Source organism: Stenotrophomonas sp. GD03680 (genome assembly GCF_029844625.1).
GTDB lineage: Bacteria > Pseudomonadota > Gammaproteobacteria > Xanthomonadales > Xanthomonadaceae > Stenotrophomonas > Stenotrophomonas maltophilia_P.
In genome coordinates this window covers 1-113,729 of sequence record NZ_JAOCKC010000004.1, presented here as the reverse complement: position 1 = coordinate 113,729, position 113,729 = coordinate 1, and the positions used below count along the sequence as shown (strand labels likewise).

Below are 113,729 nucleotides of genomic sequence, written 5' to 3'. Positions count from 1 at the left end.
AACCCCGGCGCTGCAAGGATTCCCCATGACTGCCCCCCATGCTTCCTCCAATTTCGATCAGGCCGAGCTGGACAAGTTCGCCGCACTGGCCAACCGCTGGTGGGACGCCGATGGTCCGCAGAAGCCGCTGCATGCACTGAACCCGGTGCGCCTGAAGTACGTGGCCGACCGCGTGCCGCTGCGCGGCGCACGCGTGCTCGACATCGGCTGCGGTGGCGGCCTGCTGAGCGAAGCACTGGCCCAGGCCGGCGCCGATGTCACCGCCATCGATCTGGCCCCGGAGCTGGTCAAGGTCGCGCGGCTGCACGCACTGGAAAGTGGTGCCAAGGTCGACTACCGGGTGCAGGCCGCCGAGGACCTGGCCGCTGAACAGCCGGGCAGCTTCGATGTGGTGACCTGCATGGAGATGCTCGAGCACGTGCCGGACCCCGGCGCGATCATCGAGGCCTGCAGGCGGCTGCTGAAGCCGGGGGGGCACCTGTTCCTGTCGACCATCAACCGCACGGCCGCCGCATTCGCGGTGGCCATTGTCGGTGCCGAATACGTGGCGCGCCTGTTGCCGAAGGGCACCCACCACTACCAGGAATTCATCAGGCCGGCCGAACTGGCACGCTGGTTGCGCGAGGCTGATCTGCAGCTGGCCGATGTCAGCGGCATGGCATACGAGCCGTGGCGCAACCGTGCCCGCCTCAGCACCCGCACCGACATCAACTACCTGGCCTACGCGGTCAAGCCGGCATGACCGCCACGCACTTCCCGCGCGCGGTGCTGTTCGACCTGGACGGCACCCTGCTGGACAGTGCGCCGGACTTCGTTGCCACCTGCGACGCCATGCTGGCCGAGCGTGGACGCGCGCCGATCGATCCGGCGCAGCTGCGCCCGGTGGTGTCCAAGGGCTCGCGGGCGATGATCGCGGCGGCCTTCCCGGACCTGGATGCGCATGCGCGCGACGCGCTGATCCCGGAGTTCCTGCAGCGCTATGAAGCGTTGATCGGCCAGCACGCGGTGCTGTTCGATGGCGTCGCCGGCATGCTCGCCGCGCTCGATGCTGCTGGAACGATATGGGGCATCGTTACCAACAAGCCCGAGTACCTGGCGCGGTTGATCCTGCCGCAGCACGGTTGGCAGCAGCGCTGCGCCGTGCTGGTCGGCGGCGACAGCCTGGCCGAGCGCAAGCCGCACCCGCTGCCTTTGCTGCACGCTGCGCAGGCGATCGGTGTCGCGGCAAGCGACTGCGTGTATGTCGGCGACGACGAGCGCGACATCATCGCGGCGCGCGCCGCGGCCATGCCATCGGTGGCAGCGCTGTGGGGCTACCGCCTGCACAGCGACGACCCGTTGGCCTGGCAGGCCGATGTACTGGTCGAGAACGCCGCACTTCTGCAACTGGCCAGCCTGTGGCCAACCCGGCCGGCACGCCCGGCCCACCCGTAAGGACGATCGTAGTGAGCAGCACCGCGCTGGAAAGCTTCCTCGACAAATGGCGCAGCCGTTGGCCGGAATGGTCGGTGGCCGCGCCGTTCGTGGCCGAATCGCACCGTGAGTTGGCCGTAGCGTGGTTCGCGCTGTTGCAGGAATTCGACGACATGCTCAATACCAGCGGCGATCCGTTGCCGGCCGATGCCAAGCTGGCATGGTGGGGCGAGGAGCTGCGCAGCTGGGAAGGACAGCGTTCGCGCCATCCGTTGGGTCGTGTGCTGGAACCGGTGCGTGCGCCGTGGGCGCGGTTGGCGGAAACGCTGCCGGATCTGGTGGAGGCACGCACCGTCGCGCCGGATGCGGCCAGTGCCGAAGCCGCGCTGGCCCGCTACGCTGAAGCGGTCGCGGCCGTGGAAGTGGTGTTGTTCGATGACAGGCCGCGGACCGGTGCGGGCCGGGCCGTGCAGTTGCAGACGCTGGCCCAGCGCCTGCAGGACGCAGGCGTGGCCGGCGTGCCGCGCAGCCTGCTGGACGAGGACACCCGCTCCGCCGCGCAGCGCTGGGCGCAGCACCTGTTGAAGGGGTGGGGCACGCGCGTGCCAGGCCCGCGCCCGCGCCGCGTGTGGTCCAGCCTGGCCCGTGCACGCCTGAGGGCCCAGGCGGCCGGCAAGCCGATCGAGGCGACCCCGCTGCGCACCCTGCTGCGGGTGTGGTGGGCCGCACGCGGCTGATTCCGTTGCCGCTGCGCTCGCCGGGCATGGCCCGGCGCTACCGGGTCGCGTGTCGCTGATTCCGTCGCCGCTGCGCTCGCCGGGCATGGCCCGGCGCTACCAGAGCCACCAAACGGTAGCGCCGGGCCATGCCCGGCGAGGGTGCACGCGGGTTACTTCCGCTCCAGCACCAGTAGCGGATCGATGCGGGTGTCGAACCAGTTCATGCCCCAGTGCAGGTGTGGGCCGGTGGCACGGCCGGTGGCGCCGACTGCGGCGATCACCTGGCCTTGTTCCACACGGTCGCCAACTTTTACGTCGATGCGCGACAGATGCAGGAAGTTCGAGCTGACGCCGTAGCCATGGTCGATCAGCAGCGTGCCACCGGTCAGGTACAGGTCGGGGCCGGCAAAGGTGACCACCCCGGCGGCAGGTGCCTTCACCGGGGTGCCGGTGGGTACCGCGATGTCCATGCCGGAATGGCCGGCACCGGGCTGGCCGTTGTAGACGCGGGCATTGCCGAAGCGGCCGCTGATGCGGCCCTGCACCGGCCAGATGAAGGTCTGGGTGAAGTCGGTGCGGTCATCGTCGCGGGCACGCGCGGCGGTTACCTGTGCCTGCTCGCGCTTGATCCGTTCGGCAATGGCGGGCGGAGGATTGACCGTCTTCGGCGGTACACCGTTGACCCGTTCGGTCGGCCAGTCGCGCGGCGTCACCGAGATGGTGGCCGTTTCGCTGCCGCCGTCCGGGCGCTGCACCTGCACGCGCAGCGGCCCCTTTTCATCGCGGCCGATACCGAACACCACGCTGCCGTAACCGCTCACGCGCAGCGAGCGGCCGGCATACTGCACGCGGCTGCCGGCGGGAACCTTGCCGATCACCAGCGCGCCTTGCGACGCACTGGCAGGAAACACCACGCGGCTGTCGATCAGGCTGCCGATGCCATCCTGGGCCTGTGCCGCAGATACGGCCCAGAGGGGGGCGGCAACCAGCACCCCCAGCATGAGGAACCCACGCATCAGCGGTCGTAGGTCAAGCGCTGGCCGGCCGGCTCGCCCACCAGCGTGCTGCCGTCCCACACCCGCTGGCCGTTGACCCAGGTGGAGGCGATGCGCGACCGGAAGGTCGTGCCTTCAAACGGCGACCAGCCGCACTTGGAGAGCACGTCCTCGCGCTTGACCGTGAACGGCACGTCTTCCACCAGCACGAGATCGGCGAAATAGCCTTCGCGCAGGAAGCCGCGCTGCTCCACGTCGAACAGCTGGGCCGGGGCATGCGCGAATTTCTGCACCACCTGCTCACGGGTCAGTTTGCCCTCGTGCACGCGCTCCAGTGCGGCCACCAGCGCGTACTGCACCAGCGGCAGGCCGGACGGCGCCTGCGCATAGGGCTTCTGCTTCTCCTCCCAGGTGTGCGGGGCATGGTCGGTGGCCAGCACGTCCAGCACGTCGTCGGCCAGCGCGGCGGTGATCGCCTCGCGGTCGGCCACGTCCTTGATGGCCGGATTGCACTTGATCAGGTTGCCCTTGGTGGCGTAATCCGGGCGGGCGAAGTGCAGGAAGTGCACGCAGGTTTCGGCGGTGATCTGCTTGCGGCTGCCATCGGCCCGGATCAGCGGGCCCTTCTCGAACAGTGCCAGTTCGTCGGCGGTGGAGATATGCAGGACGTGCAGGCGGGTGCCGTGCTTGCGTGCCAGCGACAGCGCCAGCCGCGTCGACTTGATGCACGCTTCGCGCGAACGGATGTCCGGGTGCATGTCCGGGGTCAGCGCGTCGCCGTATTTTTCCTGGAAGGCTTTCAGGTTGGCATCGATCATCGGCGTGTCTTCACAGTGCGTGATGATCGGGGTCGGACATTCGCGGAAGATCGCGTCCAGTGTTTCCGGGTTGTCCACCAGCATGTTGCCGGTGGACGCGCCCATGAACACTTTCACGCCCGGCGCCTTCTTCGGATCGAGCTGGCGGATGGCCTCAAGATTGTCGTTGCTGGCCCCGTGGTAGAAGCCGTAGTTGGCCCAGGCGCGGCCACGCGCCAGTTCGTACTTGGCTTCCAGGATGGTGGAGTCCAGCGTCGGCGGATTGGTGTTGGGCATGTCCATGAAGCTGGTCAGGCCACCGGCCACGGCCGCTGCCGATTCACTGGCGATATCGCCCTTGTGGGTCAGGCCCGGCTCGCGGAAGTGCACCTGGTCGTCGATCATGCCGGGCAACAGCCAGCGGCCGGCGGCGTCCACCACTTGCTCGCCCTCGCGCGGCGCCAGCCCGGTGCCGATCTGCGCGATGCGACCGTTCTCGATGCGCAGGTCGCCGTCGAAGGTGCGGCCTTCATTGACCATGCGGGCATTGGTGATGAGCGTGGAGGACATGTCAGTGTTTTCCTGTGCAACGGCATGAAGGGGTGTCGGTGCGTTCGGGCACGAGGTCGACACCGCCGGGGTGGAAGGGGTGGCAGCGGCCGAGCCGGCGCGCGGCCAGCCAGCTGCCGCGCAGCGGGCCATGCAGGGAGATGGCTTCCATCGCGTATTCAGAACAGCTGGGCACGAAACGGCAGCGTGGCCCCAGCAGGGGGCTGATGAAGCGCTTGTAGAAGCGCAGCAGGGCAATGAGCAGGCGCGAGATCACCCAGTCATCTTATGCCAGTTGGCATGAAGGCCGCATTTGTGCAGGATGGGCCGTTGGTCGCATGTCGCCGATGGCCTGCGACCGGTACCGGCACCTTCGGGTGCCGGCCAGGTTCCGTACCGCGCGAGGCGGTCCGTGTTCGTCGGACTGCCCCTTGGGGGCCTTGACTCCAGGACTGAATGGAGCGGGGCTGTCGAGGTTGCTGCTGCGGGTCGGGTAGGCTATAAAGGCCCGCTTTCCCGGGCCCCGGGGAATCCAAGGAAGAGCGTTTCGTGGCTGCTAAAAAAACTGCAAAGAAGGCCGCAAAGGCCGCCAAGAAAACCGCCAAGCCTGTTGTGAAGAAGTTGGCGGCAAAGCCCGTTGTCAAGAAGCCGGCGGCCAAGCCGGCGACCAAGGCAGCGTCCTCGCAACCGGCGGCCAGGAAGGCCACCGCGAAAAAAACGCCGGCCAAGGCAAGCAAAGCGGCCGTCAAGAAGGCCGCTGCGCCGGTCAAGGCCAAACCTGCTGCTGCCAGCAAGAAGGCGCCGGCAGTGAAAAAGGCCGCCAGCAAGGCGGTGCCGGTCAAGAAGGCTGCTGCCAAACCGGCTGCGAAGAAGCCGGCAGCCAAGCCGGCGCCGAAGGCGGCGGTGAAAAAGCCGGTTGCACCGCCAGCGGCAAAGAAGGCCGCGGCGCTCAAGCCGGCGGCCAAGCCTGCCGCTGTAAAGAAGGTCACCAAGAATATCGCCACGCCGGCTGCCAAGCCGGCACCGGCCCCCGTAGTGAAGTCCGCACCGAAGCCTGCCGCAACGCAGGCTCCGGCCAAGCCTGTCCCGGCCAAGACCGCGGCAGGTGCTGCAGCCAAACCGGCACCCAAGCCGGCCTCGGCCGCTGCACCTTCCGCGTCGACCGCCCCGCAATCCAAGAATCCCGTGCCCGTTTCGAAATCGCCTGCCAAAACCGCCGTGAAATCCGATCCCGCTCCGAAGACCGTGTCGCGCCCTGTCGGCAAGGTCGCCGTGGCCGTCGCCGCCCGCTCGGCCGCCCCGGCCCCGCGCAGCAAGTACAAGGTCGTCGAGTACAAGACCGACGAGGCCACCGGCCGCCCGATCCTGCCGGCCGGTTACAAGCCGTCGTCGGAAGAGGAATACATGAGCCCGCTGCAGCAGGAGTACTTCCGCCAGCGCCTGCAGAACTGGCGCGCGGACCTGGTGGAGGAGTCCAAGCAGACCATCGAGAATCTGCGCGAGGAAGTGCGTGACATCGGCGACGAGGCCGAGCGTGCGACCCGTGAGACCGAGAACTCGCTGGAGCTGCGCACCCGCGACCGCTACCGCAAGCTGATCGGCAAGATCGACAGCACGCTCAAGCGCCTGGAAGCCGGTGATTACGGCTACTGCGTGGACACGGGTGAAGAGATCGGTCTGGAGCGCCTGGAAGCCCGTCTCACGGCCGAGCGCACCATCGACGCCCAGGAGCGTTGGGAACACCTGCAGAAGCAGCAGGGCGACTGATTCCCGGTCGTTGTCTGGTCATGCAGAAAACCCGGCCTTGGCCGGGTTTTTTGTTGGGTTCACGTTGGCTGTGTAGAGCAGCGCCTTCCGGGTATCAGGTGGAGCCCGCGGGTGTAAGCTCGGCCGCGGCATCCATGCCGCGGACGGTCCTGCCCGGCCCCACCGACAGGCTCTCGACGCATCCCTGCGTGCGCGGCCGATGTAGAGCCGAGCCCACGCTCGGCTCAGGCCGAAGCCGGAGGGCAAGGAATAGCAAAAGCAAAAGCAAAAGCAGCCAAGCATGGCTTGGCTCTACCAGGAGCGGTCATGCGTGCGCTCGCGGCTGTTGGGTCCGCCTTGTAGCGAGCCGAGCACCGCAGGGCACTGGCGCGCAGCGCCGGCTCGCGGATGGCGGCGTGTTTCTTTGGTGACTTTCTTTGCACGAGCAAAGAAAGTTACACCCCGCCGCGGTCGCGGAAGAAGCCCGCCGGGCGCGGCCCGGCGCAACCGCTGCGTGGGCGCACGGAAATGCGCAGCCGAGCATGGGCTCGGCTCTACAGGTTCACTGCAGGTCGCGAAGATTCAACTTCCGCAGCGTCGGGTTCTTCCATGCCGTGATGCCGGCCACGCTCAGCACCGCGAAGCCCCCCAGCACCACTGCCGGTACCAGGCCCAGCAGTCGTGCCATCGTGCCGGCATAGAAGGCGCCCAGTTCGTTGGACGAACTGATGAAGATGCCGTTGATCGACGATACCCGCCCACGCATTTCCTCGGGCGTCGCCAGCTGCAGGATGGTCGAGCGGACCACCACCGACACGCCATCGAAGGCGCCGTAGAACAGCAGGATCAGCGCTGACAGCCAGAAGTGCTGCGACAGCCCGAAACCGATCACGCACAGCCCGAAGCCCGCGACCGCAGACAACAGCACCCGGCCGGCGTTGCGGTGCAGGGGGTGCCGGGCAAGCCACAGGCCCACGCCGATCGAGCCCAGAGCGGGCGCAGCGCGCAGGATGCCCAGCCCTTCGGGTCCATGGTGCAGGATCTCATGCAGGAAGGCGGGCAGCATTGCCACCACACCGCCCAGCAGCACCGAGAACATGTCCAGCGCCATCGCGCCGACCATGATGCGGTTGCCGACCACGAAGCGCGCACCTTCAGCGATGCTCTGGAAGAGCGGTGCTGCGGGGCCGCTGTGCACCGGTTCCTCCACCTTCAGCGTGGCCAGGCAGGCCACTGCCACCAGCGCGAAGGCCGTCGCCACGCCATAGGACAGCCCCTTGCCTCCCAGGCCGACCAGTACGCCGCCCAGCGCCGGACCCACCACCATGCCGGCCTGGAACACCACGGCGCCCAGTCCCGCACCGCGTGCGAACTGCTCGCGCGCCAGCACGCGGGCGAACAATGCATTGTAGATCGGCGAAAGAAAGGCACGGACCATGCCGGTCAGTGCGATCGCCGCATAGATCGGCCATACGCCGTGGAACGGCAGCCAGCCCTTGGCCACGCTGGTCAGTACCAGTGCGGTGGCGATCAGGCCGGAGCAGGCGACCATTCCCAGCTTGCGCCGTGGTAGATGGTCGACCAGATAGCCGGCGAACGGGGCCACGCAGAAGAACGGCAGCACTTCGGCCAGACCGATCAGGCCCAGCGAGAACGGATTGCGGGTAACTTCGTAGATGTGCCAGCCGACGGTGACGGCCACCACCTGGTAGGACAACATGGCGAAGATGCGGTAGGCCAGCAGCTTGGCGAAGCCCGGCCGGGCCAGCAGGCCCAGCGCCGTGTCTTCGGCCGGGGCGGTCCCGCTCACGGGTGTCCGCGCTGCAGCTGGGCCTGCGCCGTCTCGCGGATGAAGGCCAGCATCGCTGCGACGCCGTTGCTGCGGGTCGGCGAAAGATGGCGGGCCAGGCCGATGTCCTGGATGTAGCTCGGCTGCGTGTCCAGGATTTCCTGTGCCGAGCGCCCGGAATAGACACGCAGGGCCAGGAAGATCAGGCCGGAGACGATCGCCGAATCACTGATGGCGTGGAAGCGCAGCGACTGCGCATTGCCTTCCGGAACGATCCAGACCATCGACTGGCAGCCGAGCAGGCGGTGTTCTTCGGTCTTCCACTCTTCGGGGAAGGCCGGCAGCTTGCGGCCGAGGTCGATCAGGTACTGGTAGCGCTCGGACCAGTCGCCGAAGAAGCCGAATTCCTCGGCGATGGCGGCCTGGGCCTCGGCGGTGGTGGGTTCAAGCGGAAACGGGGAGTCGATCACTGCAATCTCTTCGGTGGGGGCGTGGCGGGCGCGGATCAGCCGCGCTTGCGCGACCAGCGCACGCCCTGCGGGGTGTCTTCCAGCACGATGCCTTCGGCGGCCAGCTGGTCGCGGATGGCGTCGGAGCGGGCGAAGTCACGCGCCTTCTTGGCGGCGGCGCGTTCATCGATGAGGCCCTGGATGCGCGCATCCTCGCCATCATCGTGGGCAACGGTGCCGAACCACTGCGCCGGGTCGGCCTGCAGCAGGCCCAGCGCCAGGCCCGCACCGAGCAGCTCGCCTTTCAGGCGCGCCTGTTCGGCCGGCTCGATGGCGCGGCGTGCTTCGGCGGCGATGCGCGCCAGTTCGGCCAGTGCCTGCGGCGTGTTGAGGTCGTCATCCAGGGTTGCCTCGATCGTGGCCGGGATCACCGCCACGGCCGGAACCGCGGCGAGCTCGCGCAGGGTGCCGTAGAGGCGGTCCAGCGTGCGCACCGACTGTTCGATCAGCGCGTCGGACCAGTCCAGCGGCTGCCGGTAGTGGGCCGACAGCAGGGCCAGGCGCAGCGCTTCCGGCGGGTGCTGGCGCACCAGGTCGTGCACGCGTTCGATGTTGCCCAGCGACTTGCTCATCTTGGCACCGCCGAAATTGAGCATGCCGTTGTGCAGCCAGAAGCGGGCGAAGATCTTTCCGCCATGGGCGCATTCGCTCTGCGCGATTTCGTTCTCGTGGTGCGGGAACTGCAGGTCGACACCACCGGCATGGATGTCGATGGTCTCGCCCAGATGGGCGGCAGCCATCGCCGAGCATTCGATGTGCCAGCCGGGGCGGCCACGGCCCCACGGCGACGCCCAGCCCGGCAGGTCGTCGGTGGACGGCTTCCACAGCACGAAATCGCCTGGATCGCGCTTGTACGGCGCGACATCGACGCGGGCGCCGGCCAGCATTTCTTCCGGGTCGCGGCGGGAGAGCTTGCCGTAGCCATCGAAGCTGGCCACGGCGAACAGCACGTGGCCCTCGGCGGCATAGGCATGACCGTTGGCGATGAGCTGCTCGATCATGGTGATGATCTGCGGCATGTGCGCGGTCACTTCCGGTTCGATGTCCGGCGGCACCACGCCCAGCGCGGCCATGTCCTCGCGGTAGGCGGCGGCGAAACGGTCGGTGATGGTGCTGATCGGCACCCCCTGTTCGCGCGCGGCCGTGTTGATCTTGTCATCCACGTCGGTGATGTTGCGAGCGTAGCGCAGGGCGCCGAAACGCCGCCGCAGCAGGTCGGCCAGCACGCCGAACAACACCGGCCCACGGGCATTGCCGATGTGCACGTAGTTGTAGACCGTCGGGCCGCACACATACAGGGTCGGACAGGCCGGGTCGAGCGGAATGAACGGTTCGAGCTGGCGTGTCAGGTTGTTGTGCAGGCGCAGGGTCATGGGGGTGTGGCTGGGGGACAAGCCTGCGATTTTAGAACGTGTCGGCCCCCTTTGGGGCGACCGCCTGCCACCGGTGGACCCGGGGGCCACCCAAGTGGGGTGGGCAGGAGCGGCGCGGACGGGTAATGTTCAGCCCCTTGCGCTCGTCACTGCCTACACTATTGCCGTGTCCTTGCTCCCGTCGCCAATGAAATCCACCGCGTTGCTGACCCTGGCCTGGCTGTCGGCGTTGCCGGCCGTGGCTCTGGCCCAGGAGGGGGAGCCCCGCAACCGGGTGGTGATCGTGGAGAACGTGAAGTTCGACTACGCCCAGGTGCTGAACGTCGAGCCGGTGTTCCAGACCCTGCGCGCGACCCGGACCGAGGAGCACTGCGAGCCGGTGTCGACCCGGACCCTGGCCCCGGTGAACGTCACCGGCGAGGAGCCGACGGAGGACAAGGGCCGGATCAGCCGCTTCTGGGACTCGGTGCGCTCGATGTTCAAGCGCAGCGACGAGGAGGCGGTGGACGAGACCGCAGCCGAGGCGCCCACCGCGCCCACCGGTCCCACCAACAACGGGCCGATGCTGACCCGCGACTGCCGGATCGTTCCCGTCGGGCGCGAGTTCCGTCGGCCCATCGCCTACGACGTGGATTACGTCTACAGGGGCACCAAGTACCGCTCGCGCCTGCCGGAAGACCCTGGCAACCGGCTCAAGGTCCGGGTCTCGATCACGCCCTGGGTCGGCCCGGAGCAGGGCACCGCCAGCAATCCCTGATTCTGGGACCCCGGCCCCTTGCGCCGGCGCCGGCCGCGTGCAAAGATGCCCGGCCATGAAGCTCACCGACTTCCAGCACGACAGCAGCGCAGCCCGACAGGCGTCGGGTATGACCTCGCGTGCCCGTCGACCGGAACCCCACATTCTCGCTGGGTAACCGGAGCTTTTTGCTGTTCGTCCGATAGAAACCCAGCCCGCCGGCTGGGTTTTTTCGTTTCCGCTTCCTGAAAGCTTCAACTGCAACGATTTCACCCCACCTTTGGTTTCCGCATTTCCCTTCCACCGCGTCGAACCTGACGCCGCCACGCAAGGAAAGATGATGTCCCCCAAGCACTTCCTGAACACCCAGGACTGGAGCCGCAGCGAGCTTGATGCGCTGCTGACCCAGGCAGCGCTGTTCAAGCGCAACAAGCTCGGCGACCAGCTCAAGGGCAAGTCGATCGCGCTGGTGTTCTTCAATCCGTCGATGCGCACCCGCACCAGCTTCGAGCTGGGCGCGTTCCAGCTGGGTGCGCACGCGGTGGTGCTGCAACCGGGCAAGGATGCGTGGCCGATCGAGTTCAACCTCGGTACGGTGATGGACGGCGATACCGAAGAACATATCGCCGAAGTGGCCAAGGTGCTGGGCCGCTACTGCGACATCATCGCCGTGCGCGCGTTCCCGAAGTTCGTGGACTGGGCCTATGACCGCCAGGACATCGTGCTCAACAGCTTCGCCAGGTATTCGCCGGTGCCGGTGATCAACATGGAGACCATCACCCACCCGTGCCAGGAACTGGCTCACGTGATGGCGCTGCAGGAGCACTTCGGCACCCAGGACCTGCGCGGCAAGAAGTACGTGCTGACCTGGACCTATCATCCCAAGCCGCTGAATACCGCCGTGGCCAACTCGGCGCTGACCATCGCCACCCGCATGGGCATGGACGTGACCCTGCTGTGCCCGACCGCCGACTACATTCTCGACGACCGCTACATGGGCTGGGCCGAGCAGAACGTGGCCGAGAGCGGCGGTTCGCTGAAGATCAGCCATGACATCGACAGCGCCTACGCCGGTGCCGATGTGGTCTACGCCAAGAGCTGGGGCGCGCTGCCGTTCTTCGGCAACTGGGAGCCGGAAAAGCCGATCCGCGACCAGTTCAAGCACTTCATCGTCGACGAACGCAAGATGGCACTGACCAACAACGGTGTCTTCAGCCACTGCCTGCCGCTGCGTCGCAACGTGAAGGCGACCGACGCGGTGATGGACTCGCCGCAGTGCATCGCCATCAACGAGGCCGAGAACCGCCTGCACGTACAGAAGGCGATCATGGCGGCGGTTGCCGGGCGCTGATTCTTTCCCATACAAAAACCCCGCCGGGCATGGCCCGGCGCTACCAGGACATTACCCCCCATGAGCAACAAAGACGTCGTTCTCGCCTTCTCCGGTGGCCTCGATACCAGCTTCTGCGTGCCGTACCTGCAGGAGCGCGGCTACAACGTGCATACCGTGTTCGCCGACACCGGCGGCGTGGATGATGAAGAGCGTGATTTCATCGAGAAGCGTGCCGCCGAGCTGGGCGTGACCAGCCATGTCACCGTCAACGGTGGCCCGGCCATCTGGGAGGGCTTCGTCAAGCCGTTCGTGTGGGCGGGCGAGGGCTACCAGGGCCAGTACCCGCTGCTGGTCTCGGACCGCTACCTGATCGTCGATGCCGCGCTGAAGCGTGCCGCCGAGCTGGGCACCAACATCATCGCCCACGGCTGCACCGGCATGGGCAACGACCAGGTCCGCTTCGATCTGGCGGTGAAGGCGCTGGGCGACTACCAGATCATCGCGCCGATCCGCGAGATCCAGAAGGAGCACACCCAGACCCGCGCCTACGAACAGAAGTACCTGGAAGAGCGTGGTTTCGGCGTGCGCGCCAAGCAGCAGGCCTACACCATCAATGAGAACCTGCTGGGCGTGACCATGTCCGGTGGCGAGATCGACCGCTGGGAAGCTCCGGGCGAGGGCGCACGTGGCTGGTGCTCGCCGCGCAGTGAATGGCCGGAACAGGCGCTGACCGTCACCCTGAAGTTCGTCGAGGGCGAAGCGGTCGAGCTCGACGGCAAGGCATTGCCGGGCGACCAGATCCTGGCACAGCTCAACAAGCTGTTCGCTCCCTACGGCGTGGGCCGTGGCGTGTACACCGGCGACACCGTGATCGGCCTGAAGGGCCGCATCGTGTTCGAGGCCCCTGGCCTGGTTTCGCTGCTGGCCGCCCACCGCGCGCTGGAAGACGCGGTGTTGACCAAGCAGCAGAACCGCTTCAAGCCGGACGTGGCGCGCAAGTGGGTGGAGCTGGTCTACGAAGGCTTCTATCACGACCCGCTGAAGACCGACATCGAAGCGTTCCTGAAGTCCTCGCAGGCCAAGGTCAACGGCGAAGTGGTACTGGAGACCCGTGGCGGGCGCGTGGACGCGGTGGCGGTGAAGTCGCCGCATCTGCTCAACACCAAGGGCGCCACCTATGCGCAGTCGGCCGACTGGGGCGTGGAAGAGGCGGAAGGCTTCATCAAGCTGTTCGGCATGAGCTCCACGCTGTACGCGCAGGTCAATCGCGGTTGACCGCGATTGCGCTGGGGCGCTCCAGCAGAGGCGATACGGTAGCGCCGGGCCATGCCCGGCGGAATTTCACAGGAACTGTTGATTCATGCTTGAACAGACACTCGATCACCTGCAGGCCCTGGTGTCCTTCGACACCCGCAACCCGCCGCGCGCGATCAGCACCGCTGGCATCTTCGATTACCTGCGCGCCAACCTGCCGGGTTTCACCGTTGAAGTGATCGATCACGGGGCCGGTGCGGTCAGCCTGTATGCCGTGCGCGGCACACCGAAGTACCTGTTCAACGTGCATCTGGACACGGTGCCGGATTCGCCACACTGGACTGCCGACCCGCACGTGATGCGCCGCCTGGACGATCGTGTGGTCGGCCTGGGCGTGTGTGACATCAAGGGCGCTGCGGCGGCGCTGGTGGCTGCGGCCAATGCCAGTGACGGCGACGCCGCGTTCCTGTTCTCCAGCGACGAGGAAGCCAACGATCCACGCTGCATCGCCGCGTTCCTGGCCCGTGGCATTGCCTATGACGCGGTGCTGGTGGCCGAGCCGACCATGAGCGAGGCCGTGCTCGCGCACCGTGGCATCAGCTCGGTGCTGATGCAGTTCGCCGGCCGTGCGGGCCATGCGTCCGGCAGGCAGGATGCCGCCGCCAGTGCGCTGCACCAGGCGATGCGCTGGGGCAATCGGGCCCTGGATCATGTGGATTCCCTTGCATCTGCACGCTTCGGTGGCCTGACCGGCCTGCGTTTCAACATCGGGCGCGTCGAAGGCGGGATCAAGGCCAACATGATCGCACCGGCAGCCGAAGTGCGTTTCGGCTTCCGCCCCTTGCCCTCGATGGACATCGATGCGCTGCTGGCGACCTTCGCGGGTCTTGCCGAACCGGAAGCCGCGCTGTTCACCGAAACCTTCCGTGGCCCCAGCCTCCCGGCCGGTGACATCGCCGAAGCCGAGAACCGCCGTCTGCTGGCGCGTGACGTGGCCGATGCGCTGGAGCTGCCGATCGGCAACGCGGTGGACTTCTGGACCGAGGCCTCGCTGTTCTCCGCGGCAGGCTATACCACGCTGGTGTTCGGCCCCGGCGACATTGCCCAGGCCCACACGGCCGATGAGTTCGTGACGCTGGAGCAGCTGCAACGCTATACCGACGCCGTGCACCGCATCATCGGCGCCGGCGCCTGATCAACCCCACAACGCCGCCACGCCCCGGCATGGTGGAACTGCAACGCGGCGACCGCCGCCCGTGACGAAACCGAAATGTCTCCTGCCCTCCAGCCCCACCGCCAGACCCGCCAGACCATCGTGCGCCTGCTGTCCAGCATGGCCAGCGCGAAGGAGATCAGCCAGTACCTCAAGCGCTTCTCGCAGCTGGACGCCAAGCGCTTCGCCGTGGTCAAGGTCGGTGGCGCCGTGCTGCGCGACGATCTTGAAGCGCTGACTTCCTCGCTGTCCTTCCTGCAGGAAGTCGGGCTGACCCCGATCGTGCTGCACGGTGCCGGCCCTCAGCTGGACGCCGAGCTGTCCGCTGCTGGCATCGAGAAGCAGACCGTCAACGGCCTGCGCGTGACCTCGCCGGAAGCATTGGCGATCGTGCGCCGGGTGTTCCAGCAATCCAACCTGCGCCTTGTCGAAGCCCTGCAGCAGAATGGAGCGCGTGCCACCTCGATCACCGGTGGCGTGTTCGAGGCCGAGTACCTGGACGTGGACACCTACGGCCTGGTCGGTGAAGTGAAGAAGGTCAACCTGGCGCCGATCGAAGCCAGCCTGCGCGCCGGATCGATCCCGGTCATCACCAGCCTGGGTGAGACCGCCGGCGGACAGATCCTGAACGTCAATGCCGACTTTGCCGCCAACGAACTGGTGCAGGAACTGCAGCCGTACAAGATCATCTTCCTGACCGGTACCGGTGGCCTGCTGGACGAGGCGGGCAACGTCATCGATTCGATCAACCTGTCCACCGAGTACGACCACCTGATCGCACAGCCGTGGATCCACGGCGGCATGAAGGTCAAGATCGAACAGATCAAGGATCTGCTCGATCGCTTGCCGCTGGAATCGTCGGTGTCGATCACCCGCCCGGCCGATCTGGCCAAGGAACTGTTCACCCACAAGGGCTCAGGCACGCTGGTGCGCAAGGGCGAGAAGGTGCTGCGCGCGGCCACGTGGGACGAGTTGGATCTGCCACGCCTGAAGGGCCTGATCGAATCCAGCTTCGGCCGCACCCTGGTGCCGGACTACTTCCAGAAGACCAGGCTGCTGCGCGCGTACGTCAGCGAGAACTATCGGACGGCCGTCATCCTGACCAACGAGGCCGAAGGTGTCTATCTGGACAAGTTCGCCGTGCTCGATGATGCGCAGGGCGAGGGCCTGGGGCGTGCGGTCTGGAACGTGATGCTGGAGGAAACGCCTCAGCTGTTCTGGCGCTCGCGTCACGGCAATCCGATCAACCACTTCTACTACGCCGAATCCGACGGCTGCTACAAGCAGGACCAGTGGAAGGTGTTCTGGTTCGGTGCCGATGGCATCGACCGCATCCGCACCTATGTCGATCACTGCGCTGCACGCGCACCGAGCCTGCAGGGCTGAACGATGACCGTCACCGACACCTGGGCGACGGTGCCGACCCTGCGCGGCCAGCATGTGACGCTGCAGCCCTTGCAGCAGGGACACGTGGACGGCCTGCGTGCCGCGCTGGAGGGCAGCGGACTGGACCGGCTCTGGTACACCCAGGTGCCGGCGCCGGCACAGGCAGGCGCCTACGTACAGGCCGCACTGCAGGCGCAGGCGGAGGGCAGGGTGCTGCCCTTCGTCATCCGTGATGCCGCTGGCGACATCGTCGGCAGCACCCGCTTCTATGACCTGGATGCCGCCGTGCCCAGGCTCAGTCTCGGCTATACCTGGTATGCACCGCGCGCGCAGCGTACCGGTGCCAATACCGAGGCCAAGCTGTTGCTGCTGCAGCATGCCTTCGAAGTCATGGGCTGCATCAGCGTGGTGCTGGAAACCAGCTGGTTCAACACCACCTCGCGCACCGCCATCGCCCGCTTGGGGGCCAAGCAGGATGGCGTGCTGCGCAACCACAAGCGGCATGCCGACGGCACGCCGCGCGACACCGTCATCTTTTCCATCATCGATGCGGAATGGCAGGGCGTGAAGCGCCACCTGCAGTACCGTCTGGACAGCCACGCATGAACGATTCGATTTTCTCCCTGGGCATCATCGGTGCCCGCGGCCATACCGGTGCCGAACTGATCAAGCTCGTTGCCGCGCATCCGCGCCTGCGCCTGGCGTTCGTATCGTCGCGCGAACGTGCAGGGCAGCGCCTGTCTGACCATCACCCGGAAGTGCAGGGTGACCTGCGCTACGAGAACCTCGACGCCGAGGCGGTGGCGGCCAAGGGCGTGGACGCGGTGATCCTGGCGCTGCCCAATGGCCTGGCCGCACCGTTCGTGGCCGCGCTTGAAAGCGCCCGGCCCGATACGGTGATCGTGGACCTGTCGGCCGATTACCGCTTCGACCACAGCTGGTACTACGGTCTGCCGGAGCTGACCCGGGGTCGCTACACCGGGCAGAAGCACATCAGCAATCCTGGCTGCTACGCCACCGCGATGCAGCTGGCGATCCATCCGCTGCTGGACCTGCTGGCCGGGCCGCCGCAGTGCTTCGGCGTGTCCGGCTACTCCGGTGCGGGCACCACGCCCTCCGACAAGAACAACGTCGAGCTGCTGGCCGACAACCTGATGCCGTACGCGCTGACCAACCACGTGCACGAGCGCGAGGTGTCGGTGCAGCTGGGGGTGGCAGTGGAGTTCATGCCGCATGTGGCGCCCCATTTCCGCGGCATCACCCTGACCGCCAATCTGTGGTTGAACCGCGCACAGACGCGCGAGCAGATCGTCGAGCGTTTCCAGCAGGCCTATGCCGGCGAAGCACTCATCGAGGTGGTGGATGACGCGCCGTGGGTCAGCCGCATCGCCGGCCGCCACGGTGCCCAGATCGGTGGCTTCACCCTGGCCCCGGGTGGCAAGCGGGTAGTGGTGGTGGCGACCCTGGACAACCTGCTGAAGGGCGCGGCCACCCAGGCCATGCAGAATCTCAACCTTGCGCTGGGCATCGACGAACTGACGTCGATCCCGCACTGAACCCGCATCCGGAGCCCCCATGGCAGACCTTCTTTGGCAGAAACCCGGCGTCGCTGTCGACGCCCAGATCCAGACCTTCCTCGCCGGCGATGACGTAATCCTCGACCGTGAGTTCTTCCTGCATGACATCGCGGCCAGCGCCGCGCATGCACAGGGCCTGCAGCACATCGGCATCCTCGCCGCCAGCGAGCTGGAGGGCCTGCTGCGCGAGCTGGAGGTGCTGGCAGACGACTTCCGCGCAGGCCGTTTCGTGCTGGATACGCGCTATGAAGACGGTCACTCGGCGATCGAAGCGCGCCTGACCGAGCGGTTGGGTGATGCCGGCCGCAAGATCCACACCGGTCGCAGCCGCAATGACCAGATCCTGGTCGCCACGCGCCTGTGGCTGAAGGAAAAGCTGCAGCGCGTCGCCCAGCTCAGCGCCGAGGTGGCCAAGGTCGCGCTCGACCGCGCTCAGGCGGAAAAGGACCTGCCGGTGCCGGGCTATACGCACATCCAGCGAGCCGTCGTGTCCTCGGCGGGCATGTGGTGGGCCGGCTGGGCGGAAGCCTTCATCGACAATGCCATCCGTGCACGTGACACCCATGCGCTGGTCGATGCCAACCCGCTGGGTACCGCCGCCGGGTATGGCGTGAACCTGCCGCTGGACCGTGAACACACCACGGCTGCGCTCGGTTTCGCGCGCATGCAGGTATCACCGATCTATGCACAGCTGTCGCGCGGCAAGTTCGAGCTGGCCGCCCTGGAGGCGCTGGGTGGCGCTACCCTGGACCTGCGTCGCATCGCCTGGGACCTGTCGCTGTTCACCAGCGCCGAATTCGGCTTCGTCGCACTGCCGGCGCAGTACACCACCGGCAGCTCGATCATGCCGAACAAGCGCAACCCCGATGTGATCGAACTGATGCGTGCCACCCACGCCAGCGTTGCTGCGGCGCGCACCGAAATCGAACAGCTGCTGTCGCTGCCGTCCGGCTACCATCGTGATCTGCAGTCGTCCAAGGGGGCCATCTTCCACGGCTTCGGTCGCGGCCTGGCCGCGCTGGAACTGCTGCCGGCGCTGCTGGCCAATCTGGAATGGCGCGAGGACAGGCTGCGCGCGGCGATCGACTCCGGCATGTATGCCACCGACGTCGCGGTCGAGGCCGCCGTGGCCGGCGTGCCGTTCCGCGACGCCTACAAGGCCGCCGCGGCAGGTGCCGACAGCGCAGGGCAGGGACGCACGCCGGAGGGCAGCCTGGCCGCGCGTGTCTCGCCGGGTTCGGCATCGGACCTGCGCCTGGATGAGCTGCGCGCGCGCTGGCAGGCGCTGTCCTGATGGCGGGCACCGTCTATCTGGTCCTGGCCATGCGCCGGCCCGGCTTCAGTGCCGCCGCTGTGCAGCCGCATCTGGATTTCCTCGATGGACTGCGTGCGCAGGGCCAACTGCAGCTCACCGGTGGTTTCGCCGACGGCAGCGGCGGTGCCTACGTGCTGTGCAACGTGGAGAGCCTCGCACAGGCGCAGGCCATCGTCGCCACGGATCCGCTGGTGACGATGCAGGCCTCCGAGCTGACCGTGCACGAATGGAATACGCGCTGAGAGCCCGGCCATGACCCCGCACGCCGCCCCCGTCGCTTCGCCGTTTCCCGAACAGGCGCTGCCGCCATGGCGACGTGCCGTACTGAAGGTGGGCAGCAGCCTGCTCGCTGCCGATGGAGGCGGCCTGTCGCCACGCCACGCGCTTGGCCTGGCCCAGTTCGTCTCGGCCAATGTGCTGGCTGGCCGCGAAGTGGTGATCGTCTCGTCGGGCGCGGTCGCCGCCGGCCGCGCGATCCTGCCGCGTGCCGATGCGCCGGGCGCTGCGATGGCCGCGCGGCAGGCACTGGCTGCGCTTGGCCAGGCGCAGCTGATCGGCCTGTGGCAGCGCTTCTTCGAGCGCCCGGTCGCGCAGGTGCTGCTGACCCACGACGACCTGCGCAACCGCCGCCGCTACCTCAACGCCCGCGCCACCCTCACCGAACTGCTGCGGCTGGGTGCGCTGCCGGTGGTGAACGAGAACGACACCGTCTCGGTGGATGAACTCAAGCTCGGCGACAACGACAACCTGGCCGCGACCGTGGCGGCGCTGGTCGATGCCGACGCATTGTTCATCGCCACCGACATCGATGGCCTGTACAGCGCCGATCCGCGCACCGTGGCCGACGCACGGCCGCTGCACGATGTGCCGGAACTGGGCCCGGACGTGCTGGCGATGGCCGGCGGCGCCGGCTCGCGCGCGGGCACCGGGGGCATGCGTACCAAGCTGGAGGCCGCAGCCAAGGCCGGCCGGCTGGGTATCGAAACCTATCTGTTCAACGGCCGCAGCGGCGAGGTGGTGCGCGCGCTGGCGCAGGATCGCCTGTTCGGCACCCGGATCCATGCCGCACGCAGCCGTGAAGCGGCGCGCAAGCACTGGCTGCGCCATGCCCCCCTGGCCGATGGCGCGATCGTGATCGACGCGGGCGCGGCGCAGGCGATGCGTGAGAAGGGCGCCTCGCTGCTGCCCGGTGGCATCACCGGTGCCGACGGTGATTTCCGCCGGGGCGACATGGTGCAGGTGTGCTGGAACACCGCCGAAGGGCGGGTCTGCGTTGCCCGTGGTGTCAGCCAGTACGCGGCTGACGACGTGCGCCGCATCGCTGGCCGCCATTCGCGCGACATCCAGGCCGTACTGGGCTACAACTATGGGGGCAGCGTCGTCCATCGTGACGATCTGGTGCTGCCATGACCGGACCGCAGGACACCCCGATGAGTGACATCCAAGCACAGGCACGCGCCTGCCGTGACGCGGCCCAGGCGGTTGCAGGCCTCGACAGCGAAGCGCGGCGCGCGCTGCTGCAGGCCATGGCACAGGCACTGGAAGTGAATGCCGGCCAGATCCTGGCCGGCAATGCACGCGACCTGGCCGCCGCGCGCGACAAGGGCGTCGGCAGTGCCATGCTGGACCGGCTGGCACTGGACCCGCCGCGTCTGCTGGCGATGGCCGACGCGGTGCGTGAGGTTGCCGCGTTGCCCGATCCGGTCGGGCAGGTGACCCGCAACGACGTCCGCCCCAATGGCATCCGCGTGCAGAAAGTGCGGGTGCCGCTGGGCGTGATCGCGATGATCTACGAGGCGCGCCCGAACGTGACCGCCGAAGCGGCCGCACTGTGCCTGAAGGCAGGCAACGGCGTGATCCTGCGTGGGGGCTCCGAGGCGATCCATTCCAATACCGCCATTGCCCAGGCATTGGCCGGTGCGTTGCAGGCCAACGGTGTTCCCCCCGCAGCGGTGACTGTACTGACCGACCTGCGGCGTGAGGCGATGCTGGAGCTGCTGCAGCTGCACGAGCTGATCGACCTGGCGATTCCGCGGGGCGGCGAAGGCCTGATCCGCTTTGTCGCCGAACACGCGCGCGTACCGGTGATCAAGCACTACAAGGGCGTCTGCCATCTGTTCGTGGATGCCAGCGCCGATCTCGACCAGGCCATCGGCCTGCTGGTCGATGGCAAGTGCAGCCGGCCGGCCGCATGCAATTCACTGGAGACGCTGCTGGTGCATCGGCGCGTGGCGGCGGAGTTCCTGCCACGCGTGGCGCAGTCGCTTGGCGAACGGGGCGTACAACTGCGCGCGGATGCCCACGCGCGTCCGTTGCTGCCGGGCAGCACCGAGGCGACCGACGAGGACTACGCAGCCGAATTCCTCGATCTGGTTTTGGCCGTGCGCGTCGTCGATGATCTCGATGCGGCAATCGCGCATATCCGCCGCTATACCTCCGATCACACCGAAGTGATCGCGACCACCGATGCCGTCAATGCCGAGCGGTTCGTCAATGCGCTGCGCTCGGCGGTGGTGATGGTCAACGCGTCCTCGCGCTTTTCGGACGGCGGCCAGCTTGGGCTGGGCAGCGAGATCGGCATCTCCACCACGCGCCTGCATGCCTATGGTCCGATGGGGCTGGAGGCACTGACGGTCGAGCGCTTCGTGGTCCGCGGCGAGGGTCAGACGCGGGTCTGACCCGGCAGCCGCCAGGCCTGCGCCGGCGGCGAGCCGTTTACCAGAGGTCTTCCAGCTTTCGCGGCTTGCAGGCCACCCACGATGCGCACAGCATCAGCGTGGCGCAGCCGAACAGGAAGCCGAACGGCAGCGTCCAGCCGTTGCTGACGGTATGCAGCCAACCGACCAGGAACGGACCCAGGCAGCTGAAGCTGTAACCCACGCCCTGCATGAAGCCGGACAGCGCGGCGGAACCGGTCGGGGTACGCGTGCGCAGGTTGATCAGGGTCAGCGCCAGCGGGAAGGTCGAGGGGCCCACGCCGAGCAGGCAGGCCCACAGCAGCGGCGCCTTCATGGGGGCCAGCAGCAGGCCGGCAAAGGCGATCACGAATGACGAATAGCCGATCAGGACCAGCGGGAACGGATTCTGCAGGCGCACCGCCATCGACGGAATGACCAGCGACGGCAACAGGCCCAGCGCCGAGAACACCGCCACCATCACCCCACCGAACGCAGGTGTGGCGCCGGCTTCGACCACGATGCGCGGCAGCCAGGTGAACATCGAATAGGTCATCAGCGATGTCATGCCGAACATCAGCGTCATGCTCCAGCCCAACGAGGTGCGCCAGACCTTGCCGTGAGGCTGCGCGGTGGGATCGGCAGCGTCGGCCTGCGGCTTCGGCGCGCGCCTGGCCAGTACCAGCCACGGCAGCGCGGCGGCCAATGCCAGCAATGCCCACATGCCCAGCGATACGCGCCAGCCGGCCGCGCTGGCCACCGGCACCGCCAGCAGTGCCGGCAGCATGGTGCCCAGCTGCAGCACGCTGATGTAGAGCGTGCTCATGGTGCCGACCTTGTTGGCGAAGTAGCGCTTCACCAGCGGCGGCACCACCACGTTGCCGATGCCCATTCCAGCCAGCGCGACGACCGCGCCCAGCAGCAGGGTGCCGACGTTGCCGGCGCTGGAGCGCAGCAGCAGGCCTGCCGTGGCCAGGATCATCGCCAGCAGGGTGGTGCGCTCCAGGCCCAGGCGCCGGGCCACGGCCGGCGTGGCCACGCCGAACAGCGCGAACGAGGCGGTCGGCAGCATGCCCAGTACGCCGGTCATGGTGGTGCCGAATCCGAACTGCTGGCCCAGTACGTCCAGCAGCGGGGTGATCGAGGTGACGGCAGTGCGCAGGTTGACCGCCGCCAGCAGGATGGCGGCGAATGCCAGAACGCGGCCGTGCAGCAGCGACGGCGATTCGGATGAGGAGGAGCTCATGGTGGTCCTTGCAGGTGTCGCACGCCGCCACAGTGGCGTGCAGCGCCGGCATCGGTCTACGCCGACGCGGCAGGTGGGGGAGTGGACATCATTGTACGTGGCTGGCGGGGCGAGGTCCCGTCGGCGCAATCTGTCGCTATCGGCACCTTCCGGCACGCTGCGGCGCGCCTCTCCGGCGTTGCGTCCGGCGGGTCGCTGGACGGCAGACACAAAAAAACCCGGAGGACGATGGCGTCTTCCAGGCTTCTTGGTGACCACCGGAGTGGTCGGGGAGACAGGATTCGAACCTGCGACCTCTACGTCCCGAACGTAGCGCTCTACCAGACTGAGCTACACCCCGAAGGGAGCCGCCTATTCTAGCCATTCACCCCGATGGCGGCAAGGGGTGAACGCCGTTTCCTTCACGCTGCCGGGGCAGCGGCTCTTCAGGGAACAAAAAAGCCTGGACGACTTCACCAGGCTTCAATGCGACCACCGAAGTGGTCGGGGAGACAGGATTCGAACCTGCGACCTCTACGTCCCGAACGTAGCGCTCTACCAGACTGAGCTACACCCCGAAGGAGCCGCCTAAGATACCGTGTGAAGGCCTGGGCGGCAAGGTTTTTTTACATTTCAGCGACGATTCTCTGTGTCGATGCGGTTCTGTTCGCGGGCTTCGAACCACATGCCGTTGAGGATGGCGACCGTCGAGGCGAGGCCGGCGCCGAGGATCCAGGCGAAATACCACATGTTCGGTTCTCCTTGGGAGGCAGGGGATCAGTAGGCGTTGGGGTTGCTGCCCATTTCATCGCTGGTGGTCTTGCCCTTGAGCACGCGGTACACCCAGGTGGTGTAAGCGAGGATGATCGGCAGGAACACCACCGTGGCCAGCAGCATGATCCACAGGGTCAGATGGCTGGACGAGGCATCCCACACGGTCAGGCTGGAGGTGGGCTGGCTGGATGACGGCAGCAGGAACGGGAAGATCGCGAAGCCGACGGTCAGGATGATGCCGGCGATGGCTGCGCCGGAGGCGATGAAGGCCAGGCCGCCGCGACGGGCACGCAGCAGCACCGCGCTGGCGAGCAGGCCAAGCAGGCCGACCAGCGGCGCCAGCAGGGTCGCCGGCATGGTGCTGTAGTTGCGCATCCAGCCGCCGGCCGCGCCCAGCTCGGCGCTCTTCAGCAGCGGGTTGGTGGCGCCGTCGGTGATCACCTGCGAGGTGATCTGGTAGCCCGGCAGGCCGAAGGCCACCCAGGCTCCCCCCACCGCGAACAGTGCGAAGGCGATCAGCGCGGCAATGCTGCCAAAGCGTGCCGAGCGTTCAGCCACCGGGCCATCGGTCTTGATCACCAGCATCGCGGCACCGTGGGCCACCAGCATGGAAACGCTGAGCAGGCCGGCCAGCAGCGCGAACGGCATCAGCAGCCCGAAGAACGAGCCGGTGTAGAAGATGCGCATGCTGTCATCGAAGTGGAACGGCACGCCCAGCAGGACGTTGCCCACCGCCACGCCCATGATCAGCGCAGGGATGAAGCCGCCGATGAACAGCGCCCAGTCCCAGGTGTTGCGCCAGCGCTCGCCCGGCATCTTGCTGCGGAACTTGAAGCCGACCGGGCGCAGGATCAGGGCAAACAGGATGACGAACATCGCCAGGTAGAAGCCTGAGAAGCTGACCGCGTACAGCGGCGGCCAGGCGGCGAAGATCGCACCACCACCCAGGATCAGCCACACCTGGTTGCCTTCCCATACCGGGCCGATGGTGTTGATCACCAGCCGGCGCTCGGCGTCGGTGCGGGCCACGAAAGGCAGCAGCGTGCCCACTCCCAGGTCGAAACCATCCATCACCGCGAAGCCGATCAGCAGGATGCCGAGCAGCAGCCACCAGATCACGCGCAGCGTGGTGTAGTCCAGAAGAATGAAATCCATCTTGGTTTTCTCCTGCCTCAGGCCTGGCCGGCGGCCGGCGCTGCGGCATTGTGGGAAGCATGCGGGCGGGGCGACTGCAGCGACGGCAGCACCTCGTCCGGACCCTTGCGGATCGCCTTGAGCATCAGCTTGATCTCGACCACGATCAGTGCGGTGTAGATCGCGGTGAAGCCGGCCAGGGTCAGCACGATCTGGTGCAGGGCCAGGCCCGATGCCGCGTAGAACGTCGGCAGCACGCCATCAACCGCCCAGGGCTGACGGCCGTACTCGGCCACGAACCAGCCGCATTCGATCGCGATCCACGGTGCCGGCAGCGTCCACAGGGCCAGCGTGAGGAACCAGCGCTTGTCCTGGAAGTTGTTGCGGCACGAGTAGTAGAAGGCCAATGCGAAGAAGGCGATCAGGTAGAAGCCCAGGCCCGCCATCACGCGGAAGGTCCAGAACAGCGGCATCACGCGCGGCACGGTATCCATTGCCGCCTGCGAGATCTGTTCGGGGGTGGCGTTGAGGATGTCCTCGCGGTAGCGCTTGAGCAGCAGCCCATGGCCCAGATCCTGCCAGTGGCGGTCGAACATCTCACGGGCTTCGACGTCGTTCTTGTTGGCGCGCAGGCGCTCCAGCGCACCGTAGGCGAGCTGGCCGCCGCGTACGCGGTGCTCGGCGCGCTCCACCAGTTCCAGGATGCCCGGGATCGGCTGGTCCAGCGAACGGGTGGCGATCAGGCCCATCAGGTATGGGATCTTCACCGCATAGTCGTTCTGGTGCGTCTGCTGGTTGGGAATGCCGAAGGCGGTGAAGTCCGCCGGGGCACGCTCGGTCTCCCACATCGCCTCGATCGCGGCCAGCTTCATCTTCTGGTGCTCGCTGGCGGCGTAGCCACTCTCATCGCCCAGCACCACCACCGACAGCGATGACAGCAGGCCGAACGCAGCGGCCACCGCGAACGAACGGCGGGCCAGGTCCTTGTGCTTGTTGCGCAGCAGGAACAGGGCACTGATCGACATCACGAACACCGCGCCGGTCACGTAGCCGGCGCTGACGGTATGCACGAACTTGGCCTGCGCCACCGGGTTGAACACCACGGCCATGAAATCGACCACTTCCATGCGCATGGTTTCCGGGTTGAACACCGCGCCGGTGGGGTTCTGCATCCAGCCGTTGGCGATCAGGATCCACACCGCCGACAGGTTGGTGCCCAGCGCCATCAGCCAGGTGACCGTCAGGTGCTTGACCTTGCTCAGGCGGTTCCAGCCGAAGAAGAACAGGCCGACGAAGGTGGCTTCCAGGAAGAAGGCCATCAGCCCTTCGATCGCCAGCGGCGCACCGAAGATGTCACCCACATAATGGCTGTAGTACGACCAGTTCATGCCGAACTGGAATTCCATGACGATGCCGGTGGCCACGCCCATGGCGAAGTTGATGCCGAACAGCACGCCCCAGAACAGGGTCATCCGGCGCCAGATCTCCTTGCCGGTCATCACGTAGACACTCTCCATGATGGCGACCATGAACGACAGGCCCAGGGTGAGTGGTACGAATAGGAAGTGGTACATCGCGGTCAGCGCGAATTGCAGCCGCGACAGTTCTACGACTGTCTGATCAATCATGGCCTGGCTACCTCGTTGGATAGTGCCGTTGCAGGTGGCGGGAAGGGTGGTCTACGACGTGAATGATGTGACCGACTACTTCAGACAGCCTTGATCCAGATCAATGTATGAACAGGTACGCGAAGAGATCGTATGCGGGCCCTGTGAAAACTGCGACCCCTGGCCGCAGGGGGAGGCTGTTGCCTGTGCCTACAATGCCATCCATCCTCCACTCCCTGTGAAGACCCTTTGAGCGCTGCCGAACCGACCGTCCTTTCGCCGGAAGCCGAGACGAACCGGCAGCGGCGTGCCCGCACCGCGTGGCTGGCCGACCTTGCGCGGGGGGCACGGGGCCGCCAGCGCCTGGCGGCCGTATGCATCAGCCTGTCCGGCGCGCTGCTGATCGGCCAGGCCGCCGCCATCGCCTGGCTGGTGCAGCAGGTGCTGGTGGAGCAGGCGCCGCTGTCCTCGGGCCTGCCGGTGCTGGCCGCACTGGCGCTGATCCTCCTGCTGCGCACGGCATTGGGCAGCGCGACCCAGGCTGCCGCCGGCGATGTTGCCGACACTGCCCGCCTGGCCCTGCGCGAGCGCGTGTTCGCGCGCCTGCTCGGCCACGGGCCGCTGTGGCTGCGGCAGCGCCGCACCGGCGAGCTGGGCGAGCTGCTGCTGCATCACGGTGATGCGATCGAGAATTATTACAGCGGTTTCCTGCCGGTGCGCACTGAAGTGGTGGTGGTGCCCGTGCTGATCCTGGCCGCGGTGGCCTGGGTGGATTGGGTGGTGGCGCTGATCCTGCTGTTCACGGCGCCGCTGGTGCCGTTCTTCATGATGCTGGTGGGGTGGGGCGCCGAAGCGGCAGGTCGCGCGCAGCTGGGTGAGCTGGCGCGCATGAGCGGCCATTTCGCCGACCGCATCAAGGGCCTGGGCCTGCTGCGCGTGTACGGACGGGGCGAGGCTGAGCTGGCGGGCATAGAAGCCGCTGCCGAGGGCGTGCGGCTGCGCACGATGAAAGTGCTGCGGATCGCGTTCCTGTCGTCCACGGTGCTGGAGTTCTTCGCTTCCGTCAGCGTGGCGATGGTCGCGCTGTACCTGGGCCTGAGCTATCTGGGCATGATGTCGCTGCATGCGGCCGTGCCGACATTGGGCGCAGGCCTGTTCTGCCTGCTGCTGGCACCGGAATTCTATGCACCGCTGCGACGGCTGGCCGCGCATTATCACGATCGTGCCAACGCGCTGGCCGCGGCAGCCGAAGTGGAGCGCCTGCTGCAGTCGTTGCCGGATGAGCAGGGACTGATCGAGAACGAGGTCGTGCCGCTGGCAGTGGAGCCGGCCGAGGCCGCACTGCCGCCGCTGCAGGCGCAGGGCCTGGTGCTGCGCCCGCTGGGCGCGTCACAGGATGTGCTGCAGGGCGTGGATGTGTTGCTGGAGCCAGGCCAGCGGCTGGCACTGGTGGGTGCCAGCGGCAGCGGCAAGAGCACGCTGCTGGAGGCACTGGCCGGCTGGCTGCCGCCGCGCGAGGGCAGGCTGATGCTGCGCCCCGGCGTGCAGGTGGCCTATGCCAGCCAGCGCCCCTATCTGTTCCACGGCAGCATCGCCGATAACCTGCGGCTGGCCGATCCTGGCGCCAGTGATGCACGATTGCGCGCGGTGGCCGAGGCAGCGCAGGTGCTCACGTTCGCGCAGGGGCTGCCGCGGGGGCTGGATACGATCATCGGTGAACGCGGCTTCGGCCTGTCCGGAGGCGAGGCACGACGCATCGGCCTGGCCCGCCTGCTGCTGCGCGACCCGCAGGTGCTGTTGCTGGATGAGCCAACCGCCTTCCTCGATGCAGATACCGAGGCCGCGCTGCTGCGCAGTCTTGCCGCCTACGCGCGCGGTCGCAGCGTGGTGGTTGCCACCCACAGCCCGGCCGTGATCGCCTGGGCTGATCGCTGCCTGCTGCTGCCGGAAGGACGTCTGGTCGAGCCGGCGCAGGCGGTGCACGCATGAGCCGCTCGCCCGATACGCTGCGTGCGGTGTTCCTGCAGCAGCGGCCGCGTCTGCTGCTGACCATGCTGCTGCTGTGGACCACGATGCTGGCAGGTACCGCCCTGCTTGGCCTGTCCGGTGGCTTCCTCACCGCAGCGGCGCTGGCCGGTGCCGCCGGTCTCGGCCAGGGCTTCAACTTCTTTTCGCCTTCGGCCGGCATCCGTGGCCTGACCATGGCACGCATCGTTTCCCGTTATTTCGAGAAGCTGGTTGGCCACGATGCCACGTTGCGCATCGCCCGTGACCTGCGGGTGTGGTTCTTCCGGCGCGCCCTGCCACTGGCGCCCGCGCGGCTGGGTGCCACCCGCACCGGCGAGCTGCTCGCGCGCCTGCTCGGTGATATCGGTGAAGTGGACGGCCTGCTGGTCCGCGCGCTGGGCCCGCTGGTCGCGCTGGGTGCCCTGTCGACGGTGGCCGTGCTGTCGGCGGCGATGATCCTGCCGTCCGCAGCGGTGCTGCTGGCGGTGCTGGCCGCGCTGATTGCCTTCGGTGTGCCGTGGCTGGGCGTGCGTGGCCGCGATGGCGAGGAAGCGGATCGCGCCGCGCATCGAGCCGCGCTGCGCACTGCCGCGTTTGAAGGACTGGAAGGCGCGGGTGATCTGGCGGCGCTGCATGCCGATGCGGCGTGGCAGCTGAAGGTGCGGGTGGCCGCCAAGCAGTTGGCCGCGCGTGATCGCCGTCGCCGCTGGCGCCTGATCGCCGCGTCGACACTGCACGGCAGCGTGGCCGGACTTGGCCTGGTGGCCATGCTGGCACTGGCCCTGCATGCGGCCGAGCAGCAGCGCATCGCCGCTGAAATGGCAGCCGGACTGGTGTTCCTGACGGTGGCGCTGATCGAGCTGTGGGCGGGGATGGGCCTGGCATGGCAGTCGTTGCAGTCCGGTCGCATCTCGGCCGATCGCCTGCAGTCCATCGTCGAGCAGCCGCCGGCCGTGGACGAACCGCTGGCACCGCAGCCGGTTCCGGTGCACGCACGCGTGCACTGGGATGACGTCCACTTCCAGTGGCCGGGGGCGGTACGCCCGGTGCTGCGCGGGCTGCAGCTGACGTTGGCGCCCGGCGAGCGCATCGCGATCCGTGGCGACAGTGGCTGCGGCAAGACCACGTTGTCCAGCCTCCTGCTGCGCCTGTGGGATCCGCAGCAGGGCCGGCTGACCTATGGCGGGCGGGACCTGCGTGATTTCGCCCAGGCCGATTGGCATCGGCAGCTGGCCTGGCTGCCGCAGAACGCCCCGGTGTTCGCCGGCAGCGTGGCGGAGAACCTGCGCCTGGGGGATCCTGATGCCGACGATGCTGCACTGTGGGCGGTGTTGCACAGGGTGCGGCTGGGCGAGTGGGCCGAGCGCAATGGTGGCCTGCTGGCCTGGGTTGGCGAGAACGGTGCGACGATGTCCGCGGGTCAGGCGCGACGCCTGGCGCTGGCCCGCGCGCTGTTGCGCAACGCGCCGATCCTGTTGCTGGACGAACCGACCGAAGGCCTGGACGTGGACACGGCCCATGCGCTGCTGCAGGATCTGGCTGGCCTGCTGGACGGTCGCAGCCTGTTGATGATCACCCATGACGACCTGCCCGATGGCGTGGTCGACGCGCAGTACCGGTTGCGTGATGGCGCGCTGATCCGCGAGGCGTGAGCGGCGCGCCTCATCAGGAAAATTCGCGCAGCATCACGGCGATCGAGGCCACATTGGCCAGCACGCACAGCCCGAATACCCACTGGAATGCGGCTTTGCGATGCTTGTGGCGGAACGTCGCCTGGCCCAGCAATGCGCCAGGCCAGCCGCCGGCGAAGGCCAGCAGCTGGAGTGTCCGTTCCGGAATGCGCCGGTGGTTGCGTTGTGCGGCGCGCTTGTCATGGCCATACAGGCCAAACGACACGGCACTGGCCAGCAGGCACCAGCCGCCCAGCCACAGGGGCAGAACGCCGCTGATCGTCAGTGCGATCAGCGCGCCGAAGGCGGCCAGCGCGAGATGACGCCGCCATCCCACTAGAGCGCGTCGAGGAAGCTGCGAACAGCCGGGCCGAACCGATCGAAATCGACCAGGAAGGCATCATGGCCCTGCGGCGAGTCCAGTCCGATGAAGCGTGCATCGGCGCCGCCGGCGCGCAGGCCGTCGGCCACCTGCTGCTGCTGCTGCACCGGGAACAGGATGTCGGTGTTGGCACCGATGGCCAGCGCCTTGTCCACACGGATCCTGGCCAGTCCAGCCATGACATCGCCATCGGCATACTCGGCCAGGTCGAACCAGTCCATCGAGCGGCTCAGGTACAGATAGCAGTTCGGATCGAAGAAGCGCACGAAGCGGCGCGCGTGGCCTTCGAGATAACTTTCGACCTGGAACTCCAGGCCGAACGGATCGTCGTCGGCCTGGTCCGAATCCAGGCGCACGCGACCGAAGCGGCCGTCCCATTCCAGCGCCGAGCGGTAGGTGATCACCCCCAGCTTGCGCGCCATGCGCATGCCGGATTCCGGGTAGTGGGTGTCGTCGTAGCGGCCACTGTTCCAGCGTGGATCGAGACGGATCGCTTCCCGCTGCAGCGATCGGATGGCGATGGAGAACGGCAGCGCCTGCGCACTGCCGGAAATGTTGATGTGGCTGCGCGCGATCCCCGGATGCAGCATCAGCACCGCCAGCGCGGTCATGCCGCCCATCGAGTTGCCGATCACGCAGGCCAGCCGTTCGATACCCAGCGCACGCACCACCTCGACGGCGGCGCGTGCGCCGTCTTCGATCGACAGTTCGGGAAAGTCGAGTCGGTACGGTTCGCCGGTCGCCGGATTGATCGATGCCGGTCCTGTCGAGCCCTTGCAGCTGCCCAGCGAGTTCACGCAGACCACGAACCAGCGGTCGGTATTGATCGGCTTGCCCGGCCCGAGCATCGCCTCCCACCAGCCCGGTGCGGGATTGCCTGCGTTGCCGGCGGCATGTGCGTCCGGCGACAGGCCGGTGACGATTAGGATCGCGTTGCCCCCATCGGCAGCCAGCGTGCCCCAGGTCTCGTAGGCCGCGCGCGCACCGTGCAGGGCGCCGCCGCGCTTGAACGGGAAGGGCGAAGGCAGGGCATGGAAGCGGGTGCCGGGCGGAATGAATTCGGTCATGCGGGCATTCTAGCGGGGCCACATGTGGAGCTGGCGACACGCTGGTTTCCATCAGCGGGCGAATGTCGCACGCCAACCCTCTGCCGGGCCGTGCCCGGCGAGCGCAGCGGTGCGGTGCTACGGAAACCGCAGTTCCACCACGTCCTCATGCGGCAGGGTCACCTTTACCGGCAGGCTCTGCAGGTCACCGTCGCCGCGATTGGCACTGCCACTGCGCGAGATCCGCGCCAGCACTTCCACCTCGCGATGCGCTGACAGGGGGGCGGTGGGCATTGGACTGTCGCCGTCGCCAAGTCCGACCGTGCCGGGAAAACCAGCCAGAGGCAGCTTGCGCACCGCGACCGGCATCGGCGGGCCGCCGACCGCACGTGCCAGCACGAAGATCTGCGCGCCCGCGGGCCATTGCGCATGCTGCACGGAGGTGGGCAGCTGCACACGCACCTGCAGCAGTGCAGGCGAGGTCGCCGGGGCCGGATCATGCGCCTGTGCGGCCGCTTCGCGGGCAATGGCGATCTGTGCCTGCAGCGCCTGCGCGGCACCCGGTTCCAGGTGCGGCAGCAGGCCGCTCCAGACATCGGCGGCTTCGCTGTTGCGGCCGCGCTGGCGCAGGGCGATGCCGAGCAGCCAGCTGGCCCGTTCGGCTTCGGGCGCCAGCGTGCGCGCCCGCTGCAGCCACGATACAGCGGTGTCGTCGAACTGCTTTCCGGCATCGGCCTGGGCGCGCGCCTGTGCCGCTTCCACCAGCACGCCCGGGTCGTCCGGTGCCAGTGCCACCGCGCGTGCGAAGGCTTCGGCAGCCGCGGCGGCGTTGCCCAGTTCGCTTTGCGAGCGGCCGAGCAGGGCCCAGCCATCGGCACGTTGTGGATCGCGCTGCAGCGCGCCCTGCAGGGCCTGCACGCCCTCGCGCAGGGTCGCCACCGATGGCGCCGGCTGCCCCCGTGCCGCCTGCGGGTTCCCCACCAGCTGGTACAGGCAGGCGCCGGCGATGCCCACGGCAACCACGGCGACGACGAAGCCGGTGCGGCCTTGCCGCCGCAGCGGCCACAACACCAGCAGCGCAGTGAGCGCAGCGCTGGCGGCAGCCGCGAAAAGCAGCCAATCGTTCACCAGTCCTCTCCCACGTCGGCCGATGTCGGCGGTGCGGCGGCCACGGTGCGGGCACGACGGCGGACGATGCCCACCACCACCAGCGCGCCGGCGCCCAGTACCAGCAGCGGCCCCCCCCACAGCAACCAGGTGCCCGGCTGCAGTGGGGGCTGGTAAAGCACGAAGTCGCCATAGCGGGCGACGAGGAAGCGCTTGATCTGCGTATCGTCATGGCCCTGCTGCATCAGCTGCAGTACCTCCCGGCGCAGGTCCTGGGCGATCTGGGCGTTGGAATCGGCCAGCGACTGGTTCTGGCACTGCACGCAGCGCAGCTGCGCGGCGAGGTCGTGGAAACGACGCTCCTCCGCTCTATCACGGAACTGCAGCGGCTTTGGGTCATGCAGTGGTTGCTGCGCCAGGCCGGGCAACGACCCGGCCAGCAGCAGTACCAGCAGCCCGCGCAGGCCGCTACGGAGCAACGCGCTGCGAACCGGCCGCATCGTTCTGAGCCTTCTCGATCTTCTCCAGCGCCGGGATCAGCTTCTCGTCGACCACCTCCTGCGTCATCGCTCCGCTGTACTTCCGGCGCACGATGCCGCTGCCGTCGACGAGGAAGGTCTCCGGCGCGGCCGTTACGCCCCAGTCGATCGCGGTACGGCCTTCGATGTCGCTGAGCACGACCATGAACGGATTGCCCAGCTGTTCCAGCCAGTGCAGGGCATCGGTGGGGTCGTCTTTCCAGTTGTAGCCGATCACGCGCACGCGCTTGCTCTCGGCGAAACGGGTCAGTACCGGGTGTTCCTCGCGGCAGGCCGCGCACCAGCTGCCCCAGACGTTCAGCAGATAGGGCGCACCGCGCAGTTCTTCGCTGCGCACGATCATCTGCGGATCGTGCAGCACCGGCAGCGCGAAGGCGGGGGCGGGCTTGTCGATGAGGGCCGAAGGCAGCACGTCGCGCTGCGGGTCGCCCGACTTCATCACGCCGTAGATCATCAACCCGAGCAGGCCGAAGAAGAACAGCACGCCGATAACGATGGCGACCGGCGGCAGCGGGCGGGAGGAACGCGGGGCGGGGGACTCGGACATGGGAACTCCTACGGACGACGGAAGCGGCGGTCAGCGGCGGTGATGAATCCGCCCAGGGCCATCAGCAGCGCGCCCAGCCAGATCCAGCGCACGAACGGTTTGATGTGGACGCGGACCGCCCATGCATTGTTGCCCAGCGGCTCACCCAATGCCACGTAGACATCACCGCCGATGCGCGCATCGATGCCGGCCTCGGTCATCACCTGGCCACCGCTGGCGTACTGCCGCTTCTCCGGATGCAGCAGGGCCAGTTCGCGGCCGTCGCGGAATACCCGCAGATGACCGCGGTCGGCAATGAAGTTGGGGCCCTCGCGGTGATCCACGCCTTCGAAGCGCACTTCGTGACCGCCGACCACGATCTGCTGGCCCGGTGCCAGCGCCACTTCGCGCTGCACGTTCAGTGCTTCCACCAGCAACGCGCCCGCCAGAAACACGGCGACGCCGGCATGGGCAACGATCATGCCGAGCATTTCGGCAGTAAAGCGGCCATTGCCACGCAACCGCTGCCAGACGAAGCGGGCGGTGCCCAGCGCGACCCAGGCCGCCGCGGCGACGCCGATGCCGGCTTTCCATCCGTTCTGCGGCGCCTGCCACCAGGCCAGCGCACCGAGCAGTACCGCCAGACCGAGCCAGGGGGCGAGCAGGGCCATGGCGCGCGAAGGCTGGTCGCGCTGCCATTTCACCAGCGGGCCGAAGGGCAGCAGCAGCACCAACGGCGCCATCAACAGCAGGAACAGGCTGCCGAAGTAGGGTGGGCCGACCGAAATCTTGCCCAGCGCCAGCGCATCGGCCAGCAGCGGGTACAGCGTGCCGAGCAGGACCATCGCGCAGGCGGTGGCCAGCAGCAGGTTGTTGGCCAGCAGCAGCGTTTCGCGCGAGGTGGCGGTGAAGCCGCGGCGGGCATCATCGGCGTCGATGCTCAGCTGGCCCGCGCGCAGCGCGTACAGCAGCAGGCTTCCACCCACCAGCAGTGACAGGAACACGAGGATGAACAGGCCCCGCGAAGGATCGGCGGCGAACGAGTGCACGCTGGTCAGCACGCCGGAGCGCACCAGGAACGTGCCCAGCAGCGACAGCGCGAATGCGGCGATCGCCAGCAGCAGGGTCCAGCTGCCGAAGGTGCCGCGCTTCTCGGTGACCGCTTGGGAGTGGATCAGTGCGGCGCCGACCAGCCATGGCATGAAGCTGGCGTTCTCGACCGGATCCCAGAACCACCAGCCGCCCCAGCCCAGTTCGTAGTAGGCCCACCAGCTGCCCAGGGCGATGCCCAGGGTCAGGAACGCCCAGGCGACATTGGTCCACGGCCGCGTCCAGCGCAGCCAGCGTGCGTCCACGCGTCCCTCCAGCAGCGCGGCCACGGCGAAGGCGAACGGCACCGCGAAACCCACGTAGCCCAGGTACAGCATCGGCGGGTGGATGATCAGCCCCGGATCCTGCAGCAGCGGATTGAGGTCACGGCCCTCCAGCGGGGCCGGGTTCAAGCGCAGGAACGGGTTGGAGGTGAAGATCAGGAAGGCGAGGAAGCCCACGCTGACGATGCCCATCACCGCCAACACGCGCGCCTGCACGTGCCGGGGCAGGTGCCGTGAGAACAGCGCGACCGCGCCGGTCCACAGCGCGAGCACCAGCGCCCACATCAGCAGCGAGCCTTCGTGCGCGCCCCACACCGCCGAGTAGCGGTAGATGAGTGGCAGCAGAGAGTTGGAGTTCTCGGCCACGTAGCGCACCGAGAAGTCCTGCTGCACGAAGGTGGCGGTCAGCACCGCGAATGCACCGGCCACCAGCAGCAGCTGCGCGTAAGCGGCCGGCTGTGCCACCGCCATCCACGCCGCGTTGCCGCGATGGGCGCCGGCCAGCGGCAGGCCGGCCAGCAGCAGCGACGCCAGCAGTGCGCACAGCAGCAGGATCTGACCCAGTTCGGGCAGCACTCAGCGGACCTCGGGTGCCATCACCGGCACGTCGTGCTTGAGATGGGCCTGGCCCATCTTGTCGGCCACTTCCTTCGGCACGTACTGCTCGTCGTGCTTGGCCAGCACTTCGTCGGCGACGAACACGGCGTTCTGCAGCGCGCCCTCCTGCAGGCGGCCGCTGGCGACCACGGCCGTGCCTTCGGCGAACATGTCCGGCAGGATGCGCGAGGTCGTCACCGCCAGCTGGGCATCGCCATCGGTGACCAGGAAGTGGGCTTCCAGCGAGCCGGGCGGGCGATTGAAGGAACCCTTCACCACCATGCCGCCGAGGCGGAACCGAGATTGCGGCTCGACGTCGCCACGCAGCACTTCGGAGGGCGTGTACAGGTAGGCAATGTTGCGCTCCAGTGCCATCGCCACAAGCGCGGTGGCCAGGCCGGAAGCGAGCAGGGCCAGGAGGACCCAGGCCAGGCGGCGGCGTTGGACCGGTGTCATCGTTCCAGCTCCGTGGACAGCGACGGTGGGACATCCTGGGCGCTGGCACGTGCCTGCTGCCGCTGCTGCCGGGCCTGTGCCATGCGCCGGGCGGCGCGCAGGCGCAGCCAGGAGCCGAGCGCGTCGGCGCAGAGCACCAGCACGAACACCGCGTACGCACCGATCACGTAGGGCAGGTGGCTCATTGCGGGTTCTCCGCAGCAGCCTGCGCGGCGTCGATGCGGCCACCGACCCAGGCCTTGCCGGCCTCGCGGTCGAGATTGTCGGCGCGCGCCTTGGCCAGCACCGAACCGGCGAACCAGAACTTGGTACCGATCACCATCCACCACAGCGGGGCGATCATCGCACTGTCGATGGCCGATTCACCGAACACGTTGATCGACTGGCGCTGGTGCAACCCACCCCACCAGTCCACGGAATAGCGGATCACCGGCAGCAGGCTGACGCCGACGATGGCCAGCAGGCCGGCCGCACGGGCGGCACTGCGGCGATCCTCGATGGCGTGGTACAGGCCGATCACGCCCAGATACAGGAACAGCAGCACCAGTTCGCTGGTCATGCGCGGGTCCCAGTCCCACCAGGTCCCCCACGTGCCCTTGCCCCAGATGCTGCCGGTGAGCAGGGTGATCAGCGTGAACCCCGCGCCCATCGGCGCGCACGCCATGGCCAGGATCTCGCAGACCTTGATCCGCCAGATCAGGGCAATGGCGGCGTACAGCGCCATCAGCGCGAATACGAACAGGCTCATCCAGGCGCTGGGCACATGGATGTAGAGGATGCGGAAACTGTCCAGCTGCCGGGCTTCCGGCGGCACCACCAGCAATGCCTGCCAGATTCCGACAAGCAGGACCGGCACGGCCGCGAGGTAGAACACCCGCGACCAGCGGGCGGCGAAACGATCGAACGTGGGCGGAGAACCGAGTTGGTGGAACCAGCGGACAATCGGATTCATGCGTGACGGCTATCCAGCAGGGGTGGATTGGCTCTCAGCTCGATCAACTCAGAGAAATACGAATCGCAGCGGCAGTCGCCAGCGGTGCCAGCACCAGTGCCACCAGCAGGCCGGCACCCAGCATCAGCAGCGCGCCGACCGGATCCTGTCCACGGCTGGCTGCAGCCAGGCTGCCTGCACCGAAGACCAGCACCGGTACGTACAACGGCAACGACAGCAACGCCACGAGAATACCAGAGCGCCGGATGCCCACGGTCAGTGCAGCGACCACACCACCGATCAGGCTCAGCAACGGTGTTCCCAGCAGCAACGATGCCAGCAACATCGGCAGCTGGTCATGCGGCAGATGCAGCATTTCCGCCAGCAGCGGGCTCAGTACGATCAGTGGCAGGGCCGTGGTGGCCCAGTGCAGCAGCACCCGCACCAGCACCAGCCACGCCAGTGGCACCGGTGCCAGCAGCCATTGCTCCAGCGAGCCATCCTCGGCGTCGGAGCGGAACAGCGAATCCAGCGCAAGCTGCCCGGCCAGCAGCACCGCCAGCCACAGCACTGCACCAGCGGTCGCCGCCAGCGGCTGTGGATCGCGTCCCTGTGCCAGTGCGAACAGCACCACTACCAGCAGGGCGAACAGCAGCGGCTGCAACGCATCGCCGCGGCGGCGCCAGAGCAGGCGCAGGTCACGCCTGACCAGGGCGCGCGCGGTCTGCCACAGGCCCGGTTCGGTACCCGGGGCGATCATGCGGCACCGCCGAGGTCGAGCTGGCGGGTACGCACCGGTGGTGCGGCGTAGGCCCCATGGGTGGTGACCAGGGCGGCGCCACCTGCACGCAGGTGTGCCGAAATCATCCGGTTGACCAGGGTGATGCCCTCCAGGTCGAGGTTGGCGTAGGGCTCGTCGAGCAGCCACAGCGGGGCGGGCGAGAGCCAGATGCGGGCCAGCGCCAGCCGCCGCTTCTGTCCGGCCGACAGGTGCCGCACCAGGGTGTCCTCATACCCGGCCAGGCCGACGATGGCCAGTGCATTGCCCGGCATCTGCCGCGCCCGGCGCCCGTGCAGGCCGCACAGGAAGTGCAGGTTCTCCAGTGTGTCCAGGTCCGGCTTCAGCGCGGGAAGATGGCTGAGATAGGCGACGTAGCGCGCCCGTTCGGCGTTGCTGGCGGGCCTGCCGTCGATCCGCACCTGGCCGGCGCCGGGTCGCGCAAGGCCGGCGAGCACGCGCAGCAGGGTGGTCTTGCCGGCACCGTTGCCGCCCTGCACGAGCAGCGCCTCGCCAGCATCCACGTGGAAGTCCAGCGGGCCGAACACGGGCGCGTCATTGCGCGAGAAGCTCAGGCCGCTGGCGGCCAGCAATGCAGGGGTGTCCAAGGGGCAGGGATCTTCATGCCGGAGTGCGGCGGCAATTGTAGCGATGAAATCCGCCCGGTAGCGCCGGGCCACGCCCGGCGAGCGTCAAGCGCGGTATCCCGCTGAAAGGGCATGTGCAAACAGCCGCCCGGCATGACCCGTCACGACCGGCCCGCGCCGCAGGCCGGGTCCGGATTTCGTACACTTCCAGCCCTTGTTCCCATTAGCCCAGGCCGATGCAACCCACCACCAAGCTGCCCAAGGTCGGTACCACCATCTTCACCGTCATGTCCCAGCTCGCTGCCGAGCACGGTGCAGTCAATCTGGGCCAGGGGTTTCCGGATTTTTCCGCGCCGCAGCGCCTGATCGACGAAACCGCCAGGGCGATGGCGGCCGGCCTGAACCAGTATCCGCCGATGACCGGTGTGGCGCCGCTGCGCCAGGCCATCGCGCAGAAGTCACTGGACCTGTATGGCGCCCAGGTCGACCCGGACACCGAAATCACCGTCACCAGCGGCGCGACCGAGGCCATCTTCAACGCCATCCACGCCGTGGTGCGTGCCGGCGAGGAGGTGATCGTGCTGGACCCCGCATATGACTGCTACGAGCCGGCCATCGAGCTGGCCGGCGCAACCGCCGTGCACGTGCCGCTGGACCCGCAGACGTTCGCCGTGGACTGGGACCGCGTGCGTGCGGCCATCACGCCGCGCACCCGCATGCTGATGGTCAACACCCCGCACAACCCCTCCGGTGCGATGCTGGACGAGGCCGACATGCAGGCGCTGGCCGAGGTGCTGCGTGGCACGCAGATCTACCTGATTTCCGATGAGGTGTACGAGCACATCATCTACGATGGCCGCCGCCACGAATCGGCGCTGCGCTACCCGGAACTGCGCGAGCGGACCTTCGTCATCTCCAGCTTCGGCAAGACCTACCACTGCACCGGCTGGAAGATCGGTTATGCGGTGGCGCCGCCGCTGCTGACCGCGGAATTCCGCAAGGTGCACCAGTACAACACCTTCACCAGCTTCGGCCCGGCCCAGTATGGCTTTGCCGCGATGATCCGCGACGAACCGGAGCACCACCTGGAACTGGGCGCGTTCTACCAGGCCAAGCGTGACCGCTTCCGCGAGCAGCTGGCCGGTACGCGGCTGAGGCCGCTGCCGGTGCCGGGCGGCTACTTCCAGCTGGTCGATTACTCGGCCATCAGCGATCTGCCCGACCATGAGTTCGTGAAGTGGCTGACCATCGAGAAGGGCGTCACCGCCATCCCGCTGTCGCCGTTCTACGAAACCGCACCGACCGGCCAGCGCCTGGTACGGCTGTGCTTCGCCAAGAACGAGGCGACCCTGGACGCGGCGATCGAACGCCTGCGCCTGCTGTGAGCGGAGTGACGACCATGCAGGATCTGCGCATTTCCCTCGTCCAGGGCGACACCCGCTGGCACGACCCGGCCGGCAACCGCACCTACTATGGCGCGCTGCTGGCGCCGCTCGCCGGCACCACAGATCTGGTCATCCTCCCCGAGACCTTCACCAGTGGCTTCTCCAACGAGGCCATTGCCCAGGCTGAAGGCATGGATGGCCCGACCGTGGCCTGGGTGCGCGAACAGGCCAGGGCCTTGAACGCGGCAGTGGTCGGCAGTGTGCAGTTGCGCGACGGCGCGGGCGTGTACAACCGGCTGCTGTTCGCGACCCCCGACGGTGGACTGCAGTACTACGACAAGCGCCACCTGTTCCGCTATGGCGGCGAGCACGAGCGCTATGCCGCCGGCCGCGACCGCCTCTGCGTGGAGTGGAAGGGCTGGCGCATCAATCCGCAGGTCTGCTACGACCTACGGTTCCCGGTGTTCTGCCGCAACCGCTACAACGTGGAACGGCCGGAACAGCTGGATTTCGATCTGCAGATCTTCGTTGCCAACTGGCCCTCGGCGCGTGCCTACGCGTGGAAGACACTGCTGCGCGCACGCGCCATCGAGAACCTGTGCTTCGTCGCTGCGGTCAACCGTGTCGGCGTGGACGGCAACCAGCTGCACTATGCCGGCGACAGCGCCGTGCTGGATTTTCTCGGCCAGCCGCAGGTGGAGATCCGCGAGCGCGAGCAGGTGGTGACCACCACCATTTCGGCCGACGCGCTGGCGCTGCACCGTGCGCGCTTCCCGGCGATGCTCGATGCCGACGCCTTCCATCTGGACGTGCAGGCCTGAGCGAAGGGCTGAACGCTGCCCGCATCACCGCGCGCGCCTGCATTCACCCTGCACGCGCGCGCTGCTAGATTCGCCGGCAGTCCGAACGCTGTGGAAGTCCTGCCGATGAACAAGTCCCTTGCCCTGCTGCTGGCGCTGGCCGCCACCTCCCTGGCTCCGGCCGCGCATGCCGGTGGCAACCTCGACTGCCACCTGCGCTACAACCTGTCCGGCTGGTCGCTGATCTACAAGACGGCCTCGGGCACCGGCACCGTCAGCTGCAGCAACGGTGCCAGTCTGCCGGTGCGCATCCAGATGAAGGGCGGTGGCCTGACCGTCGGCAAATCGAAGATCACCGACGGGCGCGGCAGCTTCACCGGCGCCGTCAGCGTGGATGAACTGCTCGGTACCTACGCGTCGGTGGGGGCTCATGCCGGTGCGGTGAAATCCAGCAATGCGCAGGTGATGACCAAGGGCGACATCTCGCTGGCGCTGTCCGGTACCGGCAAGGGCTGGGACCTGGGTGTGGACGGCACGGCCTTCACCATCAGCCGGCGTTGACCGGTTCCCGTCGCGGCGGCACCCGATAACGAAAAACCCCGGCCAATGCCGGGGTTTTTCATGTCAGGCGTGCTGCCGATCAGCCGCCGCGCGGGCCGCCGCGACGGGGGCCACCCGGGCCACGATTGCCGCCGGGGCCGCCCGCACCGCGGTTGCCCCCCGGACCGCCGGGGCCGCGATTGCCACCGGGGCCACCCGGGCCACGGTTGCCGCCGCCGGGACCGCGGCTGCCCGGACGGGCACCCTGCGCCGGCTTCGGGCTGCCATACGGATTGAAGCCCGGGTTGGCGTGGTCGGACGGGAAGCTCGGGGCGTTGCCCGGATGCCCGTACGGATGCTTGTTGCCCTGCGCGCCCTGGCTGCGGTTGCCCGCGCCGGGACGGCCCTGGCCACCGGCGCCACCGCGACCCTGGCCGCCTGCGGCGCCCGGACCCTTCGGCTTGCCATAAGGACGGCCCTGGCCGCCGCCCGGACCACGCGCGCCCGGACCGGCGTTGCGGTGGCCGCTCGGGCCGGTGCTGACGCCATCGGGCACGTACCAGGTGCGGAACGCAGCCGGATTGCCTTCCGGCAGCGAACGGTCATTCTTCGGCTTGCGCTGCTTGAACGGCTTCTGCGACTGCTTGGCCGCGGCCTCGCCACTGACCGTGAGGCCGCCCTTGAAGCCGCCCCCCTTGCCGTTGCGTCCACGGCCACGGTCTTCGCGCAGGGTGTCGAAACGGCGCAGTTCGCGCCCTTCGTCGGCCGTGCTGTGGCCATTGACGTAGGCGTTGCCACGGCCACCTTCACGCACGCGCACGGTGGTCTTGGCTGCGCGGCGCTGGCCGATCACCGGCTGCAGGGTGAGGGCCGACGGAGCGCCTTCTTCCAGCTTCAGTTCAGCACGCAGCGCTTCGACCTGGGCGCTCGGCAGCTCGACCGACTGGCCACGGGCCAGTTCGCGCGGCAGGCTGACCCGGCCGTAGCGGGTGCGCTTGAGGCGACTGACCTGGCAGCCCTGCGATTCCCACAGGCGGCGCACTTCGCGGTTGCGGCCTTCCTTGACCACGACGCGGAACCAGTCGTGCGAATCGGTACCGCCGATGCGTTCGATCTCGTCGAACTTGGCCGGGCCGTCTTCCAGCGCGACGCCACGGGCAAGGCGGTCGACGATGGCATCGGCCACCTTTTCCTGGCCTTCCGGTGCACGCACGCGGACCACGTACTCGCGCTCGACCTCGAAGGACGGGTGCATCATCGCGTTGGCCAGTTCACCGTCGGTGGTCGCCAGCAGCAGGCCGGTGGTGTTGATGTCGAGGCGACCGATCGCGATCCAGCGCGCGCCCTTCAGCGGCGGCAGCGATTCGAACACGGTCGGACGGCCTTCGGGGTCTTCGCGGGTGGTCACTTCGCCTTCCGGCTTGTTGTAGACCAGCACGCGCGAGGGTTCGGACAGCGCCGTGGCGACGAAGCCGCGGCCGTCCAGTTCGATCTTGTCGCCGCTCTTGACCGACATGCCGGTCTGCGCAACTTCACCGTTGACCTTGACCAGGCCTTCGGCGATGCGCTGTTCCAGCGCGCGGCGCGAGCCAAGGCCAGCCTGGGCCAGGACCTTGTGCAGGCGTTCTTCCAACTTGAACTGTTCGGAGGTGGCTTCGCGCTTGAGCGAGAGCTTGTTCAACGACAGCTTGCGAGGGGTGTCACTCATCAGTTTTGCTCCGGCCGACGGTTTCGAGGTCGGCCTCTGGTTCGGAATCGGCTTGGTCAACAGCCACGGTCGTCGTCGCGACGGCGTTGTCTTCGCGTTCGTTCACTGGCACCGCGCGCTCGCCCGGCGCGGAATCGGGGTGCCCATCATCGAGGGGCGAAGGTGCTTGCTCATCGGTGGCCGCCGCAGGGACTGCGTCGGCGAAATGCGGGGTGTTGTCACCGGCCAGGCCGGCATCATCATTGGCGGCCCCGTCCGGCTCGGCCGAAACGTCGGGGCCGTCGGCGCTGGCGGCAGCCGGTGCATCGCGGTCCAGGGCCAGCTGTGGTTCCAGCTCGCCCAGGTCCTTCAACTCCGACAGCGGCGGCAGCTCATCCAGGCGCTTGAGGCCGAAGTAATCCAGGAAGCCCTTGGTGGTGCCGAACAGTGCCGGCTTGCCGGGCACGTCGCGGTGGCCGACGACGCGGATCCATTCGCGTTCTTCCAGTGCCTGGATGATGTTGCTGCTGACAGCGACGCCGCGCACCTGCTCGATCTCGCCGCGGGTGATCGGTTGCCGGTAGGCGATCAGCGCCAGCGTTTCCAGGGTGGCACGGGTGTAGCGGGTCTTGCGTTCGGTCCACAGCCGGCTGATCCAGCCATGCACCTCGCCGGTGACCTGGTAGCGGAAGCCGGAGGCGACCTCGACCAGTTCCACGCCGCGGCCTTCGCAGCCTTCGCGCAGGTGCTCCAGCGCACGTTCGATGCTGCCCGGCGGTGCTGGTTCCTCCTCCGGGAACAGGTCCTTCAGCTGGGCCAGGGTCAGCGGCTGGCTGGAGGCCAGCAGGGCACCTTCGACAATGCGGTTGATCAGCGGTTGATCCATCGGCAGGCAGCGCTCACTCGTTCTCGTTGGCGGCGTCGTTGTCGTCGAACTCGCTGCTGAACTGCAGCGGGGCATTGGTGTTGCCGGCCGCCAGCGACTTCACGTAGATCGCCGCCAGCGGTTCCTCCTGGACGATGTCCAGCAGTTGCTCCTTGGCCAGTTCCAGCACGGCCAGGAAGGTGACCAGCACGCCCAGCTTGCCTTCTTCAGCAGTGAACAGGCTTTCAAAACGGTAGAACCTGCCGTCTTCCATGCGGCCGAGCACTTCGCCCATGCGCTGCCTCACGCTCAGCGCCTCGCGCTTGATCGCGTGGCCGCTGAACAGCTCGGCGCGCTTGAGCACATCGTGCAGTGCCAGCAGCATCTCCTTCAGGTCCACCGGCGGCGGCAGTTTCACCGTGGCGCGTTCGGGCATGAAGGCATGGGCCACCGTGGTGTCCCGGTCCTGGCGGGGCAGGGCATCGATGTCCTCCGCCGCCTGCTTGAAACGTTCGTACTCCTGCAGCCGGCGCACCAGTTCGGCGCGCGGATCGGCTTCATCGCCTTCGTCGCTGACCGGGCGCGGCAGCAGCATGCGCGACTTCACCTCGGCCAGGATCGCTGCCATCACCAGATACTCGGCCGCCAGTTCGAAGCGCAGCTCGCGCATCACGGTGATGTACTCCACGTACTGCCGGGTGATCTCGGCCACGGGGATGTCCAGCACGTCCAGGTTCTGCCGGCGGATCAGGTACAGCAGCAGGTCCAGCGGACCTTCGAAGGCATCCAGGATGACTTCCAGCGCATCCGGCGGGATGTACAGGTCCTGCGGGATCTGCAGGACCGGTTGCCCATGCACGACGGCCAGCGGCATTTCCTGCTGCTGGGGGGCGGGCGGCCGGGTTGGCGGGTTCGCGTCGAGCGCGAGTTCGGAAGTCATCTAATGGACATCAGGATTGCAACGGACCAGTCGCGGCACCCGGCGCCGCGCGTGCACCGCGGGCCCCAAGGCACCAGGCGCGCCTGTCTCGGCGCGATTCCACACATATCAAACAGCAGGACGCGCCGCAGGAGACGGCAGCGACGGGACTACGGGGAGGTCGTCTACGTGGCCTGCCCGGAAGCGGCAGGTCGGTCGTCGGGGGCTGCGTTGGCCGCAAAAACCGACGGGTTGCTGCATCCAGCCACGTGCAATGGACTCTAGGGTAAGCCTTTGCCGCGCCAGTGTCCAGCTGCGGCCAGGGCGAGGGGGCTTTGGCTAGAATCGGCGGACCCGACAACGCGAGCGAGGAAATGCCGGTGTGGTATGTGATTGAAGGCTATGACGGCCAGGACGTGCTGACGCAACGGCTGCAGGCCCGGCCGGAACACCTGGCGCGGCTGCACGCGCTGCGTGATGAAGGAAGACTGCTGCTGGCCGGGCCCTGTCCGGCGATCGACAGCGAAGATCCAGGCCCGGCGGGGTTCAGTGGTTCGGTGGTGATCGCCCGCTTCGGGTCGCTGCCGGAGGCGCAGGCCTGGGCCGATGCGGACCCCTATGTGGCCGCAGGTGTCTACGTAAGGGTGCAGGTGCGGCCCTTCCGCCAGGTGCTGCCGTGAACGCGGACCGGATCGAGCGGATCCGTGATGCGCTGCAGCAGGCGCTGGCCCCGAGCGTGCTCGAGATCGAGGACGACAGTCATCGTCATGCCGGCCACGCTGGCGCGCGCGATGGCCGTGGCCATTTCAACGTGCATGTGGTCAGCGAGCGCTTTGCCGGCCTCGGCCCGCTGGCCCGCCACCGCGCGGTATACGCCGCATTGGGGTCGATGATGGAGACCGACATCCACGCGCTGTCCATCCGCGCGCTGGCACCGTCAGAACAGGGCTGAGCCCTTGTCCCGCACTGTCATTGCCGGTCCGTGCGTGGACCGTCAGGGACAGATTTCCATGTCCATTTCAGGACATTCGTCTAACGGACAGTTTACAAGCCCCGATGGAAACGCTTACATTCCGCGCCAATGCTGGTAGGTCCAAGCCGTGGAGGGCGGCTTCGTGAACAAGGCAGCCATTACAATCAAGGATGTCGCACGCGAAGCCCGGGTCTCCGTGGCCACGGTTTCCCGCGCGCTCAACGGGCATGAAAATGTCGCCGAACCGGTCCGCCAGCTTGTGCTGGAGGTGGCCGCACGGCTGCGTTACACCCCGCACGCCGCCGCCCGCAGCCTGAGCAGCCGCCGCACCAACACGGTGGGCGTGGTGCTGCCGGACCTGTACGGCGAGTTCTTCTCCGAGCTGATGCGCGGCATCGACGGCGTTGCCCGCAGTCGCCGCCAGCATCTGCTGGTGTCCAGCTACCACGGCGACCAGGAGCAGCAGGGTGCTGCCCTGCGCGCCATGCGCGGGCGTGTCGATGGCCTGCTGGTGCTCTCGCCCTATGCGGAGAGCCCCGGCTTCCTGACCGACAACCTGCCGCAGTCGCTGCCCACCGTACTGATCAACACCTACCTGCCTGGGCAGGATCATCCGGTGTTGAGCATCGACGACCACGCGGGCGCAATGGCGATGACCCGTCATCTGCTCGATGCCGGTCACCGGCGCATCGCGTTCATTTCTGGCCCGGACCTCAACTTCGACGCGCGCGAGCGCCTGCGCGGCTTCCGTGACGCGCTGGCGGCTGCCGGCGGCAGCGCCGAAGGCATCGAGCTGCCCGGTGATTTCGACGAAGCTTCCGGCCATCGCGCCGGTCAGGAGTTGTTGGCAGCCGGCACGCTGCCCGATGCCGTGTTCGCCGCCAACGACATGATGGCACTTGGCTGCCTGTACGCCTTCGCGCAGGCAGGCGTCCATGTTCCGTCCGATGTCGCCCTGGCGGGTTTTGATGACATTCCGCTGGCACGTTTCGTTCACCCGTCGCTGACCACCATGCAGGTCAGCATCGCCGAGCTCGGCGATCGGGCGATGACGCGCCTGATGCAGTTGATGGACGGCACCTCCACGGAAGGGGCCGGGGACAAGCAGACCCTGGTACCCCGTCTCGTTGTTCGCGATTCCACCACTCCGCCATCCGGCCGTTGAAGCCGGAGGCGTTCCTTCTTTTTTGATTGATCGCAGGGGACCGCACACGCGGTCGCCACCACCCGGAGATTGAGTTGATGATGCATTCCACTATCCGCACGCCGGCGCGCCGGCTGCTGAGCACCGCACTGGTCAGCTGCCTGATGCTGGCCGCCGCCCCAAACGCCCTGGCGCAGTCGGCCAACGCCAGCCTGCGCGGCCAGGTTGCCGGCGCACAGGCCGGTTCGGAGGTCACCGCCACCAACGTTGCGACCGGCACCGTGCGCCGCGGCACCGTCCGCGCCGACGGCAGCTACTCGCTGATGGGCCTGGACCCGGGCACCTACGACGTGGTGGCCAACGGCCAGACCCAGAAGGTCACCGTGACCGTGGCCTCCACCGCCACCCTGAACTTCGCTGGCGCTGCCAGCAGTACCCCGGGTTCAACCGCGGCCACCAACCTGGACACCGTCAACGTCGTCGCGCCGACCCTGCTGCAGGAAGTGCGCACGTCCGAAGTCGGCAAGACCGTCAGCCTGCAGCAGATCCAGACCACTCCGCAGGTGTCGCGCAACTTCCTGGAGTTCGCCGACGCGGTGCCGGGCCTGATCTTCACCCGTGATGCGAAGGGCAACACCTCGCTGCGCGGCGGCGCCACCAATGCCGATGGCACCAACGTGTACATCGATGGCGTGGGCCAGAAGAGCTACGTCAAGGGCGGCGGTGTGGCCGGCCAGTCCGGCAGCGCCGGCAACCCCTTCCCGCAGCTGGCCATTGGCGAATACAAGGTCATCAGCGGCAACTACAAGGCCGAGTACGGCCAGGTCTCGAGCGCTGCGGTGACCGCCGCGACCAAGTCCGGCACCAACGAATTCAAGGGTGAGGCGTTCTATCGCTACACCGACGAGGACATGCGCGCCAAGACCCCGGCCGAACGCCAGGGCGGCAAGGACAAGCAGGTGTCGGCCGAGAAGGAATACGGCTTCGCGCTGGGCGGCCCGATCATCCAGGACAAGGCCCACTTCTTCGTGACCTACGAAGCCAAGCGCTTCGACCTGCCGGTCACCATCGCACCGGACGGTGCGGTCACCGGTGCCGCCGGTCTGCTGCCGCCCGCCGGCGCCGCCGGTCTCGGCCCGGCCAGCCAGCCGTTCCAGCAGGACCTGATCTTCGGCAAGATCGACTTCGAGCCGACCGACAACGATCGCATCGAGCTGACCTTCCAGGACCGCGACGAAACGCAGTCGCAGTTCAGTGGCCAGACCTCGCCGGAAGCCGGCCGTGAAGTGGTCAATACCGACCGTCGTTACGCGCTGCGCTGGAACCACAGCGGCGAGCGCTACTACAACGAATTGATGGTCACCCACGAAGATTCGTTCAACAACCCGACCCCGCTGACCCTGGCCAACGGCATCACGTACACCGCGCCGGACGGTCCTGAAGACCGCACGATCGTGAAGATCGGTGGCGCCTCGGCACTGGACTCGCAGGTGAAGGGCCAGAAGGGCTGGTCGATCGAAGACAACCTGACCCTGGATGGCATCCAGTGGGCTGGCGACCACACCATCAAGATGGGCGTGAAGTACAAGCAGATCGACCTGTACGCTTCCGATGCGGCGCAGATCAACCCGACCTTCACCTACACCCTGGGTGATCCGGACTTCCCGGACTCGATTCCGTACAAGGCGCAGTTCGTCAAGCCGGTGACCGGCGTGTCGGGCGTGTCCGGCGAAGTACGCTCCAAGTCCAAGCAGTACGGCGTGTTCATCCAGGACGACTGGCAGGTCAATGACCACCTGCAGCTGAACATCGGCCTGCGCTGGGACTACGAGAAGACCCCGTCCTACCTGGACTTCGTGACCCCGCAGCAGGTGGTCGATGCCATCTATTCGCAGGATCCGCGCGCACCCGCTGGCCAGACCTACGCCGATTCGCTGGCGCTGGGCGGCCTGGACATCAGCGACTACATCAGCAACGGTCACAACCGCAAGGCATTCAAGGACGCCTGGCAGCCGCGCCTGGGCTTCTCGTATGACATCAACGCCGACGAGCAGCATGTGATCCACGGTGGTGCCGGCCGTTCCTACGACCGCGACCTGTTCGACAACCTGCAGCTGGAGACCACCAAGCTGGCCCTGCCGCAGCCGACCATCTACTTCCGCAACCCGGCCACCGGGACCTGCATCAACGGTCAGGCCGCCTGCTACGACTGGAATCCGAACCTGCTCAACGGCATCGGCAACCTGCAGGCGCTGGTGGGTTCGACCAGCAACGCCGGCCTGGAGGTCGACCTGCTGAACAACAAGCTGAAGGCGCCGTACTCGGATCAGTTCAGCCTGGGCATGAGCAACCAGATCGGTGACTGGCTGACCGATGCCACCATCGCCCGCACCCTGAGCTACGACGGTTTCGCCTTCACCCTGGGCAACCGTTACCCGACCGGCCAGTTCTTCGATGATCCGCGCCTGTGCGGCGGTACCGAGCCGGGCCTGAGCCAGGCCTGGAGCTGCAACGTGCCGGGCTTCGGCAGCCTGATCATCGGCCAGCAGGGCATCAAGACCCGTGCCACGCAGGTGCTGCTGTCGGCGCAGAAGCCGTTCACCAAGGAAAGCGGCTGGGGCACCTCGATCGCCTACACCTGGACCACCGCACGCCACAACCGCGACATCAACGAGAAGTACGCCTTCGACCGCGGCCTGATCGGCGATTACCCGACCATCCGTTCCAACGGTGCCCCCCGTCACCGCTTGGTGGTGACCGGTTCGTACGCGGGCTTCTGGGGCATCACCTTCGGCGGCAAGATCACCCTGGCAACTCCGACGGCCGTCAACGACTGGTACCCCGTGCCGCAGGCCAGCGGCTACACCCTGCCGACCCCGCAGGCGGCCGTGCCCAACGCCAACGGCAAGTTCCTGGTGGGTGGCAAGATCTTCGGCTACCGCTCGGTCGACCTGCAGGCGACGAAGACGTTCAAGATGCCGGGTGATACCGAGCTGTACGCTCGTCTGGACATCATCAACGTGTTCGATTTCGACAACTTCTCCACCTACAACTACGTCAAGACCAACGGCAAGCTGCAGGCCAGCTACAACGAGACCGGTGACATCATCGGTACGCCCCGCCAGATCAAGGCGGAAGTGGGCTTCCGCTTCTAAGCGGGTACGCCTGCTGCAGGAGTCGATGCCGCCGGTTCGCCGGCGGCATCGGCAACTGCGATGATCGCGCTGTCAGGCCACGTTCCCGTGGCTTTTTTAAATGTGTGGTTTGTAAACGATTTCAGATCATTGGACGTTATGCTTTCCCATCGATCAGTCCACCGGAGGAACCGCGCCATGCAGGCACGCCACCTGTTGTCCGCCGCAGCGATGACCCTGGCCATCGCCGCCTGCAAGCCGGCCCAGCAGGAGCCCGCCAAACCCCGGCCGCCGGTGATCCTGATCGAGGCCGACGCACCGCCGCGGCCGATGAAGCCGGAACTGCCGCCGCTGTTCGATGACATTGAACGCCGCACCTTCCAGTTTTTCTGGGACACCACCAATGAAGTGAACGGCCTGACACCGGACCGTTATCCGTCACGCCCGTTCGCCAGCATCGCCTCGGTCGGCTTCGCGCTCACCGCCTATCCGATCGGCATCGAGAATGGCTGGGTCAGCCGCAACCAGGCGATCGACCGCACGCTGACGACGCTGAAATTCTTCCGTGACGTGCCGATGGGCCCGCAGCGCACCGGCAAGGCCGGCTACAAGGGCTTCTACTATCACTTCCTGGACATGCAGGAAGGCCGCCGTTACGACAGCTGGGTCGAACTGTCGTCGGTGGATACCGCGCTGCTGATGATGGGCGTGCTGTTCGCGCAGTCCTATTACGACGGCGATGATCCGCGCGAGAAGGAAATCCGGCAGATTGCCGATACCCTGTACAGGAAGATCGACTGGCCGTGGCTGCAGCAGCGCGCGCCGCTGATCTCGATGGGCTGGTTCCCCGAAAGCGGCTTCATCGACCACGACTGGATGGGCTACAACGAGGCGATGATGGTGTACATCCTTGCCCTCGGCTCGCCCACCCATCCGGTCAGCCCCGACGCATGGACGGTGTGGACCCGGACCTACGACAACGACTGGGGCGTCTACCAGGGCCAGGAATACCTGTCCTTCGGGCCACTGTTCGGCCACCAGTACAGCCATGTCTGGATCGATTTCCGCGATATCCAGGATGCCTACATGCGCGAGCGCGGCAGCACCTACTTCCTCAACAGCCGCTCGGCCGCGCTGGCCCAGCGCGAGTACGCCATCGCCAACCCGATGCAGTGGAAGGAGTACGGCGAGAACGTGTGGGGACTGACCGCCAGCGATGGTCCGCAGAACACCACCCAGGAATATCGCGGCGAGCAGCGCCAGTTCCGCCACTACTCCTCGCGCGGCGCCGGCCTGCGCGAGAACTTCGACGACGGCACCATCGCGCCGACCGCGGCGGTGGCCTCCATCGTGTTCGCCCCGGAGCAGGTCATTCCGGCCACGCTGGAGATGCACAAGCGCTTCGGCGATTACATCTATTCCAGCTACGGCTTCCTGGATTCGTTCAATCCCAGCTTCAGCTACGACATTCCGATCAAGACCGGGCGCCTGGTGCCGGATCGTGGCTGGGTCGCCAGCGACTACATCGCCATCGACCAGGGCCCGATCCTGACCATGATCGCCAATTACCGCAACGACTTCGTGTGGGAAGTCATGAAGAAGAACCCCTACATCCGCAAGGGGCTGGAGCGCGCCGGATTCAGCGGCGGCTGGCTGGCCCCCGAGGGCTCGTTCCAGCCGCTGGAACTGCAGAAGGACGAGAAGGCTGCATCGGCGCGCGCGGTCGGCATCGCCGAGTCACGCGCGGCCGCCGCACAGGAACAGAAGAACAATGCCAACCGCACCACAGGCCAGGGAAAGTAACGCTGTGCAGAACTGGCTCCATCGCATGCGCCGCTGGGCGCTGCCGGCCCTGGCCGCGCTGGTCGTGGCGGGCTGCGCCCGTACCGAACCGGGCACCACCACCGTGCGCTTCTGGGCGATGGGGCGCGAAGCGGAAGTGGTCAGCGAGCTGATCCACGAATTCGAGGCCGAGAATCCCGGCATCAAGGTGGATGTGCAGAACATCCCATGGACCGCGGCGCACGAGAAGCTGCTCACCGCGTTCGCCGCCGATGGCCTGCCCGATGTCTGCCAGCTGGGCAACACCTGGGTTCCCGAATTCGCCGAGCTCGATGCGCTGACGCCACTGCAACCGTTCGTGCAGCGCTCGGCGGTGGTCGACCCGAAGGATTACTTCCAGGGCATCTGGGACACCAACGTGATCCATGGCGAGCTGGTGGGCGTGCCGTGGTACGTCGATACCCGCCTGATCTATTACCGCAAGGACCTGCTGGCCAAGGCCGGTTACGACCACCCGCCACGGACCTGGCAGGAGTGGAACGAACAGATGGCGGCGATCAAGCGCATGCAGGGGCCGAACCGCTATGCCGTGCTGATGCCGATCAACGAGTTCGAGCAGCAGCTGTCGCTGGCGCTGCAGCAACCCGATCCGCTGCTGCGCGACGACGATACCCGTGGCAACTTCTCCAGCCCGGGCTTCCGCCGCACGCTGGCTTTCTACGCCAACATGTTCGAGCAGGGCTGGGCGCCGAAGATGTCCGAGACGCAGATCTCCAATGTCTGGGATGAATTCTTCCGCGGCTTCAACGTGTTCTACATCTCCGGCCCCTGGAACATCCGCGAGTTCAAGAAGCTGCAGCCGAAGGCGCTGGAAGGGCAGTGGGGCACCGCCGCGTTGCCGGGCCCGGATGGCCCCGGTGCGGGCATCGCCGGCGGTACCAGCCTGGTGATCTTCCGCAAATCGCAGCAGAAGCAAGCCTCCTGGAAGCTGATCGAGTTCCTGTCGCGCCCGGAAATCCAGGCCCGTTTCCATTCGATCATCGGTGATCTGCCGCCGCGTCGCAGTGCCTGGGATGCACCGTCCCTGGCCGGTGATCCGCTGGCGGCGGCGTTCCGCGACCAGCTGGAGCGGGTCAGGCCGACGCCCAAGGTGCTTGAGTGGGAGCGCATCGTGCAGGAAATGCGCATCGTCACCGAAAAGGTGGTGCGCGGCGGGATGCCCCAGGACGACGCCGTGGCCGAGCTGGACCAGCGCGTGGACAAGGTGCTGGCCAAGCGTCGCTGGATGCATGAACAACAACGCCTGCAGGAGCGCGCGCCATCGCCGACGCGTTCAAGCAGCACCCTGGCCGATGGGGGCGCGCAATGAAACGAACTTCGCTGGCCGGATGGATCTTCGCAGGCCCCTCGCTGATCGTGCTGGGGGTGTTCTTCGGCCTGCCGGTCGCCTCGGCGCTGGCGCTCAGCGTCACCGACTTCGACCTGTACGCATTGGCCGACAGCAGCAACCTGCGTTTCGTCGGCCTCGGCAACTACATCGACCTGCTGCAGACGCCGATGTTCTGGAAGTCGCTGTGGAACACCAGTTACTTCGTGCTGATCGGTGTGCCGCTGTCGATCGGTGTGTCACTGGGCGCGGCGATGCTGCTGAACGCGCCTGCCGCGCGTTTCAAGGCGCTGTTCCGCACCGCGCTGTTCGCGCCGGTGGTGACCACGCTGGTGGCGGTGGCGGTGATCTGGCGCTACCTGTTCCATACCAGCTACGGCCTGGTCAACTACGGCCTGGGCCATCTGGGCATCAGCCCGATCGACTGGCTGGGCGATCCGAACTGGGCGATGCCCACCATCATGCTGTTCGCGGTGTGGAAGAACTTCGGCTACAACATGGTGATTTTCCTGGCCGGCCTGCAGGCGATCCCGCATGATCTGTACGAAGCGGCGCGGATCGACGGTGCCTCGCGCTGGAAGCAGTTCCTGCACATCACCCTGCCCATGCTCGGCCCGGTGCTGCTTGTGGTCGGAGTGATCACCGTCTCCGGCTACTTCCAGCTGTTCGCCGAGCCTTACGTGATGACGCGTGGCGACCCGCTGCAGAGCACGGTCAGCGTGCTGTATTTCATGTTCGAGGAAGGCTTCAAGTGGTGGAACCTGGGACGCGCCTCCGCGGTGGCATTCCTGCTGTTCCTGATCATCCTGGCGGTGACCACCGTGATGCTGCGCTTTGGCCGCAGGAGGCAGTTGGTATGAGTCGTGAAATCGGCCAGTCGCGCTGGCATCCGTGGTGGATCAACGGCGCGTTGCTGGTGCTGGCCCTGGTCAGCCTGGCGCCGCTGCTGTGGATGGTCTCGGTCTCGTTCATGCCGCAGGGCGAGGCCAGCCATTTCCCGCCTCCGCTGTTGCCCTCGCAGGTGACCACCCACAACTACCACGAGCTGTTCGCGCGTACCGGCATGGGCGGCAATTTCGCCAACAGCCTGCTGGTGTCGCTGGCGATCACGCTGGGTTCGCTGCTGCTCAATACGATGGCCGGCTATGCGTTCGCCAAGCTGAATTTCGTTGGCCGTGAGCGCCTGTTCCAGGTGTTGATGGCGGCGCTGGTCATTCCCGCCCAGGTGGCGATGCTGCCGCTGTTCCTGCTGATGAAGCAGCTGGGGCTGGTCAACAGCTTCGGTGGCGTGATCGTGCCGGCGCTGGCGAGCGTGTTCGGCATCTTCCTGGTGCGGCAGTACGCGCGGTCGATCCCGGACGAACTGCTGGAGGCCGCGCGCATCGACGGGGCAGGGGAGCTGCGCATCTTCTTCCAGATCGTGCTGCCGATGCTCAAGCCGGTGCTGGTGACCCTGGCGATCTTCACCTTCATGGGCGCATGGAACGATTTCATGTGGCCGCTGATCGTGTTGACCGATCAGGAGCACTACACTTTGCCGGTGGCCCTGGCCACCCTCTCGCGCGAACACATCATGGACGTGGAAATGATGATGGCCGGCGCGGTGGTTACCGTGGTTCCGGTGCTGGCACTGTTCCTGGTGCTGCAGCGGTACTACATCCAAGGATTGTTGCTGGGGAGCGTGAAGGGATGAAGGGTGCGATCGCCGTTGGACTGGGCCTGTTGTGGACCTCCCTGGCGATCGCCGCCCCTCCGGCGCTGCCGGCGCCGAAGGTGCTGGACGACTTCGACGATGTCAGTGCCTGGAAGCTGGTGCTGTCCGACCAGGTCAGCGGCTCGCTGCGCCCGGTCAGCGGCGCGGGTGGCGGCCGCGCGCTGTGCCTGGATTACGACTTCCACAACGTATCGGGCTACGTCGGCATCCGTCGCGCGCTGGCGGTCGAGTATCCGGTCAACTACCGCTTCGGCTTCCAGCTGCGCGGTGATTCACCGGCCAATGATCTGCAGTTCAAGCTGATCGACGCCAGCGGTGACAACGTGTGGTGGGTCAACCGCCCCGGTTACAGTTTTCCCAGGTCGTGGACGCCGGTCGAGTACCGGCGTCGGCAGATCGACAAGGCGTGGGGGCCGTCGCCGGAGAAGGAAATGGCGCGCAGCGCCGCAGTCGAGTTCACGATCTACAGCAAGGTCGGCGGACGCGGCACGGTGTGCTTCGACAGACTGACCCTGCAGGGCCTGCCCGCACGGGACGAATCGCCGCTGCGGCCGGAGGTGATTGCCGACACCGCCACGGCGCTGCAGGACCGGATGGTGGACGGCAAGAGCGATACCTTCTGGATCAGCGGTGGGGTGAAGCAGCAGACCATCAGCCTGGACCTGCACAAGAGCCGCGAGATCGGCGGCGCGGTGATCGACTGGCTGCCGGACCTGCAGGCGACCCGCTACACCGTGCGCACTTCCGTGGATGGACGCGACTGGCGCACGGCACGCGAAGTGACCGCCGGTGGCGGTGGCCGTGACTGGCTGGCGCTGCCGGATACCGATGCGCGCTATGTGCGCTTCGACCTGCAGGGAGGTCCGAACTGGCGCTATGGCATCCGTGACATCACGCTCAAGCCACTGGACTTCGCAGCCACGCCCAATGCATTCCTGTCGTCGGTTGCCGCTGATCTCCCACGCGGTGCGGTACCGCGCGCGTTCGTGGGCGAACAGCCGTACTGGACCCTGCTGGGTCTGGATGGCGGCCAGCAACAGGCGCTGATCAGCGAAGACGGTGCGCTGGAGCCTGCCAAGAGCAGCTTCAGCATCGAGCCGTTCGTCCGCCTGGATGGCAAGCTGATCGCTTGGAGCGATGTGGCCATCACCCAGTCGCTGCAGGATCGCTACCTGCCCATCGCCAATGTCGACTGGGTGCATGAGAAGGTGGGGCTGGCGGTCACCGGATTCGTGCAGGGCACGCCCGAGCGTGCGCAGCTGATCGGTCGCTACCGCCTGAGCAATCCGGACAAGGTGGCCCACGAGTACACGCTGGCGTTGGCCATCCGCCCCTGGCAGGTCAATCCGCCAACCCAGTTCCTCAACACCACCGGCGGCTTCAGCCGCATCGACAGCCTCGACCTCGGCGAGCAGCTGGTCCGCATCAATGGCGAGCCACGCATCTACCCGCTGCAGGTACCTGATGCGCGTTTTGCCACCTCTTTCGACGGCAAGCTCGATGCCATGCACCTCGCCTCGGGCAAGCTGCCGGCGACGACCACGGTGAAGGACAGCACCGGCATGGCGTCGGGCGCGCTGCTGTACACGATCACCCTGGAACCCGGGCAAAGCCGCGAAGTGGCGGTGGTACTGCCGCAGACCGGTGGCTGGGCGCCGCAGGCCGTGGACGTGGCAAAGGCGCAGCAGCAGGTTGCCGACATGTGGCGTGCCAAGCTCGGCGTGGTGTCGCTGCAGGTTCCGAAGGCGGGCCAGCCGATGGTCGATACGCTGCGCACCGCGGTAGCGCACATGCTGATCTCGCGCGTCGGGCCAAGCCTGCAGCCGGGCACGCGCTCGTATGCGCGCAGCTGGATCCGCGACGGCGCGATGATCTCCGAGGGGTTGCTGCGCATGGGCCGCAGCGACGCGGTGCGTGACTACCTCAACTGGTATGCGCCGTTCCAGTTCGAGAATGGCAAGGTGCCGTGCTGCGTCGACGCACGTGGCAGCGACCCGGTGCCGGAGAACGACAGCCATGGTGAGTTGATCTACAACATCGCCGAGTATGGCCGCTACACCGGCGACAGCACGTTCATGGAACTGATGTGGCCGCATGTGCAGGGGGCCTATCAGTACATGGAGCAGCTGCGTGCCAGCGAGCGCACCGAGGAGAACCGTGCACGCAACCCGGCCTTCTACGGGATGATGCCGGCCTCGATCAGCCACGAAGGTTACTCGGCCAAGCCGATGCATTCGTACTGGGACAACTTCTGGGCGCTGCGTGGCTACAAGGACGCTGCGCTGCTGGCGACCCAGCTGGGCAAGGTGGAGGCGATGCACATCGCCGAGTCACGCGATCAGTTCCGCGACGACCTGCAGGCATCGCTGCTGTCGGCCATGCAGCAGCACAACATCGATTACCTGCCGGGCTCGGCCGAGCTGGGCGATTTCGATGCGACGTCGACGACCATCGCGCTGGCGCCCGGGGGCGAGCAGGGCCGGCTGCCGCAGCAGGCCCTGGAAGCAACCTTCGAGCGTTACTGGAAGGAATTCGTCGCGCGTCGCGATGGCAAGCGCGAATGGAAGGACTACACGCCGTATGAGTGGCGCAACGTCGCCGCCTTCGTGCGCCTGGGCTGGCGCGACCGCGCCTGGCAGGCGACCGAGTTCTTCTTCAAGGACCGTGCCCCGCAGGCATGGAACCAATGGGCGGAAGTGGTCTCGCGGACACCGCGCAAGCCGTTCTTCGTCGGCGACCTGCCGCATGCATGGGTCGCGTCGGATTTCGTGCGCTCGGCGCTGGACATGTTCGCCTACAACCGCGACATGGATGAGTCACTGGTGCTGGCCGGCGGCGTTCCAACGGCCTGGCTGCAGGGTGACGGCATCGCGGTGCAGGGCCTGCGTACACCACAGGGGCAGTTGAACTATCGGCTGCGGCGCAGCGACAAGCTGCTGGTGCTGGAGGTGCAGCCCGGCCTGGTGCCACCGGCTGGAGGCGTGGTACTTCCGTGGCCCTACGCGGGTGAACCGGGTGACGCCACCATCAATGGCGCGCCGGGTGAATGGATCGACCGCGAACTGCATGTGCACGAACTGCCTGCCCGCGTCGAGATCGAAGTGCCGGCGGCAGTGCGTCGCTCCGAGCGCAAGGGACAGTAAGCATGGGTAGGAAGGCATGGCGTGCGCGCGCGGCAGCGTGCGCACTGGGCATGGCGATCGCGCTGGCGCTGCCTGCCGCGGCGATGGCGGACGTACCACCGGCGGACGATGGGGACGCAGCCGCCCGCGCGCCTGGCTTGGGCATGGTCACCTTCAACCTGCACCACGACCGCGAGGACTGGCCCAGCCGGCGTCGTACCATCCTGGCAGAACTCAAGCGCATGCAACCTGATGCCATCGCGCTGCAGGAAGTGATCCAGCGGCGCAACGTGCGCAACCAGGCGCAATGGCTCGCCAGCCAGCTGGGCTACCAATACGTGTTCGTGTCCACCGATCCGGTCGGCGCGCCCAAGCGCTACGGCAACGCACTGTTGACGCGACAGCCGATCCTCGCCCAGGGCGAGCACCTGCTGCTGCCGCTGGACGACTACCGCACCGTGGCGCACCTGCGCATCGAGGTGGAGGGCCGGCCAGTCAACCTCTATGCAACCCATCTCAATGAGCGCAGCGATGAAAGCGGCAAGCGCATCCGGCGGACGCAGGTGGAAGATCTGCTGCGCTTCATCGCCGCAACGTCGGATGGCGCGCCGGTGGTGATCGCAGGCGACTTCAACGCACTGGTCGATGCGGGTGACCTGAGCGAGCTGCGCAGCCACTATGGCGACAGCTATGGCAGCGTGCATGTGAACACCGACCTGGCGGCTGTCAGCACCCTCAACCGGCATTACTACCAGGCGCCCTCGCGGATCGATCACATCTTCTTCCAGCAGGATCAGCTGGTTGCACGGGAGGCCAGGCTTCTGTTCGACCAGCCGGATGACAGCGGGCGCTGGGCTTCGGATCATTACGGCGTCTGGACGCGATTGCAGTTCGCGCCGAAACCCTGAAGAACGACCCAGCGGCCTATCCCCGGTCGGCACGATACAGCCGGATGCACAAACAGAAACGGCGGGGATCATCGATCCCCGCCGTTCTGCTGTCACCCGATCAACGAGCGGTCAGTTGGCCGGCGGCGTGCGCTTGGCGGCCTCGTCGTCCTCTTCGTCGGCCTTGGCTTCGGCCGCCTGGGCGGCAGCATCGGCATGGCCATCCGCGACCGGGTCGAGGGTCGACGTCACGACGGCATCGGCGACCGGTGCAGGGGCGTCCACCGGCGGGGCTTCCACGGCTACTGGTGCGACCGGGGCTTCGGCAACCACGACAGGTTCGACGACCGGCTTCACTTCAACCACCGGGGCCGCCTCAACGGCCACCGGTGCGGTTTCAGGCACGGGCGCTGCTTCAACAGCCTCCGGCTTCGACTCCACGACGGGTGCAGGCTCGACCACGACCGGCTTCACGTCCACCACAGGGGCCGCTTCGGCCACTACCGGCGTTGCTTCGATCACCGGTGTGGCGTCCGCCGACGGGGTTGCCGCCGCCACGGGCTGTGCGGGTGTCGCGGCGTCGATGGCGTCGAGCATGCTGGTCTGCACCGGCGATGGCGCCGGTTCTGCCTTGGCAGCGGTCTCGACCGGTGCCGGAGGCGCGGCGGTCACCGGCGCGGCGGCTTCAACCACGGCGCTGCTGACCACGGCGGCCGGTGCGGCGGCGACAGCGGCCGCAACGCGGGCCGGCTTCTCGCCTTCGACGATGGACGGCTCGGCGTCGTCATCGAAGTCGAACTCCGGCTGCGAGCGGGCGGGCTGGGTGGCTGCAACCGGTGCTGACCCGGCAGCGTGGTCGACACGCGGCTCGGCGCTGTCGGTGCTGTCGGCGTCATCGCCTTCGTCACCGTCATCCTGGTCTTCGCCCAGCGGATCGGTGCCGGCCGCATTCTCGGCGCCACCACGGCGGCGGCGACGGCCACCACGACGACCACGACGACGGCGGGTCGCGCCTTCGCCGGCCTGCTCGCCCGTGGTGTCGGCAGGTGCCTCTTCGCCCGTCACGGCAGTGGCGTCACCTTCAACGGCGGTGACAGGCGCGACTTCGGCCGGCGCCGCGGTTTCGACCGGCGGCTGTGCGACCACCGGCGCGACCGGCGCCGTAGCCTCCCGCGCGGTCACCGCAGCAGCGGTGATGGCACTTGCCGCCACCGCAGCGGATGCCGTCGCCGTGTCGGTCTGGGCTTCTGCGGCACCACGCTGCGGCTTCTCGGCCGGCTTGTCGCCGTCCTGCTGCGGACGCGGCTGCTTCGGCTGCTTGAGCTTCGGCTGCTGCTGCGGGTTCTGGCCCTGCTGCTCGTTGCGCGGCTTGTTCTGCTGCTGCGGCTGCTGGCCGTCCTTCTGCTTGCCCTGCGGCTGGCCGTTGCCGTTGGTGTTGCCATTGCCACCCTGACGACCGTCCTTGCGCTGTTCGCCGCGATCCTTGCGGTTGCCGCCCTCCTTCTGCTGCTGCGCGTTGCCGTTGCCGCGATTGTCGTCGCGACGGTCCTTGCGGTCCTTGTTGCGATCCTTGTTGCGCTCCCTGCGGCCACCGTCCTGCTGCGGCTGGCGGGCGGCCGGCGGCGCCGGGGCGGGTGCCGGCTCACCACCGAACACGCGCTTGATCCAACCGATCACGCCACCGCCGGTCGACGGGGCGGCGGGCGCAGCCACCACCGGCGCGGGTGCCGCTGCAGCCGGCTCCACTTCCTCACGCACCGGGGCGGGGGAGGTGTGCTTGACCTGGGTCACCACCGGCGGCGGGATGTTCAGCTGGCCCTTGGTGAGGGCGTGCACAGGCAGCTTGCGCGGAGTGCCACGCTGGTAGCTCGGACGGCTGCTTTCCTCGCCCAGTTCGTTCTCACGCAGGCGGGTGACCGTGTAGTGCGGGGTATGCAACTGCTCGTCGGCGACGATCACGATCGGCGCTTCATGGCGCTGTTCGATTTCGCGCAGCGCGCTGCGCTTCTCGTTCAGCAGGTAATTGGCGATCTCCACCGGCGCCTGCACCAGCACCTGCCCGGTGTTCTCCTTCATCGCGTGCTCTTCGGCCACGCGGATGATCGACAGCGACAGCGACTCGACGCTGCGCATGCGGCCGTGGCCATCACAGCGCGGGCAGACGATCTGGCTCGATTCGCCCAGGCTCGGGCGCAGGCGCTGGCGGCTCATTTCCAGCAGGCCGAAGCGCGAGATGCGGCCGACCTGAACACGTGCGCGGTCGTACTTCAGCGCGTTGGCCAGGCGGTTCTCGACCTCGCGCTGATGCTTGTTGGAGGACATGTCGATGAAGTCGATCACCACCAGGCCGCCCAGATCGCGCAGGCGCAGCTGGCGGGCCACTTCCTCGGCCGCTTCCAGATTGGTCTGGAAGGCGGTGTCCTCGATGTCGCTGCCCTTGGTCGCGCGCGAGGAGTTCACGTCGACGGCGGTCAGTGCTTCGGTCTGGTCGACCACGATCGAGCCGCCCGACGGCAGGCGCACGTTGCGCTCGTAGGCGCCTTCGATCTGCGATTCGATCTGGAAGCGGTTGAACAGCGGGATGTCGTCCTTGTAATGCTTGAGCTTGCGCAGGGTCTGCGGCATCACCTGCTGCATGAACTCCCTGGCGTGCTCGTACATCTCCTCGGTGTCCACCAGGATCTCGCCGATGTCGGCGCGCAGGTAGTCACGCAGGGCGCGCACGATCAGGCGCGATTCCTGGTAGATCAGGAACGGGGCCGGCTTGCTCAGCGCCGCCTCGGCGATCGCCCGCCAGACGCTGAGCAGGTAGTCCAGATCCCACTGCAGCTCTTCCGCATCGCGGCCGACGCCGGCGGTACGGATGATCACGCCCATGTCGTCGGGAATGTTCAGCTTGTCCAGTGCGTCCTTCAGGGCAGCCCGGTCTTCGCCCTCGATGCGGCGCGAGACGCCGCCGGCACTTGGCGAGTTCGGCATCAGCACCATGTAGCGGCCGGCCAGGGAGATGAACGTGGTCAGGGCGGCGCCCTTGTTGCCACGCTCTTCCTTGTCGACCTGGACCACCACTTCCTGGCCTTCCTTGAGCAGCTCGCGGATGCCGGCCTTGTTGTGGTCGACACCGGCCTGGAAGTAGTCGCGGGAGATTTCCTTCAGCGGCAGGAAGCCATGGCGGCCACCGCCATATTCGACGAAGGCGGCTTCCAGCGAGGGCTCGATGCGGAAGATCCGGCCCTTGTAGATGTTGGACTTCTTCTGTTCCTTCGACGGCTGCTCGATGTCGATGTCATACAACGACTGGCCATCCACGATGGCAACACGCAGCTCTTCAGCCTGCGTGGCGTTGATCAGCATTCGCTTCATTGTTGCGTTCCTCGCAAGCGGCTACCGCGCGGAACGCCATGGGGTTTCGCCTCTGGATACGGCTCGCCCCCCATTCGCGCAAGCGCGGGGAGGGGGGCTTGGGTTTCCAGCGCTACGACACCACGGCAGGCCGCGGGAGCGCTTCACTCATATGGTTTTTGGGGTGTTGCAGGGCCGCAGGCAGCTGTCAGCCAGGCTGGAGCGCCACGCGGGACATGTTCAGCACGGTTGCGTGTCAGGCATCCGGCGATGGCCGGGAAGGCCGGTGAGCCGCTAACATGGCCGCCCCGCGGGCGGTGGTCGCGCACTGTGCCGGATTCGTCGGAAGCTGGGCTTCTGGCCCTGAGTAACTTCCAACGAAATCAATCCCTTATCTCGCCCCCCGAGTGTAACAGAATAAACAGCCTGATGACCGCCCAAGACCCCACCAAGCCAGCTGGCGACAAGCCATCCGTGCGCATGATCACCGTTCCCGCCGACCGCGCCGGCCAGCGCCTGGATAATTTCCTGCTCGGCCAGCTGAAAGGGGCCCCGCGCAGCCTGGTCTACAAGCTGGTGCGCAGCGGGCAGGTGCGGGTCAATGGCGGCCGCGCCAAGGCCGAGCGCAAGCTGGAGGCGGGCGACGAGGTGCGGGTGCCGCCGGTCCGTCTCACCGAGGAGGGAGACAAGGCTGGTCCTCCCGAGTCGTTCATGCGCCGTCTGGAACAGGCCATCGTCTTCGAGGACGCACGGCTGCTGGCGCTGAACAAACCCTCGGGCGTGGCCAGTCATGGCGGCAGCGGGATCAGCTTCGGCGCCATCGAGACCCTGCGCGCCCTGCGCCCGGGCCAGACGCTGGAACTGGTGCACCGTCTCGACCGCGATACGTCGGGCCTGCTGGTGGTGGCCAAGAAGCGCTCGGCGCTGAGCGAGCTGCAGGCGCTGCTGCGTGAAGACCATGGCGCCGGCATCCGCAAGCGTTACCTGACCCTGCTGACCGGACGCATGCCCGACGGGGTGATGACGGTGGACGCGCCGCTGCACGTGGGCCTGCGCCAGGGCGGTGAGCGACATGTCCAGGTCAATGCGATCGGCAAGGAATCGATCAGTCATTTCCGCGTGCTGGAGCGGCGTGGGGGCCATTCCTATTGCGAGGTGCGCATCGAGACCGGCCGGACCCATCAGATCCGGGTGCACGCCCAGCATCTGGGGCATGCGGTGGCCGGTGACGACAAGTACGGCGATCCTGCGGTGAACAAGCGGCTTCGTGAGCAGATCGGCCTGAAGCGGTTGTTCCTGCACGCGGCCTCGCTGGAGTTCGCGCTGGACGACGGCAAGACCCCCTACGTGCTGAACGCTCCGCTGGCGGATGAGTTGGTCGAGGCGCTGGACCGCCTGCGCTGACGGCGGTTCGGCGGCGCCGGGCGCTTGGTCGGCACCGTCGCTTCCCTGCGATGAGTGGGCTTGTCACTTTCTTTGCTCGTGCAAAGAAAGTAGCCAAAGAAACACGCCGCCATCCGCGCCGGCGCTGCGCGCCGGTGCCCTGCGCTCCTCGGCTCGCTACAAGGCGGACCTGACAGCCGCAGCGTAGACCCATACCCGCACGCAGCCCTTGTACAGTCGAGCCACGCTCGACTGACGCGCGCAGCGCGGGCTTCGCTTTTTCATTCTTTCATCGCGCGGCTGGCGCGCGCCTATAGCCTGTCAGAGCCTGGTCCAACCCCGGGATCTCGCTCCGCCAGCCGCGAGGGGGCTCAGCCCGTTGGTCGCAACCCGCTCACCACTTGAACAGCACCAGGCTGACCGCCAGCGTTCCCATGCCTGCAACCAGGCCGTACACCGTTTCGTGACCCTTGGCGTAGCGCTTGGCCGCCGGCAGCAGTTCATCCAGGGCCAGGAACACCATCACGCCGGCGATCAGGCCGAACACCCAGCCGAACGTGGCGTGCGACAGCGATCCGGACAGCAGCCAGTAGCCCAGCATGGCCCCCACCGGCTCGGCCAGGCCCGACAGCAGGCTGGCGCCGAACGCATAGAGCTTGTTCTGGGTGGCGAAGTACACCGGGACCGCGATTGCGATGCCCTCGGGAATGTTGTGGATGGCGATGGCGAAGGCCAGCGGCATGCCCACCGACGGGCTTTCCAGCGTAGCGAAGAAGGTCGCCAGCCCTTCCGGGAAATTGTGTGCGGTGATCGCCACCGAGGTCAGCAGCGCGACCCGCTTCAGGTACTCGCGGCTGTTCTCGCGGAACGCAGGGTCCTGCTTGTCCAGGCTGTCGTGCGGATTGGGAATGAAGTGATCGATCAGCACGATAACGATCACACCGGCCAGGAACGCCAGCGTGCCGTAGGTGAAGCCGGTGCGCTCGCCATAGGCCAGGGCGAACGACGCGATGGACTTGTTGAGGATCTCCGACAGTGACACGTAGACCATCGCGCCGCCGGCGAAGGCCAGGCCGAACGCCAGCAGGCGCGGGTTGGGGCGGCGCGAGAACAGCACCAGCAGGCTGCCGATGGCGGTCGCCAGGCCGGCCGCGAGGGTGACCGCCAGCGCGATCCAGATGTTTTCGGGGGGGATCTGCAGCATGTACCGACGCGGTCCTGGTCAACAGACAACCGCCCCGGGCACTGCCGGGGCGGCAAGGGCGAGGCGGGCGTCGGCTGGCCTCGTCATGGTGTGCGGTCAGCCGCCGCGGCGCAGGCGCTCTTCCACCGCGAAACACTGGTCCGGCTTCGGCTGCGGCGGGTTGAAGCTGACCGGCACCTGGATGGTGGCGGGCACGGCCTGCCCATTGCGGGTGGCGGCCTTGAACTGCCAGCCCTGCACGGCATTCCTGGCCAGCTCATCCAGCTGCGGGTTGCCCGCGCCGCTCAGCAGGGTCACTTCGCTGGGCTTGCCGTCGGTGCCGATGGTCACCTTGAAGGTGCTGGTGCCGCCTGTACCGGTACAGGCCAGCTCGAGCGGGTACTGCGGTGGCGGCGTCTTCACCGCAGCCACCTCGGTCGGCGGCGGCACGGGCGGCGACGGCTCGGAGGCGCCACAGCCGGCGAGGCCGGTCACAGCGATCAGGGACAGGCTCAGCACTCGCACATTCATGGCAGTTGCTCCGTGAGGGCCGATGTCTTGGCCGCGCAGATGAAGTCGTTCTCGCTCAGGCCGCCGACGTCGTGGGTCGAATAGCGCACCACGGCGCGGTCGTAGTGCACGCCCAGGTCCGGGTGGTGATCCTCGTGGTGGGCGATCCAGGCCAGTGCATTCACAAAGGCCATGGTGGCGTAGTAGTCCTTGAAGCGGAAGGTGCGCAGCAGCGCCTGGCCGCCCTCGGCCAGTTCCCAGCCGGGAATCTGCGGCAGCAGCTCGGCCAGGCGGGCCTCGCCCAGCTTGTGGTCGCTGCCTTTGCGCGGCACGCAACGGGCCTGGGCCAGTGGAATCAGGTCGGCCATGGGAATCTCCACCTCGTGTTGACTGAACAATGCGCCGGACGGTGTATAAACCGAATGAGCGGTTGACACTTACTTGGCTAGAATAGCCTGATGATCCAGATCTCCGACACTGCCCAGACCCATTTCCGCAAGCTGATCGAACGCGAGGGCGCGCCCGGCATGGGCGTACGCCTGAGTGCGGTCGATCCCGGCACTCCGCGTGCCGATGCGCGGCTGGAATTCGCCGAACCCTCGGACCTGCACGGCGACGAGTGGGCCGTGGACTGCGACGGGTTCACCCTGTATGTCGACGCCGGCAGCGTCGGCTGGCTCGATGGCGCGGAGATCGACATCGTGGCCGGCGCGGCAGGTGCCCAGCAGTTGACCATCAAGGCGCCGCGCATCAAGGGCGAAGCGCCCGGGGATGCCGCTTCGCTGGTCGAGCGTGTGCACTGGGTGGTGGAGAATGAAATCAATCCACAGCTCGCCTCCCATGGCGGCAAGGTCGCAGTGCAGGAAGTCTCGGCCGAGGGCGTGGTGCTGCTGCGTTTCGGTGGTGGCTGCCAGGGCTGTGGCATGGCCGATGTGACCCTCAAGCAGGGCATCGAAAAGACCTTGATGGGCCGGGTGCCCGGCGTGACCGCAGTGCGCGACGCGACCGACCACGACAGCGGCCACGCACCGTACATCCCGCGCGGCAACGCCGCCTGATCGCCGACGCGTGCCTCTGCCCAGAGCCGAGCAACTCATCGACCTGCTGCTGGCGCGCCAGCAGCAACCGATCATCCTGGAGAAGAACACGCGCCTGCCTTATGGCTGGGCGCTGTGGCTGCGCTCGCTGAGCCCGTTGCCACGCCCGTTCCATGCCCGCGAGGTGATCGCGGTGCTGCTGCCCAGGCCTCTGCCGGGACGCCCCGGGACGCTGCCGGCGCTGCCCCGCTGGCAGGCGCTGCGGCGCCTGTTGTGGCAGGACTGGGAGCCGGCGCCGCGTGACCAGCGCTGGATGCGCTGGACGTCGGCCGTCGCCAGTGCATTGCTGCACCTGCTGTTCTTCCTGCTGCTGCTGTGGGTGGCGGTGATCCGCACCTCGGTGCCCGCCGAGCAGGGATCCGACGGTGAGCGGGTGCAGATCGAGTTTGTCGGCCGCGCCAGCCAGGAGGGCGGAGGCGACCAGCCCGGCGCCGAATCGGCTGCAGCAGCTGCAGCCGGCCGCACGGCTGCAGGAGACGCGGCAGGATCGGCAACTGCGCCGCAGCCGCGACCGGTCGCGGCGCGCCCGCAGCCATCCCCTGCTGCGGCCCCCGCTGCCGCCAGTACGCCTCCGCAAGCCATGCCGACCGAGCCGGCCCCACCGGCCACGCCGCCGCCTTCGCCGGTCCAGGCGACCGACGTGGCGCAGGCCACGACCGATTTCGTGGTGCCGCCGGTCAGCGTGCCGCGCACCGAAGTGAGCATCGTGCCGCGCGACACAACGCCCAGCGTACGCGAGCGCAGCGTGCAGCCGCTGGAGGCGCCGCCCACACCGCAAGCGCTGCGCACACCGGATGTGCAGGTGAGGGTGCCGCAGATCCGCCAGCCGCAGGTGCAGGAACGTGAGGTGGGCATCGTGGAGACACCCGTTGTGGCTCCGGCGGTGCGCGCAGCGGAAGTACCGATCCGCGTTCCGCAGCAGGATGTGCAGGTGCGCGAACGCGAAGTGCAGGCGGTTGTCGATCCGCAGGTGCGGATGGCGCCGATCGCAGGCCGTGAGCCTGCAGTACGGGCGCCCGCGGGCCGCGACGTGCAGGTGCGCGAACGTGAGGTGGCGTCTGCACCGGTCGCTTCGCCTGCGCCTTCCAGTGGCAGTGCCGCAACCTCCGCCCCCGCAGCCCAGGGCAGCGCGGCTGCGGTGAGCAGTCCCGCGGCGCGCCCATCAGCCGCCGCCACGACACCGGCACAGGCCGGTGCCCGCCCGACACCGACCCCGGGCAACTGGGCTACGCCGGCCCGGGGCGACGACTGGGGGGCCTCGGATCGCACTCGTGATGGCGCCCGCAGCGGCGCCGCGCAGGCGAGCAGCGCGGGCCGGGGCAACGGCCTGTTCAACGCCGACGGCAGCGTGCGTGTACCGGGGCAGGACGGCCCCGGCAATGCGGAGCGTGGCGCTCCCGGGGGGGACAACGACGGCTGGAGCAAGGAACGCATCGCCCAGTCGGGGACATGGCTGAAGCGACCGCCCTACGACTACACGCCCACCTCGTTCGACAAATACTGGGTGCCGCAGGAGTCGCTGCTGGCCGAGTGGGTGCGCAAGGGCGTCAAGGCGATGGAGATTCCGCTTCCCGGCACCAGCACCCGGATTTCCTGCGTCATCTCCATTCTGCAGGCGGGTGGCGGCTGCGGCCTGACCGACCCGAACATGCAGGACCAGCCGGCCGTGGCCCGGCCGCCGCCGGATATCCCGTTCAAGAAGGAACTGCAGGAAGACAATGGGAGCCGCTAGCGGCTCCCATTGTCCACGCATGTTTCCTTATCCCCGCGCCGTTGGCGCGCCCCCTTGAACAACAAGGGAGCTCTTCGCCGGAACCATTGCGGGCGGCCGGCCTTGGTCGGCGTCGCCCCTTTACCCGCTCTGTGACAGGAACACCCAGAACGGCACGTCGCGGCCGACCCAATCCCGGCTGGCTTCGTCCAGCACGTCGAGCAGGGTGTCGAAATCCTTGGCTGCGCCAGCGCGCAGCGCGTCGACATCCGCCAGGAACAGCGCATAACCGCTGGCCGGCAGCCACTGCAGGTCGCGAAGATTGTCCGACAGGGCATCCCAGTTGCCGCCGAAACCGGCCGGGAAGTCCAGCTGCGCGGACAGCCGCGCCAGCAGGGTGCGCTTGTCGGTCACGCCCTCCAGATCGATGCGGATCACCTTCAGGCCGGCATCGCGCATGGCCGCGGCAAGCGCGCCGATGTCCGCGCTGTCGATGGCATACACGCCGGCGTTGTTGATGTCGTGCAGGCCGAGGCCGAAATCATCGTGGCTCATCGAGCGTCTCCGGGGGATGGAACGGTGAAGCTGCGGAATGAGCCGTAATGGTCATCGGTGTAGTACCACGCCTCTGCTGGATCGCCGCCCGTGACGATGCGGCGTGCCCCCCGGTTGCCCGCACCGGGGGTGTCGACCGTGTACTCGCGGTAGTAGCCACGCGGCCGCTGCGGCAGGCGCTGCTCGCGGTTGCCGAAGGTGCTGCCATCCTGGCGGTGCGGGAAGGGCCCGCCCCGCTGGATCAGGGTGATGGTCTGGCGTGCTTCGGCGGGAAGGAAGGCGGGCAGGCCGCTGCGTGCGCCATCGCCGTGTGCCGGGGTCGGGGCACTCCGGGCCGGAGCGCCCTGCAGGTCCGGCGCGAACTGCGGTGCCGGCGGCCGCTGCATGACGTGGTTGACGACCAGGCCGAGCAGCAGCAGGGCGATGGCAGTGATCAGCAGCCGGGGGTTGCGCATGGGCACGAACGGGTGAGGGTGGTGCATGCACTGTAGCGCCTGTGCGCTGCACGCTGCATGAGGAACCGCCGCGTCACCGCTGCGTAACAATTGCCGGCATGCTCACCGGCAGGACGCAATTTCCTTTACATCCCCCTTGGTAATCTAGTCGTCTGTCCCCATCATTCACCGCGCTACACCCGACACCGTCGGGTGCCCTCGCAATCAGGAGATGCATCATGGCCTATACCCTGCCCAAGCTGTCCTACGCCTACGACGCGCTGGAGCCGCATATCGACGCGGCGACGATGGAGATCCATCACACCAAGCATCACCAGACCTACATCAACAACGTCAACGCGGCGCTGGAAGGCACCGAGTACGCTGACCTGCCGGTGGAAGAGCTGGTGAAGAAGCTGAAGTCGCTGCCGGAGAACCTGCAGGGCCCGGTGCGCAACAACGGCGGTGGCCATGCCAACCACTCGCTGTTCTGGACGGTGATGGCGCCGAACGCGGGCGGCAACCCGGTGGGCGACGTGGCCAGGGCCATCGACAAGGACCTGGGCGGTTTCGACAAGTTCAAGGACGCCTTCACCAAGGCGGCGCTGACCCGCTTCGGCAGCGGCTGGGCATGGTTGAGCGTCACCCCCGACAAGAAGGTCGTGGTGGAAAGCACCGGCAACCAGGACAGCCCGCTGATGGAAGGCAACACGCCCATCCTCGGTCTGGACGTGTGGGAGCACGCGTACTACCTGAAGTACCAGAACCGTCGTCCGGAATACATCGGCGCGTTCTTCAACGTCATCGACTGGAACGAAGTCGAGCGCCGTTACCAGGACGCGATCGCCTGAAGGCGGTGACGGGATGACATGAGAAGGCCGGGGGAGACCCCGGCCTTTTTGTTTGCCAGCTTCTGGACGTCGGGCGGGACCTGGTGGGTGCCGAGGGCGGGCCTATTCCGCGGTGGCCGTATCGCCCTGCAGGCGCAGGGTGGCCATCATCCCCAGGCGCAGTCCAGGCAGCTCGCCGTCGGCCGGCAGCAGGATGGGCTGCTGGCGGATGCCACCGAAATGCTTGACCTGGAACAGGACATCCAGGCCATGGCCGCTGGCGCCGCCGGCACCGGAAGCTGACGCTTCCGCCCGGCCGCCCGGGCTGCGCCGGGCCGGCTGGAAGCCCGGCGTAGCGCGCACCAGTTCCACCGTGCCGGCGGAAAAATCGCCTGCGATCACACTGGGCAGGCCTTCGGCGGTCGCACTGATCCAGGCCATGAGATCGCTGGTCTGGTGCTGGCGGGCCGCCGCTTCATCCGGCTCCGGGCGCAGGCGGGTCACGTAGACATTGACCAGGGCCTCGCCCAGCCGCAGCCGCATCATGCCCGCCGCGCTGAACGTACCGGGCGGGTGCAGCAGGGTCACACCATCCTCGCTGACCGGCAGCCGCGTCAGCATCGCATTGCCGTGCCGCAGCGGCTGGCTGGGCGGGTCGGCCGTGACGAAGTCGCAGCTGTAGCGCAGCCGGTTGGCCAGCCAGCAGGCCGGGTTGCGCCCCTGCTGCTGCCGTACCTGCTGCACCGAGATGACGTCCGGCTGCAGCTCGGTCAACAGCTGCGCCACCTGTTCGCGGCGTTGCTTCCATTGCGCATCGTCCCGCCCGGGCAGTTCCAGGGCCGCCACGGTCAGCTGCCGGGCCTGCGCGTCGAGGGTCGCGGTGTCCGCGGCCTGTGGCCGCGCCGGTGCCGGCAATGCAAGCAGCAACAGGCAGCAGCCGAGCAGGGGGCGGACGAGGACGAGGGCGCGCATAACGATAAGTTTACGCTTTTGTCGTGCAGGTGCCGTGACTTCCGGCAGGGCACCGGTACCGCCTGCCATGGATCGGCGGCGCTGTCATGCAGCCCCGCAGCGTGCTTCCAGCCCGCAGGTTCCGGTAACCTTGCGGCTTTCGCTTTGCAGGAATGCCTTACAGGATGAGCCACGACGCAGTCGCCCCCATCGCCGGCCAGGGAAAGATGCCGCGCCAGATCCCGTACATCATCGGCAATGAGGCCTGCGAACGGTTCAGCTTCTACGGGATGCGCAACATCCTGGTGCAGTTCCTGATCACCTCGCTGCTGCTGCAGGAAATCACTGCGGAAGGCCGTGCCGGTGAAGCCAAGGACATCATGCACAGCTTCATGATCGGCGTGTACTTCTTCCCGCTGCTGGGCGGCTGGCTGGCCGACAGGTTCTTCGGCAAGTACCACACGATCCTCTGGTTCAGCCTGGTCTACTGCGCCGGCCACCTGTGCCTGGCGCTGTTCGAGAACAGCCGCCAGGGCTTCTTCCTCGGCCTGGGCCTGATCGCGCTGGGTGCCGGTGGCATCAAGCCGCTGGTGGCCTCGTTCATGGGTGACCAGTTCGACCAGAGCAACAAGCACCTGGCCAAGCTGGTGTTCGATGCCTTCTACTGGATCATCAACTTCGGCTCGCTGTTTGCGTCGCTGCTGATTCCGCTGGTGCTGAAGAACTGGGGCCCGCAGTGGGCGTTCGGCATTCCGGGCATCCTGATGTTCGTGGCGACCTTCGTGTTCTGGCTTGGCCGCAAGCGCTACGTACTGGTGCCGCTGCCGCCGAAGGACCCGCATTCGTTCGCCAACGTGGCGCGCACGGCGCTGACCGCGCGAGTGGCGGGCCAGGGCCGTCCGGGCCTGGCGATCGCCGTGGCCGGCCTGGTGCTGGCGGTGGCATCGTTCGGCCTGGTAGGCTCGTTGGGCATCGTGATCTGCCTGTGCCTTGCGCTGGTGGCGATTCTGGCTGGTGTCGGTGGCGGCACCTGGCTGCAGCTGGACCGCGCCCGCGCGCACCATCCGGCCGAAGCCGTGGAGGGCGTGCGTTCGGTGCTGCGCGTGCTGGTGATCTTCGCGTTGACCACGCCGTTCTTCTCGCTGTTTGACCAGAAGGCCTCGACCTGGGTGCTGCAGGGACAGCAGATGCAGATGCCGAGCTGGTTCACCGCCTCGCAGATGCAGGCGCTGAACCCGCTGCTGGTGATGATCCTCATCCCGTTCAACAACCTGGTGCTGTACCCGGCCCTGCGCCGCTTCGGCTTCGAGCCGACCGCGCTGCGCCGGATGACCGCCGGCATCGCCTTCAGCGGCCTGGCCTGGATCGTCGTCGGCAGCATCCAGGTGGTGATGGATGGCGGCAATGCCATGTCGATCTTCTGGCAGATCCTGCCGTACGCGCTGCTGACCTTCGGTGAGGTCCTGGTGTCCGCGACCGGCCTGGAGTTCGCCTACAGCCAGGCGCCCCAGGCGATGAAGGGGGTGGTGATGAGCTTCTGGAACCTGACCACCACCATCGGCAACCTGTGGGTGCTGCTGTCCAATGCGGCCGTACGCAACGAAACGGTGACCCACCAGATCGCCGGCACCGGCTTGAGCGAGGCGGCGTTCCTGATGTTCTTCTTCGCCGGCTTCGCCTTCATCGCGGCGTTGGCCTTCGGTTGGTACGCGAAACGCTATCGTATGGTCGACAACTACCGCGCTGCCTGAGCCTGACATGACCCCCGTCAATCTGCTGTTGATCGCCATCACCGCCATCCTGTCATGGAGGGCGTTCAACCACCGCGCGCTGGCCGACCGCCTGATCCTGTGGCCACCGGCCATCGACCGCCATCGCCAGTACGACCGGCTGGTGACCTATGGATTCATCCACGCGGACTGGTCGCACCTGATCTTCAACATGATCACCCTGTTCTTCTTCGGGGGATTCATCGAGAGCGTGATGGTGCAGCTGACCGGCAGCTACCTGACCTATCCGGCGTTCTACATCGGCGCGCTGGTGGTCTCGATCCTGCCGAGCTACCTGAAGAACCAGAAGAATCCGAACTACCTCAGCCTGGGGGCTTCGGGTGCGGTGTCGGCGGTGCTGTTCGCCTTCATCCTGATCAAGCCGTGGTCGATCATCCTGGTGTTCTTCATCCCCGCACCGGCCATCGTGTACGCCGCGTTCTATGTCGGCTACAGCATCTGGATGGACAAGCGCGGCGGCGACCGCATCAACCACAGCGCGCACCTGGCCGGCGCGGCATTCGGCGTGATCTTCATGCTGGCCATGCAGCCGAGCATCTTCACCCACTTCCTGCGCGAACTGTCCAACCCGACCTTCCGCCTGGGCGGCGGTTGAGGGCCTGGGGTCGGATCCGCTGGATCCGACCCCGGGGCAGGGCCCCGCTCGTGGTCAGGCCCGGGTCTGCTGGCCGTAGGTGTCCAGCAGGCGGGCGAAGACTTCCTCGCCGATACGCTGGAAGGCCTGCTCGTCGGTCTGGCCTTCCACGGCGAGCTGGAGCAGGCCCTCCAGCAGGGCGCGGTCGGTATCGGAATGGGAATCGCTGGGGTGCATCGGGGGCCTCCACGGCAGTCGCACGGTCTACGGTCGCAAGGGCCGTGCCAGCGTGGCCGGACCCCTCCGCAGGCGATAGCGGCCGCGGGCGCTCCAGCTTTAGGGTCGCAAACTGACGTGGAGGGCCTGGACTTGCCCCTGTTCAGGCTTCACGCGATCATGGCGCCCGGCTGCGCACCATCCACGCAGTCGCCGCAGGAGACAGTCCCATGGCTTCGGTCACGCCCCCCGGTCTGGCCTACGAGGTCGATCACGACCAGGCCAACCATCGCTTCACTGCCCGTGTGCGTGGACAGGTGGCGGTGCTCGATTACCAGATCAAGCGCAGACGCATGGTCATCACCCACACCGAGGTGCCCGAGCCGATCGCCGGCCGGGGCATCGCCGGCGAGTTGACCCGCGTGGCGCTGCGGTTCGCGCGGGAGCAGAAGTACAAGGTCGTGCCGGCGTGTGCCTACGCCGAGGCATTCCTGCAGCGGCATGAGGAGTATCACGACCTTCTGGCGGGATGACGCCAGCGGGCTACGCTTAAGCCAGGGCGGGCGATGATGGATGAACATGAACAGGGGATCCCGATGAAGATTGGAAACAACCGGCTGCTGCGCGGAAGCGTGCTGGCCGGTGTGGCAGGCGTGCTGTTGCTGGCGGGCTGCCAGCGTGAAGCCGAAACCCCGGCACCGGTGGCCGACGCGGCGCCGGCGGTCGATGCCTCCGCCACGGGCGAGGCGCCCGCTGCGGAAGCACCGCTCGACCTGCGCGACGTGATCGAGAACAACGAACGCGAGGTGGTGGGCATCAGCTATCCGGCAGGCATCGACCGTTATCCGGGCCTGGCGCGTGCGCTCCAGGACTACGCCACCAAGGCCCGCAGCGAGCTGCAGCAGGCGCTCGATGGGCTCGGCAACGACAAGCCGACCATGCCCTACGAACTCTCGCTGAGCTTCGAGAAGGTGCTGGAGACGCCGCAGCTGGTGGTGGTGAGTGCCGATGGCAGCCGTTACACCGGCGGCGCCCACGGCGAACCCCTGGTGGCACGTTTCGTCTGGCTGCCGGAGCAACAGCAGATGCTCAGCGCCGACAAGCTGGTGACCGACAGCAAGGGCTGGAAGGCGATCAGCGATTTCGTCGCGGACCAGCTGCGCGAGCGCGTGGCGACACGCCTCAGCGGCGAGGACATGGAGCCGGCCGAGCTGCAGGAGTCGCTGCGCAATGCATCGCGCATGATCGCCGATGGCACCGGCCCGCAGCCCGACAATTTCAGCCAGTTCCAGCCGCTGACCGACGACAAGGGGCAGATCACCGCGCTGCGCTTTGTTTTCCCGCCCTACCAGGTGGGTCCATACTCGGATGGAACGCAGACCGCCGATGTGCCGGCGGCGGTGCTGTTGCCGCACGTGGCCAAGGATTACGTGGAGCTGTTCGCACGCGGTTGAGCGCAGACGAGGAGGGGGCGTGGATACAGGGTTGCAGGAGCGGGTCAGCGGCCTGCTCCACGAAGCCGGGGTCCGCATTGGCGGCTCCCGGCCACAGGACATCCAGGTACATGATCCGAGGTTCTTCGCACGGGTCATGGCGCACGGTTCGCTCGGCCTGGGCGAGAGCTACATGGATGGTTGGTGGGACGCCAACGTCCTGGACGAATTCCTGGTCCACCTCATGCAGGCGCATCTGGACGAACGGGTGCACGGCTGGCGGGAAGTGGCCGACGCGCTGAAGGCGCGCCTGTTCAACCTGCAGGCCGGGCAGGGAAGCTACGAAGTCGGCCGTCGCCACTACGATCTGGGCAACGATCTGTACCAGGCGATGCTGGGCCGGCGCCTGGTGTACAGCTGTGGCTACTGGCGGCAGGCCGATGACCTGGACGCTGCACAGGAAGCCAAGCTGGACCTGGTCTGCCGCAAGCTGGGATTGCGCCCGGGCCAGCGGGTGCTGGATATCGGCTGCGGTTGGGGCGAGGCCCTGAAGTTCGCTGCCGAACGCTATGGAGTCAGCGGGGTCGGTGTAACGATCTCGCAGGAGCAGGCGGAATTCGCGCGCGAGCTGTGCGCCGGTCTGCCGATCGAGATCCGCCTGCAGGACTACCGCGCGCTGGACGAACCCTTCGATGCGATCTTCTCGATCGGCATGTTCGAGCACGTCGGTGACAAGAACTACCGCAGTTTCTTCGAGGTGGCGCGGCGCTGCCTGTCGCCACGTGGCCTGCTGCTGCTGCACAGCATCGGGACCAACGTGTCGCGGCATCGTACCGATCCGTGGATCGCGCGCTACATCTTTCCCAACTCGATGCTGCCCTCGGCGGCGCAGATCAGCAGGGCGTTCGAGGGGCGGTTCGTGCTGGAGGACTGGCACAATTTCGGCACCGACTACGACCTGACCCTGCAGGCGTGGCGGCGCAACGTGGAAGCGGCGTGGCCCCGGCTGGATGCGCGCTATGACGAGCATTTCCGGCGGATGTGGCGCTTCTATCTGGCCGGTTCGATGGCGACCTTCCGTTGCCGGCACGCGCAGTTGTGGCAGCTGGTGCTGTCGCCGGAAGGTGTGCCGGGAGGCTATGTGGCGCCGCGATGAAGCCAGAGCGGGGTCAGATCCCTTTCGCAGAAAAGGGCTCTGACCCCAATCACAACGAAAAAACCGCCCGGTTTCCCGGGCGGTTCTGTTTTCAGCTCAGCGTACCGGCGATCAGTTGCCGGTGCCGGTCAGGCCACGCTTCTCCAGCAGCGGTTCGATCTGCGGCTCGTGGCCGGCGAAATCGCGGAACAGCTGCATCGCGTCGACGCTGCCGCCACGCGACAGCAAGGTGGCGCGGAAGTGGTCGCCGTTCTTGCGGCTCAGGCCACCGTTCTCGCGGAACCACTTCTGGGTGTTGGCGTCCAGCACTTCCGACCAGATGTAGGCGTAGTAGCCGGCCGAGTAGCCGCCCATGATGTGGCTGAAGTACGGGGTCTTGTAACGCGGCGGAACCGGTGCGTAGTAGATGCCGTCCTTCTCCAGCGCGGCGCGCTCGAAGGCCATCACGTCCTTGGCGGCCGGCACCTGGTCCGGGCCGATCTGGTGCCAGCGCTGGTCCAGCATGGCCGCACCCAGGTACTCGGTGGTGGCGAAGCCCTGGTTGAACTTGGCCGCGGCGATCACCTTGTCCAGCAGTGCCTGCGGCATCGCCGTGCCGTTCTGGTAGTGCTTGGCGTAGTTCTTCAGGATGGCGCTGTCATCGGCCCACATCTCGTTGACCTGCGAGGGGAACTCGACGAAGTCACGCGGCACCGAGGTGCCCGAGAAGTACGGGTACTTCACGTTCGAGAACATGCCGTGCAGGGCGTGGCCGAATTCGTGGAAGGTGGTCGTCACCTCATCCCAGGTCAGCAGGGTCGGCTGGCCGGCCGGCGGCTTGGGGATGTTGAGGTGGTTGGCCACCACCGGCTTGAAGCCGGTCAGCTTCGACTGCGAGACATACGAGTTCATCCATGCGCCGCCGCGCTTGGAGGCACGGGCGTACGGGTCGAACAGGAAAATCGCAAGCTGGCTGCCGTCGGCGTCGAACACGTCGTAGACGGTGACATCATCGTGATAGACCGGCAGGTCGGTGCGCTGCTTGAAGGTGAGGCCGAATTCCTGGTTGGCGGCGAAGAACACGCCGTTCTCCAGCACGTTCTTCAGTTCGAAGTACGGCTTCAGCTGCGACTCGTCGAAGTTGTACTTGGCCTGGCGCACCTTCTCGCTGTAGAAGGCCCAGTCCCACGGCTCCAGCGCGAACGTCGGCTTGCCCGCGGCCTTCTGCTCCTGGTCGATCATTGCCTGCAGGTCGGCCGCTTCGCGCTTGGCGTTGGCCACTGCGGCCGGGGCCAGCTTGCCCAGCATTGCGTTGACCGCCTCAGGGGTCTTGGCGGTCTGGTTGGTCAGGTTGTACGCGGCGAAGTTGGCAAAGCCCATCAGCTTGGCCTTGTCGGCACGCAGCTGCATGATGCGCGAGACGATGGCGGTGTTGTCGAACTCGCCGCCGCGGCTGCCACGGCTGACCGACGCTTCGTAGATCTTCTGGCGCAGGGCGCGGTTGGCCAGGTTGGTCAGGGGCGGCTGGCCGGTGGTGTTGAGCAGGGTGATCACATACTTGCCATCCAGGCCACGGGCCTTGGCGGCTTCGGCGGCGGCGGCGATCTGCTCCCTGGACAGACCATCCAGTTCCTTCACGTCATCAACGGTGATCGCCGAAGCGTTCACTTCCGACTGCACGTTCTGGCTGAAGCGGGTACCGAGGTTGGCCAGCTCGGCGTTCATTTCCTTCAGCTTCGCCTTGTCCGCGTCAGACAGCTTGGCGCCGGCGCGCACGTAGTTGTCATAGTACTTCTCGACCAGGCGCACGCCTTCGGCGTCCAGACCCAGCTGCGTGCGGGTGTCATACAGCGCCTGGATGCGCGCGAACAGCTTGCTGTTCAGGGCGATCGCATCGCTGTGCGCGGCGAACCTGGCCGAGTAGTCGGCCTGCAGCTTCTTGCGGGTGTCGTTGGTGTCCGCGCCGACCAGGGCGAAGAACACGGTGGTCGCGCGGTCAAGGATGTCACCGCTCTTTTCCAGGGCGATGATGGTGTTGTCGAAGGTCGGCTTGGCCTTGTTGTTGGCGATGGCCTCGATTTCCTTCAGCTGCTGCGCCATGCCGGCATCGAAGGCCGGAGCGAAGTCGCTGTCCTTGATCTTGTCGAACTGCGGATAGTGCAGTGCCAGCGGGCTTTCGGCGAAGAACGGGTTGGCCTGCTGTGCGGTGGTGCTGGCAGCCGGGGTGGCGGCGCCGGCGGAATAGGCGGGCAGGGCAAGGCCGAGGGTCATGGCCACGGCAAGGGCAAGGCGGGTGGTCAAGGCGGTACTCCGGTAAGGCAGACAAGTGCCCGAGGTTAACCCGGGGTAATGGGATCGGGCTTGTGTCGAAAGGCATGGGCGGGGATACCATCGGAACCCCCCGTTGCGGAGATCTGCCATGACCACTGCGTTCGATTTCGGTTTCACCGACCTGGACGGCCAGCCGCAGGCCCTGGAGCAGTACCGCGGCAAGGCGCTGCTGCTGGTCAACGTGGCCAGCAAGTGCGGTTTCACCCCGCAGTACGAGGGACTGGAGGCGCTGTGGCGCGAGTACGGCCCGAAGGGCCTGGTGGTGATCGGCTTCCCCTGCGACCAGTTCGGCCACCAGGAACCGGGCAATGCCGAGGAGATCCGCAGCTTCTGTGCGCTGACCTATGCAGTGGACTTCCCGCTGTCGGAGAAGATCCAGGTCAACGGCGACGGTGCACACCCGCTGTGGAAGTGGCTGAAGTCCGAGAAGACCGGCCTGCTGGGGCTGAGCGCGATCAAATGGAACTTCAGCAAGTTCCTGGTCGGACGCGACGGGCAGGTGCTGAAACGCTACGCGCCGACCGACAAGCCGGAAAGCCTTCGCGGGGACATCGAGAAAGCGTTGCAGTCCCGGCAGTAAGGGCTGCCGCTTCCCGCGGCAGCGCCGGACGCAGGCCCGGCGCTACGGGTTACTTCTCGACGAAGGCGCGCTCGAACACGTAGTGACCCGGCTGGCCGATGCGCGGGGAGACCTGGAAGCCACGGGCGTCGAGCACCGTGCGCAGGTCGGCCAGCATCTGCGGGCTGCCGCAGATCATCGCGCGGTCATTCTCCGGGCTCAGTTCCGGCAGGCCCAGGGTGCGCTGCATTTCCCCGCTTTCCATCAGCGAGGTCAGGCGCCCCTGGTTGGCGAACGGTTCGCGGGTGACGGCCGGGTAGTACAACAGCTTGTCGCCGATCATCTCGCCGAGGAACTCGTGCTCACGCAGGTCCTTCTCGAAATAGTCGCGGTACGCCAGGTCCTTCTCGTAGCGCACGCCGTGGCACAGGATCACCTTCTCGAAACGCTCGTAGGTCTCCGGGTCCTTGATGATCGACAGCCAGGGCGCCAGGCCGGTGCCCGTGCCCAGCAGGTACAGGTTCCTGCCGGGATGCAGATCGCTGATCAGCAGGGTGCCGGTGGGCTTCTTGCCTACCAGAACCTTGTCGCCGGGCTTGATGTGCTGCAGGCGCGAGGTCAGGGGGCCGTCCTGCACCTTGATGCTGAAGAACTCCAGCTGCTCTTCCCAGTTCGCGCTGGCGATGGAGTAGGCGCGCAGCAGCGGCCGGGCGTCGGTTTCCAGGCCGATCATCACGAACTGGCCGTTCTCGAAGCGGAAACCGCTGTCGCGGGTGAGGGTGAAGCTGAAGTAGGCATCGGTCCAGTGGCGGACCTCAAGCACCGTTTCGGCGCCGAAAGCGGAAGACATGGGCGTATCTGTTGGAAGTCGTCGGGATAATTCTATCTCAAATGAGACAGGTTCTCATTAGGCGGAACGAGAGGCGTTCTCAGCGGTAGCCGGCGGCCTGCAGCTCGAACAGCTCGGCGTAGCGGCCGCCCTGGGCCATCAGCTGCTCGTGGGTGCCGCTGGCCTCGATCCGGCCATCGGCCAGCACCAGGATGCGGTCGGCCATGCGCACCGACGAGAAGCGATGGGAGATGAGTACGGCAGTGCGATTGTCCGCCAGTTCCCTGAACCGCTGGAATACCTCGAACTCGCTGCGCGCATCCAGCGCTGCGGTCGGCTCGTCCAGGATCATCACCTGCGCATTGCGCATCCACGCGCGGGCGATGGCGATCTTCTGCCACTGCCCGCCGGAGAGGTCCACCCCCTCCTTGAAGCGACGCCCGATCAGCTGGTCGTAGCCGCGTGGCAGCGACTCGATCACTTCCTGGGCCATGCCCCGGCGCGCGGCATCGGCAACCCGTTCCCGGTCCGCCATCGCCTCGACCTGGCCAACGCCGATGTTCTCCCCGGCGCTCAGGTTGTAGCGCACGAAGTCCTGGAAGATCACCCCGAGATTGGCGCGCAGGTCATCCAGGTCATAGTCGCGCAGGTCCCGGCCGTCGAGCAGGATGCGCCCCTCGTCAGGCTCGTACAGCCGTGCCAGCAGTTTGACCAGCGTGGTCTTGCCGGCACCGTTCTCGCCGACCAGTGCCAGCACTTCGCCGGCATGCAGCTGGAAATCGAGGTGGCGGACGGCCCATTGCTCGGCATCGGGATAGCGGAAGCCGACGTTCTCGAACACGAAGCCCTGGCGGATGGGCTGCGGCACGGCTGCGGCGCCCTCGCGCGAATGGATCTCCGGCTGGATCTGGAAAAACGAGAACAGATCGTCCAGGTACAGGGCCTGGCTGGCCACCTGCGAGAAGCCGATCAGCAGGCCCTCCAGCAGCTGGCGCAGGCGCAGGAAGCTGCCGGCGAGGAAGGTCAGGTCGCCGATCGAGAAATCGCCGCGCACCGTGCGCCAGGCGATGTAGGCGTAGGCGGTGTAATAACCCAGCGTGCCCAGCGCGGCCAGCAGGGTGCCCCACACGGCACGGCGCCGGGCCAACGCCCGGTTGGCCTTGAACAGCGCCACCGACAGGCTCCTGTAACGCTCCACCAGGAAGCGGTGCAGGTTGTAGATCTTCACTTCCTTGGCCGTCTCCACGCTGGCGCCGAGCTGGCGCAGGTAGTCGAGCTGGCGGCGCTCGGGCGTCCATTGGAAATTCAGGCTGTAGCCGGCGGCGTTGAAGTGCGATTCGCCGATGAAGGCAGGCACCAGGGCCAGCGCCAGCAGCAGGATCAGCCACGGCGCGTAGACCAGCAGGCCCACCGCCAGGCTGACCACCGTGATGGCGTCCTGCACCTGGCCGAACAGCTGGCTCATCAGGTTCATCCGGCCCATCGTCTGGCGTCGTGCGCGGTCCAGCTTGTCCTGCAGGTCCGGATCCTCGAAGTCCTCCAGATCCAGCGTTGCGGCGTGCTCCATCAGCCGGATGCTGGTGGCGTTGGCGAACAGCTCCGACAGCAGGGCATCGGCGTAGGCCACCATCCGGCCCAGCAGGTCGGAGACGATGGCCAGGCCCAGTTCCAGGGCCAGCAACCCGAGCAGCGGGTTGAGCAGGCCGCTGGCCAGGGCCTCGCCCAGCGGCGGAAAGCCGGCATCGTGCCGGCTCAGCTGCAGCGCGCTGTCGATGATCAGCTTGCCCACATACAGCATGGCGACAGGCAGCAGGGCACGGATCAGGCGCAGCCCCAGGCTGACCAGGGTCAGTGCGGGGCTGGTCTTCCACACCAGCCGCAGGAACGGTGGCACGTTGCGCATCGCATTGAAGCGCTGGCGCAGGCTGGGCTTCTTTTCGGCTGAAGGCATGTCGCCATTGTGCGCGCCGGAGCCGTGGCGAAGGCATGAATGCGACGCCCGCAGGGAGCGCGCGTCAGCGCGCCACCGGTGCGGAGCCGCGCTGCGCGAGGCCCCGCATTCTTGTGGATCAGGGCAGCGGCGGCAGCAGGCCGGCGCCGAGGCGGTTCCAGGCATTGATCACCGCGATGCCCATGCTCAGGTCGCTGATGCCCTTCTCATCGAAGTGCGGTGCCAGCGCATCGAACGCTGCCTGCGATGGCGCGGCGTCGGTGAGCCGGGTCAGGGCCTCGGCCCAGCCCAGCGCAGCGCGCTCACGCGCATCGAAGAAGCGGCTTTCGTGCCAGGCGGGCAGGGTGTCCAGCTTGCGCGGCTCGATGCCACTCTTGCGTAGCGCCGTCCCGTGCATGTCCATGCAGTAGCCGCAGCCGTTGAGCTGCGACACGCGCAGGAACACCAGTTCCATCAGGGTCGGATCGATCGAACTGTCATGCACTGCCTGGCTGGTATCGAGCAGGCCCTTGAAAGCCTTGGCGGCCAAGCGGGTATAGGGAACGCGGGGTGAGGCAGGGTTGGACATCGTGGGCTCCACGGCGGCCCCGATGGCCGCCTTCCCTTACCAGGACGCCGCCGCGTCTGCGTGCGTGACAACCGCGGGCAGTTTTTCCGGATTGAGCACGCTGTACAGGCGCGCGATGCGGCCATCGATCACCTCGATGGTGGTGACCGAATGCAGGCGATCGCCGTCGAAGCCCAGGATCGCCGGCTCGCCGTTGACGTAGCCCAGCCGGGCCGGGTGCGTGCCGCCGCGGCGGGCAATGGCCCAGAACAGGCGGCCGATGCGTTCGGCACCCCGCAGCGGGCGCACCGCTGCGGTGACCACGCCGCCTCCATCGGAGACCATCAGCGCGTTGGCATGCAGCAGGGCCTGGATCGCCTCGCTGTCGCCACGCTGCGACGCATCCATGAAGCGTGCCAGCAACTGCCGGTGCTGGCCGGCGTCGGCATTGAAGCGCGGCCGGCCGGCCTGCAGCCGCTGCCGGGCCCGGTGCACCAGTTGCCGGCAGTTGGCCTCGCTGTGGCCGATCAGGTCGGCGATCTCGCGATAGTCGTGGTCGAACGCTTCCTTCAGCAGGAACGCGGCGCGTTCCTCCGGGCCGAGCTGTTCAAGCAGGGTCAGGAAAGCCACCGATACATCATCGGCCAGGGCATGCAACTGGGCCGGGCCGGGCGCGGGGTCGGGCTCCAGGGTGACCGCCATCGGTTCAGCCAGCCACGGGCCCACGTAATGCGCGCGCTCGCGCTTGGCCGCACGCAGACGGTCCAGTCCCAGGCGCGTGGTGGTGGTGACCAGCCATGCCTCGGCATCGCGGACGCTGGCCGGGTCGGCGCCGGACCAGCGCAGCCAGGCGTCCTGGACGACGTCCTCGGCGTCGGCGCGGCTGCCCAGCAGGCGGTAGGCGAGGGCCATCAGGCGCGGACGGTGGGTCTGGAAGGCGGTTTCGGCGTTCATGCGGGCAAGGACGCCGCAGCGGGCGGGGGCGTGACAAGGGCTTGGGGTCAGATCCCTTTCCCCGGGAAAGGGTTGTGACCCCACAGACTCTACCCGCAGCCGGGGAGGGGGTAAAATGGGCGGATTACCCCCGCCAGCCTCGAGCAAGCGAGCAAGCCGTGACATCGATCAAGCAGGAAGACCTCATCCAGTCCATCGCCGACGCGCTGCAGTACATCTCGTACTACCACCCGGTCGACTACATCAAGAATCTCGCCGCTGCCTACGAGCGCGAGGAGTCGCCGGCCGCGAAGGAGGCGATGGCCCAGATCCTGATCAATTCGCGGATGTGCGCCGAGGGCCATCGTCCGATCTGCCAGGACACCGGCATCGTCACCGTGTTCCTGGAAATCGGCATGGATGTGCGCTGGGACGACGCCACCATGGGCGTGGAAGACATGGCCAATGAAGGCGTGCGCCGCGCCTATCTGCATCCGGACAACAAGCTGCGTGCTTCGGTGCTGGCGGATCCGGCCGGCAAGCGCATCAACACGAAGGACAACACCCCGGGCGTGGTCAACGTCAAGGTCGTGCCGGGCAACAAGGTGGATGTGATCGTGGCCGCAAAGGGTGGCGGTTCGGAAGCCAAGACCAAGTTCGCCATGCTCAATCCGTCCGACTCCATCGTCGACTGGGTGCTCAAGACCGTGCCGACCATGGGGGCCGGCTGGTGCCCGCCGGGCATGCTGGGCATCGGCATCGGCGGCACCGCGGAGAAGGCCATGCTGCTGGCCAAGGAAGCGCTGATGGAGCCGATCGACATCACCGAGCTGCAGGCCCGTGGAGCGTCCAACCGGATCGAAGAGCTGCGCCTGGAGCTGTACGAGAAGGTCAATGCGCTGGGCATCGGCGCCCAGGGCCTGGGTGGCCTGACCACGGTGCTGGACATCAAGATCAACGATTACCCGACCCACGCGGCCAACCTGCCGGTGGCGATGATCCCGAACTGCGCCGCGACCCGCCACGCGCACTTCACCCTGGATGGCAGCGGTCCGGTGATGCTGGATCCGCCGTCGCTGGAGGACTGGCCGAAGCTGACCTACGACGCCTCCAAGGGCACCCGGGTGGACCTGGATACGATCACCCCGGAAGATGTGGCCAGCTGGAAGCCGGGCCAGACGCTTCTGCTCAACGGCAAGCTGCTGACCGGCCGCGACGCCGCGCACAAGCGCATGGTTGACATGCTCAACAAGGGCGAGGAACTGCCGGTCGATCTGAAGGGACGCTTCATCTACTACGTCGGCCCGGTCGATCCGGTGCGCGATGAAGTGGTCGGTCCGGCCGGGCCGACCACGGCAACGCGCATGGACAAGTTCACCCGCCAGGTGCTGGAACAGACCGGTCTGCTGGGCATGGTCGGCAAGGCCGAGCGCGGCCCGGCTGCGATCGAGGCGATCCGCGACAACAAGTCGGCGTACCTGATGGCGGTCGGTGGCTCGGCCTACCTGGTGTCCAAGGCGATCAAGGCGGCCAAGGTGGTCGGGTTCGCCGATCTCGGCATGGAAGCGATCTACGAGTTCACCGTGCAGGACATGCCGGTGACGGTGGCGGTCGACTCCACCGGTGAATCGGTGCACAAGACCGGCCCGCGCGAATGGCAGGCCCGCATCGGCAAGATTCCGGTGGTGGTGGAGTAAGCGCGGCACACGCTTGATGGCAAACGGCGCGTGTTGGCGCCGTTTGTCGTTTAACGAGCCGGCACGGAACTTCTGCTAGTTTCCATGCGACTCGAACCGGGAACGTTCATGCCGCTGTTACGGAACTTCGCGCTTGCCGGGCTGTTCGCATTGGCCGGCTGCAGCAGCACCTCCTCCTCGTATGAAGGAGCGGATTTCAGCGCATCGGCGCAATGCCGCATGCAGTGCCAGGCCAGCCATCGCAGCTGCATGGCGCAGGCGGACAGCCTGGGCAGTCGGCAGAGCAGCTGCGAACAGCAGATGGCTCCAGCTGCCGACAAGCGCTGCAAGGACATCGCCAATGCCGATCTTCGCCGCTCGTGCGAACTGAAGGCGCATGACTGCACGCTGCGGCAGCCGATGATGAGCTGCGGCGAACGTCGCGATACCTGCATGAGCAGCTGCGGTTGAGCAGTGGTCGCCGGGCGGGCGCATAATCGCCGGCTCCACCCGCAACGGATCCCGCGCATGAGCACCACCCTGTATGGTTCGTCGAGTACCGCTTCGCTGGTCGTGCACTGGCTGCTGATCGAACTGGGCATCGAGCACGAACTGGTGCTGCTGGATTTCGACAGGCGCGAGCACAAGGCGGCGGACTACCTGGCGTTGAATCCGGCCGGGAGGGTGCCGACCCTGGAGATCGATGGCCTGCTGTTGACCGAAGCAGCGGCCATCGCGCTGTACCTGGCCGACCGCCATCCCGAAGCGGGGTTGCTGCCGGCCGTGGGCACGCCCGCGCGGGGCGAGGCCTATCGCTGGATGTTCTGGTGCGCCAACACCCTGCAGCCTGCCTATCGTGCATGGTTCTATCCGCACGAAGCGGCGGGCGAGGCCTGCGTGGAGGCAACGCGTGCGATGGCCCGGCAGCAGCTGGAGGCGGCCTGGCAGCATGTGGCGGCGCACCTGCAGGCGCACGGGCCTTACCTGCTGGGCGACGCGCCCAGCGTGGTCGATTTCATGCTGGTGATGCTGATGCGCTGGTCGCGCAACATGCCCCGGCCCACTGACACCTGGCCGGTGCTGAAGGCGCACGCAACCGCGCTGAAGGCGCGCCCCGCCTTCGCGGAAGTCTATCGACGCGAAGGCATCAGCGACTGGCGGTGATCGCCGGCGTTGGGCCGAGCGCGTGCCGCCGGGCATGGCCCGGCGCTGCCGGGTGGTGCGTCCGGGCTACAGGATCTCCAGCACCGTTTCCGGCGGGCGGCACAGGCGCGTGCCCTTGGCCGTGCGCACCACGGGCCGGTTGATCAGGCGCGGGTGCGTCGCCATGGCCGCCAGCAGGGTCGCCTCATCGGCCCCGGCCAGCGCCAGACCGGCAAACTCTGGTTCCTTGCTGCGCACCAGGTCGGCGGCGGCCAGCCCGGATTCGGCAAGCAGCTGGCGCAGGGTCGCCACGTCGGGCGATGCCTGCAGGTACTCGATCACCTCCGGCTCGATGCCGGCGTCGCGGATGAGCTTCAGTGCGCCGCGCGAATTGCTGCACGCCGGGTTGTGCCAGATCGTCACGCCCATCAGAACCATTCCAGCAGCGACACGCCCACGCCCACGTAGGTGGCCTTGTGGTTGTAGTCGATCAGGCTTTCGCCGTATCCGTCGAAGACCTGGATGTGGCCGCGCAGCAGGTTGCTGATCGGGAAACCGTAGTCGAGCTGCAGGGCGCCATGCGAACGGTCGCCGGTACGCAGCGAATGGCGCGCCATCAGGGACACTTCGTGGCCATTGCGGTTCCAGATCAGGGTCGCGTCGCCGCGGCCCATGTAATCCTCGATGTCCGGGTTGTTGTCATCGCTGCGCGTTTCGGGAATGCGGTACCAGGGCCGCAGCACCAGCGCCCAGTTCTCGCGGTCCAGCCCGACGTTGAGCATCACCCGGTTCCAGCTGCGCGAAAGGGGATCGGCGCGGCCGTTGGACTGATGGTTGAGGCTGATGCCGGTCATGCGTCCGCGCCAGCCACCAATGGAGTAGCCGTTGCGGAACACCATCATCACTTCCGGCTCGTAATTGGTCTCGCGGAACGGGCGCGAATTCTCGGCGTTGTAGGCCTGCCAGCGCGAGCTCTGGGTATAGCCGGCCCAGATGTCGCCGTTGTCGCCGAACAGGTTCTCGGCGATCTTGGTCTTGAAGCTGATCTGGAACTTCAGCTCGGCACTGTCCAGCGCCTGCGGCTCGGTCACGCTGTTGGCCGGATTCGGCGACTGCGGCATCTGGTTCTTGTCGCTGGTCCAGAACGCCGGCAGCAGGTACACCGGCTTGTAGGCCCGCAGCTGGAACGGTCCCAGCTTCGAGTCTTCCGCCAGTTCCCAGCGGCTGTCCAGCAGGGAACCGCGGCCTGCATTGGCCAGGGCGCTGTCGTCGGGGGCGGGGCGCAGCACATCGCCGACCCGCGCCCGCAGGTTCTCTTCGCCCTGGCTCAGGCGGGCGGCGCGACGCTGTTCGCGCAGCGCCTGCGCGGCCTGCTGCGCGGCGGCATCGGCTTCGGCAGTGGCCGGAGCGTTACGGCCGAACAGGCGGTCGTAGCACGACAGCCGGGCGGCGTCGGTTTCAATGGCAGCGCAACCGGCCGGCGTGGTGGTCGTGGCAGGCGCGATTTCCTGCGCGGCCAGCGGCGCGCTGGCCAGGGCAAGCGCCAACGGCGCCAGACGGGGGAACAACGGCGGGAGGGTCATTGCAGCAGGCCCTTCGGGATGACTACGGGAAGACGCACAGTGTGGCGGCTACCCGCAGCAACGGCCAGCCCCATGGAGTTATGCCCGGCGCAGGTGTGCGCGTGGCGTGAAGATCGTGCGTTACAGGAACCAGGCGAACGCGAACAGGCCCAGCATCGCGATGACCATCGCCAGTTTCAGCGCCAGGCCCAGCAGGATGCCCAGCCAGGTGGCGAGGCCAACCTTGGTCGAGCGGCCCAGCTCGCGCGTGTGCCAGTACTCGCCCAGCAGAGCGCCGACCAGCGGGCCGGCGAACAGGCCGATGGGCATGAAGAACAGACCGGCGATGCTGCCGATGAAGGTGCCCCACAGCGCCTTGCGGCTGGCCCCGACACGCTGGGCCCCGACCACCGTGGCCAGCACATCGGCCAGCAGTGAAAGCAGGGTCAGCACGCCCAGTACCAGCAGGGTCGGCCAGCCGACATGGGTGAAGCCGTCGGCCCACGCTGCCAGCAGCAGGCCGACGAACACCAGCGGGATGCCGGGAAGTGCCGGCAGGACGATGCCGGCAATACCAACGAGGACAAAAATGACCGCTAGCAGATACAAGATGAATGAGAGGCCCATGCTGTCCCGTATGGTTGTCTTTTTGGGGTTGACAGTGAAAGATTTTGCCAGTTGCTTTTTCGTTTTGGCCGGGTTAAGTTGCAGTCGCTGAGCTTGGCAAGGTCACCGTGGATCGTGGCCTGATGAAGCAAGATCTTCCCGATCCGCTGCATCGATGCACCTCGCTTCCCCCTTGCTTGTCAGCCGCCCACAAGGCGTTTCCAACAACAAGAGAGAGTCATCAGGGAGTTAGTGAGATGTCCGAACGCGAGAACGGTACTGTCAAGTGGTTCAACGATGCAAAGGGCTTCGGCTTCATCAGCCGTGAAAACGGCGAAGACGTGTTCGTGCACTTCCGCGCCATCCAGACCCAGGGCTTCAAGAGCCTGAAGGAAGGCCAGAAGGTCACCTTCACCGTCGTGCAGGGCCAGAAGGGCCTGCAGGCCGACGCCGTGCAGCCGATCTGACCGGTCTGCAGCCGTCACATGAAAAAGGCCCGCGCAAGCGGGCCTTTTTCTTTGTCCGGGGCCGGCAGCGGATCAGCGCAGGATCACCCGGCCGTTGACCACGCGAACGTAGGTGTTTTCGCGGATGCCGCCCAGATCGCGCTGGTTGACGACGATGGTGCGTCCGTCATCCATGCGCACGCTGATGTCATACGTATCGCTGGTCACGTTCTTCTGGATCTGGTTGCCGGCCAGCGCGCCACCCACGGCACCCGCCGCTGCGGCGATGTTCTTGTTGCCGCGGCTGCCGCCGGTGTGGTCGGAGATCTCATGGCCGGCAACCGCACCCACGATGCCGCCGAGGATCGCGCCGGTCGCGCTGGGCGCAGTGCGGCCGGACTGCACGGTGTTGATGCGGGTGACGATGCCGCAGTCGGCGCAACGGCCCTGGTTGTAGCCGGAGTTGTTGCCGTAGCCGCCGTTGTTGTACCCATTGTTGTAGCCGCCGCCGCCGTAACCCGGCGAGGTGGCGCAGCCGGCCAGGGCGAGGGTGGCGATGGCACTGGCGGCGATGAGCTGGATCTTCATGGGGCGTCTCCTGGCCGTGAAGGCGGATGTGTTGGGTGGTACTGCGTCATGCAGCAGGGTGCGCGAATCGTCTCCTTTCCAACGTGAACAAGACGCCAATCAACGCCGCCATGACCGGCTGCGGGATGAACGCTGTTCAACGGAAATCCTGATGGCAGGCGCGGCAGTCCGCCTGCAGCGTCTGCACCACCTGGGCCAGCGCGGTGCAGTCTGCCGGTGGCGTCGCCAGGGCGGCATTGAGGCCGGCGCGGTACTGGCTGGCATGCTGCTGGAACTGCGCGCTGTCCTTCAGGCCGGGGAAGGCCAGGTCCAGGTCGTTGGAGAGCAGGCGCAGCGTCTGCAGGCGCGGCACGCTGTCGGCCAGGCTGCAGCGGTTCTGCTGTTGAGCCTGCTGCAGCAACTGGGATTGCCGCTGCATCACCTGCATCAGGCTGTCCGGGAAGGGGTCACGGCGGGCCTGCAGGGCGCGGCCGACCATCACCGTGGCGATCAGGCCGATCAGCAGACCCAGCGCGAGCACGAACAGGTAGCGATAGGCGGAAGACGGCGGGCGAGGGGGGCTGGCGTTCATGGCGGGCTCTCCGGGTGTGCAACGGTAGGTTCGACCCGGCGTGCTGTGGACGCCGGCCGCTGCACGTTAAAATAGACCGATGGACGAACAGGTCAAACAACGCTTCGCCGGCATCGAACGGCTGTATGGCGTGGGTGCGCTCGAGCGCCTGCAGGGTAGCCGCGTAGCGGTGGTCGGCATGGGCGGGGTCGGCTCGTGGGTGGTCGAGGCGCTGGCGCGCTCGGCGGTCGGCCATCTCACCCTGATCGATGCGGACGACATCTGCGTGTCCAACACCAACCGGCAGCTGCCGGCGATGGAGGGCAATTACGGGCGCAACAAGGCCGAAGCCATGGCCGAGCGCTGCCGGGCGATCAACCCGGAACTCGATGTCGACGCGGTGCAGGCGTTCCTGACCACCGCCAACATGGCGGAACTGCTTGATCGTCGCTTCGATCTGGTGATCGATGCCTGCGACAGCTTCCGGGTCAAGGTGGAGACCATCGCCTGGTGCCGCCGCCGCAAGCTGCCACTGCTGACGGTCGGCGCCGCGGGTGGCCGCACCGATCCGACCCTGGTACGCATCCGCGATGTCTCGCGCACCGAGCACGACGCGATGCTGGCGCTGATCCGCAAGAAGCTGCGCAGCGAGTTCAACTTCCCCAAGAACGCCAAGCGTTACTTCGGCGTGCCGGCGGTGTACTCGCTGGAGAACGTGAAGTATCCGCAGGCCGATGGCAGTGTCTGCGGCCTCCGTCCCAACCTGGGGGCGGACGCTGCGCTCAAGCTTGATTGCGGGGCAGGGCTGGGGGCAGCCACCCATATCACCGGTGCCTTCGCCTTTGCCGCCGTCGGCAAGGCGCTGGAAATGCTGCTGGAGCCGAAGAGGGTCAAGTCCGAATCCGTTGAGGCTTGACCGGTAGCGCCGGGCCATGCCCGGCGAAACGGCGATCAGGCGGCCGGCAGCGCGAACAGCCGCCGCGCGTTGTCGGTCGTGGTCCTCGCTACCGTCTCCAGGTCGGTCTGCCGCAACGCCGCGACGTGGCGCGCGATGATCGAGAGGCGTGCCGGCTCATTGCGCTGCCCACGGATGGCCGCGTCGGGCTGATCGGGCGCGTCCGTTTCCAGCAGCAGCTGCTCCAGCGGCATCTCCCGGACCAGCCGTTGCAGGCGCTGTGCCCGTTCGTAGGTCAGGGGGCCGCCCAGACCCAGCAGGAAGCCCTGCCGATGCAGCTGTGCCGCCTGCTCCGGGCTGCCGGAGAAACTGTGCACCACGCCGCGCAGGCCACCGATGCGGCGGATCGCTGCGATCACCGCATCCACGGCCCGACGCGCATGCACGATCACCGGCAGGTCGAAGTCGCGCGCCAAGCGCAGCTGGCCGGTGAAATAGGTCTGCTGCGCCTCCGCATCCAGGCCTTCCACGAAATAATCCAGGCCGCATTCGCCGATCGCCCGCGGACGCTCACGCTCGATCCATTCCCGCAGCAGCGGAAGGTGCCCGGCGCGATGCTCGGCAAGAAACATCGGATGCAGCCCGTACGCGGGGTACAGGCCGGGTGCCTGCTGGCAGACCTCGCGCAGCTTCGGCCAGCTGGCGGCGGTGACGGCCGGCACGACCTGGAACTGCACCCCGGCCGCCCGCGCGCGCTCGATCACGGCGGCACGGTCGGGGTCGAACTCGCCTGCATCGAGATGGCAATGGCTGTCGACCAGCACGCTCAGCGCTGCTCCAGCGGTGGCGGCGTGCGGGTGCCGCGGCTCTTCCAGTTGGCCAGCAGCAGTGTGCCCAGGCCCAGCACCAGCTCATCGACGAAGGGAAGCGGATCGGGAATGAACAGGGTCAGCGCGAACAGCCCTGCCGTGAGCTTGAACAGCGTGGGGTAGCGCAGCCGGCGCGCCCATTGCAGTACCGGCAGCAGCATCGGGTTGGCCATGGCGGGATCCTCCTGGTGAATATGCAAACGCTACCACGGGCCCAGCATTTCCCGATGCTGAATGGGTTACGGCGACGAGCAGGAAATGTGGAGATTCCGTTCAGGGAGGCCGTGCTGCAATCTGTGCCGAGAACGTTGCGGACGGTCCGCAAGGAGCAGGTCATGAAAAGCACAACTACAACTGTCCTGGTCGCAGCGGGCGCGCTGCTGGTGGGTGGTATCGCCACGGCCGCCTTCATGAAGAGCGGCAACCCGTCGCCGGATTCCATCAGCGCCGGCGCCCCCAACGGCGAATCGCGCCTGGCCGATGGCAGCGGCACCGACGATGGTGCGCGTGGCAACCAGCTCGATGCCACCGCGCCGCGCGGCCTGGAGTATGCCGATGTGCTGAAGGTCGACCCGATCACCGAAAAGCAGAAGGCGTACGCCACGGTCATCGGCACCGACGCGGTGCGCGAGACCTCCACCACCCAGACGCCGCACGAGGTCTGCCAGGATGTGGTCGTGCAGGAACGCCTGCCCGAGCGTGATGGCAACGTCGGTGGCACCGTCGCCGGCGCGGTGATCGGTGGCCTGCTGGGTAATCAGGTTGGCGGCGGCAATGGCAGGAAGGCGGCGACCGCAGCCGGTGCCGTGGCCGGCGGCCTGATCGGCAACCAGGTGGACAAGCGCCACGTCGGTGGCCGTGTGGTCAACCGCACCGAGCGCCAGTGCCACACCGAGACCGCCACCTCCGAGTCGAGCCGTGTCACCGGCTACAACGTCACCTATCGCAACGAGGACGGCACCACCGGCACCATGCGCATGGCCAGCAAGCCCGGCAACCGCATCGCCATGGGCACCAACGACGTGGTCAAGGGTTACAACGTGACCTACCGCTATGATGGTGCCGAGAAGACCGTGCGCATGGACAACAAGCCAGCCAGCGATCGCCTGCCGGTGGTCGATGGCCAGCTGGTCACGCAGACAGCGGCAGCCGGCGCCACGGCACCGACCCGCCAGTAATCCTGCCGCTGCAGCGGACAGGTGACAGGCCGGCTTCTGCCGGCCTGTCTGTTTTTGTGGCCGGGTGACATTTGCGATGATGGCGCTCCGTCATCGCCCTGGAGTCGGCATGAGCATCTTCGACCTGCGCCTGGAAACCGAGCGCCTGATCCTGCGCCCACCGCATCGCGAGGACTTCGAGCCCTATCTGGCGTTCTGCGCGGATGAAGAGGTGATGCGCACGCTGGGCGGAGTACAGCCACCGTCAGTGGCATGGCGTGGATTCTGCAGCCTGGCTGGCGCGTGGCAGTTGTTCGGCTTTTCGATGTTCAGCGTGATCGAGAAATCCAGTGGTGAGTGGGTCGGTCGCATGGGGCCCTGGCAGCCACAGGACTGGCCGGGCACCGAGGTCGGCTGGAGCATCCGGCGTGCCAGCTGGGGCAAGGGCTACGCGCCGGAGGCGGCGACCGCTGCGATCGACTGGGCATTCAACGCACTCGGGTGGGAGGAGGTGATCCATACCATTGCCGAGGACAACGAGAATTCCCGTGTCGTGGCCCGCAAGCTGGGCAGTACGCTGCTGCGCATGGGCGAGCTGCCGCCGCCGTACCAGGGCAAACCGATGCAGATCTGGGGGCAGTCGCGCCAGCAGTGGCAGCAGCGCGTGCGCTGAGGGGCCCGACGGGCTGCATCCAGCGGCGGGCTGCGCGGTGGGCATGCTGCACCCGCGCTTGGCATCGGCGGGCGCGCTTGCCAGACTGCGCGCAACCGGTCGTCGGCCGGGTCTCCTGGAGCAGGCAATGGTGGAAGAACGCGTTCCGTTGACGGTGCATGGCATGTCCGTTTCAGGCAATTGCCACAAGGTGCGCATGCTGCTGGAACACCTCGGCAGCCGCTATCGCTGGGTGGAGGTGGACAGCGCCCATGGCCAGACCCACACGCCGGAGTTCCTGGCATTGAATCCCAATGCGAAGGTGCCGTTGATCGTGCGCGAGGACGGCCGCGTGTTGACCGAATCGAACGCGATCCTGTTCTGGCTGGCCGAGGGCACGCCCTACCTGCCCGGCGATGGCTGGGAGCGGGCGCAGGCGTTGAGCTGGATGTTCTTCGAGCAGTACACGCATGAACCCTGCGTGGCGGTGGCCCGTTTCATCCGTGGCTGGACGCCGGCCGACTCCCCGCGGCGCGCCGAACTGCCGCGCCTGCAGGAGCGCGCCAGCACCGCACTGGCGGTGATGGAACAGCACCTGCGGCAGTCGCCCTGGTTCACCGGCCGCAGTTATGGCATCGCCGATATCGCGCTGTTTGCCTACACCGACGTTGCCAGCGATGGTGGCATCCGCCTTGATCCGTTCCCGCAGGTGCAGGCCTGGCTGCAGCGGGTCCGGGCGCAGCCGCGGTTCGTGCCGATGCCGGCCGTGGGCGCGGAGGTGCTGGCGCGATTCAACGCGGTGGCCTGATTCCAAGGGGAGCGTCGGGCAGGCCGACTGCGGGGGAAGCCGGGCGGGCCCGCGCCACGCTACGCAACAACGACACGGAGGGTGTTCGATGTTCGCTGTGGTTCCAGATCCCATTCCCGCGCGCATGCGCGGGCTCAACCGCGCCGAAGTGTGCGACGTCAATTTCCTGGAGGCGGTGCGCGGCTGGCGGGGCACGCCACGGCCACGGCCCGCGCCGCACGCGCCGATCCTGCCAGGCAGCACGCTCAGCGCGGCGGCCTTTGCCGACCTGTTCGATTCGCAGCTGGCCAGCCGCCAGCTGGACCTGATGGCACGCGTGCTGCGCGTGCAGAACAAGGTCTTCTACACCATCGGCTCGTCCGGACACGAGGGCAATGCGCTGTTGGCGCGGGCCTGCCGGCACACCGATCCTGCGTTCCTGCACTACCGCTCCGGCGCCTTCATGGCCGAGCGCGCGCGGCAGGTGCCGGGCATGGATCCAGTGCGCGACGCGGCACTGTCGTTCGCCGCCAGCGCCGACGATCCTGCCAGCGGAGGCCGGCACAAGGTGTGGGGCAGCCGGCCGCTGTGGGTGTTGCCACAGACCTCGACGATCGCCTCGCACCTGCCCAAGGCGCTGGGCACTGCGTTGGCCATCGAGAGCGGCAAGCGCCTGGGCCAGCCGTTGCCGATTCCGGCCGACAGCATCGTGGTCTGTTCCTTCGGCGACGCCTCGGCCAATCACGCCACCGCACAGACGGCGTTCAACACCGCCATGTGGTCGGCCTACCAGAAACTGCCGGCGCCCATCCTGTTCGTCTGCGAGGACAATGGCCTGGGCATTTCGGTGAAAACACCAGAAGGATGGATCGCCGAGCGCTTTGGCGGCCAGCCGGGACTGGACTACTTCTTCGCTGATGGGCTGGATCTGGCCAGCGGCCATGCGCAGGTGCAGGCCGCGGTCGAGCATTGCCGGGCAACCCGCAGGCTGACCTTCCTGCACCTGCGTACCACGCGGCTGATGGGGCATGCCGGTACCGATTTCGAGGTGGAGTGGCGCGCGTTGCCGGAGCTGTGTGCGGCGGAGGCGCAGGATCCGCTGCTGCGCTCGGCGCAGATCGCGATGGAGTCGGGCTGGATGGATGCCGCGGCCGTCGAGGCGGCCTATGAAGCGATGCGTGCGCGCTGCATGGCGGCCGCCGCCGATGCCGAGCGCCAGCCGAAGCTGCAGTCCCTTGAGCAGGTGATGGCACCGCTGGCGCCCTATACACCTGCAGCGGTGCACGCCGAGGCCCGGCGCGCGGTCGCGGACGAGGCGCGACTGTCGCTGTATGGCGGCGCCGACGCATTGCCGGAGCGACAACCGCCGCGTCATCTGGCCATCCAGATCAATCACGGACTGCAGGAACTGCTGTGCAAGTATCCGCAAAGCCTGTTGTTCGGCGAGGATGTGGCGCAGAAGGGAGGCGTGTACACCTTGACCCGCGACCTGCTGCGTCGTTTCGGCCCGCGTCGGGTGTTCAACACGCTGCTGGACGAGACCATGATCCTGGGCATGGCGCAGGGGCTGGCCAACATGGGCATGCTGCCGATCCCCGAGATCCAGTACCTGGCCTACCTGCACAATGCCATCGACCAGATACGTGGCGAGGCGTGTTCGCTGCAGTTCTTCTCCAATGACCAGTTCCGGAACCCGATGCTGGTGCGGGTGGCAGGGCTGGGCTACCAGAAGGGATTCGGTGGCCATTTCCACAATGACAATTCGATCACGGCCCTGCGCGACATTCCCGGCCTGGTGGTGGGCTGTCCCTCGCGTGGCGACGATGCCGTGATGATGCTGCGCACGTTGGCGGCACTGGCCCGGGTGGATGGCCGCGTGGCGGTGTTCCTGGAGCCGATCGCGCTGTACATGAGCAAGGACCTGCACGAGCCGGGTGACGGCCAGTGGCTGTTCGACTACCCGCAACAGGGCCAGGCGCTGCTGCCGGGGGAGGGCCGGGTGTATGCCCCCGAGGCGCAGGATCTGGTGATCTACACCTATGGCAATGGCGTGCCGATGGCGCTGCGTGCCGCGCGGGTGATCGACCAGCAGCTCGGGTGGCAGGTGAGGGTGGTTGACCTGCGCTGGCTGGTGCCGCTGGACGGCGGATTCATTGCCACCCAGGCGGCCACGGCGCGGCGCGTGCTGGTGCTGGACGAGGGGCGTCACAGCGGTGGCGTGGGCGAGGGGGTGGTCACGGCCCTGGTCGAGGCCGGCTTCGGTCACCTGCCGCTGCGCCGGGTCTGCGGCGCCGATACCTATACGCCGCTGGCGGGGGCAGCAATGTTCGGCCTTCCAAGCGACAATGCGGTGATTGGCGCCGCCCTCGACCTGGCGCAGGAACCCTGATGCATGTGTGGATTGGCGGGAATGCTGTTGCCGGCACCGATGGTGCCGGCCGAGGAACTGCAGGCACAGGCCCTGGCCATGGGCCAGGCGCTGCACCATCGCGGGCCGGATGATGGTGGCACCTGGGTCGATGCCGCTGCCGGGATCGCACTGGCGCACCGCCGGCTGAGCATCCTCGATCTGTCCCCGCTGGGCCACCAGCCGATGGCATCGTCCGACGGCCGCTATGTGATGGCCTACAACGGCGAGGTCTACAACTTCGCGGCCCTGCGCGCCGAACTGGAGCCGCTGGGCCATGCGTTCCGTGGCCACTCCGATACCGAGGTGCTGCTGGCTGCGATCCTGCAGTGGGGCCTGGAAGACACCCTGCAGCGCTGCAACGGCATGTTCGCCATCGCTCTGTGGGACCGCAGCGAGCAGTGCCTCTGGCTGGCCCGCGACCGGGTCGGCAAGAAGCCGCTGTACTACGGCTGGGCCGGTGACGCGCTGGTGTTCGGTTCCGAGCTGAAGGCACTGTGGCAGCATCCAGCGTTCGACAACGATATCGATCGGGATGCGTTGACGCTGCTGTTGCGGCTGGATTACATCCCGGCGCCGCACAGCATCCATCAGCGCTGCTACAAGCTGATGCCCGGCCGGGTGCTGCGGGTGGATGCGGCGATGGTTGCCGCCGGAGCCGGCGCGCACCGGCCGGAGCAGGCGCAGCGTCCGTACTGGGACGCGCGTGCGCGCATGCAGGCCGCACTGGCCGCACCCTTCCAGGGCCGCATCGAGGAGGCCGAGGAGCAGCTTGATGCCCTGCTGCGCGACGCCGTGGCGTTGCGCATGGTCGCGGACGTGCCCGTCGGCGTGTTCCTGTCCGGGGGGACCGATTCGTCGCTGGTGGCGGCGCTGATGCAGGCGCAGAGCAGGCAGCCGGTGCACAGCTTCAGCATCGGCTTCCAGGATTCAAGCCACGATGAGGCACCGCTGGCCAGGGAACTGGCCGCGCATCTGGGCTGCGACCACACCGAGCTCTACGTCAGCGGGGCCGACGCACTGGCGGTGGTGCCGCAGTTGCCGACGATGTTCGACGAGCCTTTTGCCGATGCCTCGCAGGTGCCGACCGCGCTGGTGGCCCGGCTGGCAAGGCAGGGGGTGACCGTGGCCTTGTCCGGCGATGGTGGCGATGAGCTGTTCTTCGGCTACACCCGCTACGTGCGCGCGCTGCGCAACTGGCAGATGCTGGGTCGCGTGCCGGGCCCGCTGCGGCGCTGGATGGGTGCCCGCGCGCAGCAGCAGGGCGAGGCATCGCGCACGGGAGGCCTGGCGGCGCTGCTGGCCGAAACCGGCGCCCGCGGCATCGGCGATGTGTACCGCAACCGCATTTCGCGCTGGCGTGACCCGGCGGCGGTGGTGCCCGGTGCGCAGCCGGCTGGCAGCTTCTATGACCTGGCCGATCCGCTGCACGGCGCGGGCACGCCGGCAGACGCGATGATGCTGGCCGATTTCGTGACCTACCTGCCTGATGACCTGCTGTGCAAGGTCGACCGCACTTCGATGGCGGTCAGCCTGGAGGCGCGTGCGCCGTTGCTGGACTGGCGGGTGGCCCAGTTCGCCTGGTCGCTGCCGCTGGGCTTCAAGCGCAGTGAAACGACCAGCAAGGTCCTGCTCAAGCGCGTGCTGGGCCGATACGTCCCGCACGCGATGGTGCACCGGCCCAAGCGTGGTTTCGGTGCGCCTGTCAGCGACTGGCTGAAGGGCGACCTGCGGCCGTGGGCCGACGATCTGCTGCAGCCTTCGCGGCTGGAACGCGAAGGCGTGCTGTCGGCGGCCGCGGTGCAGCCGCTGTGGCAGCAGTTCCTTGGCGGCCAGCGCAAGTGGCACACGCATCTGTGGAACGTGCTGATGTTCCAGGCATGGCAGGCCCACTGGCGCCAGGTCCGGGCCAGCGTCGGCGGCTGACCTTCACTGCCTGGAAAGGGTGCGGCGAATAGGCTGGGTTTCCCGCACCAAGAGGAGTCCGTCCGATGTCCGTTCCCGCCATCGCCGTGTTCGTTGGAAGCCTGCGCCGGGAGTCCTGCAACCGCCGGCTGGCCCATGCGCTGGAAAAGCTTGCCGGCGACCGGGCCCGGTTCCAGTACGTGCAGATCCGCGACCTTCCCCTGTATGACCAGGATTTCGACGCCGATTACCCGCCATCGTGTGTCCGCCTGAAGGAGCAGGTGCGTGCCGCCGACGCCGTGCTGTTCGTGACACCCGAATACAACCGTTCGGTGCCGGGCGTGCTGAAGAACGCCATCGACATCGGCTCGCGCCCCTATGGCGACAGCGCATTCGCAGGCAAGCCCGCTGCGGTGATCGGTGCGTCCATCGGCCAGATCGGCACCGCGGTGGCCCAGCAGCACCTGCGCAACAGCCTGGCCTTCCTCGACATGCATGTGCTCGGCCAGCCGGAGGCGTTCATCCATTTCAAGGACGGCCTGATCGACGCCGACGGTACGATCCACAACGACGCCACGCGGGAATTCCTGCAGGGGTATGTGGACCGGTTCCTGGCGCTGATCGCGGTGCACGTGAAGGGCGATTGAGACGTATGGGGTCAGAGCCCTCTGCGTTGCAGAGGGATCCGACCCCAGCCACATCCGGGGTCGGATCCCGGCGCGCAGCGGCGGGCTCTGACCCCACTTGCAGCTGAGCGGGCCAGAGCCCGTACGCTGCACGGAATCCGACCCTGGCCGGCTGATCTGCGATAATGACGCACTCGGGCGTCGCACGGGCGCCCGTCGCAGGCAGTGCGACGCCTCCGCGCCATTCTGGCCAGGCTCCGGCGGATATCCCCCGTTCTCCCACGGCTTATCCACAGGCTTGTCCATGGCCGCCAGGGTCGGCGCATGCCTACACTCGTCTGGCCCCACTTTTGCAGGAAACACCGCCGCATGTCCGCCCGTCCCGGCTTCCGTTCCAACCGCAGAGACCGCGGTGATGGCTTCGAACGCGATGATTCGCGCATCGACCAGCTGCGGGTGCCACCGCATTCGGTGGAGGCCGAGCAGGCGGTGCTGGGTGGCCTGATGCTGGCACCCGAAGCGTTCGACCGGGTCAACGACCAGCTGACCGAGACCGACTTCTATCGCCGCGATCATCAGATGATCTACCGCGCGATCCGAGAGCTGTCCGAGCGTGACCGACCCTTCGATGCGGTGACGCTGGGCGAATGGTTCGAATCGCAGGGCAAGCTGGAGCTGGTAGGGGATGGCGCTTATCTGATCGAACTGGCCAGCACCACGCCGTCGGCGGCGAACATCGCGGCCTACGCCGAGATCGTACGTGACAAGGCGGTGCTGCGGCAGCTGATCCAGGTCGGTACCGACATCGTCAACGATGGTTTCCAGCCGGAAGGCCGCGACAGCAGCGAGCTGCTGGCGTCGGCGGAAAAGAGCGTGTTCGCCATTGCCGAGCAGGGCGCACGCGGGCGTACGGATTTCGTCGCCATGCCCGGCGCGCTGAAGGATGCCTTCGAGGAACTGCGCAACCGCTTCGAGAACGGTGGCAACATCACCGGCCTGCCAACCGGCTACAACGATTTCGACGCGATGACGGCCGGCCTGCAGCCGACCGACCTGATCATCCTGGCCGCGCGCCCGGCGATGGGCAAGACCACCTTCGCGCTGAACATCGCCGAGTATGCGGCGATCAAGTCGAAGAAGGGCGTGGCGGTGTTCTCGATGGAAATGTCCGCATCACAGCTGGCGATGCGACTGATCTCCTCCAATGGCCGGATCAACGCGCAGCGCCTGCGTACCGGCCAGCTGGAAGATGAGGACTGGAGCCGCGTCACCAGCGCGATCAAGATGCTGAAGGAAACCAAGATCTTCATCGACGACACGCCGGGCGTATCGCCGGAAGTGCTGCGCTCCAAGTGCCGCCGCCTCAAGCGCGAGCACGACCTGGGCCTGATCGTGATCGATTACCTGCAGCTGATGAGCGTGCCCGGCAACAGCGAGAACCGCGCGACAGAAATCTCGGAGATCTCGCGTTCGCTGAAGGGCTTGGCCAAGGAGCTGAACGTGCCGGTGATCGCACTTTCCCAGCTCAACCGCTCGCTGGAAACGCGTACCGACAAGCGCCCGGTGATGGCTGACCTGCGTGAATCGGGCGCCATCGAGCAGGACGCGGACATGATCGTGTTCATCTACCGCGACGACTACTACAACAAGGAAAACTCACCGGACAAGGGCCTGGCCGAAATCATCATCGGCAAGCACCGTGGCGGCCCGACCGGTTCGTGCAAACTGAAGTTCTTCGGCGAGTACACGCGTTTCGACAATCTGGCCCACGATTCGGTCGGTTCGTTCGAGTAGGGCTGCCGGCCGCGGGCCGGCGATCTCCTTCTGTTCTGCAAGAGCCGGGCGCGTGCCCGGCTCTTTGCGTTGGTGCGCGCGCAAGGCGCGTACCTTGCCGGGCGATGGTCACATGACGTGTAACTGACATGTAACTGGGCCTTCCTACCATGCCGCCGCTGTCCTCCCACTTCCGACGCCCGTCGCTGGCGTCCAGCGCGTCCAAGGAATCCGCCTCCCATGCCGTCCCACGCTCCGCTCCGCCGCAATCTGCTGGCTCTGCTGGTCTGTGCCTCGCTGCCGTCGCTGGCGGCCGCTGAAACCGCCCCCACCTCCGATGCACAGTCGGCGACCACCCTCGATTCGATCTCGGTGATCGGCCGCGGCGAAGCGCGCCAGGTGCAGCGTGTCACCGCCGAGGACATGAAGGTGCTGCCGCCGGGCGCGAATCCGCTCAAGCTGCTGGCCAGCAAGCCGGGCGTGCATTTCGAGTCGGGTGACGCCACCGGTGCCTACGAGTGGTCGACCAGCATCAGCCTGCGCGGCTTCAACCAGAACCGGCTTGGCTACACGCTGGACGGCATTCCGCTGGGCAACATGAGCTACGGCAACAGCAACGGCCTTCATGTCAGCCGCGCGGTCATCAGCGAGAACCTGGGCGGTGCGGAAGTCTCCACCGGCATCGGCGCGCTGGGGACGCCGTCCACCAGCAACCTGGGGGGCGTGTTCCAGTTCTATTCGATCGATCCTTCCACCGAGTACGGCGTGGTGCTGGCGCAGGGCTTCGGCAGCGACAACGCGCGGCGCAGCTATGCCCGCCTGGAGACCGGCGAGCACCAGGGGTTTGCCGCGTACCTGTCCGGCGTGTACTCCGAAGGCGACAAGTGGAAGGGGAAGGGCTCGCAGGAGCTCAAGCAGTTCAACGGCAAGGCCGTTTACAACTTCGGCGTGGACAGCAGGATCACCGCGCTGTTCAACGCATCACGCCGGGTCGAGGCGGACTACCAGGATCTGTCGCTGGAGATGATCGACCGCCTCGGCTGGACCTGGGACAACTACGCGCCGGACTGGGACCGCGCGCTGGCCGCGGCACGCGGGCAGTTCAGTGGCGGCGTCAACAGCCCCTGGGATGCGTACTACTCCGGTCATGGCCTGCGCAACGACGATATCTCCAGCGTCGCCGGCGACTTCGGCCTCAACGAAGCGATGCGCCTGAAGGTCAATGTCTACAATCACAGCAACCGCGGGCAGGGCCACTGGTTCAGTCCGTCCAATCCCTCCAATCCGGGCACCGCGCGCGAGATCCCGATCTCGATCCGCACCACCGAGTACGCGATCGACCGTACAGGCGTGACCTCCGCGTTCACCTGGAACGTCGGCGGGCACGAGCTGGAAGCCGGCCTGTGGTACGAGGACAACGGGCACAGCGTGCAGCGCAACTTCTACTACATCGATGGCCCGATCACCGACGACTTCTTCCTGCGCAATCCGGACCAGCGCGTGTGGCGCCAGCTCTACACCACCATCACCCGCCAGTTCTATGTGCAGGACCGCTTCCGCCTGTTCGACGACCGCCTGACGGTGGATATCGGCGCGAAGTCGCCGCACACCCGCACCCGCGTCCGCACGCCGCTGGGCAGCTATGCCAACAACAGCAGCCTGACCTCCAGCAAGGGACTGCTGCCGCAGGCCGGCTTCAATTTCAAGCTCAACGAAGGCAATGAAATCTTCGGTTCGTTCGCCAGGAACATCGCCGCCTATGCGCTGGGCGTGGGCAGTCCGTTCAACGTGCCGCAGCAGGCCTTCGATGCCAGTGCACGCAACCTCAAGCCGGAGCAGTCGCGCACGATCGAACTGGGCTGGCGCGGCTACGGGCAGGGGTATGAGGCGTCGGTCGCGGTGTACGACGTGAAGTTCGACAACCGCCTGCTTGCCATCGCCCAGTGCGTGGGCATCCTCGGCTGCCCTGCGTTGTTCTCCAACGTCGGTTCGGTGACCAGCCGCGGTGCCGAGGCGACCCTGCAGCTGAAGCCGGTGCAGGACGTCACCTGGTCCAACGCGCTGTCGTGGAACGACAGCACCTACGACGACGACTACGTCAACAACGGGGTGGTACCGACCCGCGGCAGGAAGACCGTGGATACGCCGGAATGGATGTTCGCCAGCACCCTGGCCTGGACGCCGGGCCCGTGGGACATGCGCCTGTCCGCCAACCATGTCGGCAAGCGTTACGTGACCTATACCAATGACCTGTCGGTTCCCAGTTACTGGCTGGTCAACGCCTCGGTGGCTTACGATTTCGGCTCCCTGGGGCCCGCGCAGAACCTGACAGTGGCAGTGAACCTGACCAACCTGGCGGACAAGCGTTACCTGTCTTCGATCAACACCAACGGCACCTATCCCGCAGATCCCACGCGCAGCCTGACGACCATGCAGGTGGGTGCGCCGCGGCAGGTGATGGCGACGGCGACCGTGCGCTTCTGATGCAGCGGCCCATGGATCCGGAGCACCGTCGTCGCCTGCTGCGCATGGCGTGGCAGGGTACGGGGGCGGCGATCGCACTGGCGGCGATGCCGGGGCTGGCTGCGGCAGGCCCACGGCCGCGTCTGGGCCGCGATCCGTTCACCCTCGGCGTCGCCGCTGGCGATCCGGATCCGCAGGGGGCGGTGCTGTGGACACGGCTCGCCCCCGATCCGCTCAACGGCGGTGGCATGCCGTCGCGGGCGGTGCCGGTGCGCTGGTTCGTGGCTGAAGATCCCGGCATGCGCCGTCCGGTGCAGCGTGGCGTCGCCGCAGCGGTGCCCGAGCTGGCGCATTCGGTGCACGTGGAGATCAATGGCCTTCGTCCCGGCCGTGACTATTACTACCGTTTTGCCTGCGACGGTGATGAGGAAAGCACGGTCGGCCACTTCCGCACCGCGCCGCTGCCGGACGCGCAGCTGCAGCAGCTGCGCCTGGCCCTGTGCACCTGCCAGGCCTGGAACAGCGGCTACTACCCGGTACTGCGTGATATCGCGCGGAGCGATGTCGACCTGGTGCTGCATGCCGGCGACTATCTGTACGAGTACAGTCCACTGCAGAACGCACGCGGCCGCACACTGGATGCGGAGCGATTCAGCGGCGAGACCGTCAGTCTGCAGCGTTATCGCGACCAGTACGCGCTGTACAAGCTCGATCCGGACCTGCAGGCAGCGCACGCGGCGCACGCCTTTGCGGTGATCTGGGATGACCATGAGGTGCAGAACGACTATTCCGGCGTCCATCCTGAAAAGGACAGCGTTCCGGTGGAGGACTTCATCGCCCGGCGGGCCGCTGCCTATCGCGCCTTCTACGAGCACCTGCCCATGCGCAGCACTCCGGCCGGCAATGGTGGCCTGCGGGTGCACCGGCGCCTGCGCTACGGCGACCTTGCGCAGCTGAGCCTGCTCGACTGCCGCCAGTTCCGTCCGGCCAACCCCTGCGGTGTGGGCGAGTCACCGCGCTGCGAGGCGGCACTGGACCCGCGCATGAGCATGCTCGGGTCCGGCCAGGAGGCGTGGTTCGCGCAGTCGATGGCGGCCGCACGGGGCACGCGCTGGAATGTGGTGGTGCAGCAGCTGCTGATGGCGCAGCTGCGGCTGGACGGCGGCACCCCGCGCGAGCGGTTCTGGAACGATGCCTGGGATGGGTATCCTGCCGCGCGCAACCGGTTGCTGCAGGCGCTGCAGGCGGGCGGGCAGGGCAATGCGATCGTGCTGGGAGGCGACTGGCATTCCACTTTCGTCAACGATCTGAAGCTGGATTTCGATGCGGCCGATGCTCCCGTGGTGGCCACGGAGTTCATCGCCCCCGCCATCAGCAGTGGCGGAGACGACACACCGTATGGCCCTTACTACGGACCGTCGATTCCCCTGAATCCGCACATCCGCTATTTCGACGGCGACCGCCGTGGCTGGTGGAAGCTGCAGCTCAACCGGCAGGCCGTGGATGCGGAACTGCGCTTGGCCGACAGCGTGCTGCGTACCGATGCCGCGGTGCGGACCGCCGCGCGTTTCCAGGTCGCCCACGGCCGCCCGGGGGCGGTGCAGGTATAGCGGCTGCGTTCCGGGTTTCATCGCGCCCTGCCGGGTTTCGTCGCAAACCGTTTGCTCCCTCCGGGGCAGGGCGGCACTGTGGTCGCAGGCGGCAAGGGGCCGCTGCAAGGAGACCGTGATGAAGACCCTGTTCGCGCTGGGCGTGTGGTGCCTGCTGTTCGTGCTGTGCTGGCCGTTGGCGATCCTTGCCCTGATCGCCTGGCCGTTCGTGTGGCTGCTGAGCCTGCCGTTCCGCCTGGTCGGCATCACGTTCTCGGCGCTGTTCGCGTTCCTGCGCGCGCTGTTCATGCTGCCGGCACGCCTGCTGGGTGGCGGCCGCGGTCCGGTGGCTGCGTGATGACGCCGGCCATCGCGGTACTGGCATTGGCGCTCGCGGCGCCGGCCCCTGCCACGCCCGCGACACCGCCATCAGCCTGGCTGGAACGCCAGCAGACCGCCGCTGCCGACGAAGCGGATGCTGCGGCGGCCAAGCTCGCCAAGCCTGACAGGCCCAAGGAACGCTGCAGGGTGGTGAAGGAATGGAAGGTGGGTGAAACCGTGGTGCAGCATCGCATCTGTGACGATGCACCGGAGCCGCCTGCTGGAAAGGTGTAGCGCCGGGCCCATGCTCGGCTCCACATCAGAAGGCCAATCAAAAAAACCCCGCCGAGGCGGGGTTTTCCTGTCATGCCACCGGGCCGATCAATTGGCCTTGTGGATGGCGCGCTTGCTGACCGCCATCGCCGCGTCGTGGACCACTTCCGACAGCGACGGGTGGGCGTGGCAGATACGGGCCAGATCATCGGCCGAACCGCTGAACTCCATGGTCAGCACGCCTTCGTGCACCAGCTCGGACACGTTGGCGCCGACCAGGTGCATGCCGAGGATGCGATCGGTCTCGGCATGGGCCAGGATCTTCACGAAACCTGCCGGCTCGATCATTGCCACGGCACGGCCGTTGGCAGCGAACGGGAAGCTGCCGGCCTTGTACGGAATGCCTTCGGCCTTCAGCTGTGCTTCCGTCTTGCCCACCCAGGCCAGTTCCGGCTCGGTGTAGATCACCCAGGGAATCGTGTCGAAGTTGACGTGACCCGGCAGGCCGGCGATCAGTTCGGCCACGGCGATGCCTTCCTCGAAGCCCTTGTGCGCCAGCATCGGGCCGCGCACGCAGTCGCCCACCGCCCAGACGCCATCGACGCCGGTGTGGCAATGCGCATCGACTTCGATCTGGCCACGCTCGTTGACCTTCACGCCGGTGCCTTCGGCCAGCAGGCCCTTGGTCGCAGCGCGACGGCCGACGGCCACCAGCAGCTTGTCCACGGTCAGGGTCTTCTCGCCTTCGCTGTCAGTGTAGGTGACAACGACTTCCTTCTTCTTGCCCTTGCCGGTGATCTCGGTCTTGGAGACCTTGGCGCCCAGGCGGATGTCCAGGCCCTGCTTCTTGAATTCCTTGGCCGCGGTCTTGGCGACTTCGGCGTCGGCGACGGCCAGAAACTCCGGCAGCGCCTCGAGGATGGTGACTTCAGCACCCAGGCGCTTCCACACGCTGCCCAGCTCCAGACCGATCACGCCGGCGCCGATCACCGCCAGGCGGTTCGGCACTTCGGTGAAGTCCAGGCCGCCGACGTTGTCGACGATGGTCTCGCCGTCGAACTTGGCGAACGGCAGTTCGATCGAATCCGAACCGGCGGCGATGATGACGTTGGTGCCCTTCAGCTCGACTTCCGAGCCGTCGTGCTGCTTCACCTTGACCACGTTGCCCGGCTGCAGTTCGCCGAAGCCGTAGTAGGTGGCGACCTTGTTGGCCTTGAACAGCATGGCGATGCCGCCGGTGAACTGCTTGACGATCTTGTCCTTGCGGCCAACCATCGCCTCGACGTCCATCTTGGCGTCCTTGAAGCTGATGCCGTGGTCGCCAAAGATGTGGCTCATGTTCCAGAACTGGCGCGAGGAATCCAGCAGCGCCTTGGACGGGATGCAGCCCACGCGCAGGCAGGTGCCGCCCAGCGCCGGCTTGCCATCCTTGCCCAGCGCTGCGTCGATGCAGGCGGTCTTCAGGCCCAGCTGGGCCGCGCGGATGGCAGCGTGGTAACCGGCCGGGCCCGCACCGATGACGACGACGTCGAATTGTTCAGCCATTGAATTAGTCCTTGATGCTTTACCGGAACCCCCTTCCGCGCGGGCGCGGAAGAGGGCGGGAGGTCTTACAGGCCGAACAGCATGCGGCCCGGGTTTTCCAGCTGGTTCTTGATGTCCACCAGGAACTGCACCGAGTCCTTGCCGTCGATGATGCGGTGGTCGTAGGACAGCGCCAGGTACATCATCGGCGCGATCACGACCTGGCCGTTCTGGGCGATCGGACGCTCCTTGATGGCGTGCATGCCCAGGATGGCGCTCTGCGGCGGGTTGATGATCGGCGTGGACAGCAGCGAGCCGAAGGTGCCGCCGTTGGTCACGGTGAAGGTGCCGCCCTGCAGTTCTTCCAGGCTCAGCTTGCCGTCACGGGCCTTCTTGGCGTAGTCGGCGATGGTCTTCTCGATGTCGGCGAACGACATGCGCTCGACGTTGCGCAGCACCGGGGTCACCAGGCCCTTCTCGGTCGACACGGCGATGGAGATGTCCGAGTAGCCGTGGTAGATGATGTCGTCACCATCGATCGACGCGTTGACCAGCGGGAAGCGCTGCAGCGCGTTGGCGGCGGCCTTCACGAAGAAGCTCATGAAGCCCAGCTTGATGCCGTGGGCCTTGACGAACTCGTCCTGCAGTTCCTTGCGCGCGGCCGACACCTTGGACAGGTCGACTTCGTTGAAGGTGGTCAGCATGGCGGTGGAGTTCTTGGACTCCATCAGGCGTTCGGCGATGCGCTTGCGGATGCGGGTCATCGGCACGCGTTCTTCCGGACGTGCGCCACCGGCCTTGCCGGCGCCGCCATTGCGGGCGAAGTTGACGATGTCTTCCTTGGTCACCGCGCCGCGACGGCCGGTGCCGTCCACGTCGGCCGGGTTCACGCCCTCGGTGATGGCGGTGAAGCGGGCACCCGGCGGCAGCGCATCGGCGGCCGACTTGGCTGCCGGGGCCGGAGCCGCGGCGGGAGCCGGAGCAGCGGCTGCGGCCGGAGCCGGGGCATCGGCCTTCTTCTCTTCAGCGGCCGGAGCCGGGGCAGCCGCCACGGCGCCTTCCTCGATGATCGCCACGACCTGGCTGGAGGTCACGGTGGCGCCCACGTCGAACTTGATCTCCTTCAGCACGCCATCGACCGGCGACGGCACTTCCAGGACGACCTTGTCGGTTTCCAGGTCAAGCAGGTTTTCGTCGCGCTTGACGGCGTCGCCCACCTTCTTGTGCCAGGTGGCGATGGTGCCGTCGGCGACGGATTCGGGCAGTACCGGGGCTTTGACTTCGGTGGCCATGCGGGAGCTTCCTGGTTTGTCTTCTAAATAAGGGGGAGGAGAGTTATTCAGCGACCTGGTCGTTGAACGGGTTGACCAGTGCGTCGGCAATCAGCTGCTGCTGCTCGCGGACATGGTCAGCCATGTGACCGGCAGCCGGCGACGCCGAACGTGCGCGACCGGCGTAATGCAGGTTCTGGCCCTCGGCCAGGCAGAACTGCAGGTGGTGGCGGATCTGGTACCACGCGCCCTGGTTCTGCGGTTCTTCCTGCGTCCACACCACGTCGGTGGCCTTGCCATACTTCTTCAGTTCGGCAGCCAGCAGCGCACGCGGGAACGGATACAGCTGCTCCACGCGGATGATCGCCACGTCGTCCTGGCCACGCTTGGTCTGGTCTTCCAGCAGGTCGTAGTAGACCTTGCCCGAGCACAGCACCACGCGCTTGACCTTCTTGGCGTCGGCATTGGCATCGCCGATCAGGTGCTGGAACTCGCCATTGGCCAGCTCGTCCAGGGTCGACACCGCCAGCTTGTGGCGCAGCAGCGACTTCGGCGACATCACCACCAGCGGCTTGCGGGTGGTCATGTGCAGCTGGCGACGCAGCATGTGGAAGGCCTGGGCCGGGGTCGACGGCACGACCACCAGCATGTTCTCCAGCGCGCACAGCTGCAGGAAGCGCTCCAGGCGCGCCGAGCTGTGTTCCGGGCCTTGCCCTTCATAGCCATGCGGCAGCAGCAGGGTCAGGCCGGAAATGCGGCCCCACTTGGCTTCACCGGCGGCGATGAACTGATCGATCACCACCTGGGCGCCGTTGGCGAAGTCGCCGAACTGGCCTTCCCAGATGCACAGCGTGTTCGGATCGGTGGTGGAGAAGCCGTACTCGTAGGCCATCACGGCTTCTTCGCTCAGCAGCGAATCGATGACGGTGGCCTTCTCCGGCGAATCCACCAGCTGCCGCAGCGGCATGTAGTAGTTGTCGGTCTTCTGGTCGTGCAGGATCGCATGGCGGTGCGTGAACGTACCGCGGCCGACGTCCTGGCCGACCAGGCGCAGTGCATGGCCTTCGTCCAGCAGGGTGGCGTAGGCCAGGTTTTCGGCAAAGCCCCAGTCGCCCGGAATCTCGCCAGCGGCCATCTTGCGGCGGTCGTCGTAGACCTTGGCCACGCGCGAGTGCAGCTGCACTTCGTCCGGGATGGTGTTGATCAGCTTGGCCAGCTCGACCAGCTTGTTCTTCTCGACCTTGGTCGAGACCGGGTCGGACAGCTTGCCTTCCAGCAGCTTCGGCCAATCAACGAACAGCGGGCTGCTCGGCGGAGTCTTCTCGACCTTGGCCAGTTCGGTGGTCACTTCGCCGGCGTCCAGCTTCTCGCGGTAGGCATCGACCATCGCCTTGCCGGCGCCGGCGGCGATCACGCCCGCCTTTTCCAGCTGCTCGGCATACATCTCGCGGGTGGTCGGGTGCTTGCGGATCACCTGGTACATCAGCGGCTGGGTGATCGCCGGCTCGTCGGCCTCGTTGTGGCCCCAACGGCGGTAGCACATCAGGTCGATGACCACGTCCTTGGCGAACTTCTGGCGGAACTCGAACGCCAGCTGCGCGGCGAACACCACCGCTTCCGGGTCATCTCCGTTCACGTGCAGCACCGGCGCGGCAATCATCTTCGCCACGTCGGTGGCATAGCGCGTGGAGCGCGTATCCAGCGGATTGGAGGTGGTGAAGCCGACCTGGTTGTTGACCACGATGTGCACGGTGCCGCCGACGGCGAAGCCGCGGGCCTGCGACATCTGGAACAGTTCCATGACCACGCCCTGGCCGGAGAAGGCCGCGTCGCCGTGGATCAGGATCGGCATGACCTGCTTGCGGGCGGTGTCCTTGCGGCGCTCCTGGCGCGAACGCACGGAACCGGCCACGACCGGGTCGGCGATTTCAAGGTGCGACGGGTTGAACGCCAGCGCCAGGTGGACCGGGCCACCCTCGGTGGCCACGTCGGCGGAGAAGCCCATGTGGTACTTCACGTCGCCGGCCGAGGCGTGCTCGTCGTGCTCGAACTTGCCTTCGAACTCGTCGAACAGCTTGCGCGGGTTCTTGCCCAGGGTGTTGACCAGCACGTTCAGGCGGCCGCGGTGGGCCATGCCGATCACCACGTCCTTGACGCCGTCCTTGCCGGCGCTGCGGATGATGGTGTCCATCATCGGGATCAGCGCATCGCCGCCTTCCAGCGAGAAGCGCTTCTGGCCGACGTACTTGGTGTGCAGGTAGCGCTCCAGGCCTTCGGCCGCGGTCAGGCGCTCCAGGGTGCGGCGCTGGGTGTCAGCGTCCAGCTGGTAGTTGCCGCCGGCCAGTTCCAGCTTCTTGTAGATCCACTGGCGCTGCTCGACCTCGGCGATGTGCATGAACTCCGCACCGATCGAACCGGTGTAGGTCGCCTTAAGGCGCGCCAGCAGATCGCGCAGCTTCATGCGAGGCTGGCCGCCGACGCCACCGGTGCTGAACTCGCTGTTGAGGTCGGCATCGGACAGGCTGTGGAACGGCAGGCCCAGGTCCGGCGTATTGACCGGCGCAGCCAGGCCCAGCGGGTCCAGGCGGGCGTCCAGGTGGCCGCGCGAACGGTAGGCGGTGATCAGACGACCGACATTGCGCTCACGCTCGTCGCCCGCACCTGCGCCGGTGCCGGCCTTCAGCGCATCCTTGGCCGCGTCCGCGATGTGGGAAATGACGGCCGAGTGCGGAATGTCACCTGCTTCGCGGCCCTTGAAGCCGTCGAAGTAGGTCTTCCATTTGGGATCGACACTGTCCGGGGAGACGAGGTACTGCTCGTACAGGTCCTCGACATAGGAGGCGTTGCCGCCGGCGAGTTGCGAAGATTGCGCAAACTGCTTCAGTAGATTGTCCACGATGGAGGGTGTTGATTCGCTTTGTGGGGTATGGCTTAAGAAGGACCCGGCAGGAAGATGAATAGCCCTGCGCAGGCGCGTTCAAACAGCCAAATTGTACCCCCATCCGGACACGAAGGGGCATCGCGGAGGCCATCGTGCGTCCCCCGGTGCCGCTTCCAGACAGGTTGAACCCGACCGTCGCGCTCAGAGGCCAAGCGCGCGTAGTTCGCTGCAATCGCGCGAACGGTCCCAGACGCGCTGCAATTGCTGCTCGAACTGCCGCGAACGTGCCGGCAGCGCGATGCCGGCCTCGCCGTCGAGGCGATGGCCGATCAGACGAAAGTAGAAGTCGCCCCTGTCATTGATCAGGCAGGCGGACGCCAGTGCCCGGTCGACCGGATCGGCCACCTCGCGGAACAGGATCACGCTGGGCAGCCGCTGTGCCATCGCCAGCAGCGGCGCGCCGGCACGGCCAATGGCTGCCGCGTCATGCACGATCGCCCGCAGCTGCTTGTCGTGGCGGGCACTGGCGAAGCGGCGCAGGGCGGCCTGTACCGGGCCGGCATCGAGCAGGCCCGGGTCCAGCAGGTGGCTGTGCAGCCATACCTGGCGACGGGCACGGTGGAGGAGGGCGGTGGTGGCGGCCACGGCCTCGGCGTGGCTGTTGATCGCGCTGGCCGCGTCCAGCCGGCGGCGCATCTGCTGGTGCCCCAGGCCGGCCTCCTCGAAGACCTCGCCCTCAGGCAGGAAGCCCTGCCGCGCGTAGAAGTCGCGGGCGGGCAGCTGTGCGTGCAGATGCAGCTCGGCCAGGCCGAGGCCATGGCCGGACTCGACCAGGGCCTCGAGCAGGGCTTCACCGATGCCCTGGCTGCGGTGGCTCGCCAGCACCGCCATGCGGCCGACGCGACCATCAGGTGTGAGCCGACCAGTGCCGACCGGCGTGCCGTCGGCATCCAGCGCCAGTACATGGGCGCTGACCGGGTCCATCGCGTCGCGCTCCAGTTCGCTGGCAATGCCCTGCTCCTGCACGAACACCTGCTGGCGCACAGCGTGGATGGCGCCATGCGCATCGGCATGACCTACCTGATGGACGCGGATCGAGGGCATGACTCAGGCGCGACCGGCGTCGCTGTCGTCTTCTTCGTCGTCTTCGAAGTTGACGATGACCTCGATGCCATCGTCATGCACGGTCACCACGTGGACATCGTCGGACACGGCGTCGTCATCGATCACCTCCACCTGGTCGCGGCCTTCGACCACCTCACCGAGGACGCCTTCATCCTCGCCCTCGTCGTCGGCGCCATACAGCTCGCTGGGGTCGATCAGCTGGAACACGCCGCCGACCAGCAGCTGCTGGACCACCGCGCGGCCCTTGTCCGACAGTCCGCGATAGGCGGCCGCGTCGAGCTGCTCGGCACCGGCCAGGCGCTGCGCATCCTTCACCGGCAGCGCGAAGTCCTGGCCGCTGACGTACAGGCTGGCGCCCCGCTTGGCCCGCCGCCAGGCCAGGCGGGCCCAGGGGTGGCGTTGCAGCAGAAGGCCGGACTGCAGGGCGGCGACCACCTCTTCCTGTTCCGGCGCGGCCTGGTGGGCCATCACTTCGCCGGCGGCGCGGTAGGTGGTGATGAAGCGGCCGAACCAGTCGCCCAGCTTGTCCGGGTCGTTCATGCGGATGGCGTTGAGGGCGGTGATCACCCGTGCCATCGCCACCGTGTCGATCTCGTTCGGATCGGCCGGCAGCTTCAGGTCGGGGTCCTGGTAGCGGATGTTCTCGTCGGCATCGGCGATCAGGGTGTCCAGGTAGTCACTGATGAGTTCGGCCGAGGACGGCGCGCGCATGCCGAAGGAGAACGTCAGGCAGGGGTCTTCGGCGACGCCATGGTGCGGCACGTTCGGCGGCAGGTACAGCATGTCGCCCGGCGCCAGCACCCAGTCGTGGGTGGGCTTGAACACCTCCAGCAGCTTCAGTTCCACGTCCGGACGGAACCCCAGCGGCGGGCGCCGGCCCTTGATCGACTCGCTGGCGTCGATCTGCCAGCGACGATGGCCTTGGGCCTGCAGCAGGAACACGTCGTACTGGTCGACGTGGGCACCGACCGAGCCGCCGGTGGCGGCGAAGCTGATCATGACGTCGTCCATGCGCCAGCGCGGGAGGAAGCGGAAGTGCTCGATCAGCGCGCGCACGTCCGGGTCCCACTTGTCCACGTCCTGCACCAGCAGGGTCCAGTCGTGGTCGGGCAGGGCGGGGAATACGTCTTCCTGGAACGGGCCGGTACGTACGCGCCAGCCGTCCTGGCGCTTGTCGTGCTCGATCAGGCGTGCCATCACGCCTTCTTCGCAGGCCAGCCCGGCCAGGTCTTCCGGCTGCACCGGAGACTGGAAATCAGCGAAGGCGTTGCGGATCAGCAGCGGACGCTTCTGCCAGAAATCGCGCAGGAACACGGCCGGGGACATGCCCAGCGGCTGGCCGGGACGGGCGGTGACTTCGATGAGCGGGGCGGAGGACTTGCGGGCGGCCATGGGGGAATCCTTGCAGCGGAAAGCGGGAGGGCGGCGCGGCGTGCCGCCAAGGCGTCCATTGTCCGACGTTCGTTGGGATTGCGCACGTGCGGTGGTTTGTCGCGGGGTGTCCGGCCAACGGCGGAGCCCCTCGTGGCGGGTGCTTGGTCGCGTGAAGGCAAAAAGCCGTGCCTGGCCGGGCGGGTGGGCTGCGCGGGGGTGTCCGCCGCATGGATGCGGCGGCCAAGCTTACAGGGACGTACTTGCAGCGTCCCCCGCGCAGCCCACCCGCCCGGCCCCTGACAGTTTCCTGCGGGGTCCGCCACGGAATGGAAGAAGAAAATCAAAGGCAACAGCGGCTCGCGCGCTGCGCTTGCCCGGCCCTGCAGAATCCAAAAAACCAAAGAGGGACGCGGCAAAGCCGCGTCCCTCCTTCACATTCCGTCCCGACAACAAATGCTCTTCGATCCGTCACCGGGAAGCTGTCAGAGGTGGGGCGGGTTGGGTTCGCGGGGGAC

At 67.1% G+C, this 113,729-nt stretch carries 106 protein-coding genes and 2 tRNA genes (1 of these 108 running past the window's edge); 57 read left to right on the top strand and 51 right to left on the bottom strand.

What is annotated here, in order from left to right:
• The 4 genes in view from N5J29_RS06730 to N5J29_RS06715 are tightly spaced (at most 24 nt apart) and all read left to right on the top strand, a layout consistent with a single transcriptional unit that may run on beyond the window.
• A protein-coding gene (locus tag N5J29_RS06730; RefSeq protein ID WP_164150577.1) for a TRZ/ATZ family hydrolase crosses the window boundary here: on the top strand, window position 1 shows a 1-nt sliver of it. It extends 1,343 nt beyond the left edge of the window; just 1 of its 1,344 coding nucleotides falls inside the window; the start codon falls outside the window, past its left edge; the stop codon is cut by the window's left edge — 1 of its three bases falls inside, at window position 1.
• Window positions 2-25: 24 nt separating this feature from the next.
• The gene (gene ubiG, locus N5J29_RS06725) at window positions 26-742 is read left to right on the top strand and encodes a bifunctional 2-polyprenyl-6-hydroxyphenol methylase/3-demethylubiquinol 3-O-methyltransferase UbiG (protein ID WP_065175506.1); all 717 of its coding nucleotides are present in this window, start codon (window positions 26-28) and stop codon (window positions 740-742) included.
• On the top strand, window positions 739-1,434 hold the full coding sequence (locus tag N5J29_RS06720; RefSeq protein WP_065175505.1) for a phosphoglycolate phosphatase: 696 nt from the start codon (window positions 739-741) through the stop codon (window positions 1,432-1,434). The genes ubiG and N5J29_RS06720 overlap by 4 nt, the downstream gene beginning before the upstream one ends.
• A gap of 11 nt (window positions 1,435-1,445) precedes the next feature.
• Window positions 1,446-2,150 carry a squalene/phytoene synthase family protein gene (locus tag N5J29_RS06715; RefSeq protein WP_164150575.1) on the top strand — a complete coding sequence of 235 codons (705 nt, stop codon included), beginning with the start codon at window positions 1,446-1,448 and terminating at the stop codon, window positions 2,148-2,150.
• Window positions 2,151-2,302: 152 nt separating this feature from the next.
• On the opposite strand, the gene N5J29_RS06710 is transcribed toward N5J29_RS06715, so the two are convergent.
• Genes N5J29_RS06710 through yidD form a run of 3 tightly spaced genes read right to left on the bottom strand, consistent with a single transcriptional unit; the run spans window position 2,303 to window position 4,750 of the window.
• Window positions 2,303-3,148 carry a M23 family metallopeptidase gene (locus N5J29_RS06710; RefSeq protein WP_065181928.1) on the bottom strand — a complete coding sequence of 282 codons (846 nt, stop codon included), beginning with the start codon at window positions 3,146-3,148 and terminating at the stop codon, window positions 2,303-2,305.
• Window positions 3,148-4,494, bottom strand: coding sequence for a dihydroorotase (locus N5J29_RS06705; RefSeq protein WP_053519682.1), 1,347 nt, complete (start codon window positions 4,492-4,494; stop codon window positions 3,148-3,150). The genes N5J29_RS06710 and N5J29_RS06705 overlap by 1 nt, the downstream gene beginning before the upstream one ends.
• A gap of 1 nt (window position 4,495) precedes the next feature.
• A complete protein-coding gene (gene yidD / locus N5J29_RS06700) occupies window positions 4,496-4,750 on the bottom strand; it encodes a membrane protein insertion efficiency factor YidD (RefSeq protein WP_053519683.1) in 255 nt (84 codons plus the stop codon).
• A gap of 272 nt (window positions 4,751-5,022) precedes the next feature.
• On the opposite strand from yidD, the gene dksA reads away from it, so the two are divergent.
• Window positions 5,023-6,240 carry an RNA polymerase-binding protein DksA gene (gene dksA, locus N5J29_RS06695; RefSeq protein WP_128989529.1) on the top strand — a complete coding sequence of 406 codons (1,218 nt, stop codon included), beginning with the start codon at window positions 5,023-5,025 and terminating at the stop codon, window positions 6,238-6,240.
• 541 nt (window positions 6,241-6,781) lie between these two features.
• Here dksA and N5J29_RS06690 read toward each other — a convergent pair.
• Genes N5J29_RS06690 through cysS form a run of 3 tightly spaced genes read right to left on the bottom strand, consistent with a single transcriptional unit; the run spans window position 6,782 to window position 9,890 of the window.
• On the bottom strand, window positions 6,782-8,029 hold the full coding sequence (locus N5J29_RS06690) for an MFS transporter (protein WP_164150573.1): 1,248 nt from the start codon (window positions 8,027-8,029) through the stop codon (window positions 6,782-6,784).
• A complete protein-coding gene (locus N5J29_RS06685) occupies window positions 8,026-8,478 on the bottom strand; it encodes a SufE family protein (RefSeq protein WP_053519686.1) in 453 nt (150 codons plus the stop codon). Before N5J29_RS06685 ends, N5J29_RS06690 begins: the two co-directional genes overlap by 4 nt.
• A gap of 35 nt (window positions 8,479-8,513) precedes the next feature.
• Window positions 8,514-9,890: a cysteine--tRNA ligase gene (cysS, locus tag N5J29_RS06680; RefSeq protein WP_164150571.1), complete on the bottom strand. Its 1,377-nt coding sequence runs from the start codon at window positions 9,888-9,890 to the stop codon at window positions 8,514-8,516.
• A 187-nt stretch (window positions 9,891-10,077) separates the two neighbouring features.
• Here cysS and N5J29_RS06675 point away from each other — a divergent pair, with 187 nt between their 5' ends.
• The 11 genes from N5J29_RS06675 (at window position 10,078) to N5J29_RS06625 (ending at window position 21,382) form a co-directional block, all read left to right on the top strand.
• Complete coding sequence (locus N5J29_RS06675; RefSeq protein WP_193396139.1) at window positions 10,078-10,647, top strand: hypothetical protein; 570 nt, start codon at window positions 10,078-10,080, stop codon at window positions 10,645-10,647.
• A gap of 319 nt (window positions 10,648-10,966) precedes the next feature.
• Window positions 10,967-11,977 carry an N-acetylornithine carbamoyltransferase gene (locus N5J29_RS06670; RefSeq protein WP_053519689.1) on the top strand — a complete coding sequence of 337 codons (1,011 nt, stop codon included), beginning with the start codon at window positions 10,967-10,969 and terminating at the stop codon, window positions 11,975-11,977.
• Between the two features lie 60 nt (window positions 11,978-12,037).
• Window positions 12,038-13,234, top strand: a complete 1,197-nt coding sequence (locus N5J29_RS06665; RefSeq protein WP_053519690.1) for an argininosuccinate synthase — start codon at window positions 12,038-12,040, stop codon at window positions 13,232-13,234.
• Between the two features lie 85 nt (window positions 13,235-13,319).
• On the top strand, window positions 13,320-14,408 hold the full coding sequence (locus tag N5J29_RS06660) for an acetylornithine deacetylase (RefSeq protein WP_053519691.1): 1,089 nt from the start codon (window positions 13,320-13,322) through the stop codon (window positions 14,406-14,408).
• Window positions 14,409-14,483: 75 nt separating this feature from the next.
• Window positions 14,484-15,812: an acetylglutamate kinase gene (locus N5J29_RS06655; protein WP_053519692.1), complete on the top strand. Its 1,329-nt coding sequence runs from the start codon at window positions 14,484-14,486 to the stop codon at window positions 15,810-15,812.
• Window positions 15,813-15,815: 3 nt separating this feature from the next.
• Entirely contained in the window at window positions 15,816-16,418 is a 603-nt protein-coding gene (locus N5J29_RS06650; protein WP_065175501.1) for a GNAT family protein, read from the top strand.
• Complete coding sequence (argC, locus tag N5J29_RS06645; protein ID WP_065181934.1) at window positions 16,415-17,368, top strand: N-acetyl-gamma-glutamyl-phosphate reductase; 954 nt, start codon at window positions 16,415-16,417, stop codon at window positions 17,366-17,368. Before N5J29_RS06650 ends, argC begins: the two co-directional genes overlap by 4 nt.
• Before the next feature lie 19 nt (window positions 17,369-17,387).
• Window positions 17,388-18,683: an argininosuccinate lyase gene (gene argH, locus N5J29_RS06640; protein ID WP_065181935.1), complete on the top strand. Its 1,296-nt coding sequence runs from the start codon at window positions 17,388-17,390 to the stop codon at window positions 18,681-18,683.
• A complete protein-coding gene (locus tag N5J29_RS06635; RefSeq protein WP_065181936.1) occupies window positions 18,683-18,946 on the top strand; it encodes a YciI family protein in 264 nt (87 codons plus the stop codon). The genes argH and N5J29_RS06635 overlap by 1 nt, the downstream gene beginning before the upstream one ends.
• 10 nt (window positions 18,947-18,956) lie before the next feature.
• The gene (proB, locus tag N5J29_RS06630) at window positions 18,957-20,114 is read left to right on the top strand and encodes a glutamate 5-kinase (protein ID WP_053519697.1); all 1,158 of its coding nucleotides are present in this window, start codon (window positions 18,957-18,959) and stop codon (window positions 20,112-20,114) included.
• A complete protein-coding gene (locus tag N5J29_RS06625; protein WP_164150569.1) occupies window positions 20,111-21,382 on the top strand; it encodes a glutamate-5-semialdehyde dehydrogenase in 1,272 nt (423 codons plus the stop codon). Before proB ends, N5J29_RS06625 begins: the two co-directional genes overlap by 4 nt.
• A 37-nt stretch (window positions 21,383-21,419) precedes the next feature.
• Here N5J29_RS06625 and N5J29_RS06620 read toward each other — a convergent pair whose 3' ends face one another.
• From N5J29_RS06620 to N5J29_RS06595, 6 genes are all read right to left on the bottom strand, one after another.
• Window positions 21,420-22,625, bottom strand: a complete 1,206-nt coding sequence (locus tag N5J29_RS06620) for an MFS transporter (protein WP_053519699.1) — start codon at window positions 22,623-22,625, stop codon at window positions 21,420-21,422.
• A gap of 263 nt (window positions 22,626-22,888) precedes the next feature.
• A tRNA-Pro gene (locus tag N5J29_RS06615) sits at window positions 22,889-22,965 on the bottom strand.
• Window positions 22,966-23,105: 140 nt separating this feature from the next.
• Window positions 23,106-23,182: transfer RNA gene (locus tag N5J29_RS06610), tRNA-Pro, on the bottom strand.
• A gap of 55 nt (window positions 23,183-23,237) precedes the next feature.
• Window positions 23,238-23,354: a cytochrome bd-I oxidase subunit CydX gene (gene cydX / locus N5J29_RS06605; protein ID WP_053520342.1), complete on the bottom strand. Its 117-nt coding sequence runs from the start codon at window positions 23,352-23,354 to the stop codon at window positions 23,238-23,240.
• Window positions 23,355-23,381: 27 nt separating this feature from the next.
• Entirely contained in the window at window positions 23,382-24,533 is a 1,152-nt protein-coding gene (cydB, locus tag N5J29_RS06600; protein WP_053520343.1) for a cytochrome d ubiquinol oxidase subunit II, read from the bottom strand.
• Window positions 24,534-24,550: 17 nt separating this feature from the next.
• A complete protein-coding gene (locus tag N5J29_RS06595; RefSeq protein ID WP_053520344.1) occupies window positions 24,551-26,140 on the bottom strand; it encodes a cytochrome ubiquinol oxidase subunit I in 1,590 nt (529 codons plus the stop codon).
• Window positions 26,141-26,368: 228 nt separating this feature from the next.
• Between N5J29_RS06595 and cydD the strand changes: the two genes are divergently transcribed.
• Both cydD and cydC read left to right on the top strand, forming a co-directional pair.
• Window positions 26,369-28,108, top strand: coding sequence for a thiol reductant ABC exporter subunit CydD (cydD, locus tag N5J29_RS06590; protein ID WP_053520345.1), 1,740 nt, complete (start codon window positions 26,369-26,371; stop codon window positions 28,106-28,108).
• A complete protein-coding gene (gene cydC / locus N5J29_RS06585; RefSeq protein WP_111186427.1) occupies window positions 28,105-29,778 on the top strand; it encodes a thiol reductant ABC exporter subunit CydC in 1,674 nt (557 codons plus the stop codon). The genes cydD and cydC overlap by 4 nt, the downstream gene beginning before the upstream one ends.
• Window positions 29,779-29,791: 13 nt before the next feature.
• Here cydC and N5J29_RS06580 read toward each other — a convergent pair whose 3' ends face one another.
• From N5J29_RS06580 to ccmA, 11 genes are all read right to left on the bottom strand, one after another.
• Window positions 29,792-30,133, bottom strand: coding sequence for a DUF1294 domain-containing protein (locus tag N5J29_RS06580; RefSeq protein ID WP_053520347.1), 342 nt, complete (start codon window positions 30,131-30,133; stop codon window positions 29,792-29,794).
• Window positions 30,133-31,245 carry a homoserine O-acetyltransferase gene (locus tag N5J29_RS06575; protein WP_164152689.1) on the bottom strand — a complete coding sequence of 371 codons (1,113 nt, stop codon included), beginning with the start codon at window positions 31,243-31,245 and terminating at the stop codon, window positions 30,133-30,135. The genes N5J29_RS06580 and N5J29_RS06575 overlap by 1 nt, the downstream gene beginning before the upstream one ends.
• Before the next feature lie 117 nt (window positions 31,246-31,362).
• The gene (locus N5J29_RS06570; protein WP_164152687.1) at window positions 31,363-32,352 is read right to left on the bottom strand and encodes a tetratricopeptide repeat protein; all 990 of its coding nucleotides are present in this window, start codon (window positions 32,350-32,352) and stop codon (window positions 31,363-31,365) included.
• Entirely contained in the window at window positions 32,349-32,831 is a 483-nt protein-coding gene (locus N5J29_RS06565) for a cytochrome c-type biogenesis protein (protein WP_239519812.1), read from the bottom strand. Before N5J29_RS06565 ends, N5J29_RS06570 begins: the two co-directional genes overlap by 4 nt.
• Window positions 32,800-33,417, bottom strand: coding sequence for a DsbE family thiol:disulfide interchange protein (locus N5J29_RS06560; RefSeq protein ID WP_164152685.1), 618 nt, complete (start codon window positions 33,415-33,417; stop codon window positions 32,800-32,802). Before N5J29_RS06560 ends, N5J29_RS06565 begins: the two co-directional genes overlap by 32 nt.
• Window positions 33,418-33,425: 8 nt before the next feature.
• On the bottom strand, window positions 33,426-35,345 hold the full coding sequence (locus tag N5J29_RS06555; RefSeq protein ID WP_164152683.1) for a heme lyase CcmF/NrfE family subunit: 1,920 nt from the start codon (window positions 35,343-35,345) through the stop codon (window positions 33,426-33,428).
• Window positions 35,346-35,822: a cytochrome c maturation protein CcmE gene (ccmE, locus tag N5J29_RS06550; protein ID WP_164152681.1), complete on the bottom strand. Its 477-nt coding sequence runs from the start codon at window positions 35,820-35,822 to the stop codon at window positions 35,346-35,348. It abuts the gene before it with no gap.
• Window positions 35,819-36,007, bottom strand: a complete 189-nt coding sequence (gene ccmD / locus N5J29_RS06545; protein ID WP_053516869.1) for a heme exporter protein CcmD — start codon at window positions 36,005-36,007, stop codon at window positions 35,819-35,821. The genes ccmE and ccmD overlap by 4 nt, the downstream gene beginning before the upstream one ends.
• A complete protein-coding gene (gene ccmC, locus N5J29_RS06540) occupies window positions 36,004-36,774 on the bottom strand; it encodes a heme ABC transporter permease CcmC (RefSeq protein WP_065181944.1) in 771 nt (256 codons plus the stop codon). Before ccmC ends, ccmD begins: the two co-directional genes overlap by 4 nt.
• A 43-nt stretch (window positions 36,775-36,817) precedes the next feature.
• Complete coding sequence (gene ccmB / locus N5J29_RS06535) at window positions 36,818-37,513, bottom strand: heme exporter protein CcmB (protein WP_053516872.1); 696 nt, start codon at window positions 37,511-37,513, stop codon at window positions 36,818-36,820.
• Window positions 37,510-38,139, bottom strand: a complete 630-nt coding sequence (ccmA, locus tag N5J29_RS06530) for a heme ABC exporter ATP-binding protein CcmA (RefSeq protein ID WP_053516874.1) — start codon at window positions 38,137-38,139, stop codon at window positions 37,510-37,512. Before ccmA ends, ccmB begins: the two co-directional genes overlap by 4 nt.
• 215 nt (window positions 38,140-38,354) lie before the next feature.
• Here ccmA and N5J29_RS06525 point away from each other — a divergent pair, with 215 nt between their 5' ends.
• From N5J29_RS06525 to N5J29_RS06515, 3 genes are all read left to right on the top strand, one after another.
• Window positions 38,355-39,503 (top strand): pyridoxal phosphate-dependent aminotransferase, encoded by a 1,149-nt coding sequence (locus N5J29_RS06525; protein WP_164152679.1) that lies wholly within the window; start codon window positions 38,355-38,357, stop codon window positions 39,501-39,503.
• 14 nt (window positions 39,504-39,517) lie between these two features.
• Window positions 39,518-40,324, top strand: coding sequence for an amidohydrolase (locus tag N5J29_RS06520; RefSeq protein WP_111186421.1), 807 nt, complete (start codon window positions 39,518-39,520; stop codon window positions 40,322-40,324).
• A gap of 105 nt (window positions 40,325-40,429) precedes the next feature.
• Complete coding sequence (locus N5J29_RS06515) at window positions 40,430-40,864, top strand: hypothetical protein (RefSeq protein ID WP_053516878.1); 435 nt, start codon at window positions 40,430-40,432, stop codon at window positions 40,862-40,864.
• A gap of 79 nt (window positions 40,865-40,943) precedes the next feature.
• On the opposite strand, the gene N5J29_RS06510 is transcribed toward N5J29_RS06515, so the two are convergent.
• The 3 genes from N5J29_RS06510 to N5J29_RS06500 are packed head-to-tail and all read right to left on the bottom strand — an operon-like array spanning window position 40,944 to window position 44,335.
• Window positions 40,944-42,551 carry a pseudouridine synthase gene (locus N5J29_RS06510; protein WP_053516879.1) on the bottom strand — a complete coding sequence of 536 codons (1,608 nt, stop codon included), beginning with the start codon at window positions 42,549-42,551 and terminating at the stop codon, window positions 40,944-40,946.
• A complete protein-coding gene (scpB, locus tag N5J29_RS06505; protein ID WP_164152678.1) occupies window positions 42,544-43,416 on the bottom strand; it encodes an SMC-Scp complex subunit ScpB in 873 nt (290 codons plus the stop codon). The genes N5J29_RS06510 and scpB overlap by 8 nt, the downstream gene beginning before the upstream one ends.
• A gap of 13 nt (window positions 43,417-43,429) precedes the next feature.
• Window positions 43,430-44,335 (bottom strand): ScpA family protein, encoded by a 906-nt coding sequence (locus N5J29_RS06500; RefSeq protein WP_053516881.1) that lies wholly within the window; start codon window positions 44,333-44,335, stop codon window positions 43,430-43,432.
• A 359-nt stretch (window positions 44,336-44,694) separates the two neighbouring features.
• On the opposite strand from N5J29_RS06500, the gene N5J29_RS06495 reads away from it, so the two are divergent.
• From N5J29_RS06495 to N5J29_RS06450, 10 genes are all read left to right on the top strand, one after another.
• Complete coding sequence (locus tag N5J29_RS06495) at window positions 44,695-44,994, top strand: YciI family protein (RefSeq protein ID WP_065175545.1); 300 nt, start codon at window positions 44,695-44,697, stop codon at window positions 44,992-44,994.
• Window positions 44,991-45,266, top strand: coding sequence for a BolA family protein (locus tag N5J29_RS06490; protein ID WP_053516883.1), 276 nt, complete (start codon window positions 44,991-44,993; stop codon window positions 45,264-45,266). Before N5J29_RS06495 ends, N5J29_RS06490 begins: the two co-directional genes overlap by 4 nt.
• A 148-nt stretch (window positions 45,267-45,414) precedes the next feature.
• Window positions 45,415-46,452, top strand: a complete 1,038-nt coding sequence (locus tag N5J29_RS06485; RefSeq protein ID WP_053516884.1) for a LacI family DNA-binding transcriptional regulator — start codon at window positions 45,415-45,417, stop codon at window positions 46,450-46,452.
• A 77-nt stretch (window positions 46,453-46,529) separates the two neighbouring features.
• A complete protein-coding gene (locus N5J29_RS06480) occupies window positions 46,530-49,586 on the top strand; it encodes a TonB-dependent receptor (RefSeq protein WP_053516885.1) in 3,057 nt (1,018 codons plus the stop codon).
• 177 nt (window positions 49,587-49,763) lie between these two features.
• Complete coding sequence (locus tag N5J29_RS06475) at window positions 49,764-51,368, top strand: glucoamylase family protein (protein WP_053516886.1); 1,605 nt, start codon at window positions 49,764-49,766, stop codon at window positions 51,366-51,368.
• 4 nt (window positions 51,369-51,372) lie between these two features.
• The gene (locus N5J29_RS06470) at window positions 51,373-52,716 is read left to right on the top strand and encodes a sugar ABC transporter substrate-binding protein (RefSeq protein ID WP_080375242.1); all 1,344 of its coding nucleotides are present in this window, start codon (window positions 51,373-51,375) and stop codon (window positions 52,714-52,716) included.
• The gene (locus N5J29_RS06465; protein WP_065175483.1) at window positions 52,713-53,594 is read left to right on the top strand and encodes a sugar ABC transporter permease; all 882 of its coding nucleotides are present in this window, start codon (window positions 52,713-52,715) and stop codon (window positions 53,592-53,594) included. The genes N5J29_RS06470 and N5J29_RS06465 overlap by 4 nt, the downstream gene beginning before the upstream one ends.
• Window positions 53,591-54,427, top strand: a complete 837-nt coding sequence (locus N5J29_RS06460) for a carbohydrate ABC transporter permease (protein ID WP_053516890.1) — start codon at window positions 53,591-53,593, stop codon at window positions 54,425-54,427. Before N5J29_RS06465 ends, N5J29_RS06460 begins: the two co-directional genes overlap by 4 nt.
• Window positions 54,424-57,591, top strand: a complete 3,168-nt coding sequence (locus N5J29_RS06455) for a discoidin domain-containing protein (RefSeq protein ID WP_164152676.1) — start codon at window positions 54,424-54,426, stop codon at window positions 57,589-57,591. Before N5J29_RS06460 ends, N5J29_RS06455 begins: the two co-directional genes overlap by 4 nt.
• A 2-nt stretch (window positions 57,592-57,593) precedes the next feature.
• A complete protein-coding gene (locus N5J29_RS06450; RefSeq protein WP_164152674.1) occupies window positions 57,594-58,478 on the top strand; it encodes an endonuclease/exonuclease/phosphatase family protein in 885 nt (294 codons plus the stop codon).
• Between the two features lie 111 nt (window positions 58,479-58,589).
• Here N5J29_RS06450 and rne read toward each other — a convergent pair whose 3' ends face one another.
• Window positions 58,590-61,820, bottom strand: coding sequence for a ribonuclease E (rne, locus tag N5J29_RS06445; protein WP_164152672.1), 3,231 nt, complete (start codon window positions 61,818-61,820; stop codon window positions 58,590-58,592).
• A 408-nt stretch (window positions 61,821-62,228) separates the two neighbouring features.
• Between rne and N5J29_RS06440 the strand changes: the two genes are divergently transcribed.
• Complete coding sequence (locus tag N5J29_RS06440) at window positions 62,229-63,203, top strand: RluA family pseudouridine synthase (protein WP_065181953.1); 975 nt, start codon at window positions 62,229-62,231, stop codon at window positions 63,201-63,203.
• A gap of 373 nt (window positions 63,204-63,576) precedes the next feature.
• On the opposite strand, the gene zupT is transcribed toward N5J29_RS06440, so the two are convergent.
• The 3 genes from zupT to N5J29_RS06425 form a co-directional block, all read right to left on the bottom strand.
• On the bottom strand, window positions 63,577-64,386 hold the full coding sequence (zupT, locus tag N5J29_RS06435; RefSeq protein ID WP_111186415.1) for a zinc transporter ZupT: 810 nt from the start codon (window positions 64,384-64,386) through the stop codon (window positions 63,577-63,579).
• A gap of 96 nt (window positions 64,387-64,482) precedes the next feature.
• Entirely contained in the window at window positions 64,483-64,896 is a 414-nt protein-coding gene (locus N5J29_RS06430) for an energy transducer TonB (RefSeq protein ID WP_053516898.1), read from the bottom strand.
• Window positions 64,893-65,243, bottom strand: coding sequence for a 4a-hydroxytetrahydrobiopterin dehydratase (locus N5J29_RS06425; RefSeq protein ID WP_053516899.1), 351 nt, complete (start codon window positions 65,241-65,243; stop codon window positions 64,893-64,895). Before N5J29_RS06425 ends, N5J29_RS06430 begins: the two co-directional genes overlap by 4 nt.
• A gap of 90 nt (window positions 65,244-65,333) precedes the next feature.
• On the opposite strand from N5J29_RS06425, the gene N5J29_RS06420 reads away from it, so the two are divergent.
• Window positions 65,334-65,933, top strand: a complete 600-nt coding sequence (locus tag N5J29_RS06420) for an NfuA family Fe-S biogenesis protein (RefSeq protein ID WP_053516900.1) — start codon at window positions 65,334-65,336, stop codon at window positions 65,931-65,933.
• A gap of 10 nt (window positions 65,934-65,943) precedes the next feature.
• The gene (locus N5J29_RS06415) at window positions 65,944-67,704 is read left to right on the top strand and encodes a hypothetical protein (RefSeq protein ID WP_164152670.1); all 1,761 of its coding nucleotides are present in this window, start codon (window positions 65,944-65,946) and stop codon (window positions 67,702-67,704) included.
• Window positions 67,705-67,824: 120 nt separating this feature from the next.
• Here the strand turns inward: N5J29_RS06415 and N5J29_RS06410 are convergent, their stop codons facing one another.
• Complete coding sequence (locus N5J29_RS06410) at window positions 67,825-68,238, bottom strand: barstar family protein (RefSeq protein ID WP_164152668.1); 414 nt, start codon at window positions 68,236-68,238, stop codon at window positions 67,825-67,827.
• Window positions 68,235-68,693, bottom strand: coding sequence for a ribonuclease domain-containing protein (locus tag N5J29_RS06405; protein ID WP_053516903.1), 459 nt, complete (start codon window positions 68,691-68,693; stop codon window positions 68,235-68,237). Before N5J29_RS06405 ends, N5J29_RS06410 begins: the two co-directional genes overlap by 4 nt.
• Window positions 68,694-68,911: 218 nt before the next feature.
• Between N5J29_RS06405 and N5J29_RS06400 the strand changes: the two genes are divergently transcribed.
• Window positions 68,912-69,523, top strand: a complete 612-nt coding sequence (locus tag N5J29_RS06400) for a superoxide dismutase (protein ID WP_164152667.1) — start codon at window positions 68,912-68,914, stop codon at window positions 69,521-69,523.
• Window positions 69,524-69,625: 102 nt separating this feature from the next.
• Here N5J29_RS06400 and N5J29_RS06395 read toward each other — a convergent pair whose 3' ends face one another.
• A complete protein-coding gene (locus N5J29_RS06395) occupies window positions 69,626-70,474 on the bottom strand; it encodes an endonuclease/exonuclease/phosphatase family protein (protein WP_053516904.1) in 849 nt (282 codons plus the stop codon).
• A 164-nt stretch (window positions 70,475-70,638) separates the two neighbouring features.
• Here N5J29_RS06395 and N5J29_RS06390 point away from each other — a divergent pair, with 164 nt between their 5' ends.
• A complete protein-coding gene (locus tag N5J29_RS06390; protein WP_053516906.1) occupies window positions 70,639-72,204 on the top strand; it encodes an oligopeptide:H+ symporter in 1,566 nt (521 codons plus the stop codon).
• 7 nt (window positions 72,205-72,211) lie between these two features.
• Window positions 72,212-72,838: a rhomboid family intramembrane serine protease gene (locus tag N5J29_RS06385; protein ID WP_053516907.1), complete on the top strand. Its 627-nt coding sequence runs from the start codon at window positions 72,212-72,214 to the stop codon at window positions 72,836-72,838.
• A gap of 54 nt (window positions 72,839-72,892) precedes the next feature.
• Here N5J29_RS06385 and N5J29_RS06380 read toward each other — a convergent pair whose 3' ends face one another.
• Window positions 72,893-73,054: a hypothetical protein gene (locus N5J29_RS06380; RefSeq protein WP_164972342.1), complete on the bottom strand. Its 162-nt coding sequence runs from the start codon at window positions 73,052-73,054 to the stop codon at window positions 72,893-72,895.
• A 209-nt stretch (window positions 73,055-73,263) separates the two neighbouring features.
• On the opposite strand from N5J29_RS06380, the gene N5J29_RS06375 reads away from it, so the two are divergent.
• The 3 genes from N5J29_RS06375 to cfa all read left to right on the top strand — a co-directional run bounded on the left by N5J29_RS06375 (window position 73,264) and on the right by cfa (window position 75,622).
• Complete coding sequence (locus N5J29_RS06375; RefSeq protein WP_053516908.1) at window positions 73,264-73,566, top strand: GNAT family N-acetyltransferase; 303 nt, start codon at window positions 73,264-73,266, stop codon at window positions 73,564-73,566.
• A gap of 63 nt (window positions 73,567-73,629) precedes the next feature.
• Window positions 73,630-74,487: a DUF3298 and DUF4163 domain-containing protein gene (locus N5J29_RS06370; RefSeq protein ID WP_197624301.1), complete on the top strand. Its 858-nt coding sequence runs from the start codon at window positions 73,630-73,632 to the stop codon at window positions 74,485-74,487.
• 19 nt (window positions 74,488-74,506) lie between these two features.
• Window positions 74,507-75,622, top strand: coding sequence for a cyclopropane fatty acyl phospholipid synthase (gene cfa, locus N5J29_RS06365; protein ID WP_065175474.1), 1,116 nt, complete (start codon window positions 74,507-74,509; stop codon window positions 75,620-75,622).
• 111 nt (window positions 75,623-75,733) lie between these two features.
• Here the strand turns inward: cfa and N5J29_RS06360 are convergent, their stop codons facing one another.
• Window positions 75,734-77,902 carry a M3 family metallopeptidase gene (locus N5J29_RS06360; protein WP_053516910.1) on the bottom strand — a complete coding sequence of 723 codons (2,169 nt, stop codon included), beginning with the start codon at window positions 77,900-77,902 and terminating at the stop codon, window positions 75,734-75,736.
• Window positions 77,903-78,020: 118 nt separating this feature from the next.
• Here N5J29_RS06360 and N5J29_RS06355 point away from each other — a divergent pair, with 118 nt between their 5' ends.
• On the top strand, window positions 78,021-78,512 hold the full coding sequence (locus N5J29_RS06355; RefSeq protein ID WP_065181959.1) for a glutathione peroxidase: 492 nt from the start codon (window positions 78,021-78,023) through the stop codon (window positions 78,510-78,512).
• A 49-nt stretch (window positions 78,513-78,561) separates the two neighbouring features.
• On the opposite strand, the gene N5J29_RS06350 is transcribed toward N5J29_RS06355, so the two are convergent.
• The 4 genes from N5J29_RS06350 to N5J29_RS06335 form a co-directional block, all read right to left on the bottom strand.
• Complete coding sequence (locus tag N5J29_RS06350; RefSeq protein WP_053516913.1) at window positions 78,562-79,341, bottom strand: ferredoxin--NADP reductase; 780 nt, start codon at window positions 79,339-79,341, stop codon at window positions 78,562-78,564.
• 79 nt (window positions 79,342-79,420) lie between these two features.
• Complete coding sequence (locus N5J29_RS06345) at window positions 79,421-81,271, bottom strand: ABC transporter ATP-binding protein (protein ID WP_128987936.1); 1,851 nt, start codon at window positions 81,269-81,271, stop codon at window positions 79,421-79,423.
• A gap of 118 nt (window positions 81,272-81,389) precedes the next feature.
• A complete protein-coding gene (locus N5J29_RS06340) occupies window positions 81,390-81,839 on the bottom strand; it encodes a carboxymuconolactone decarboxylase family protein (protein WP_065181961.1) in 450 nt (149 codons plus the stop codon).
• Between the two features lie 36 nt (window positions 81,840-81,875).
• On the bottom strand, window positions 81,876-82,772 hold the full coding sequence (locus tag N5J29_RS06335; RefSeq protein ID WP_053516916.1) for an RNA polymerase sigma-70 factor: 897 nt from the start codon (window positions 82,770-82,772) through the stop codon (window positions 81,876-81,878).
• A gap of 158 nt (window positions 82,773-82,930) precedes the next feature.
• Between N5J29_RS06335 and N5J29_RS06330 the strand changes: the two genes are divergently transcribed.
• From N5J29_RS06330 to N5J29_RS06320, 3 genes are all read left to right on the top strand, one after another.
• Window positions 82,931-84,448, top strand: a complete 1,518-nt coding sequence (locus tag N5J29_RS06330) for a fumarate hydratase (protein ID WP_053516917.1) — start codon at window positions 82,931-82,933, stop codon at window positions 84,446-84,448.
• A 108-nt stretch (window positions 84,449-84,556) separates the two neighbouring features.
• Window positions 84,557-84,898: a hypothetical protein gene (locus N5J29_RS06325; protein ID WP_053516936.1), complete on the top strand. Its 342-nt coding sequence runs from the start codon at window positions 84,557-84,559 to the stop codon at window positions 84,896-84,898.
• A 57-nt stretch (window positions 84,899-84,955) separates the two neighbouring features.
• Complete coding sequence (locus tag N5J29_RS06320) at window positions 84,956-85,591, top strand: glutathione S-transferase family protein (RefSeq protein ID WP_128987939.1); 636 nt, start codon at window positions 84,956-84,958, stop codon at window positions 85,589-85,591.
• Window positions 85,592-85,657: 66 nt separating this feature from the next.
• Here N5J29_RS06320 and arsC read toward each other — a convergent pair whose 3' ends face one another.
• From arsC to N5J29_RS06305, 3 genes are all read right to left on the bottom strand, one after another.
• Complete coding sequence (gene arsC / locus N5J29_RS06315) at window positions 85,658-85,999, bottom strand: arsenate reductase (glutaredoxin) (protein WP_164152665.1); 342 nt, start codon at window positions 85,997-85,999, stop codon at window positions 85,658-85,660.
• Complete coding sequence (locus N5J29_RS06310) at window positions 85,999-87,153, bottom strand: phospholipase A (protein WP_164152661.1); 1,155 nt, start codon at window positions 87,151-87,153, stop codon at window positions 85,999-86,001. Before N5J29_RS06310 ends, arsC begins: the two co-directional genes overlap by 1 nt.
• 120 nt (window positions 87,154-87,273) lie before the next feature.
• Window positions 87,274-87,759, bottom strand: coding sequence for a DUF456 domain-containing protein (locus N5J29_RS06305; protein WP_053516922.1), 486 nt, complete (start codon window positions 87,757-87,759; stop codon window positions 87,274-87,276).
• A gap of 236 nt (window positions 87,760-87,995) precedes the next feature.
• Between N5J29_RS06305 and N5J29_RS06300 the strand changes: the two genes are divergently transcribed.
• On the top strand, window positions 87,996-88,205 hold the full coding sequence (locus N5J29_RS06300; RefSeq protein WP_053516923.1) for a cold-shock protein: 210 nt from the start codon (window positions 87,996-87,998) through the stop codon (window positions 88,203-88,205).
• Between the two features lie 72 nt (window positions 88,206-88,277).
• On the opposite strand, the gene N5J29_RS06295 is transcribed toward N5J29_RS06300, so the two are convergent.
• A complete protein-coding gene (locus tag N5J29_RS06295) occupies window positions 88,278-88,772 on the bottom strand; it encodes a glycine zipper 2TM domain-containing protein (protein ID WP_053516924.1) in 495 nt (164 codons plus the stop codon).
• Window positions 88,773-88,908: 136 nt separating this feature from the next.
• Window positions 88,909-89,343: a hypothetical protein gene (locus N5J29_RS06290; RefSeq protein WP_065175471.1), complete on the bottom strand. Its 435-nt coding sequence runs from the start codon at window positions 89,341-89,343 to the stop codon at window positions 88,909-88,911.
• 79 nt (window positions 89,344-89,422) lie between these two features.
• Between N5J29_RS06290 and N5J29_RS06285 the strand changes: the two genes are divergently transcribed.
• Window positions 89,423-90,238 (top strand): tRNA threonylcarbamoyladenosine dehydratase, encoded by an 816-nt coding sequence (locus tag N5J29_RS06285; protein WP_164152659.1) that lies wholly within the window; start codon window positions 89,423-89,425, stop codon window positions 90,236-90,238.
• 35 nt (window positions 90,239-90,273) lie between these two features.
• Here the strand turns inward: N5J29_RS06285 and N5J29_RS06280 are convergent, their stop codons facing one another.
• Window positions 90,274-91,047, bottom strand: coding sequence for a TatD family hydrolase (locus tag N5J29_RS06280; RefSeq protein ID WP_065175469.1), 774 nt, complete (start codon window positions 91,045-91,047; stop codon window positions 90,274-90,276).
• Window positions 91,044-91,259 carry a DUF6116 family protein gene (locus N5J29_RS06275; RefSeq protein ID WP_053515346.1) on the bottom strand — a complete coding sequence of 72 codons (216 nt, stop codon included), beginning with the start codon at window positions 91,257-91,259 and terminating at the stop codon, window positions 91,044-91,046. Before N5J29_RS06275 ends, N5J29_RS06280 begins: the two co-directional genes overlap by 4 nt.
• A 162-nt stretch (window positions 91,260-91,421) precedes the next feature.
• Here N5J29_RS06275 and N5J29_RS06270 point away from each other — a divergent pair, with 162 nt between their 5' ends.
• From N5J29_RS06270 to N5J29_RS06220, 11 genes are all read left to right on the top strand, one after another.
• Entirely contained in the window at window positions 91,422-92,264 is an 843-nt protein-coding gene (locus tag N5J29_RS06270) for a glycine zipper 2TM domain-containing protein (protein WP_053515348.1), read from the top strand.
• Window positions 92,265-92,373: 109 nt separating this feature from the next.
• A complete protein-coding gene (locus tag N5J29_RS06265; RefSeq protein WP_053515349.1) occupies window positions 92,374-92,916 on the top strand; it encodes a GNAT family N-acetyltransferase in 543 nt (180 codons plus the stop codon).
• Between the two features lie 127 nt (window positions 92,917-93,043).
• On the top strand, window positions 93,044-93,703 hold the full coding sequence (locus N5J29_RS06260; protein WP_053515351.1) for a glutathione S-transferase family protein: 660 nt from the start codon (window positions 93,044-93,046) through the stop codon (window positions 93,701-93,703).
• Window positions 93,704-93,791: 88 nt separating this feature from the next.
• Window positions 93,792-96,071, top strand: a complete 2,280-nt coding sequence (locus tag N5J29_RS06255; RefSeq protein WP_164152657.1) for a thiamine pyrophosphate-dependent enzyme — start codon at window positions 93,792-93,794, stop codon at window positions 96,069-96,071.
• Between the two features lie 3 nt (window positions 96,072-96,074).
• Window positions 96,075-98,015, top strand: a complete 1,941-nt coding sequence (gene asnB, locus N5J29_RS06250; protein WP_164152655.1) for an asparagine synthase (glutamine-hydrolyzing) — start codon at window positions 96,075-96,077, stop codon at window positions 98,013-98,015.
• A 65-nt stretch (window positions 98,016-98,080) separates the two neighbouring features.
• Complete coding sequence (locus N5J29_RS06245; RefSeq protein WP_065175465.1) at window positions 98,081-98,641, top strand: NAD(P)H-dependent oxidoreductase; 561 nt, start codon at window positions 98,081-98,083, stop codon at window positions 98,639-98,641.
• A 348-nt stretch (window positions 98,642-98,989) separates the two neighbouring features.
• Window positions 98,990-100,414, top strand: coding sequence for a replicative DNA helicase (locus tag N5J29_RS06240; protein WP_053515359.1), 1,425 nt, complete (start codon window positions 98,990-98,992; stop codon window positions 100,412-100,414).
• A 219-nt stretch (window positions 100,415-100,633) separates the two neighbouring features.
• Complete coding sequence (locus N5J29_RS06235) at window positions 100,634-102,877, top strand: TonB-dependent receptor (protein ID WP_164152653.1); 2,244 nt, start codon at window positions 100,634-100,636, stop codon at window positions 102,875-102,877.
• Window positions 102,877-104,466 (top strand): alkaline phosphatase D family protein, encoded by a 1,590-nt coding sequence (locus tag N5J29_RS06230; protein ID WP_164152652.1) that lies wholly within the window; start codon window positions 102,877-102,879, stop codon window positions 104,464-104,466. Before N5J29_RS06235 ends, N5J29_RS06230 begins: the two co-directional genes overlap by 1 nt.
• Window positions 104,467-104,584: 118 nt before the next feature.
• Entirely contained in the window at window positions 104,585-104,803 is a 219-nt protein-coding gene (locus tag N5J29_RS06225; RefSeq protein WP_053515365.1) for a hypothetical protein, read from the top strand.
• Window positions 104,803-105,060 carry a hypothetical protein gene (locus N5J29_RS06220; protein WP_164152650.1) on the top strand — a complete coding sequence of 86 codons (258 nt, stop codon included), beginning with the start codon at window positions 104,803-104,805 and terminating at the stop codon, window positions 105,058-105,060. Before N5J29_RS06225 ends, N5J29_RS06220 begins: the two co-directional genes overlap by 1 nt.
• A gap of 87 nt (window positions 105,061-105,147) precedes the next feature.
• Here the strand turns inward: N5J29_RS06220 and lpdA are convergent, their stop codons facing one another.
• The 5 genes from lpdA to N5J29_RS06195 form a co-directional block, all read right to left on the bottom strand.
• Window positions 105,148-106,584 (bottom strand): dihydrolipoyl dehydrogenase, encoded by a 1,437-nt coding sequence (gene lpdA, locus N5J29_RS06215; protein ID WP_053515369.1) that lies wholly within the window; start codon window positions 106,582-106,584, stop codon window positions 105,148-105,150.
• 65 nt (window positions 106,585-106,649) lie between these two features.
• The gene (gene sucB, locus N5J29_RS06210; protein WP_065175459.1) at window positions 106,650-107,855 is read right to left on the bottom strand and encodes a dihydrolipoyllysine-residue succinyltransferase; all 1,206 of its coding nucleotides are present in this window, start codon (window positions 107,853-107,855) and stop codon (window positions 106,650-106,652) included.
• Between the two features lie 43 nt (window positions 107,856-107,898).
• A complete protein-coding gene (locus tag N5J29_RS06205; protein WP_053515372.1) occupies window positions 107,899-110,730 on the bottom strand; it encodes a 2-oxoglutarate dehydrogenase E1 component in 2,832 nt (943 codons plus the stop codon).
• A 186-nt stretch (window positions 110,731-110,916) separates the two neighbouring features.
• Window positions 110,917-111,819: a GNAT family N-acetyltransferase gene (locus tag N5J29_RS06200; protein ID WP_164152648.1), complete on the bottom strand. Its 903-nt coding sequence runs from the start codon at window positions 111,817-111,819 to the stop codon at window positions 110,917-110,919.
• Between the two features lie 3 nt (window positions 111,820-111,822).
• Window positions 111,823-113,232, bottom strand: coding sequence for a cupin domain-containing protein (locus N5J29_RS06195; RefSeq protein ID WP_164152646.1), 1,410 nt, complete (start codon window positions 113,230-113,232; stop codon window positions 111,823-111,825).
• Window positions 113,233-113,729: the final 497 nt, after the last annotated feature.

Bases quoted from the DNA above. Each gene is read 5' to 3' on its own strand.
- ubiG (WP_065175506.1), top strand. From the start codon at position 26: ATGACTGCCCCCCATGCTTCCTCCAATTTCGATCAGGCCGAGCTGGAC.
- N5J29_RS06720 (WP_065175505.1), top strand. From the start codon at position 739: ATGACCGCCACGCACTTCCCGCGCGCGGTGCTGTTCGACCTGGACGGC.
- N5J29_RS06710 (WP_065181928.1), bottom strand. From the start codon at position 3,148: ATGCGTGGGTTCCTCATGCTGGGGGTGCTGGTTGCCGCCCCCCTCTGG.
- N5J29_RS06705 (WP_053519682.1), bottom strand. From the start codon at position 4,494: ATGTCCTCCACGCTCATCACCAATGCCCGCATGGTCAATGAAGGCCGC.
- cysS (WP_164150571.1), bottom strand. From the start codon at position 9,890: ATGACCCTGCGCCTGCACAACAACCTGACACGCCAGCTCGAACCGTTC.
- N5J29_RS06675 (WP_193396139.1), top strand. From the start codon at position 10,078: ATGAAATCCACCGCGTTGCTGACCCTGGCCTGGCTGTCGGCGTTGCCG.
- N5J29_RS06670 (WP_053519689.1), top strand. From the start codon at position 10,967: ATGTCCCCCAAGCACTTCCTGAACACCCAGGACTGGAGCCGCAGCGAG.
- N5J29_RS06665 (WP_053519690.1), top strand. From the start codon at position 12,038: ATGAGCAACAAAGACGTCGTTCTCGCCTTCTCCGGTGGCCTCGATACC.
- N5J29_RS06660 (WP_053519691.1), top strand. From the start codon at position 13,320: ATGCTTGAACAGACACTCGATCACCTGCAGGCCCTGGTGTCCTTCGAC.
- N5J29_RS06655 (WP_053519692.1), top strand. From the start codon at position 14,484: ATGTCTCCTGCCCTCCAGCCCCACCGCCAGACCCGCCAGACCATCGTG.
- N5J29_RS06650 (WP_065175501.1), top strand. From the start codon at position 15,816: ATGACCGTCACCGACACCTGGGCGACGGTGCCGACCCTGCGCGGCCAG.
- argC (WP_065181934.1), top strand. From the start codon at position 16,415: ATGAACGATTCGATTTTCTCCCTGGGCATCATCGGTGCCCGCGGCCAT.
- argH (WP_065181935.1), top strand. From the start codon at position 17,388: ATGGCAGACCTTCTTTGGCAGAAACCCGGCGTCGCTGTCGACGCCCAG.
- N5J29_RS06635 (WP_065181936.1), top strand. From the start codon at position 18,683: ATGGCGGGCACCGTCTATCTGGTCCTGGCCATGCGCCGGCCCGGCTTC.
- proB (WP_053519697.1), top strand. From the start codon at position 18,957: ATGACCCCGCACGCCGCCCCCGTCGCTTCGCCGTTTCCCGAACAGGCG.
- N5J29_RS06625 (WP_164150569.1), top strand. From the start codon at position 20,111: ATGACCGGACCGCAGGACACCCCGATGAGTGACATCCAAGCACAGGCA.
- N5J29_RS06620 (WP_053519699.1), bottom strand. From the start codon at position 22,625: ATGAGCTCCTCCTCATCCGAATCGCCGTCGCTGCTGCACGGCCGCGTT.
- cydX (WP_053520342.1), bottom strand. From the start codon at position 23,354: ATGTGGTATTTCGCCTGGATCCTCGGCGCCGGCCTCGCCTCGACGGTC.
- cydB (WP_053520343.1), bottom strand. From the start codon at position 24,533: ATGGATTTCATTCTTCTGGACTACACCACGCTGCGCGTGATCTGGTGG.
- N5J29_RS06595 (WP_053520344.1), bottom strand. From the start codon at position 26,140: ATGATTGATCAGACAGTCGTAGAACTGTCGCGGCTGCAATTCGCGCTG.
- cydC (WP_111186427.1), top strand. From the start codon at position 28,105: ATGAGCCGCTCGCCCGATACGCTGCGTGCGGTGTTCCTGCAGCAGCGG.
- N5J29_RS06575 (WP_164152689.1), bottom strand. From the start codon at position 31,245: ATGACCGAATTCATTCCGCCCGGCACCCGCTTCCATGCCCTGCCTTCG.
- N5J29_RS06565 (WP_239519812.1), bottom strand. From the start codon at position 32,831: ATGCGGCCGGTTCGCAGCGCGTTGCTCCGTAGCGGCCTGCGCGGGCTG.
- N5J29_RS06560 (WP_164152685.1), bottom strand. From the start codon at position 33,417: ATGTCCGAGTCCCCCGCCCCGCGTTCCTCCCGCCCGCTGCCGCCGGTC.
- ccmE (WP_164152681.1), bottom strand. From the start codon at position 35,822: ATGACACCGGTCCAACGCCGCCGCCTGGCCTGGGTCCTCCTGGCCCTG.
- ccmD (WP_053516869.1), bottom strand. From the start codon at position 36,007: ATGAGCCACCTGCCCTACGTGATCGGTGCGTACGCGGTGTTCGTGCTG.
- ccmC (WP_065181944.1), bottom strand. From the start codon at position 36,774: ATGAATCCGATTGTCCGCTGGTTCCACCAACTCGGTTCTCCGCCCACG.
- ccmB (WP_053516872.1), bottom strand. From the start codon at position 37,513: ATGATCGCCCCGGGTACCGAACCGGGCCTGTGGCAGACCGCGCGCGCC.
- N5J29_RS06525 (WP_164152679.1), top strand. From the start codon at position 38,355: ATGCAACCCACCACCAAGCTGCCCAAGGTCGGTACCACCATCTTCACC.
- N5J29_RS06520 (WP_111186421.1), top strand. From the start codon at position 39,518: ATGCAGGATCTGCGCATTTCCCTCGTCCAGGGCGACACCCGCTGGCAC.
- N5J29_RS06515 (WP_053516878.1), top strand. From the start codon at position 40,430: ATGAACAAGTCCCTTGCCCTGCTGCTGGCGCTGGCCGCCACCTCCCTG.
- N5J29_RS06510 (WP_053516879.1), bottom strand. From the start codon at position 42,551: ATGAGTGACACCCCTCGCAAGCTGTCGTTGAACAAGCTCTCGCTCAAG.
- scpB (WP_164152678.1), bottom strand. From the start codon at position 43,416: ATGGATCAACCGCTGATCAACCGCATTGTCGAAGGTGCCCTGCTGGCC.
- N5J29_RS06500 (WP_053516881.1), bottom strand. From the start codon at position 44,335: ATGACTTCCGAACTCGCGCTCGACGCGAACCCGCCAACCCGGCCGCCC.
- N5J29_RS06480 (WP_053516885.1), top strand. From the start codon at position 46,530: ATGATGCATTCCACTATCCGCACGCCGGCGCGCCGGCTGCTGAGCACC.
- N5J29_RS06475 (WP_053516886.1), top strand. From the start codon at position 49,764: ATGCAGGCACGCCACCTGTTGTCCGCCGCAGCGATGACCCTGGCCATC.
- N5J29_RS06465 (WP_065175483.1), top strand. From the start codon at position 52,713: ATGAAACGAACTTCGCTGGCCGGATGGATCTTCGCAGGCCCCTCGCTG.
- N5J29_RS06460 (WP_053516890.1), top strand. From the start codon at position 53,591: ATGAGTCGTGAAATCGGCCAGTCGCGCTGGCATCCGTGGTGGATCAAC.
- N5J29_RS06455 (WP_164152676.1), top strand. From the start codon at position 54,424: ATGAAGGGTGCGATCGCCGTTGGACTGGGCCTGTTGTGGACCTCCCTG.
- N5J29_RS06450 (WP_164152674.1), top strand. From the start codon at position 57,594: ATGGGTAGGAAGGCATGGCGTGCGCGCGCGGCAGCGTGCGCACTGGGC.
- rne (WP_164152672.1), bottom strand. From the start codon at position 61,820: ATGAAGCGAATGCTGATCAACGCCACGCAGGCTGAAGAGCTGCGTGTT.
- N5J29_RS06440 (WP_065181953.1), top strand. From the start codon at position 62,229: ATGACCGCCCAAGACCCCACCAAGCCAGCTGGCGACAAGCCATCCGTG.
- zupT (WP_111186415.1), bottom strand. From the start codon at position 64,386: ATGCTGCAGATCCCCCCCGAAAACATCTGGATCGCGCTGGCGGTCACC.
- N5J29_RS06430 (WP_053516898.1), bottom strand. From the start codon at position 64,896: ATGAATGTGCGAGTGCTGAGCCTGTCCCTGATCGCTGTGACCGGCCTC.
- N5J29_RS06425 (WP_053516899.1), bottom strand. From the start codon at position 65,243: ATGGCCGACCTGATTCCACTGGCCCAGGCCCGTTGCGTGCCGCGCAAA.
- N5J29_RS06420 (WP_053516900.1), top strand. From the start codon at position 65,334: ATGATCCAGATCTCCGACACTGCCCAGACCCATTTCCGCAAGCTGATC.
- N5J29_RS06410 (WP_164152668.1), bottom strand. From the start codon at position 68,238: ATGAGCCACGATGATTTCGGCCTCGGCCTGCACGACATCAACAACGCC.
- N5J29_RS06405 (WP_053516903.1), bottom strand. From the start codon at position 68,693: ATGCGCAACCCCCGGCTGCTGATCACTGCCATCGCCCTGCTGCTGCTC.
- N5J29_RS06400 (WP_164152667.1), top strand. From the start codon at position 68,912: ATGGCCTATACCCTGCCCAAGCTGTCCTACGCCTACGACGCGCTGGAG.
- N5J29_RS06395 (WP_053516904.1), bottom strand. From the start codon at position 70,474: ATGCGCGCCCTCGTCCTCGTCCGCCCCCTGCTCGGCTGCTGCCTGTTG.
- N5J29_RS06390 (WP_053516906.1), top strand. From the start codon at position 70,639: ATGAGCCACGACGCAGTCGCCCCCATCGCCGGCCAGGGAAAGATGCCG.
- N5J29_RS06385 (WP_053516907.1), top strand. From the start codon at position 72,212: ATGACCCCCGTCAATCTGCTGTTGATCGCCATCACCGCCATCCTGTCA.
- N5J29_RS06380 (WP_164972342.1), bottom strand. From the start codon at position 73,054: ATGCACCCCAGCGATTCCCATTCCGATACCGACCGCGCCCTGCTGGAG.
- N5J29_RS06375 (WP_053516908.1), top strand. From the start codon at position 73,264: ATGGCTTCGGTCACGCCCCCCGGTCTGGCCTACGAGGTCGATCACGAC.
- N5J29_RS06370 (WP_197624301.1), top strand. From the start codon at position 73,630: ATGAAGATTGGAAACAACCGGCTGCTGCGCGGAAGCGTGCTGGCCGGT.
- N5J29_RS06355 (WP_065181959.1), top strand. From the start codon at position 78,021: ATGACCACTGCGTTCGATTTCGGTTTCACCGACCTGGACGGCCAGCCG.
- N5J29_RS06350 (WP_053516913.1), bottom strand. From the start codon at position 79,341: ATGTCTTCCGCTTTCGGCGCCGAAACGGTGCTTGAGGTCCGCCACTGG.
- N5J29_RS06345 (WP_128987936.1), bottom strand. From the start codon at position 81,271: ATGCCTTCAGCCGAAAAGAAGCCCAGCCTGCGCCAGCGCTTCAATGCG.
- N5J29_RS06340 (WP_065181961.1), bottom strand. From the start codon at position 81,839: ATGTCCAACCCTGCCTCACCCCGCGTTCCCTATACCCGCTTGGCCGCC.
- N5J29_RS06335 (WP_053516916.1), bottom strand. From the start codon at position 82,772: ATGAACGCCGAAACCGCCTTCCAGACCCACCGTCCGCGCCTGATGGCC.
- N5J29_RS06325 (WP_053516936.1), top strand. From the start codon at position 84,557: ATGCCGCTGTTACGGAACTTCGCGCTTGCCGGGCTGTTCGCATTGGCC.
- N5J29_RS06320 (WP_128987939.1), top strand. From the start codon at position 84,956: ATGAGCACCACCCTGTATGGTTCGTCGAGTACCGCTTCGCTGGTCGTG.
- arsC (WP_164152665.1), bottom strand. From the start codon at position 85,999: ATGGGCGTGACGATCTGGCACAACCCGGCGTGCAGCAATTCGCGCGGC.
- N5J29_RS06310 (WP_164152661.1), bottom strand. From the start codon at position 87,153: ATGACCCTCCCGCCGTTGTTCCCCCGTCTGGCGCCGTTGGCGCTTGCC.
- N5J29_RS06305 (WP_053516922.1), bottom strand. From the start codon at position 87,759: ATGGGCCTCTCATTCATCTTGTATCTGCTAGCGGTCATTTTTGTCCTC.
- N5J29_RS06300 (WP_053516923.1), top strand. From the start codon at position 87,996: ATGTCCGAACGCGAGAACGGTACTGTCAAGTGGTTCAACGATGCAAAG.
- N5J29_RS06295 (WP_053516924.1), bottom strand. From the start codon at position 88,772: ATGAAGATCCAGCTCATCGCCGCCAGTGCCATCGCCACCCTCGCCCTG.
- N5J29_RS06290 (WP_065175471.1), bottom strand. From the start codon at position 89,343: ATGAACGCCAGCCCCCCTCGCCCGCCGTCTTCCGCCTATCGCTACCTG.
- N5J29_RS06285 (WP_164152659.1), top strand. From the start codon at position 89,423: ATGGACGAACAGGTCAAACAACGCTTCGCCGGCATCGAACGGCTGTAT.
- N5J29_RS06275 (WP_053515346.1), bottom strand. From the start codon at position 91,259: ATGGCCAACCCGATGCTGCTGCCGGTACTGCAATGGGCGCGCCGGCTG.
- N5J29_RS06270 (WP_053515348.1), top strand. From the start codon at position 91,422: ATGAAAAGCACAACTACAACTGTCCTGGTCGCAGCGGGCGCGCTGCTG.
- N5J29_RS06265 (WP_053515349.1), top strand. From the start codon at position 92,374: ATGAGCATCTTCGACCTGCGCCTGGAAACCGAGCGCCTGATCCTGCGC.
- N5J29_RS06260 (WP_053515351.1), top strand. From the start codon at position 93,044: ATGGTGGAAGAACGCGTTCCGTTGACGGTGCATGGCATGTCCGTTTCA.
- N5J29_RS06255 (WP_164152657.1), top strand. From the start codon at position 93,792: ATGTTCGCTGTGGTTCCAGATCCCATTCCCGCGCGCATGCGCGGGCTC.
- asnB (WP_164152655.1), top strand. From the start codon at position 96,075: ATGTGTGGATTGGCGGGAATGCTGTTGCCGGCACCGATGGTGCCGGCC.
- N5J29_RS06245 (WP_065175465.1), top strand. From the start codon at position 98,081: ATGTCCGTTCCCGCCATCGCCGTGTTCGTTGGAAGCCTGCGCCGGGAG.
- N5J29_RS06240 (WP_053515359.1), top strand. From the start codon at position 98,990: ATGTCCGCCCGTCCCGGCTTCCGTTCCAACCGCAGAGACCGCGGTGAT.
- N5J29_RS06235 (WP_164152653.1), top strand. From the start codon at position 100,634: ATGCCGTCCCACGCTCCGCTCCGCCGCAATCTGCTGGCTCTGCTGGTC.
- N5J29_RS06230 (WP_164152652.1), top strand. From the start codon at position 102,877: ATGCAGCGGCCCATGGATCCGGAGCACCGTCGTCGCCTGCTGCGCATG.
- N5J29_RS06225 (WP_053515365.1), top strand. From the start codon at position 104,585: ATGAAGACCCTGTTCGCGCTGGGCGTGTGGTGCCTGCTGTTCGTGCTG.
- N5J29_RS06220 (WP_164152650.1), top strand. From the start codon at position 104,803: ATGACGCCGGCCATCGCGGTACTGGCATTGGCGCTCGCGGCGCCGGCC.
- lpdA (WP_053515369.1), bottom strand. From the start codon at position 106,584: ATGGCTGAACAATTCGACGTCGTCGTCATCGGTGCGGGCCCGGCCGGT.
- sucB (WP_065175459.1), bottom strand. From the start codon at position 107,855: ATGGCCACCGAAGTCAAAGCCCCGGTACTGCCCGAATCCGTCGCCGAC.
- N5J29_RS06200 (WP_164152648.1), bottom strand. From the start codon at position 111,819: ATGCCCTCGATCCGCGTCCATCAGGTAGGTCATGCCGATGCGCATGGC.
- N5J29_RS06195 (WP_164152646.1), bottom strand. From the start codon at position 113,232: ATGGCCGCCCGCAAGTCCTCCGCCCCGCTCATCGAAGTCACCGCCCGT.